This window comes from Galactobacter valiniphilus (assembly GCF_003575975.1).
In the GTDB taxonomy this organism is placed as follows: Bacteria; Actinomycetota; Actinomycetes; order Actinomycetales; family Micrococcaceae; genus Galactobacter; species Galactobacter valiniphilus.
This window is the reverse complement of record NZ_QQXK01000002.1, coordinates 55,624-168,191: the sequence shown is the minus strand read 5'-3', so window position 1 is coordinate 168,191 and position 112,568 is coordinate 55,624. Positions and strand designations below refer to the sequence as shown.

Sequence of the window (112,568 nt, the reverse complement as noted above, 5' to 3'; positions counted from 1 at the left end):
CCCCCGGATCGTTGGGTGGATACGCCGCGGCCAACCCCGGCCTGCTCGTGGATTCGAGTATGCACACGCTGGGGGTGGCGGCACCGCCCCCGCCCATCCTGACGGAGGCAGCCCAGGCCGAGGACGCGCCGTCGCCCTCCGACCTCAAGGCGCTGCTGGAGCTGCAGGACCAGGCGGCCCGCGGCCCCGGGGCCCTGCTCGTGACGAGGGTGGACGGGCCCGGCGGGCCCACGTGGGTGCTCACGGTGCCCAGCACCAACATGGCACCGCGGAGTGCGTGGGGGCTCCACCGGCTCGTCGATGCCATGCGGGGCAACACCGACACCGTGGCCCCGGCGGCGCTCGCGGCGCTGCGCGCGGCCGGAGCAAAGAAAGGGGAGCCGGTGGTGCTCAACGGGCACAGCCAGGGCGGGAGGCACGCGCTCAACCTGGCCGGCTCCGAGCTGTTGCGCCGCCAGTACAAGGTCACGGGCGCCTTCACCGCGGGGGCTCCGGCGGGGAAGCAGCTGGTGCCGGGCGACGTCCCCGTGCTCTCGCTCGAGGACGTGGACGACACCGTGCCGGGCATGGACGGGCGGGTGGAGGTCCCGGTGGGGAGGAACCGCCTGCTGGTGCGCTCCACGCAGGCACCCACCCCGGACAACCAAGGCGACCCGGGCTTCTTCGGCTACGAGCACCGGGTGGGGACCTACCAGGTCATCGCCGCCGAGGCGAAGGACCATCCCGAAGTGCGCTCCATGGTGGCCTCGTGGGGGCTCGCGGGGCGCGCCACGACCTACCGGGTCCCGACCACGCCGGACATCCCCCGCGTGAGCGCGGCCCGGGGGAGGGCCGGCGGCATGAAGCTGGGGCAGGAGGCTGAGCGGAACAAGTACGGCAAGTGAGCCGCCCGCTGATGCCGCCGGCTCAGCGGCTCAGCGGCTCAGCGGCGCACGAGCGCGCGGTTCAGGATGGCCGAGACGATCGAGATGATGATCGAGCCGAGGATCGCGTCCCAGAAGAAGGCGTTCACGTGGAAGTCCACGGGGAAGAGGTTCGCGATCGCGGAGGTCAGCATGAGCAGGCCCGCGTTCACCACGAGGGCGAAGAGGCCCAGGGTCAGGCACGTGATGGGCATGGCCAGGAGGTGCAAGATCCACCGCAGCAGCACGTTGACCACGCCGAACACGAGGCCAACGAAGAGGTAGGTGACGATCTCCGCCGCGGTGTTCCACGCGGGCTCCACGGCGTCGCGCGGGCCGATCGTGATGCCAGGCAGCAACCAGGCGGCAACCCACAGGGCCGCGGCGTTGATGATGATGCGCAGAAGGACGTTCACCGGGGGTCTCCATCCGTGTGTTTCAGCTCACTTTGTTTGCGAGCGGTGGGGGTTCTCGACGGTTTGTCCATGATGCCACGCGGTGTCGACCGCCGCCCTGGCGCCGTGCTGGCGCGGCGATAAGGTGAATCCATGTCTGAGCCGCACGCCGTTTTTCCCGAGCCCCGCCCCGTGGTGGGCCGCCTGCCCAAGTACGCCGCGGGCAAGCCGCCGGCCCCCGTGCCGGGACTGACCCCCTACAAGCTCTCCTCCAATGAGAACCCGCTGGAGCCGCTGCCCCAGGTGCTGCAGGCCGTGCGCGAGTTCGAGGACATCAACCGCTACCCGGATCCGCTGAGCTCGCGCCTGCGCGCCGCCCTCGCGGAGCAGCTCGACGTCTCCGCCGAGGACATCGTGACCGGCGGTGGCTCCCTCGGCGCTCTCATCCAGGTGCTCTCCGCCTATGCGGGCACCAACGATGACGGCGTGCCGGACGAGGTCGTCTACCCGTGGCGCTCCTTCGAGGCCTACCCGATCGTCGTGGACCAGGCCGGGGCACGCTCCGTGCAGGTCCCGCTGACCTTCGATGGTCGCCACGATCTCGAGGCCATGGCCGCCGCCGTGTCGCAGAACACCTCGATCGTGATTCTTTGCACCCCCAACAATCCGACCGGCCCCGTGCTGCGCACCGCCGAGGTCGAGGCCTTCATCCAGAAGGTGCCGCAGGACGTCCTGATCGTCATCGACGAGGCCTACCTGGAGTTCGTCCGCGTCGAGGACGCCGTCGACGGCATCGCGATGTACCGCAAGTACCCCAACGTGCTGGCGCTGCGCACCTTCTCCAAGGCGCACGGCCTGGCCAATCTGCGCGTGGGTTACACCGTGGCCCGCCCCGAGATCACTCAGCACCTGCGCGCCACGGCCGTGCCGTTTGCCGTCTCCACTGTGGCCGAGCTCGCCGCCGTGGCCTCGGTTCAGCACCAGGCAGACGTGGAGATCCGGGTCAAGGACCTCGTGGCCGAGCGCGAGCGCATCGTTGCCGCGCTGACGGAACAGGGGTGGACGCTGCCCGAGTCGCAGGGCAACTTCGTGTGGCTGGCCCTGGGTGAGCGCGCGGGCGAGTTTGCCGCCGCCGCCGAGGCTCGCGCCATCACGGTGCGTGCCTTTGCCGGCGAGGGTGTGCGTGTGAGTGTCGGAGAGACCGAGGGCAACGACCGCTTCATCGAGCTGGCGGGGGAGTGGATCCGCTCTTGATGCCGTGATCGGCATATCTAGGATGTCCTAGCTTTTCGCTCAACAGCCCGGAATCGCGCCAGCGTGGCGCGATTCCGGGCTATTCGTTTCTGCGGGATTCCGTGGGTAGTCTGGCGAGGTCAGGCCCCGATACACCAAGTATTTCCAACTGGGAATATAGGCGAGGGGCGCGGAACGTCAGCAGGAGAGTCGTGGACACCGAGCTCACGGGAACCGACACCCAGGCACCCTTCATTCAGCTGCTCAGCCCGGACGGCACGCGGCGGCAGGATCCGGCCTGGGAGCGCTACACGCGCGACGTCGACCTGGAGACCCTGCGCGGCTTCTACCGCGACATGGCGGCCACCCGCCGCCTGGACGACGAGGGCACGGCGCTGCAGCGCCAGGGCCAGCTGGTGCTGTGGGTCCCGCTCAAGGGTCAGGAGGCCGCGCAGATCGGCTCCGGCCGCGCCACGGTGCCGCAGGACTACCTCTTCCCCACCTACCGCGAGCACGGCGTGGCGATCACGCGCGGCGTGCAGATCGCCGAGATGCTGCGCGTCTTCCGCGGCATCAGCCACGGCGGCTGGGACCCCACGAGCACCGGATTCCACAACTACACGATGGTCCTCGCGGCCCAGACCCTGCATGCCGTGGGCTACGCCATGGGCGTCCAGCGCGACCAGAAGGGCTGGGACCAGGAGCGGCTCGCGGCCGAGGGTGGCGCCGTGATGGCCTACTTCGGCGACGGTGCCTCCTCCGAGGGTGACGTCCACGAGTCGATGGTCTTCGCGGCCTCCACTCAGGCGCCCGTGGTCTTTTTCTGCCAGAACAACCAGTGGGCCATCTCCGTGCCCTTCGAGGTGCAGTCCCGCGTGCCGCTCGTGAATCGTGCGGCCGGCTACGGCTTCCCCGCCGTGCGTGTGGACGGCAACGACGTCCTGGCGGTGCACGCCGTGACCCGCTGGGCCCTCGAATGCGCCCGCACAGGCCAGGGTCCGGTCCTCATCGAGGCCGTGACATACCGCCGTGGCGCCCACACCACGGCGGACGACCCCACCAAGTACCGCTCCCGCAACGAGGAGGAGGACTGGGACGAGCGCGACCCGATGCTCCGCCTCGAGCGCCACCTGCGCGCCGCCGGCACGGGCGAGGACTTCTTCGCCGCGGTGAAGGAGGAGACCGACCAGATGGCCGCCGAGCTGCGCGCCACGGCCATGGCCTTCCCCACGCCCGCGCTGGAGGAGTCCTTCGCCAACGTCTACGCCGCACCCCACCCGCTCGTCGAGGAGGAGCTCGCGTTCTACCGCGAGTACCAGGCAGGCTTCGCCGACGCCTCCACCGATGGCACCACCGAGCAGGAGGACGCCAAGTGAGCGTGACCCGCATGACCATGGCCAAGGCCATCACCGCTGGCCTGCGCCGCGTGCTGGCCGAGGATCCGAAGACCCTCCTCATGGGCGAGGACATCGGCAAGCTCGGGGGCGTCTACCGCATCACCGAGGGCCTGCAGGCGGAGTTCGGCGAGGATCGCGTCATGGACTCCCCGCTCGCCGAGTCCGGCATCATCGGCACGAGCATCGGCCTGGCCCTGCGCGGCTACCGACCCATCGCCGAGATCCAGTTCGACGGCTTCGTCTTCCCGGCCTTCAACCAGATCACCACGCAGCTGGCCAAGCTGCACATGCGTTCGGAAGGGCGTCTGACCGTCCCCGTGACCATCCGCATCCCGTTCGGCGGGGGCATCGGCTCGGTTGAACACCACTCGGAGTCGCCGGAGGCGCTCTTCGCCCACACGGCCGGCCTGCGCCTCATGACGCCGTCCACGCCGCACGACGCCTACTGGATGATCCAGGAGGCCGTGGCCTCGCCGGACCCGGTGATCTTCTTCGAGCCCAAGCGCCGCTACTGGCTCAAGGGCGATGTGGACACCGAGCACCGTGCGGCCCCGGCCGCCACGGCCCAGGTGGTCCGCCAGGGCAACGACGCCACCGTGGTGGCGTGGGGCCCGCTGGTCCCCGTGGCGCTCGCGGCCGCGCAGGCCGCGCAGGAGGACGGGCGCGACGTCGAGGTCATCGACCTGCGTTCGCTGAGCCCCATCGACTTCGACACCGTGACGGCGTCAACCAAGAAGACCGGCCGCCTCGTGATTGCGCACGAGGCCCCGACCTTCGGCGGCCTCGGCGGCGAGATCGCGGCCCGCGTGACGGAACGCGCCTTCTACGAGCTGCAGGCCCCGGTCCTGCGGGTGGGCGGTTTCCACATGCCGTACCCGCCGTCCAAGGTGGAGGCGAACTACCTCCCGGACATCGACCGCCTGCTCGAGGCGCTCGACCGCTCCTTCGCCCACTGACGCCGTCCCGGCGCACCCCCTCAGAACCCATCCACCGGCGCTGCGCCGGAGAAGAGGAGCCACGCATCGTGAGCACCTTCAACCTGCCGGACGTCGGCGAGGGCCTCACCGAGGCGGACATCGTCGAGTGGAAGGTCGCCGTGGGCGACACCGTCGCCGTGAACCAGGTCCTCGTGGAGATCGAGACGGCCAAGTCGCTCGTGGAGCTCCCGAGCCCCTTCGCCGGCGTCGTGACGCGCCTGCACGCCGAGGTGGGCCAGACCCTGCCCGTCGACGAGCCGCTCATCGACATCGCCCAGGAGGGCGAGGCGGCCCCGGCCGCCCAGGCGGCCGCTACAACGCCCGACGACGCGTCGCCGGGTCCGCTGGTCGGTTCCGGCCCCGTGGCCGACGCCGTGAAGCGCCGCCCCCGTGTACGGTCCACGACGGCCGCGGCGGCACCGGCCCGGCCCGTCGCCGTCGTGCCCCCGGAGCCCACGCCCGTTGACCGCACCGTGGCGCCCAGCCCCACGCGCCCCCTCGCCAAGCCGCCCGTGCGCCGCCTGGCCAAGGAGCTCGGCGTGGACCTGGCTCAGGTGCCGGCGACGGGCCCGCGCGGCGAGGTGACCCGCGAGGATCTCGCCGACTTCGCCGAGGCCCGCCTCGGCACGCGCGCCGTGAGCGCGCCGGCCCCCGCGCCGTCGTCGGGCGGCCAGGCCCTCTCCGCCGCCTTCGGCGGGGACGTGTGGCAGGCGCCCGAGGATTCCGTGGAGATCGTCCCGGTGAAGGGCGTGCGCAAGGCGACCGCCGCGGCCATGGTGGGCTCGGCGTTCACGGCGCCGCACGTCTCGCTGTTCGTCGACGTGGACGCCACGCGCACTATGGAGTTCGTCAAGCGGCTCAAGGCCTCGCGGGACTTCCAGGGCGTCAAGGTCACCCCGCTGCTCATCGTGGCCAAGGCCGTGCTGTGGGCCGCGGCCCGCAACCCGCAGCTCAACGCGAGCTGGGTCGACACCCCGGCCGGCGCGCAGATCCACGTCAAGCGCTTCGTGAACCTCGGCATCGCCGCGGCCACGCCGCGCGGGCTCATCGTCCCGAACATCAAGGACGCGCAGGAGCTCAGCCTCAAGGAGCTCGCCGGGGCGCTGGAGCAGCTCTCCGCCACGGCGCGCGAGGGCAAGACGCCGCCGGCCGACATGCGCGACGGCACCATCACCATCACCAATGTGGGCACGCTCGGCGTGGACACCGGCACCCCGATCTTGAACCCGGGCGAGGTCGCGATCATCGCCTTCGGCACCGTGCGCCAGCGCGCGTGGGTCGTGGACGGAGAGGTCGTGCCCCGCTACGTCACCACGGTGGGCGGCTCCTTCGACCACCGCGTCGTGGACGGCGATCAGTGCGCCAAGTTCCTCGCCGACGTGGCCTCGATCCTCGAGGAGCCCGCGCTCCTGCTGGACTGAGCCCGAACGCACGAGTGCCCCGTGCCGCCCCCGATGTGGGGGAGGCGCGGGGCACTCGCGAGTGTTCCGGCTAGATGAAGTCCAGCGGGTTGAAGTCGTCGATGTCGATGATGCGCACGCGGGGCAGCGGGGCCTTGAACGCCTCGATGTCGTACTCCAGGTCCAGCACCTCGATGCCCGGGACGCGGCGCAGCTCGCCCGCCATGAGCTCGCCGAAGCCCACGGCGGCCAGGCGGCGCGTGGGATCCTGCGCCAGCGCCGTCATCTGCGGCACGAAGTCGGCGTCGTGGCTGACCAGCGCCACGTCGGCCTCGCGCTCCAGCAGGGCCTCGGCCGTGCGCTGGATGGCGATGTCCACGATCTTGCCCTCGCCGGAGAGCGGGATCGGCTTATAGTTCATGGCCAGGAGGGCCTGCACAAAGCTCATGGGCACCTCGCCGTTGGTGGCGAGGAAGAAGAGCGCCGTGACGGGCTGCTCCCACTCGTCCTCCATGGCGTGCAGCAGCTGCTGCCAGCGCGGGCGTTCCTCGGGATTGGGGCGGCGACCCAGGATGGACTGGCCCAGGGTGGCGTCGATGTTTTCCCCGTCGACCAGCAGGTACGTGCGGCGTGTGCTCATTCGAGCAACTGTAGCCGGTGGCCCCGCGCCGCCCATTCGACGCAGATTGCGTGGCTTGCGCCGTCAAGCGCGGGCGAATCACGGCGCAAGGCACGCAAAGTCTCAGGGAACCGCGGAAGGGGCCCGACGCCGTGTGGTCACCACCCGGCGTCGGGCCCCTTCCGCGGGAGCCTGGATCAGGCGCCGGCGACCGTGAAGCGCTGCTCGCGGTGCTTGGGGGTCTCGATCTCATCGAGCGCGGCGACGGCAAAGGTGTCGGCGGAGACGAAGTCGCCGGCGGGCTGGTTGGAGCCCAGCACGTAGCTTGTGCGCTCACCCGGGGCGATGACGGGGGCGGGGGCCAGCATGGTCCAGTCCAGGCCCGAGGAGGACTGGTAGGAGAGCAGGACGGCGGCAAAGGTGTCGGCCTCGGCCTTGTACTCGGCAGGGAAGCCCTCCGTGTCCTTGAGCATGGTGCCGTCCGGGGTCTGCGTGGCGCCGGCGCCGCCGACCACAAACAGGCGGCCGGGGATCTCGGTCTCGGCGATCTCGTCGTGCAGCTCGCGGAAGTCCTCGTGGTCCGAGCCGTCGCGCGGGGAGGGGACGGAGAGCACCACGACGTCGTTCTTGGCGGCGATCTCGCGGTAGGTGGAGAGGTCGGCGAGCTCGGCGGCGACGGCGGTGGCGCCCTCAACCTCGGTGCCCTTGCGGGTGATGGCGGTGACCTCGTGGCCGCGCGCGATGGCCTCGGCGGCGAGTGGGCCGCCGACCATGCCGGTGGCTCCGTAAACGGCGATCTTCATGGTGACTCCTTGGTGTCTCGGTGAGCTGTGCGCCGCGCTGGGCGGCAGTCCTGGGTGGCCGGATCCGGCCGTTGATCTAAGAGTATCTACTGGATACCAAGTACCTCAACGTATTAAGGTATCCGTATGGATAGCATGGACGGCTTCGACGTCATGAACCCGCAGTGCCCCTCGCGCGTGGTGCTGCAACGGCTGGGGGACAAGTGGACCCCGCTCGTCTTCCAGTCCCTCAAGGACGGCACCCGCCGCTTCGGCGAGATCCGCTCCGACATCGGCGCCGTGACCCCCAAGGTGCTGACGCAGACGTTGCGCACCCTGGAGCGCGACGGCCTCATCACCCGCACCATCTACCCCGAGGTGCCCCCGCGCGTGGAATACGCGCTCACGCGGCTCGGCAGCTCGCTGCTCGGCCCGCTGGATGCCGTGCGCGAGTGGGCCGAGGCCAACGCCGGCGAGGTGCTCGCCAGCCGGGACGCCTTCGACGACGCGCTCTAGCCGCGCGTTCACTTCTTGCCGCGCGTGCCGGTGCCCGACGGCGTGGGCGTGGCCCGGTTGCCCTTCGTCGCCTCCGCGGCGGGCGCTTCGGCATCCGCCGAGGCCGCCTCGCGGCTCGCCTCGCGCGCCGCGACCCACGCCGTGATGTCGGCCGAGAGGAAGCGCCGGTGTGAGCCGCGGTAGCTCACGGGAATCTCGCCGGCGTCCGTCAGATTGCGCAGATAGGTCGCCGAGATCCCGGCCAGGCGCGCGGCCTGCGAGGTGTTGAGCCAGGTCTGCGCGGAGGAGAGCTCCACGCCGTCGCCGCTGGCCAGGCGAGCAAGCAGCTCGAGCACTGCCCCCGCCGCGGCCGGGGGCAGCTGCACCGCGAGCTCGCCGGTCCCGGCCGCCCCGGCCGGCGCGGCGAGGGCCCACCCCGGCCCCGCGCCGTCGTGCGTTTCCTGGCCGGAGACGCCCAGCGTCTCCAACGCCGCGCGCAGGGCGGCGGCCTCGGCCGGCGGGAGCGCGTCGATGCGCGCGTGGTGACCCAGGGCGGTGAGCGGTTGCGACATGCCTCCCAGTTGATCGCATGCGCGCGCCCCGAGCCAAGCGCACGCGGGTCCCGCGCGTTCACATGACGTATTCACAGGGCTCGGGCCCGCGCGCGCCTGCTAGGCTCCCCAACCAGGTCTAAAGAAAGTACTGACCTCCCCGCAGCACATGGCCCCAGGCGCCCCACCCGGCGCGGCCCGCGCGGGAAGCCCCTTGCCGTCGTGCGCCCGAGCCGCCGGCAACCATGAGGCCAGTACTTCGCCGCGCGCAGCGCTGGCCGCTCATTTTCTAGGACCACACCATGACGACCACGTCTACTTCTGCGCCCATCACCGAGGACGAGATCATGCAGGCGCACCTGGGCGGCAAGCTCAGCGTCGGCGCCACCATGCCGCTCGAGACGAAGCGCGATCTGTCCATCGCCTACACGCCGGGCGTCGCCCAGGTGTCCCGCGCCATCCACGCGAACCCCGCGCTCGCCCCGACCCACACGTGGGCCGGCCGGCTCGTCGCCGTCGTCTCCGACGGGACCGCCGTGCTCGGCCTCGGCGACATTGGCGCCGCCGCCTCGCTGCCCGTTATGGAGGGCAAGTCAGCGCTCTTCAAGCAGTTCGGCGGCCTGGATTCCGTCCCGCTCGTCCTGAACACCACCGACGTGGACGAGATCGTCGAGACCCTCGTCCGCCTGCGCCCCAGCTTCGGCGCCGTGAACCTCGAGGACGTCTCGGCCCCGCGCTGCTTCGAGCTCGAGGCCAAGCTCATCGAGGCCCTCGACTGCCCCGTCATGCACGACGACCAGCACGGCACCGCCGTGGTGGTGCTCGCCGCGCTCCTCAACGCCGCCAAGGTCACGGGACGCACCCTCGCCGACCTCAACGTGGTGATCTCCGGGGCCGGCGCGGCGGGCATCGCGATCGCCGACATGCTGCTGGCCGTGGGCGCCGGGGACGTGGTGGTCGTGGACTCCCGCGGGGCCATCCACCCCGGGCGCACCGATCTCACGCCCATCAAGGCCGCCTACGCGGGGCGTTCCAACGCCCGTGGCGTGACCGGGGATGTCGTGGACGCCCTGCGCGGCGCCGACGCCTTTGTTGGCGTCTCCTCCGCCCAGCTGCCCGAGGAGGCGCTGGCCGGGATGAACCAGGACGCGATCGTCCTGGCGCTGTCCAACCCGGATCCCGAGGTCATGCCCGACGTCGCCGCGCGCTATGCCGCCGTGGTGGCGACGGGCCGCAGCGACTTCCCCAACCAGATCAACAATGTGCTGGCCTTCCCCGGCATCTTCCGGGGCGCCCTGGACGCCGGCGCGCTGCGCATCACGCAGGAGATGAAGGTCGCCGCCGCGCACGCGATCGCCGCGCTGGTCGGGGAGGAGTTGGCGGCCGACTACATCGTGCCGAGCCCGCTCGACTCGCGCGTGGCCGGGGCCGTAGCCGCCGCCGTGGCGGAGGCCTCCCGCGCCTGAGGCGTGGCGGGCGTCTCCCCGCGCTCTGGCGATGCCCGACGGCGGGTGGTCACCACCCGGCGTCGGGCCCTCCCGTCTCTACCGAATCGGAGTGGGTTTGGTACGGTTTCTGGCCCAAAAACGTACCGAACCCACTCCGATTTCGTGAGGTACATGCGAGCGAGCCCGCCACCCCTCTCGGGGCGGCGGGCTCGCGTGCTGTCGACGGACGGCCGGTGACTCAGCGGCCGGCGGTGTAGGCCGCGGCCGCCTTCGTCTCCTCGGCGACCTTGGCGTTGTGCTCGGCGCGCAGCTTGGCGTGCGCCGGGTTGTTGCGCAGGGCCAGGTAGCCGATGCCGACCAGGACGAACCAGATCGGGGTGGCGATGAGGCCGGCCAGGGTGTCGGGGTCGCGGGTGAAGGCCCACAGCAGGAAGACGAAGAACGCCATGACCACGTACGGCATGAACAGGCCGCCGGGCATCTTGAACTTGCTGGCGTCGTGATCCTGCGGGCGGCGCTTGCGGTAGACCAGGTAGCTGATCAGGATGATCGTCCACACGAACATGAAGCAGAGGCTGGAGATCGTGGTGACGATCGAGAAGCCCTGGGACTTGTCCAGGCCAAAGACGAGCAGCACGATCGCGCTGAGCAGGCAGACGCCGGAGAGGAAGAGCGCGTTCTGCGGGACCTTCTTGCCGGAGAGCTTGGCGAAGACGCGCGGGGCGTCGCCGTCGGTGGCCAGGCCGTAGACCATGCGCGAGGTGGAGTAGATGCCCGAGTTCGCGGAGGACGTGGCCGAGGTGAGCACCACGAGGTTCACGAGGTGTGCAGCAGCGCCGAGGCCGGCGAGCGAGAACAGCATCACGAAGGGTGACTCGTCCTTGGAGAAGTTCTGCCACGGGACCACGGACATCAGGATGATGAGGGAGCCCACGTAGAAGAGCAGGATGCGGACCGGGATCGCGTTCACGGCCTTGGGCAGGTTGTGCTCGGGGTTCTTGGTCTCGGCGGCGGCGGTGCCGACCAGCTCGATGCCGACGAACGCGAACACGGCGATCTGGAAGCCCATGACGAAGCCCATGAACTCGCCGCCGAAGAAGCCGCCGTTCTGGTCGAAGAGGTTCATGAAGGACGCGGTGCCGGTGCCGTGCTCGTACTCGTGGGTGAAGCCGGTGAAGATGAGCACGAGGCCCACGACGATGAGCGCCACGATGGCCACGATCTTGATCATGGCGAACCAGAACTCGGTCTCGCCGAAGCCCTTCACGGAGGGCAGGTTCAGCAGGACGAGCAGCACGATGACAGCGAGCGCCGGGACCCACAGCGGGATGGTCGGCAGCCAGAACTTGATGTACACGGAGGCGATGACGATGACGTCGGCGACGCCCGTGACAATCCAGCAGAACCAGTAGGTCCAGCCGGTGAAGAAGGCGGCCCAGGGGCCGAGGATGTCACCGGCGAAGTCGGCAAAGTTGCGGTACCCGGTGCGGGACAGGAGGAGCTCTCCCATGGCGCGCATCACGAAGTAGAGCATGAAGCCGATGATCATGTAGACGAGGATCACCGAGGGGCCGGCCACCGAGATGGTCTTGCCCGAGCCCATAAAGAGGCCCGTGCCGATGGCGCCGCCGATGGCGATGAGCTGAATGTGACGGTTGCTGAGGGCGCGTTCCAGTTTCTGGCCGCCCGGCTCAGTTCCGGTGGGGTGCGAGGTCATGCAGGCGACGATAGCGAATGTGGGATGGATCACCAGTTCTTGCATGGGGGGTGTCAGCAAAGTGTGACCTGAAGAATGGTCATATCTCTCCCACGTCTCGCCTGGGAGGCGTTTCACATGAATTTATGGAACTTAACTTCCACAAGGTGAGATCGGGGGCGGAACCCGGGTGGAGCGGACTAGGGTGGTCTCATGCCGTTCCGCAATCTCCGCGCCGCAGCCCTTCCGGCCAAGCTCTCGCGCTCCTGGCTCCTCGTTAACGCCCTCAAGCCCGAGCTCTTTGCTCCGGCGCTTGCCTCCGAGGCGGACTCGGTCATCTTCGACATGGAGGCCCCGGTTCCGCCGAAGCAGAAGCAGGAGGCGCGCGACAACGTCATCGAGGCGCTCTCCTCCGGCATGAGCGGTTGGGTCCGCGTGAACCCGCCGACGTCCACGTTCTGGGCAGACGACCTCGCCGCCCTCACCAAGGTGCGCGGCCTGCGCGGCGTCATGCTTGCCGAGACCGAGAAGCCGGAGCAGGTCACGTACACGGCCATGCGCCTGCCCGCCGGAACGCCCGTCCTGGCGCTCATCGAGTCAGCGCTGGGCATCGAGAACGCCACGGCCATCGCCTCGGCCCCCGGCACCTTCCGCCTGGCCTTCGGCATCAACGACTTCCGCAAGGACACCGGCGTGGGCGACGACCCGCTGGCCCTCGCCTACGCCCGCGGCAAGCTCGTGGTCGCCTCCCGCGTGGGACGCCTGCCCGGCCCCATCGACGGCCCTGCCGCCCCGGGCGCCTCCTTTGCGCAGGTCGCCGAGGAGTGCAACACGACCGCCACGATGGGCATGACCGGCAAGCTCTCCCTCTCGATCGAGCAGGTGGACGAGGTCAACAAGGGTCTCTCTCCGAGCACCGACGAGCTCAAGTGGGCGCACGAGCTGCTCGAGGCGCACGAGCACGGCGACGAGATGGGTGACGGCTCCTACCTGCCGCGCCTCAAGCGCGCGCAGAAGATCGCGGAGCTCGCTGACTCCTACGGGCTCTGGAACGCCTGAGCGGCGCTCGGCTTTTCCTGCACGACGGCGGTCGGTCCCCTTTTCGGGGCCGGCCGCCGTCGGCGTTGCCGGGTTCGGGCGCCGGATGCGTAACGCTGTGACGTTGGCGCGGTGTGGGCCCTTGCGGCTCGCGAGCAGCCGCGTAGGGTGTGGGACACGACGATGGAGGGGACACCATGACCGAGCAGAATCCGACCCCCGGTTCCGACGGCGGGCCCGACGGCCCGGGGCAGGTGCCGCTCTCCGGGGGAGGCCCCGGCGGGCGCATCGGCGGTGCTGGACAACCCGGTTGGCCCGATGAGGCAGCGGCGGGCGCGCACGAGCTTCCGGTGCCGGTGGAGCCGTTCACGCAGCTGGGCCCAGACGGGCGCCCGCTGGATCCGGGCTTCGCCGCCTACGATCCCGCGCTCGGGCCGCCGCCGGGTGCGGTCGTTCCCGCGAGCACGGGCCGCAAGGTGGGCGGCATCATCATGATCGTGCTGGGCGCCCTGTGCCTGCTCGGCTTCCTGGCCGGCTTGGCCAATCAGGGAGCCGGGACCCGCGGCATGGACAGCATCGCGATGACCAGCATGTTGATCGGCCGGATCCTGGTGGCGGTCGTCGGCGTGCTCTTGCTCGTCTTCGGCATCAAGCTGGTGCGGCCCAAGCGCATGCGCTGAGCCGGCGGCCGCTTACTTGGCACCCGCGCGTCCGCTGACAGAGCTGGCGCGCGCCCGTCATAGTGGGGCGCATGCAGCAAGCGCCAGGAACCCTCGCCCCCGTGGTCCATCGCGTCATCGTGTCGGTGCCGCCCGAAGCGGCGGACCGGGTGCTGACCGCCCGGATCGGAGAGTGGTGGCCCCTGGAGGGCCACGGCGTCTTTGGCGTGGGCGCCAGCGTCGGCTTCCGCGCCGGGGCGATCGTGGAGACCTCTCCCTCCGGGGAGGAGTCCGTGTGGGGAACCGTCATGGACCATGTCCCCGGCCGCTGGCTCGAGGCCACGTGGCACCCCGGTGGCGCGCCCGCCGGGGCCACGCGCCTCTCCGTCCGCCTGGCCTCCGTGCCGGTGGCGACGGCGGACGGCATGGTCGAGGGGACCGAGGTGCGCCTCGAACACTCGGGTTGGGAGCGCCGCGACGACGCCCCCGAGGCGCGCGCGGACTACGAGCGCGGCTGGCCGGGCGTGCTCGAGCGCTTCGCCCTGTTCGCGGCGCGCTCGGCCTAGCGCGCCAGCCGCTCTGCGCGGTATTCGCCGGGGGTGAGCCCCTCGGCGGCCTTGAAGGCACGGGCGAAGCCGGAGGCGTCGGCGAAGCCCCAGTGCGCGCCGATCGCCGAGACCGGGCGGGAGGCCAGTCGTGGGTCGGCCAGGTCGGCGCGGCACCCTTCCAGCCGGCGGCGCCGGATCCAGGCGCTGGGCGTGGCCCCGCGCTGGGAGAAGAGCTGCTGGAGGTAGCGCACCGAGACGTGCTGCGCGGCCGCGACCTCCTCGACGCTGAGCTCGGGGCGGCCCACGTGCTCGTCGATGTACGAGCAGGCGGCGGCGAACACCACGTCGGCGGTGGGCACGCTCTGTTCGGGTCCGAGCCGCTGCAACAAGGTGGCCTGGACAAGATCCAGCACGGCGTCGACGGCCCGCGGCTCGGGCTCCACCCCGCCCATGCGCAGGGCGCGCCCGAGTCCACCCAGGAGGCTCGAGGCCAGGGCACCCAGCCCGTGGCGGCCCGAGATGCGTTCGGCCGTCAGTCGCGCGACCTGCGCCGGGGTGAGTCCCAGGCGGTCGCGCGGGATCATCAGGACAAACATGCTGAAGCGGTCCTCGAAGTCCAGCGAGTAGGGCCGCGTGGTGTCGTAGATGGCGAGGTCGCCCGGCGTGAGTGCCGCCTCGCGCCCGTCCTGTGCGAGCACCGAATAGCCGTGCACCTGCAGCCCCAGCTTGTAGATGCCCGGATCGGCATGAGCGATCGCGGCGGCGTCCCGCCAGACCCGCACGGCCGTTCCGGCCACCTCGGTGGCGCAGGCCGCGCCGAGATCCTGGCTCAGGAGCGCGCCGGAAAAGCCAGCGCCGTCGGCCGTGGGCGCGGCGCCTCCGGCCCCGCTCAGGGTGGAGCGCTTGACGCCGCGTGGCCCGGCCCCAGCGCCCGGCGAGCCGAGTACGCGAGGCGAGCGGGCGCCGTCGTGCAGTGACAGAGGCCCGCCCAGGGGCGTGGCGTGCAGCGGGACGAAGGCCTCGTTGACGGCCTGGCGCCAGCCATCGAAGCGGTCGGGCGCGGCCAGGGCACCGGCGTCGAACACCTCGACGGCACCTGCTGCCATGACCCCTCCTTGCGTCAGCCACCAGTGTGGCACAGTGCCGTGATGCGCATCACAGGAGTGCGTGTGGTGCACACGGCGGTGCGCGTCAGGCCCATGCCTGGCGGGCGGCCGCGGGCCAGGCTGGTGGCACGCCGGGAACCCGCGCCGGCACCGAAGCAGGAGGAAAGCATGCCGCAGCAGAGCGACTACATCGTCATCGGCGCCGGATCGGCCGGCAGCTCGCTGACGAGGCGGCTCATCGACGCCGGACACAGCGTGCACGTCATCGAGGCCGGTTCGGTGGACACCGACCCGAACATCCACAGCCCCCAGGGCTGGCCCGCGCTGCTCACCGGCCCCAACGACTGGGCCGTCATGACCACCCCGCAGGAACACGCCGCAGGCCGCGAACTGTTCTGGCCGCGCGGCAAGGTGCTGGGTGGCTCCTCCTCGCTCAACGGCATGATCTACATCCGCGGCCACCGCGACGACTACGACGCGTGGGAGGCCGAGGGCAACACCGGCTGGGGCTGGGACTCCGTGCTCCCGCTCTTCAAGCGCTCCGAGGACCACGAGGACGGCGCGTCCGCGTTCCACGGCGCCGGCGGCCCGCTGCACGTCTCCCGCCTGCGCGATCGCCACCCCGCGGCGCAGGCCTTCGTCGACGCCGCCGTGGCGCTTGGCCACCCCCTCACCGAGGACTTCAACGGCGAGATCATGGAGGGCGCGGGCTTTAACCACGCCACGATCAAGGACGGCAAGCGCCACAGCGCCTGGCAGGCGTTTGTGGTGCCCGTGCTGGATTCGCCGCTGCTCACCGTGACCACGGACGCGCTGGTGCACCGCGTGGTGATCGAGGGCGGCCAGGCCGTGGGCGTGGAGTACTCCGTGGGCGGCGAGATGCTCGTGGCCACCGCGGACGCCGAGATCATCCTCTCCGCCGGTGCGATCGGCTCGCCCGCCGTGCTGCATCGCTCGGGCGTGGGTGACCGCGCCGACCTGGCCGCCGCCGGCGTGGACGTGGTGGTGGACCTGCCCGGCGTGGGCAAGAACCTGCACGATCACCTGCTGGTCGGCAACATCTATGAGTCGCCCTCGCCGCTCATCCCCGGGCGCAACAACCTGCTGGAGTCCCAGCTGTTCGCCCACTCGCGGCAGACGGACGACAACGCGCCGGACCTGCAGCCGCTCTTCCTGCACCTGCCGTACCCGACCGACGGCGGCGACGCGCCCGCCCAGGGCTTCACCATTGCGCCTGGCCTCGTGGCGCCGCGCTCCCGCGGCACGCTGCGCATCGCCTCCGCCGACCCGGCCGCGGCGGCGATCGTTGACCCGAACATCCTCGCCGAGGACTACGACGTCGAGGCGCTCGTCGACGCCGTCATCATGTGCCGCGAGATCGGCGGCCACGAGGCGCTGGCGCCGTTCGTGGCCCGCGAGTACGTCCCGTCCTCCGCCCCCGCGGACCGCGACGCGATCCGCTCCCTGGTCCGCGCTCTGGCCGGGACCTATCACCACCAGGTCGGAACGTGCAGGATGGGCGTGGGCGACGACGCCGTCGTGGATCCGCAGCTGCGCGTGCGCGGCGTGGCGGGCCTGCGCGTCGCCGACGCCTCGATCATGCCCACCGTCCCGCGCGGCAACACGAACGCCCCCGCCATCATGGTGGGCGAAAAGTCCGCCGACCTTCTCCTTGGCGCCTGAGCGCCTGGCCAACACCGTCGAAACGGAGCCGAACATGAGCACTCTTCTTGATTCCATCCAGCCGGCCTCCGGCGGGCGCACCATCCTCGACCCGGCCACGGGCGAGCCGGTCGGCCGCGTGGCCGAGCCGGGCGTCGCCGAGCTCGACGCCGCGGTGGCCGCGGCCCGCGCGGCGCAGCCCGGCTGGGCAGTGCTGGGCGACGCCCGCCGCGTCGAGCTCCTGAACGCCGCCGCCGACGCGATCGAGGCGAACGCCGAGGAGCTCGCCGTCATCCTCTCCCGCGAGCAGGGCAAGCCGCTCAACGGCCCCAACGCGCGCTTCGAGGTGGGCGGCGCCGTGGCCTGGCTGCGCGCCACGGCCGCCGTGCCGGTGGAGCCCGAGGTGATCGTCAACGACGACGCCACCTACGCCGAGGTGCACCACAAGCCGCTGGGCGTGGTCGGCGCGATCGGCCCGTGGAACTGGCCCATGATGATCTCCGTGTGGCAGCTGGCCCCCAGCCTGCGCATGGGCAACACCGTGGTCATGAAGCCCTCCGAGTTCACGCCGCTCTCCGTGCTGGCGCTGGCCCAGGTCATCAACACGGCCCTCCCGGCCGACGTGCTCATCGTGGTGCCGGGCGGCCGCGACGTGGGCGAGGCGCTCACGGCGCACCCGGGCGTGGACAAGCTGATGTTCACGGGCTCCACCGCTACGGGCAAGGCGATCATCCGCTCCGCCGCCGATTCGGTGAAGCGCGTGACCATGGAGCTCGGCGGCAACGACGCCGGCATCGTCCTGGACGACGCCGATCCCGCCGCGATCGCCGAGGGCCTCTTCTGGGGCGCGTTCATCAACACGGGCCAGACCTGCGCGGCGCTCAAGCGCCTCTACGTGCCGGATTCCCTGTACGACGCCGTCTGCTCCGAGCTGACGCGCGTGGCCCAGGCCATGCCGATGGGCGTTGGCCTCTCCGAGGACAACGTCCTGGGTCCGCTGCAGAACAAGAAGCAGTACGACATCGTGGCCTCGCTGGTGCAGGCGGCCAAGGACGGCGGCGGCCGCGTGCTGGTCGGCGGCGACCCGGATGAATCCACGCCGGGCTACTTCTACCCGACGACGCTCGTGGCCGACCTGCCCAACGACAACCCCCTCGTGGCGCAGGAGCAGTTCGGGCCGGCGTTGCCGATCATCCGCTATTCCTCGCTGGATGAGGCGATCGAGATGGCGAACGGCCTGGACGTGGGCCTCGGCGCCTCGGTCTGGACCCCGTCGCCTGACCGCGCCCGCGAGGTGGCCCTGCGCCTCGAGGCCGGCACGGTGTGGATCAACGAGCACGGGGCGATCGACCCGCGCGTGCCCTTCGGCGGCTCCAAGCAGTCCGGCTTCGGCGTGGAGTTCTCCAAGGCCGGCCTGCTCGAATGCGCGCAGCCCGTCTCCATCAAGGGTGCCGCGGGGTCCTTCACGGCCTCCTGAGCTCTCTTGCTTTGAATGCCCGACGCCGGGTGGTGGCCTTCCGCTGGAAGGTTGCCACCCGGCGTCGGGCGTTTGGTTTTCTGCGATACCCCGGTGCTTGCACTTTCCCCGCGCAATGCGCGGGGTCTTGTGCAACGGGCGGGGTGTTAGGGATGTGAAGCCGGGGTTTGCTGCGGGAGAGCCGGAGCCGGAACCTGCGGAGCGGAGAGGCGGGTGTCGAAGCGGGTACTGGCGAGCGCGCGCTCGCGGAGCGTGATGAGGTCAAGCACCTCCCTGGCGATGAACGCCGTGGCGCCCCTGTCGATGCTCTTTCGGCTGAGGATGCCGGCGCCCGCCAGCTCATCCAGGGCCTGACCTGCTGCCTGTGGCGTGATGCTGTGAATGCGCTTGAGCGTCGCTGTGGTGACGACGGGCGCTTCCGGGAGTGCCGCGAGGACCTTGGCTACTGCGGCATCGGCACGCGGGAGAGCTCGCAGCCCCTTCTCGACGCGATGAGCGGAGAGCCGCGTCGCCCACCTGCCCTTGAGGTCGGTGACCTCGCGGGCGAAGAGATCGGCCTGGTCAACGGCGATCTCGGCCGCGCGCGCAAAGGTCTCCAGCCAGACGAGCACCGCGGAGTTAGCCTCGGGGCTCCCCGCACTCAGGAGATGGCGGAAGGAAGTGAGCCCCTCCACGTACTCGTTGGAGAGCGTCGACAGCACCATGCTGAGGGGAATCACCGCGCCCTGGGTGAGCCCCCGCCGTTCGAGGACGGTGTGGATGAGGGCACGGCCCACTCGCCCGTTGCCGTCCGTGAACGGATGGATCGTCTCGAACTGGGCGTGCACCAGCGCAGCCTGCAGGAGTGCACCGTGGGCGGAGCCGTTCACGTAGTTCACGAGGTCCTCCATGAGCTCCGGGACGCTTTCGGGTTCAGGAGGGACGAACTCAGCGTGGACAGGTGACCACAATCCACCTCCGATCCAGTTCTGTTGGGTTCGCAACCCGTGGTGGCGTCGATCCTCCACCAGGAGTGCGGCTTGAAGCTCGACGATGTCCTCGACGGTGAGGCGGTCTGCTGAGCTCAACCGACCCACGGCATCGCGCACCACCGTCATGTTTGCCGCAACGAGCTTGGCTTGCTCGGAGAGGCCCTTGACCGATTCAGTGAGCCCCAGCTCGGCCAGTGCCGCCTGTTGTGCCGACGGAGCGACGCCCTCAATCCTTGAGCTGGCGATGGCTTCGGAGCGGGTGAGGAAGCGCGAGAGGGAGGAAAGTGCCTCGCTCTCCCGCGCGCAGAGCTCCTGGATTCGGCGTTCGAGCGCTTGAAGCCGGACGGCAAGCTCGGGCGTGGGGACGAGAGCCAGGAGGGTCAGGCGATCTGGCTCGTAGGGCGTGTAGGTGCCGCTGGCGGTGTCCGCCGTGGACCCGGAACGCACATCGGACACCCACTGCCGTTCGACAAGCCGGCCCATGGTTATCCTTTCGCCGATGCACTTCTGTGAAAGTTTACAATCTTAAAGTTTCACAGAGTGTGGGCGTGATCAAGGTTAACTGCGAGAAGAAGAGTTCGCTGACCTACGAACCTACGAACCTACGAACCTACGAACCTACGAAGCGCGCTTGCCGCCGATGCGGTTGACGACCTCGAAGAGGTAGGTGACCTTGTCCTCAGGGAAGAGGTCGGTCGGGCCGCCGGGGTAGGCGTCGGAGAACGGCGGATCCCAGAGCGCTCCAGCGTCCACCGCACCGCCCTTGGCCAGCATGCGCGCCACCTGCTCCAGGTAGCTCAGCTGGCGCGAGGTGAGGGTGCTTCCGGCCATGAAGCCGGACAGCTCTTCCATGACGGCGGCCTGGTCAAGCCCAACGAGCGAGCGGATGAAGAGCTCGAGCCCGCCCTCGGCCGCGCGGGCCAGGTCCTCGGGGCTTCCGGCGCCGCTCTCGAGCAGCAGCCGCTCAAGCTCCGCGAGGTCATCCGGCGTGAGGGCCTTCGCCGAGCGCAGCCGGCGCAAGGCGAAGCTCTTCTCCAGCTGCGATTCGAGGAACAGCCGCACGCGCTCGCGGTAGTAGCTGAGGTCGAACGCCGACTCGGTCACGCCCACCAGCTCGGCCTCGGTGGTCTCCTGCGCCTCGTCCGCGAAGTTGGCGTAGACCACCTTGCGGCGTTTGCGCTCGATCAGCGGGACCAGCTCGCGCAGGCCCTTGCGCACGCGCTCGAGCCAGCGGGGATCGGCGTCCACCCATTCCTCTTCTTCGCTCGCGTCGGCCTCCACGACGGAGTTGATGAGCGGGAGCTTGGCCTGGATCACCGGAATGTTTGCCTGATCCTGCAGGGCTCGGGCCAGCTGCACCAGGCGCTTGCCGGCCGCGGCGGCCGCTGCCGAGTCTCCCGTGAGGGAGGCCAGCTGGGCCTGCAACGCGAGCAGGTCGAAGCGCTGCGACTCCTCCGCACCCTCCCCGGAGGAGAGCGCAGCGAGCGGGGCAAGGTCCGCGCGGGCGCGTCCGGCGGCCTCGAGGTCCAGCCCGCGCCAGGCGCCCGGCGTGCCGAAGGACCGCACCGCCTCGATGTGCGGGCGCACGGCGAAGTTGGCCTCCGGCCACTCACTCACCTGGCGGGCGAGGTGAGCCGCCAACTCACTCGTGAACGCGTCGTCGGGCATCCGCTGTTCCGCGGCCTCCAGGAGGCCCAACCGCGTGGCGAAGGTGCGCTCGGCGAGGCTCTTGGGGAGGGCGGCCCCGGCCGCGTCCAGGCCCGCGTTGAAGAACTCGACGTTGCCCATGACGTCAAGGATGAGGAAGTGGGTCTTGTCCTGGCCCGGTCCGTAGAGGCCCGGGCGCAGGCGCGTTCCGCGCCCCACCATCTGCCAGAACTTGGCCTTGGAAAAGACGGGCTTGAAGAACACGAGGTTCACCACGTCGGGCACGTCGATGCCCGTGTCCAGCATGTCGACGCTGATGGCGATCTGTGCCGTGGTGGGTTTCTTGTTTCCCTCGTACGGCTTGGAGAACGCGTCGATGAGCGACTGGGACCGCGACGAACGGTAGGTGATCACGCTCGAGAGGTGCCCGTTGTACTGCGGGTAGTGATGATTGATGCGCTCGTGGATGAAGTCGGCGTGGTCCTGATTGCGGGCAAAGATGATGGTCTTGCCGATGAGGTTGCCGCCGGCCACGTGATCGCCGCGCTCCATGAGCGTCTTGATGACGTGGTCAACCGTTGCCTCGTTGAAGAGCCACTTGTTCAGCTCGGGGGCGGCGACCTCCTCGGGGATCTCGCCGTCGTCGTCCCACTCCTTCTGGTCCCACTCCTCCTTGTCGGCCTCGGAGAGTTCGTCGTAGCGGGCGCCCTCGCGCGTGAAGCGCGTGCCGACCTCCAGGACGCGCGGCGGCACCAGGTAGCCGTCCGCCACGGCCTCGTTGAGCTCGTAGCCGGAGGTGGGGTTGTTGTCCTCGATGCCGAAGAGCGAGTACGTGTTGCGGTCGATCTCCGCGTGCGGCGTGGCCGTCAGGCCGACCACCAGGGCGTCGAAGTAGTCGAAAATCTGCTTGTACTTGAGGTAGATGGAGCGGTGCGCCTCGTCCACCACGATGAGGTCGTAGTAGCCGACGCCGCGCCAGTCGGGGCCGCTCAGGCGGCCCTCGCTGGAGGCGTCGATGACGTTCATGATGGCCGGGTAGGTGGCCAGGTGGAGGCGGCTGGCCGCCAGATCCTCGGGCTTTGACTGCCCGACGACGGCGGGGGAGGAGTTCTCCAGGACGGTGCCGAAGGCGCGGGCGGCCTGGGTGACGAGGGCCGTGCGGTCGGCCAGGAAGAGGATGCGCTTGACCCAACGGGCGTCCTGCAGAAGTTTGCTGAGGGCGATGACGGTGCGGGTCTTTCCCGTGCCGGTGGCCATGACGAGCAAGGCGCGGCGGCGAGGCTTTTCTCCGTCGAAGGCCTCGGCCACCGCGCGGATGGCCTTCTGCTGGTACGGGCGGTCGGCGATGCCCTCGGGCAGCGGCTGGGAACTCAGCCGCTTGCGGTCGGTGCGACGGTCCACCATGAGCTGCAGCTCGTCCTGCGTGTGGAAGCCGAGGACCTCGCGCTCCGGGGAGCGGGTGTCGTCCCAGATCCAGTGGCGGTAGCCGTTGCTGAAGTAGATGACGGGGCGCTGGCCGAACCTGGCCTCCAGCCCGTCGGCGTAGAGCTTGGCCTGCTGCTGGCCGGCGTGGGCGTCCTTGGAGGCGCGCTTGGCCTCGAGGACGGCCAAGGGCAGGCCGTTCTTTCCCCAGAGGACGTAGTCAGCGAAGCCGTGGCCGGCGTTGCTGCCGTCCGCTGTGGGGATGGTGTTGAGTTCGAACTCGCGGACGTTGGGGCCGGCGGGGTCCCAACCGGCCTCGCGGAGGTAGAGGTCGATGAACTCGCGGGTGGCCGCCTCGGTGTAGTCAACCGTGTCCGGGATTTTCTGGTTGGCGGCCGTCTGCGCGGCCACCTGGGCCTGGAGCTCGGCGATCCGCCGCTCGTAGTCCGCCGCGCGCTCCCGCTCGGCCGCGAGGGCGGCATCCTTGGCGGCCAGGTCCTCCTGGAGCTTGGCGCGCTCCGGTGCGGTCAGCTGAGGCTCTGCGGTGTACTGCTTGAGGTGGTCAGGGTCGAAGCGCAACCCGATGACGGGGCGCTGGGCTTCAGAAGCCGCGTAGCGACGCGCGAACCACAGGGCGATCTGCCACAAGTCAACGAGGTTCTTCAGGGCGGTGGGTCCGGCCACCGTGGACGTGCCGTGGACGGCATTGTTGGTTGCCTTGCGGATGGCGTGCATGAGGTCGCGCACGGGTGCCTGGACGGTGCGCACGAACTCCGGGGCGGTCATGCGGTTGTTGAGGCTGTCCTGCAGAGGGAGCACCAGGGCCTGGTCGGCGCGGTACATCCAGTCGACGAGGGCCTCGAGCGCTCGCCGCGTGTAGACCAGGCCCGTGCGGGGGTCTCCCAGCGTGTAGCGCTCGGCCGTGCTCGCCTCGGCGAGCACCTGCTCCCAGCGGCCCTCGAGGAAGTCGAAGTTGCTGCCCTGCGCCTGCTCGCCCTGCGGCGTCATGCATTTCTCCTTGGAAGGGAACGCGATTCCTGTGAACAGGGTAGCCGGAAGGGGCGACGGCGCGTGGTGGGCGTCACGATGGTGGCGGGCGGACTCTGCGCGAAGAATCTGCACTTTTCTGCCGAATTGTGCGAAGTTGGACCGACTCGATTGCCCAACTCGCGAAATCTGCACTTTTCTGCAGAAAGACTCGACTTTCGCCCAACTCTCGACCGACAATGACTGAATCGGCAGAAAAGTGCAGAAAAGGGGACTTGATGGACGCGATGGAGATCGGCGCGCGCATCAAGCGAGCCCGCAAAGCGCTGGGAGTGACCCAGGAGGAGCTGGCGGAGCTCATCGGCGTCAGCACCAGGACCTTGGGGCAGGTGGAACGCGGCACGGGCACGCCGTCGCTCGCGACCGTCCTGGCCGCCGCGGCCGCCGTGGGAGTGCGGCTGGAGGTGATCCCGTGACGGCCTTGGGGCGGGACCTCGAGGACTTGCGCCTTGTCCAGGCGGCGGAGGTGTTGAAGCGCGGCGTACTTGCCGCGACCCTGACTCGGCGCCCGGACGGCGGCGTGGTGCTCGAGTACGCGGACGACTACGCGGGACCGGCCGTGGCGACGACGCTGCCTGTGGGGGCCGAGGCGGTGGCAACCACCGGTGGCGGGCTGCCGGCGTTCTTCGCCGGAGTGCTGCCGGAGGGTCATCGGCTCAACGTCTTGCGCGGGGCGGTGAAGGCCAGTCCTGACGACGAGCTGAGCCTGCTCCTGGCCGTCGGCGAGGATCTGCCGGGGGACGTGCAGGTGGTGCCTGCTGGTGCCGCGCCCGTTCGCGAGGTTGACGTGGCCGCGGTGGTGGGTAGTGCTGCTGAGGCCGATTTTGCTGAACTGATGCAGGAGCCGGATCTCACGGGCCTGGCGGGGGTGCAGGCCAAGCTCAGCGCGAGCATGCTTTCCACGCCGGTGAAGTGGAAGAGCGGTGAGGCCATCCTCAAGATCGACCCGGCGGATCACCCGCATCTGGTGCTCAATGAGGCCGCGCACCTCGAGGCGGCCCGCGCCTTGCGCTTGCCCGTGGCCGACGCGGCGCTCGTGGAGGACCGTAGCGGCCGGCCGGGGCTGGCGGTGTCTCGCTTCGACCGGGTGACCGAGGGTGGTCGTGTGCGAAGGCTTGCTCTGGAAGACGCCGGGCAGGTGCTCGGGATCTTGCCGGCGGCCAAGTACTCGGTGAGTTCCGAGGAGGTGGTGCTTGGCTTGGCGGGGGTGGCCAAGGCGCCACTCATCGCCGCCCGCAATCTCTACCTGCAGTTCCTGTTTGCCTGGTTGACCGGGAATGGGGATCTGCATGCCAAGAACGTCTCGTTGCTGGAACAGCCCGATGGCAGCTGGGCGGTGGCGCCGATCTACGACGTGCCATGCACCTGGGTCTATGGCGACAAGAGCATGGCGCTCACCGTGGACGGAAAAGCTATGGATCTGCGGGCTCGGCACTGGGCGGCCTTCGCCGCTGCCATCGGGCTGAACCAAAAGGCCGCGGCCAGCGCGCAACGGCTGGTGCTTGCGGCCGCGGCCGGCGTGGACTGGGACGCGTTGCCATGTGAGGGATCGGTCCGGCGCGGGGCCGAGCGTGAACTTGCCGCGCGGAGGCGCGAGCTCGAGTGATAGTGCCAAATGTGTAGGATTGGTGACATCGTGAAATGTAACCGATCCTACGCTTTACCCAATGTGCAGGATCGGTTACATTTGAGCGATGAAGGCTCCGGACAACCCCGTCTCTGTCCTGTCCCCGGACGATCTAGGGGCTGAACTCGCGCGACTGCGGCGGCAAGCGGGTCTCACGCAGGCCCAGCTGGCCACCGAAGCCGGAGTCTCCCGAAAGTGGCTCGTCGACGCGGAGGGTGGACGCTTCTCGGGAACCGTGGCCAGGTACATGCAGGTGTTGGCCGTCCTGGGCCAATCGTTCTATGTGGGTGAGGCGGAGGCATGAGCTCCGAACTGCTCGCGTATCTCGATGGTGCGCTCTGGGGTACCTTCCGCTTCACGAACGGGCAGGTGTCCTTCAACTACGAACCGGAACGATCGGATGCCACACCGCTGTCGCTGTCCATGAACCCACGCCGGGGGCGCCACGGCAACAAACCGGCGTCGGCCTTTCTGTGGGGATTGCTTCCTGACAATAGGGAGGCCCTGCAAAACATGGCCAGGGCGGCCGGGACCAGCGCGGGTTCCCTGAACGGTCTGCTTGGCCACTACGGCCGAGATGTTGCGGGCGCTCTCCAACTTCTGCCGCCAAGCGTGCCTTCCACCGATGCCGAGGCCGTGGACGTCCGCGCTGGGCAATCCTTGACAGAGGGCGAGGTTGAGGGATTGCTGCGCCAGGCGCTAGAAGCCTACAGGCAAGAACAAGTCCTGCCTGGTGAGAGCTTCCGGTTCAGCGTGGCCGGTGCCCAGGCCAAGATCGCCCTCACCCAACGGGATGACGGCGCCTGGTTGCCTCCCGGGGTAGGCGTGGCGACGACGCACTTACTCAAGCCGGTGATGACGGCCGAGCAGACGTGGGAAGACCTTGACGTGGTGGAGCAAGCCACGATGGAGGCAGCGCGCAGGCTGGGCCTCAACGTCGCGGAAACGGCATTGTGGACGCCGTCGGCTGGCGATCTGAGCGTGCTGGTCGTCAAGCGCTACGACCGGGAAATGCGCCACAACCGAGTGGTCCGCCTGCACCAGGAAGACCTGTGTCAGGCGTTGGCTGTGCAGCCGGGGAAGAAGTATCAGCACCGCGACGGCGGGCCCGGAGTCGGCGCCATCGCGCGGCTGTTCGTCAGCGCAGCGCCCGCTCATCGCCGGCAGTTGGGCCAGGCATTCTTCGAGGCCTTGGTTTTCAACGTCGGGGTGTTGGGAACGGATGCGCACGCGAAGAACTATTCGGTGATGTTGCGCGGCAACGCCGTGTCGCTGGCGCCCCTGTATGACCTCATTTCAGCGGCGGCGCACCTGGGCAACCTGCAGGGCCTGGACGAGGCGTTCTTCCCCATGTCGATCGATGGTGAATACGCCTTCGAGCGCATGAGCCTGCGAGGCCTCGTCAAGGAGGGTGTCCGCCTCGGCCTCACCCGTGCGGAGTCCGAGGCCACGGTGGAGCGGATTCTCGGCGGCGTGCGCGGAGCGATGACGGCCGCCGCGGAGGGCCTCGGACAGCCTGAGCTCGCGCAGCGGCTGGACGACGGGCTCTCTCAACTCTCGCTGTGCACCCGAGTGGACGCCTGAGTGCCATTGACGTGGGCGTCGGCGTCGGCACTCCCCGAGAGATCTTTCTGTCGGGGGTTCGGTTCAGGCTGATCACACCACAAGGTGTGGTGAAGGTTGAGCCTCAGGAGGCTTCTCGTGAAGGTTGCTGCGTTTCACTCGTCCAATCCGACCGATCCGGACGTCCACCACAACCAGAACGACTGCGTGAGCGGTCGGCAGATCCCCAGCTGGAACATCGTCCAGGGGACCGGCGGCTACCCGCTGTGCGGGCACTGCGCCAAGCGGTGATCGCAGTGGCGTGGGACTCCGGGGAGTCCCACGCCCGCTCTATTCGAAGAAGTCCTCGTCGATCTCGACGACCTCGTAGGTGGTCTTCACCTGGACGCCCACCTTGTACTTGATCATGAGGTTTACGAGGCGCTGGCCGTCGATCAGGATGATCCGGGTTGGGACGCCGTGCGCGTATTCGAGCGCGCCCTGGCTGAAGGCGCTCGTGGTGATGAAGACGCCGCGGGAGGCACCGAAGCCGTGCAGCGCGCCGACGAAGCCTTGCACTTCAGGGCGGCCGACATTGTTGCCCGCGGAGTAGCGCTTGGCCTGGACGTAGACCTGGTCCAGCCCCAGCGCGTCCTGGTCGATGACTCCGTCCACGCCGCCGTCGCCCGTACTCGCGGTCACCTTGCCGCGCTGTTCGGCACCGCCGTAACCCATCGCGAGGAGCAGCTTCACGACGGCGTCCTCAAAGAAGTCCGGATCGCTGGTGCGCAGCTTGTCCAGGAGCTCGGCCGCGAGCTGCTCACGGAGTCGCTCCATGCCTTCTTCCACCTGCTCGGTGGGGGTTTGGGTCGATTCGGCCACGGCCGTGCCCGCCGGGGCGGGCGCGGTTTCACTGCCCGACGACGGGGTGTTCAGTTTCCAAAGCTCGCCGAGTTCGCGCTCGATGGACTTGAGATCGGTGATCGGCCGCTCGAGTTGCTCATTCCACGCGCGGCCTGCGGCGGTGATGGAGTAAATGCCGCGGCGGACGGGCTCGATGTACCCTGCGCGGGCCAGGAACATGATGGCCCACTTGGCGCGGTCCAACGCGCGTGTGGTCTTGCCCGAGGGCAGCATCTCGGCCGCGGCCTCCGGCGTGAGTCCGGCGCCGGCGACGGCTTGCTCCGAGAGGTCCTTGCGACGCACCTCGGTGGAGTTCGCGAGCACGTCGAGGATCGGGCCGACGAACCCCGGCCACGGCGGGAGAGTCGAAGGTGCAGGTTCGATCCTCACAATGCCCCTCTGAATGCTCGATGAGACAAAGACGCAACAGCGGCTTCGAGCTTGGCGCGAGTTGTCGCTGCGAGCATGCGCTCTTGCTTGAGCTGCGACAGTTGCGAGGCGTACTCCTGCTGACGGGCCAGCGGCGGGACCGCGAGCGGTGTGGACTTGATGAGTCCCATATTCAGGCCTCCCATGATTGCGCCTCTCTTCGACCTACCCAGGTGGTCCGATGAAGCAGGATGGAAACGCAGCCAATCTTGCAAGAACTCAGGAAGAATCTTGTTGCGATCGGGTGTGATAGCAACCATGTGCTTGGTGTTGATCGCGTCGGGAATGTCATCGGGAACGATCGCCGTGCGACCTAAGGTGCCCATGATCGTGATGAGCACATCGCCGGGATGCACCTGGAATCGGCGAAGCGTCTCGAATTTGCTCTGCGAAATGTGACGGGTGAAATTTGAGTTGAACTGGTGATCCGTTGTTGAGTCGATGCCCAAGACAGCGGGGCCCGAATCAGTGAGTTCAGACTTGAGGAGTTGTGATCCGAACGGGCCTGTGCGAATGCGATTGGGTCCCACCATCGCCACGTTTGCGACCGTCTGCCCGGATGGTTGCGTGGTGCCAAAGCGTGCGATAAACAGTGACTCATGCAATTCCGCCAGGAGCTCCGAGCGGTGCGTGACTGAAGCAAACATGGCATGCGACCGGTCGAGGATGTCCGCGATGCGGCGCTGCTCGTTCAGCGGAGGAACAGGGATTGGGATGCGTCCAACATCGACAGGGCGCGCGCGAAGAAGCGATCCGCCCACCCCAGCGACCGTCGTCATGAACTGGCGATGGAACCCCTCGCTGAGCAAGAAGTGTCGCAACCAAGGAGCGTGGTGAGCCGCCGAACGAAAGACGATCCACTCCTGGGAAGCGACTTGCCGGTATTCAGAAGCAGGCGGTACCACCCACACGCGTCGGATGTGGGGGACGATTTTGGAGATCAGGACGTCACCAGGAAGGACCAGTTGCTTGGCAGAGCCGATGTCACCGCCCGGGGTTGTCGTAGCTTGGCCCGCGTCGTAGGCAGGGATGCTGAAGTATGAGAATTGTTCGAAAGGATGTTTGCTCGGATGGAGGCTCTGCGTCTTGGCGATGAGATCGGCTGCAGGCATCATCCTCACTTGAGCATCCCCTTGAGCTCGGCCAGGCCCGTGGCGATCTCCTTCTCCAGCTCTTCGAGCTCCGCGATGATCTCCAGCGGATCGCGGTGCTGGACCTCCTCGTACTCGATCTCCTTGTAGCGGTTGATCGAGAGGTCGTAGCCGTTGGCCTCGATCTCGGACTTCGGCACCACGAAGGAGGCTTCGGTGCGGGCGCGCGCACGTTCGGCACCGGCGGCCTCGGCATCTGCTCCGCGGAGCGCCTCCCAACGCTCGAGCACGGTGGGCAGATCGTTGGTGTCGACGGGATTGCGTTTGTCGTCAAGCGAGAAACCGTCCGCCTTGACGTCGTAGAACCACACGTCCTCTGTGCCGCCGGAGTCGGTGCGTGTGAAGAAGAGGATGGCGGTGGAGACACCGGCATAGGGTTTGAACACACCTGAGGGCAGGGAAATCACGGCCTCGAGTTGCTGGTTTTCCACCAACTCGTGGCGCAGGGACTTGTGGGCCTTCGTGGAACCAAACAACACGCCGTCGGGCACAATCACGGCGGCTCTGCCTCCGGGCTTGAGCAGGCGTAGGAACAACGCCATGAAGAGGAGTTCGGTCTTCTTGGTGTCGGCCAGCTTGAGGAGCGCCTTGGAGGTGTTCTCCTTGTCCAGGCTGCCCGCGAACGGCGGATTGGCGAGGATGAGGTCGTAGCGATCCACGTCCGCCGAGTTCACCTCGGCCAGGGAATCGCGGCGCTCCAGGACCGGGTTATCGATGCCGTGCTGCATGAGGTTCATGGCGCCGATGCGCATCATGGTGCGGTCGGTGTCGAAGGCGTGGAACTGCTCCGAGTTGAAGAACACGCGCTGCTCCGGCTCGAAGAAGAGGTCTGGGTTGTGCTCGCGCAGGTACTCGCCGGCCTCCATGAGGAAACCCGCTGTGCCGGCGGCCGGATCGCAAATGGCCTCCATCGGCTGTGGCGCGCGCATGTCCACCATGAGCTTGATGATGTGGCGCGGCGTGCGGAACTGGCCGTTGGTGCCGGAGGTGGCGAGCTTGCCGAGCATGTACTCGTAGAGGTCGCCGTTCGTGTCGCGGTCCTTCATGGGGATCGCGTCGAGGAGGTCCACCGCCTTCTGGAGGAGGTGCGCCTCGGGGATGGTGAAGCGGGCGTCCTGCATGAGGGCCGTGTAGCTCGAGGCGGTGCCGTCGCTCAGGCGCGTGACGCGGTCCTTGAGGAACGGAAAGACGCTCTCGGTGAAGACCTCGAAGAGCTCGTCCTTGCTGAAGCCCTTGAAGCGGTTCCAGCGCAGGTCTCGGTACTCGCGGCGGAACTCATCGCGGCCCACCGGGAAGATGGGGTCCTGCACGGGGCGACCGGTCGCGGCGGCCTTCTGCTCCTTGACGAGCTCCAGCTCGTCCAGGCGCTTGAGGAAGAGCAGGTATGTGATCTGCTCAATCACCTCCACCGGGTTTGAAATGCCGCCCGACCAGAAGGCGTTCCAGACGGCGTCGACCTGGCTCTTGAGGGTTCCTGTGATCACCAGAAGAGTCTAGGTGGAGCGGGGGACGGTTCTCACGGTCGGTGGGTGTTGGCATCATGAGCGCATGACTCAAGACGCCCCGGCGAAGCAGCTCTCCTCGCTCCGCGAACTCGCCCAGGCCGCCTCCCAACGCGGCGAGGGGCTGGGGAAAGCCATCAAGGTCGATCCGCAGCGCTGGGCGAAGTATGCCGGCGAGAACGTGGCGGCCTTGATCGAGGGCTCTTCCGCATGGGATGCACAGAGTCGGTCCGTGTCGCGCCAGGCGCTGTGGGCGCTCGCGGACCTCGCGCGCAATAGCGAGGGCGCGGACCGTTCGCGGCTGGCCCGTGAGGTGCTGTGGGTCTCGCTGGCGTGGGGGCACGGCACCACGTACCGGCTAGCGCGGAAGCGCGCGCAGGCGCTACTCGAGTGCCCCGACGATCTTGCCGTGCGGATCTTTGACCGGGCCCAGGATCCGGACGCTGCGGAGGCCCTGTTCGACTCGCTGCGCCACGGCGATGACCGGGTGAAGTACTGGGGCCCCAACTTCTTCACGAAGTTCCTCTACTTCAGCGCCCCGCGCACCTCGCCGGCCGCACACCTGATCGTTGACGTGAGGGTGCGCAGCACGCTGGCCGGCTTGGGTGAGCCCGAGTCCTCGAACATCCATAGCGCCGCGGGAGGATTCGGGGCACGCACGTACGGAGCCTCGCTGGCGCCGATGAACCGGTTCGCCATCGAGTGGGACGTGGCGCCCGACGCCGTGGAGTACGCCGCGTTCACGCTCGGCTGAGCGTTGCTCGCTGCCGGGGCGTCAGCGCCAGAAGCGCCCGTTCTCGTCGGCGTCGATCGCGGCGAGGAGTGTGCTGACCCGCTCGTCCGGGCCGCACGGCTCGTAGGCGTGGAACTCGCCCGAGGCTTCGGCGGAGAAGAGCGACCAGAGCTCTGTCAGTGCGGTGAAACGCAGCTGGGCGATCGTGGTGTCCGCCGGGTCCACGGCGGGGACGAGGCGCACCGACTCCACGATCGTCACCCGGTGGCCGTCCACCTCGGCGCGCAGGCCGAGGCGGTCCTCGCCCTCCGGCGCGTAGGACGCCGCCCAGGCGCGGATGACGGTCAGGTCTTGCTCACGGATGGCCATGCCATCAGTCTGTCAGGCGCGAGCGCAGGCGCAAGCGCAGGCACGAGCGCGAGCACGAGCACGGGCGCCAACACAGTCGGCAGCCCCGCCGGCCGGGGTCTCCCGTCGCCGTACCCGGCTCAGTAGTCTGAGGCCATGACCCGCCCTGAACCCTTCGACGGATCCGCCTTCCTGCCGCCCGGCGTCAAGCACGTGCCCGGCATGGCCCAAGAACTCATGGACGAACTGGCGCCTTTGCTCGCGGCGGAGGGCATTGACCTCAACAATCCGCCGGAAGACCTGGACGTCTTCAACGCCGCCCTGCGCTCGGCCAGCGAGCGGCGCAACATGGAGCTGTTCATCCCCGTCGGTGAGGAACGGGTCCGCGCCTTGGTGCTGGTCTTCTCCGCGATCAAGCAGGTAGCGATGGGGGACGAAGGCACCGGCATTGCGGTGCTGAGCGCTGCCGTCCCCCAGGCTACGGACACCGCGCCCTCGGTGGGACACGTGTGCGGAGTGACGTGGGCGATGCTCGACAGCGTGCTGTCGAATCGCTTGGCGGCTGATGCCCTGGAGGGTTTCGTCATACCGGCCGGAGAAGAGGCGCTCCGAGTGGCGGCCGCGCACACGCTCATCGAGGCGCGCCATGGCGGTGCCACGACCAGCACCGCGGCGCTCATCGGCTTGCACAACGGAGCCAACGCCATGGTGGGCGCCGTGCTGGCCCTGGCCGGCGTGCTGATCACGGCAGCCAGGCGCCTGGACACCTCGGTCACGGAGCTGATGAGGGGGGAGCTGGGCCGCGGCGAGGCCGGAGAACTGGCTGCCGCGCTGGCGCGGCTGGAAACCCCGGAACCCTCGGCCGGGGGTCGCCAGCGCCGCAAGGCGCACAAGAAGGAACGCCGCACGGAGGCCTCAACGGTGCGACGCGCCGACGCCCGGCTCTTCAACAACGCGGTGGCCTGGTACTCGCGCCACGAGGCCGATGACACCGAAGACGTCCAGATGTACAGCTTCGGTCTCGAAGCGGCGCTCGCGGTGGCGCGCGGGGCGGGCCTGGATCCGCATTCGCCGACCGACGTCTGCGCTCTGGCCACCTTCGTGGCACTCCTCCCTCCGGGTGATGACGACGAGGCCGCCGGGGCGGAGCACCTCATCCTCCTTGGCTCGATCCCCAGGTACGCGAACTACCGGGTGGACCAGTCTCAGGACGATCCGGAGTGGCAGGCGGCCTTGCGCCGCTGCATCGGCATCGTCGAGGGATCCTCCGCGGAGTCGGATGCGGGTTACCACCACGCATCGTGGCCGGAACCGGTGGGGGATCTCGAAGGCCTGGTGCACCGCATGGTCCTGGCCGAGTCGGAACCCGAACGGGAAAGGCGCCTCGCGGCCGAGTTGATCCTCCCGGCCGTGAGCGGCATCCCCCGGGTGGTTGAGTGGGTCGGCAAGGGGCGCCCGGTCACGTCCACCGGTGGCGTGCGGCGAGCCGACATTGCGGCCCTCGGCGGCTTCCTTGGCCTCGATGTGGTGGGCGTGGCCTCGCCGTCGCTCTCCACCGAGGGGCCGCGTGAGCTCACGAGCATGTGGGACCACCCCCTCCTCGAGAACTGGTGGACGACGCTCCTCGAGATGGGGATTCTCGAGACAAGCAGCACGCGGGTGAAACCGGGCGAGAAGGCGGGGCACCCGCTGGCTCCGGAAGAAATCGAGCAGTTCGTCCGCGTGATGGTCGCCGCCACGATCCTGCCGTCCCCCGAGGTGCTGGAACCGAGCGAGGGCTACACCGCCTGGGTGGTCATCAACGCCCTGACCGAGGCCATCGAACGCGGCGCCGAGGCGGTGCTGCCGACGGGGCTCGGCTTCGGGGCCGAGGTGTACGCCGGGCCTGTGTTGCGCGGCCTGGCCGACCTCGGCGTCGCGAACGTGACGCGGGACAAGCGCGGAACCCGCGTATCGGTGCCCGCGGACCTGCGCCTGCCGGTGGCCGCTGGCGCGCGGTACGTGGTCCGCGTCCTGCAGGACGCCCACGAGCTGGGCTGAGCCGGGCTCGGAACCCAACGCACGACGCCGGGTGGTGACCTTCCAGCGGAAGGTCACCACCCGGCGTCGGGCCTTGGGCAAGCTGCGAAACCCCGGTGGTTGCACCAAACCCCGTGCAGTGCGCGGGGTTTTGTGCCACTGGCGGGGGGTCAGACGAGGCGCGTGTGCTGCTCGCCGAGGCCGTCGATCGAGACGACCATCTCGTCGCCGGCGACCATCCACGGGTGGCGGCCCGCCTCGTTGCGGCGGCCGAGGGCCACGCCGGCCGGGGTGCCCGTGATGATGAGGTCGCCCGGCTGCAGCGTGATCATCGTGGAGAGGTAGGAGACCAGCGCGGCGGGGGAGAAGACGGTGTTGCCGACCGAGTCTTGCTGGACGACCTCGCCGTTCAGACGCGTGGTGAGCTGGGCGTTGGGGTCGAACTCGTCCGGCGTGACGACCCACGGGCCCACCGGCGTGCTTGCCTCCCAGATCTTGCCCTGCGTCCACTCGGCGGTGCGGCCCTGCCAACCGCGCATCGAGACGTCGTTGGCGATGGTGTAGCCGGCGATCGCGTCCGCGGCCTGCTCCTCGCTCAGACGGCGGCCGCCGGAGCCGATGACGATGCCGAGCTCGCCCTCCCAGTCCAGGCGATGGTCCTCGGCCGGGATCTGGACGTCGTCGTCCGGGCCCGTGAGCGTCAGCGCGAACTTCGCGAAGACCGTGGGGAAGGTGGGGACCTCGTTTCCGGTCTCTTTGATGTGCTCGTGGTAGTTCAGGCCGATGCAGAGCACCTTGGCCGGGTTGAGCACGGGCTGGGCCAGCTGGCCGCGTTCGGCGGCGGGCAGACGCGTGGCGCTCGGCGCCTGCGCGCCCTCGAGGGCCGCCGCGCGCTCGGTCTCGCTGGCGGCGAGGAGGGCCCCGACATCGGCGAAGCCGGGCAGCGGGGACAGGGTGGCGTCCTCGTTGACGAGGACGGCCTGGGTGGTGGCGCCGGTGCGCAGGGTCGCGAGCTTCATGCCATTCATGGAAACACGTTTCCGCTGAGTGGACACCCGTGGATGTGATCGTGACCACACGTGTTCGTGTGGTCGGACCCTGCCGGCAAAACTGCCCGATCGCTTCAGAATGGCCGGAAGGTTGCGGCAGTTCTGAAGCGATCCGGCAGTTTCGCGAAGGCGGCGGAGCGCCAGGCTGATGGAGCACGGCGGTGTGGCGCGCTCGAACGGCAGCGCGGGCAGCTGAACCCGGCCATGCGCCGTCGAGCCTCGACCCCCAGCTTTGAGGCGCGGCCTGCGCTTTGAAGCGGGGGGGGAAACGCGCCTCGAAGCGCAGACCTAGCCTCAAGGTGGTGGTGGCGACGGGGAGGGCGCCGCGGTCAGCACCGCCCTCCGTGCGCTCAGCGGCGCGCGTCCTCCTCGACGCGCACCAGGGTGCCGGTCTCGAGCGTGCCGGCGGCCTCAATGTCGGCCACCGCCTCGGACGCGTCCAGCCGCACCTCGCCGCGCGGTTCCTGCGCAGGGCCCACGGGCCGGACGTGGCTCGCGGTCGCGACGGCCACGAGGCACAGCAGCCCGGCAACGAGGAACGCGAGGCGCGCGCCGGAGGCCTCGGCCGCCGGCCCGGCCTCGGCGGCACGCGAGGCCCCGAAGGTCAGGGCCGCGACGAGGATCGCGGTGCCCGCCGCTCCAGCGAGCTGCTGGAAGGTGTTCATGATCGCGGAACCGTGCCCATAGAGGCGATGCGGTAGCGAGCTGAGCGCCGTGGTGAGCAGCGCGGTCAGCACGCAGGCCATGCCCGCGCCGTAGAGCGTGTTGAAGAGCAGGATGTACCAGACGGGGGTGCCCGTGGTGATGGCGGCCAGCGCCAGCATGGAGCCGGCCATGACGATGGCGCCCGGGATGATGAGCGGGCGCGGGCCAATGCGGTCGTACAGGCGGCCGACGAAGGGCGCGAGCACGGCCTGGATCAGGCCGGCCGGCAGCAGGAGGAGACCCACGGCCACGGAGGAGAGCCCCAGGCCCTGCTGCAGCACCATCGAGAGCATCACGACGGAGCCGAGCAGCAGGCCGAAGGTGATCGCCACGGTGGTGACGGAGAGGCGGAAGACCTTGACGGAGAAGGGGCGCAGATCCAGGAGCGCCGCGTCGCGCGGCTGGAGGGCGCGTTGGCGGGCCACGAAGAGGACCAGCCCGACGACGCCGACGGCCAGGGACGCGACGGCGGGGATCCAGGAACCGGTCAGCGCGGTCTCCGCCGCGGCGAGGGCGTAGACGACGCCGCCGAAGCCCAGGGCGGAGAGCACCACGGAGAGGGCGTCGAAGGGCGCACGGCGCGTGGCCCCGCCCTTGGCGAGGACGGCGAGGCCGAAGCCGAGCGTCAGCACGGCGATGACGACCATGATCCAGAAGATGCAGCGCCAGCCGAAGGTGCCAAGGATGAGGCCGGAGAGCAGCGGGCCCACGGCGGGGGCGCAGGCGATGACGATGGAGTTCATGCCCATCATGGCGCCGCGGCGGGCCGGCGGGACGGTGCTGAGCGTGGTGGTCATGAGCAGCGGCATGATGATGGCGGTGCCGCCGGCCTGGATGACGCGGGCGGCGAGCATGACGGAGAAGCCGGGGGCCAGCGCCGCGACGAGCGAGCCGAACAGGAACAGGCCCATGGCGCTCAGGAAGAGGCCGCGCGTCGTGAAGCGCTGCAGCAGGAAGCCGGTCGTGGGGATGACCACGGCCATGGTGAGCATGAAGCCCGTGGAGAGCCACTGGATGGCCGTCGCGTCCACGGCGAAGTCAAGCATGAGCTGGGGCAGGGCGACGGCGAGGACCGTCTCGTTCAGGATCATGACGAAGGCGCTGGTCGCGAGAACGGCGATGGTGCGGGCGACGCCCGGGGGGAGCGTGCTGGGTGCTGCGGGGACCGCGGCGGGGTGACTCAAGGGGGATACCTGTTTCCGTGCGAAGGGGGCGCTGGGCGCGAGCCTTCATTTTGTCATAGACTGCCAAGTTGGCATAAGAGGTCAGGACAGTGGGAAGGGTCACGGTCGGCGCCCGTCGTCTGTGGGGCAGGATAGGGACCATGTCCCTGCCTGCAGCGCCCCAGCCCAGCGACGCCGTCGACACCCCGGCGGGGCCGCGGGCTCCGCGGCCCACACAGCCCGGGGGCGCCCCGGTCGAGGGCCTGCGCGAGCGACGCCGCCGCGAGACCGCGGCCGAGGTCCACCGCGCCGCCATCGAATGCGTGGAGCGCGAGGGGCTCGAGGCTGCCACCGTGGCCAAGATTGCCGAGGCCGCGGGTATCTCGGCGCGCACCTTCTTCCGCTACTTCCCGTCCAAGGAAGCGGCGATCCTGCCGGGGCAGAGCAATCTGGGCCGGGCCCTCGAACGCCTCCTGGCTGCCGCCCCGCTCGCCGAGCCGAGCCCCGAGCGCGCCCTGGCCACGCTCGTGGGCACGCTCGAGGCGCTCATCGCGGAGGACGAGGTGGACCACCGGGAGCACCTCCGCATCGGCTTGCTGATGGAGAGCGAGCCGGCGCTGCGCGCCCACGTGGCCAGCGAGGACGCCGAGCTCATCCGCCTGGCCGCCGCCGTGTTGCAGGCGCTCGCCCCGGGCTACGACGAGGGGGACGCCCGCTTCCAGGCCGAGTTCGTCTTCACCGCCCAGCGCATCGCGTGGCGTACCTGGGACGCGCTCGGGCCCACCGAGGAGTGCCCCACTCCGCTCTCGCGCTGGCGCTGGGGCCTCTCACGACTCGCGCCCAACGCGGCCCGCGTGGCGGGAACCGCGCCCGCGAACGGGTAAATTTGGGCGGAACCCGGGAGGATCAATGTCGACCTATAGCTTTATCGCGTGCCGTGCGGAGGGGACCATCGAGGTCCACGCGCTGGACGCGGACCGAGGCACCCTTCGGCGCTTGAGCGTGGTGGAGGGCGTCGAAGGCGTCAGCACGCTCGCCTTCGACCACGAGCGCGCCATGCTCTACGCGGGCCGGGCCACGCCCGAGCCGCTCCTGAGCGTCTTCACCGTTGTCGCCGGCGGACGCCTCGAGCACCGCGGCGACTTTGCCCTGCCGCACTCGGCCGCCTTCCTCGCCTTCGATGGCGACGCCGTGCTCGTGGCCAGTTACCACGACTCCGCGCTCTCCCGCGTGCCCGTCGACGCCGACGGCCTGCCCTGCACGGAGCGCCCCACCTTCACCGACGCGGACGCGGGCAGGAACATTCATGCCGTCGCCACGACGCGCGACGGCCGCCACGTCTACGCCACGGCGCTGGGTTCCGACGCGATCCTGGCCTACCGCCGCGGCGCGGGTGATGAGCCCGCGCTCGTGCGCCTGCCCGCCACGGCCGTGGAGCCGGCCGGCTCCGGCCCGCGCCACCTCGTGATCTCATCGGACGGCAGCCGCGTCACCGTGGTCACGGAGATGAGCGGCGAGGTCATTACTTTTGCCCGCGACGCCGAGACGGGCGCGCTCACGCGCGCCGGTGAGGTCAGCATCGTGACGCCCGACGACGACCTGGTCACCGGCGTGGCCCGGGTGGCCGGCGGTGCCGCCGTCCCGGAGCGCCCCATCTGGGCCGCAGAGATCCGCCAGGCCCGCTCCGGTGCCCTGTGGGTGACCACCGAGCGCACCACCTCCAAGCTCACCGTCATCGAGGCCGGGGACACGCCCCGCGTCCTCAACAGCGTGCGCACCGAGGAGCGACCGCGCGCCGCGGCCGTGGCCCCCTCCGGCGACCTCATCCTGGTGGGCGGCGAGACCTCCGGCGGCGTGAGCGTCTACCGCGTGAGCGAGACGGGCGTCCTCGAGGCCACCCAGCGCATCGAAACGGGAGGCAACCCCGCCTGGTTCGCCTTCCAGCGCGTGGACTGAGCCCGTGCTCGCCCTGCGCTGAAGAAACAGAACGACGGCGCCGCCCCGGTGGGGCGGCGCCGTCGCTGTGTTGAGCGGTGTGGCCGGGCTCAGTAGGCCGCGTAGCCCGGGGCGGCGTCGAAACGGCGGCCCTCCGGCTTGGACTCGAGCGCGCAGAGCACGAGCACCACGATGCCGCCGATGCCCGTGAGGAAGAGCAGGGTCAGCAGGCCGGTGAAGTTGGCGTCGTGCAGGCGGCGCCAGTACAGGCCGAGCAACGGCAGGATGATCGCCAGGCTGATCAGGCCCATGATCAAGCCGCCGATCATCATGAGCGAGGCGGGCCCTGCCGCGGCGGCCGCCAAGGCCTGCGGGTCCGTGATGTTGCCGTTGGAGTCGGCGTACTGCAGGGCGGTGGCCGCGACCTGACCGGCGCCGATCGTGTAGAGGATGCCGGGCACGAGCTGCAGGAGCCCGAGGGCCAGCGCGACCCACCAGAACTCGGAGCGCGAGGCGCGCCCATTGAAGTTCACATAGTTTTTGAAGAAGCGCTTGATGGCCTGGCCAAACGTGGCACCGTACAGCGGGCGCGTGAGGTCCTCCGGGTTGGTGGCGCCGTCGAGGCCGCCCTGCAGGCCCGTGGGGATCGCGTAGTTCACGGCGTAACCGCCGCCAGTGCCGGGGGCACCGGGGGTCGAGTAGCCGCCGGCAGCCGGCGCGCCGTAGGCCGGGGCGCCGTAGCCCTGCTGCGCGGCGCCGCTCTGGGCCCAGTCCTGGTTCCCCTGCGCGGCGGGCTGATCCCACGACGGCGCGGCACCAGCGGCCGGGGCAGCGGCGGCCGGTGCGTCCCGGCCGCCCTGCGCGGCGGGCTGCTGCGCGGCGGCGGGCGCGTCCCACCCGGCCGGGGAGGCCTGGGTAGGCGCGGCGGGCTGATCCCATCCGCCGGGCGCGGCCTGCGCCTGGGGTGCTCCGTAACCGCTCGGGCTGCCCCAGGCGGGAGCGGCCGGGGTACCGGGGGCACCCTGCGCCGGGGCCTGCGCGGCGTCGGCGGCCGGCGGCTGGACGGGCTGACCCCACGCGCCGGGCTGCGGGGCGGAACCGGGTTGCGGCTCGCCGTGGTTCGGAGTGTTGCTCATGTTCTTCCCCCTGAAGTTGGTGGCGGTCCGGATGCGGAATGCGCCGTGTCCGAGGCGGGGCGCGGCCCGCCCGCACGCCTCGTTGGAGTCAACCTTGGCATATTGAGCCCCACTTGGCGCGGTTCTGGGGGAAGAAACGGGCCTGTGAGTAACGGGCGGCAAGCCTCGGTGCGGGGCAGGAGAACCCGCGGCGGAAGCGCGCGGGACCCGGTCCCGCCGGGACCCAGCCCAGCCGGATCTCAGCCCAGCCGGGGCTCGGCGGCCCGGGTGCCGTCCGCGTGCCAGAGCCCGGAAGCGCCGCGGCGGTGGCTGCCGAGCAGGTGGGTGTCCACGATGCCCACGGCCTCCATGAGGGCGAACATGGTGGTGGGGCCGACGAACGCGAAGCCGCGGCGCTTGAGCTCCTTGGAGAGGGCCAGGGACTCGAGGGAACTGCTCGGCACCTCGGCGACCGTGCAGGGTAGGGGCGTGGTCTCGGGGCGGAAGTGCCAGATCAGCGCGGCGAGACCGCCGTCCGCGCGCAGTTCGAGGGTGGCCGCTGCGTTCTGGATCGCGGCGTCGATCTTGCGGCGATTGCGCACGATCCCGGCGTCAGCCATGAGGCGCTCCACGTCCGCCTCGCCAAAGCCCGCCACGGCCTCGGGGTCGAAGCCGGCAAACGCCGCGCGGAAGGCCTCTCGCTTGCGCAGGATGGTGAGCCAGGAGAGCCCCGATTGGAAGGCCTCGAGGGTGAGCCGCTCGTAGAGGCCTGCCTCGGTGGTGACGGGGACGCCCCATTCGTGGTCGTAGTACTCACGCAACAGGGCGTCGCCGTTGCCCCAGGGGGTTCGGTGGACCCCGTCCTCGCCGAGCGTGTCGGCGCCGGGGGCGGGGGCGCCGACCGGGCGGTCCTGCGCCTGCTGGGTCGGGATCGTGTCTGCCATGCCCCGAGTCTTTCACCCCTGCCACACCCGCGGGCCCGCCCCGGCCGTGCAGGGGAACAACACGCCGCACTGGGCACCCTGTGAGGGGCTTTCGCGCCCCTCGGCCGCCGTGTCAGGATGAGCCCCCACGGACCCGCGCCCGCCCGGCCGGCCGCCCCCGGCGGCTCAGCAGGCGAGGCGCCCGCACCGCGCAGCCCTTCTAGGAGCCATCATGAGCGTGAACCGCAACCTCTCCCCGTACCTCGGCTTCCGCGACAGCGCCCGCGCGGCGCTCGAGTTCTACGCCGGCCTCTTCTCGGGGGAACTGGAACTGACGACCTTCGGCGAATTCGGCATGGGCGAGGACGAGGCGGAGCGCGCCCTCATCATGCACGGCCAGCTCACGGTGGACGGCGAGGCCCTGCTCATGGCCTCGGATACCCCGAAGGAGATGGAGCTCCCGCCCGCCTCCTCGACGCGCCTGGCCCTCTTCGGCGGCCCGGAGGACGAGGCCCGGCTGCGGGGCTACTGGGCGGCGCTCAGCGAGGGCAGCACCATCGAGATGCCGCTCGAGCTGGCCCCGTGGGGAGACGCCTTCGGACAGCTCACCGACCGCTTCGGCACGCCCTGGTTCGTCAACATCGCCGGGGAGCAGCCGCAGGGCTAGCGCGGACCTGGCCGGTCCTGCCCGGCCCGGAGAGGCCCGGCCCGGCGCTCCCCACCCAGCCCCTGCCATCCCGGGAACAGCGAAACGGCGCCGGCGCGGGACAAACCCGCGCCGGCGCCGTCGTGCTCCGCAGTCCTCGCAACGCGAGGGAAGACCTCAGACGGTCAGCGTCTGCTGCTCAAAGCCCAGGCGGGCCTGGCGCTCGCGGTACCCAGCGCCGTCGGCCGCCGGGTATCCAAGGTTCACCACGGCGAAGGACTGCCAGCCGTTTTCGGCGAAGAAGGCCTCGTCCATGCCCTTGGCATCGAAGCCGGCCTGCGGCCCCACGTCCAGGCCGAGCCCGCGCGCTGCCAGCAGGAAGTAGCCCATCTGGATCGCGGCGTTGGTCTTGGCCATGCCCACGCGCATCGGCTCGTTGGCGGCGAAGGTGTCCTTCGCTGCGGCACGGAACGGCGCGAGCGTCTCGAGGTGCTCGTGCCACGCGGCGTCGAAGGCCAGGACTGCAACGAGCGGGGCGGCGAGCGTCTTCTCGCGGTTGCCCTCGCCCATGAGCGCGCCAACGGTGGTCTTGGCCTCGGGGCTGCGCACCCACAGGATGCGCAGCGGCTGGGTGTTCATGGCCGTGGGCGGCATGACCGTGAGCTCGTGGAGGCGCTCCAGCACGGAGTCGGGCACCTCAATGGGGGCGAAGGAGTTCGCGGTGTGGGCGTGCGTGAACAGCAGGCCGAGGGCCTCCTCGTCGAGGACGCGGACGGGCTCGGCGGTGGTGGTGCTCATGAAGGGGTGTTCCTTGTGTCGCTGGTGCTTCAGGGGTGGTGGGGGTGTCCGACCGGGCTCACCGGCACGTTCACCGTCGGCTCGTCGGGCCGCGGGCCGTTGAGCTTGAGCAGCAGCTGTGCGAGCTGCTGCACCTGCTCAACGTTCCAGGAGCGCAGGCGTTCCTGGACCTCCATGCGCTGCTTGTGGCTCGTGGCGGCGTAGCGCTCGGCCGCGTCCGAGGAGAGGCGGATGAGCTGGGCCCGCGCGTCGTGTGGGTCCTGCTCTCGCAGGACAAAGCCGATCTCCTCGAGCCGCTTGATGGAGCGGGAGACCATCGACTTGTCGGTCTCCAGCAGGTCCGTCAGCTCGCGGGAGGTGACCCCGCGGTGCTCCGGCAGGTGCGCGTCGTGGTGCCAGAGGGCCCCGACCACCTTGAAGTCGAAGGGGAGCAGGCTCGGATCCATCGCCATGGCCCGGGCCCGCATGGAGCGTCGCGCGCCGGCGACCATCCTCGCGAACTCCTGCTCCACCGCCAGGATGGAGCGATCGTGTTCGCTGAGCTGCTCGCCCTCAGCCGGCATCCCCCCGTGTGCGCGCGCGGAACCGGGCGCGCAGGCGGCGTTCAGCGCGGTGGGCAGGGGATCAGTCGCGCTGTCCATGCCGTCCACCCGTGGTGGTGTCCCCGGCGCCCGACGGCGCGGGCTCGGCCTGGGTGCCCTCCAGCACCTGCTGCTCGGCGCCGGCATCCGCCACGACGGTGGCGGCGGCCAGGGCCGCCTCCTTCTCGGACTCGGCGCGCTCGGTGCGGGTCTGGTTCGAGAGGGGCAGGTTCGGCAGGAAGATGACCGCGACGAGGGTCACGATGGCCAGGGGAGCGGCCAGCAGGAAGACGTGCGCGATGCCGTCGCCGTAGACCCACTCGAAGATGGGTCGGATGATCTCGGGCATGGAGGCCGGGGTCGGCAGCTGGCCGGACTGGTACTCCTTGGTGAAGGCCGCCAGCGCCGAGGGGTCGGTCTTGGCGAGCTCACCCATGGCGGACTTGAGCTCCCACTCCTTGTCGCCCAGCAGGCTGGGGATCTTGTTCGCCAGCATGGCGCCGAGCCAGGAGACACCGATCGTGCCGCCGAGGGAGCGGAAGAAGGTGACGGCCGAGGAGGCCACGCCCATCTCGCGTGGGTTCACGGCGTTCTGGACCACGAGGACCAGGTTCTGCATGACCATGCCGACGCCGGCGCCCATGATGAACATGTAGATCGCGACGAGCCAGTAGTTGGTGTCGTAGTGGATGGTGCCGAGGGCGAAGAGCGAGCCGGTCAGCAGCACGGAGCCGATGACGACGTAGGACTTCCACTTGCCCGTGCGGGTGATCGCGCCGCCCACCACGGTGGAGATGACCAGCAGGCCGGCCATCATCGGGATGGTCATGATGCCGGCCATCGTGGCCGTGGCGCCACGGGCCATGATCATGTACTGCGAGAGGTACACCGAGGAGCCGAACATGGCCAGGCCCACGGAGATCGAGGCGACCACGGAGAGCGTGAACGTGCGGTTCTGGAAGAGGTGCATGTCGATGAGCGGCTCCTTGACCTTGAGCTCAACGAATACGAACGCGATCAGCAGGACGGCGGCGACGGAGGTCATCCACGCGGTCTGCGGGGAGGCCCACGCGAAGGAGGAGGTCTTGGAGCTACCGGCCATGGAGACCCAGATCAGCAGCAGCGAGACGCCGGAGCCGAGCAGGACGATGCCGATGTAGTCGATGGAGACCTTGCGCTTCTCCAGCTTGGGCAGGTGCAGAGTCTTCTGCAGCAGGATCAGCGCGGCGATCGCGAAGGGCACGGACACGAAGAAGTTCCAGCGCCAGCCCATGCCATCGGGCGTGAAGCCGCCCATGTGGTCGGCGATGACGCCGCCGAGCAGCGGGCCGCCCACGGTGCCGACGGCCATGACGGCGCCGAAGAGGCCCATGTACTTGCCGCGATCACGCGGGGAGATGATGTCGGCCATGATGATCTGGGACAGCGCGGCCATGCCTCCGCCGCCGAGGCCCTGGAAGACGCGCATGGTGATGAGCATCTCGGGGGAGGTGGAGAAGCCAGCGATGGCCGAGGACGCCACAAAGATGATGAGCGAGAGCTGCATGAGCAGCTTGCGGTTCATGAGGTCGGCGAGCTTGCCCCAGATGGGCGTGGACACCGTCGTGGCCAGCAGGGCGGCCGTGATGACCCAGGTGTAGTCACTCTGGGTGCCGTTGATGTCGTGGACGATCGTGGGCATCGACGTGGAGACCACGGTGTTGGCGATCATCGACACGAACATGCCGAGGAGGAGACCGGAGAGCGCCTCCAGCACCTGTCGGTGCGACATGGACGAACCGGGCTTGGAGCCGGTCGCCGTGGGAGCAGACGTCATGACGTCCTTTCAAGACACAAGCGGAAGCCGGGGCTCGTCACCCCGGCGAAAATTGGTTGATTGGGAACAACCATACGCCGATAGTTGACCCGCGACAACCAAGGTGAGCTACGTCGCATGACTGGGCTCGCGATTCCCCTGGCCCTACGATGGAACCCGCGCCGAGATCATTTCGAGACCTTGGCCTATCCCCCATGCGCCGCTGTTGCACGCACTGCTTCAGCGGCGCTCGTTGTGCGAGAAGCACGCTTGCAAGAGAAGCGGAGACCCCGATGAGCACCACTGCGCCCCGCAACGAGCCAGGCCGTGGCGTCCTCTGGACGGCCGTCGCCGCGACCGTCGTCATCGCCGTCGGCGCCTTCGTGCTCTCCTTCGCGGCCCTGACCGATCTGGCCGAGCGCTCCGGCATCAGCCCGAGCCTCGCCTGGATCTGGCCCATCATCGTTGACGGCATGATCGTCGCCGCCACCGTCGCGATCGTCGCCCTCAACGGCCACGGCCGCCGCGCCATGTGGTACCCCTGGGCGCTGCTCTTCTTCGGCGCGATCGTCTCCACGGCCGCCAACTCCGTGCACGCCATCCTCACGGTCGAGTCCACGAACTCCGGCATCCCCACCATCGTCTCGGCGCTCGTCGCGGCCATGCCGCCGGTCGTCCTGCTGGCCATCACCCACCTGACGGTGCACATGTACCAGAAGCGCGCCGAGGTCATCCTGGCCAAGCGCCTCGAGGCCGAGGCCGTGTGGGCCGAGGACGAGAAGTACCGCCGCGAGCTCGAGCTGCGCCGGGCAAGCGCCGCCGCCGCCATGGCCCAGGCCATCGCCACGGGCGAGGAGGCCGGTGCCCATCAGGCCGAGCTCGCCTCGCTCGACGCCGAGCTCGAGGCCCTCGAGGCCGAGATCATGGGGCGCCCCGCGTCCCAGCAGGCCTGAGCCGCCAGGCGCGGTAGCGCCACGTAGCCACCGCCCGACGGCGGGTGCCCACCTTGAGGTGGGCACCCGCCGTCGGGCCTTTTGTTGCGTCTGTTCCCGGCGCTCCCTGGCGTGGTTTGGCCCGCGGGGCGTCCGACGGGCCAAGATGGGGGCATGACCTTCGAAGGTGCCCCGGATCCGGAGAGCGAGCTCGCGCCCCCGTCGCGCGCCTATGTGCGCGTCCTCGACTGGGTGGAGAGCGAGATGCGGGCCGGCCGGTTGCGCATCGGCGACCAGCTCCCGGGCGAGCGCGCGCTCGCCGAAGAGCACGGGATCTCGCGCGCGAGCGTGCGCGACGCCATCCGCACGCTCGAGGTGATGGGCCTCGTGCGCACCGCCACGGGTTCCGGCCCGCGCGCCGGCGCCGTGCTCATCTCGCGCCCCGCCAAGGGCATCTCCAACATGCTGCGCCTGCACGTGGCGAGCTCCGGGCTGCTCGTCGAGGACATCGTGGAGGTGCGCGCGCTCCTGGAGACGTGGGCCGCGACCGTGGTGGACCTTGACCTCTGGGCCGACGGCGGCCAGGAGATCCTGCATGAGGCGGCCGACCTGCTCGAGACCATGGAGGACGTCTCGCTCTCGCGCGACGAGTTCCAGGCGCTCGACACGCGTTTCCACGTGCTCCTGGCCAAGCTGGCCGGCAACGCGGTGCTGGACGCCGTCATGGCCTCGCTCAAGGACGCCGTGGGCGATGTGGTCTCCGAGGCCGTGCCCACGGAGGAGGAGTGGAAGCCGCTCGCGACCGTGCTACGCCACCAGCACCAAGGCATCTTCGACGCCGTGAGCGGGCGCGAGCACCACAAGGCCGCGCACCTGCTGCGCGAGCACATCGAATGGTTCTACGCGAATACCACGGCCAAGCGGCCCGAGACGCCGGAGCATCCGCCGCGCCTGGGGGCCTGAGTTTCGCCGGGGCCCGGGCCTGCGTTGCTGGGCGCCCGCGGCGCATCCGGTCACGATCCGTTGCGTGCCCTTTCGCTTGGACGGGGGAGCGGCCTACCGTCGAGGCATGAAAACACGCCCCCTCCTCGGTGTTGCCCTGCTCGGTTCTGCCCTGGCCCTCGCGCTCAGCGCGTGCGGCCCCTCCTCGCTCAGCGGAGTGTCTCCCGCTCCCGCCGGTTCCTCGCTCGCGGCCCCACACTCGGCCGTCCCCGCCACGCCGTCGCCGAGCGCCTCCGACGGATCCACGGCCGGCCCGGCCGCCTCCTCCACGGCGACGGCCGGCCCCTCCGTGGGGACGGGCGAGCCCTCCGTGAGCCTGGGCGAGACGAACGCCAAGGTCACCCTGTATGGCTCCTCGAGCTGCCCGCCGGAGATCGAGTCCTCCGCCGTGACCGACGGCGTGCTGACGATCAAGCTCGTCGACCCGAAGGGTGCAGGTGCCTGCACGGCCGACCTGGCGCCCCACGAGTTCACCGTGGAGATCAAGGCCGAGGAGATCACGAGCATCCGCTCCGCCGTCTACTCGAGCCAGGGCGTGGAGCACCCGCTGCAGCTGCTGCGCTGAGTCAGCCCGGCCCGGCCGGCGCCTCAACGGGGCGCCGGGTCCGCCCCGCCGGGAGGCGGGGCGGGCGCCCGGCCCGGGCATACGCCGTCGGGCACCGAACCGGTCCCGGCCGCCCTCAGGAGTGCTGCGGCTTCCCCGCCTTGCGGTACGCCTCGGTGCCCCAGAAGTGCGCCACGACGGTGCCGTCGGTGTGCTCGAGCACGGGAACGGTCACCTCGGCGACCGCCGGGGCGAGCGCCTCGGCGAGCGTGCTCGCCTGGGACAGGCGGTCGAGCTGCGCCCACGTGGGCGGCATGAGGGCCAGTGTCCCCTGGGCGAACTGCTCCAGCGCCTCGGCGGGGCGCACCCAGAAGGAGCGCGCGGTCTCTGTGGTCGCGTCGTCGGCCTCCTGGCCCTCCGGGAGGACGGCGGCGAAGAAGCGCGTGTCGTAGCGGCGCGGCTCGCCCTCCGGAGTGATCCAGCGGTCAACGCACGTGAGAGCGCCGAGCAAGGGGGCGAGGTTCCGCTCGTCCAAGAGGGCGGCGAGGCCAACGCGGTGGGCCGCGAGGTCGTCGCGATCGCCCGGCGCCACGGCTCCGTCGCCGCCCTCGGCCAGGAGCACGCCGCACTCCTCGAAGGTCTCGCGGAGCGCCGCGCTCACCACGGCGCCGGCCAGCGCACGCTCGGCGGCGTTCGTGGGGTCGAGGCCCAGGCGGTCGGCGCCGGCGATGGCGCCCCAGGCCTCCGTCCCCTCGCGGTCGCTCGCGTCCACCGAGCCGCCCGGGAAGACCGCGGCGCCGGCCGCGAAGGCCATGCTGCTCGCGCGCACCTGCATGAAGACCTCCACGCCCTGGGCGTCCCGAGCGGGGCGCAGCAACAGGACGGTCGCGGCGTCCTTCACGACGGCGGGTGGGGTGCTCATGCGCTGCTCCTGAACGATCGGTCGGTTTTGCCCGAGTCTAAGCAGTGCGTGCCGCCTGTGGGGAAGCTCCCACGCCCGAATCCGGTTGAACTTCGGTAGCGTTCAACGCTGAAGGCACGCCGCCGCCCGATCCTCCGGGCGCGGCGCCGAGCACGGCAGTACTAAGGCAGGAGTGGCATGGCTCAGATCGTGGACGTGGCGGGTGTCGGGGAGATCCCCGAGGGTGAGGCCGTGGTGGTGGACGGCGACGCCAACGAGACCGGCCGCGACATCGCGGTGTTCCACGCCGAGACGGGCGAGTTCTTCGCGCTGGACGACGAGTGCACCCACGAGACCGCGTCGCTCGCCGACGGCTGGATCGAGGGCGATCGCGTCGAGTGCCCGCTGCACGCCGCCGAGTTCTGCCTGCGCACGGGCAAGGTCCTGTGCCTGCCCGCCACCGAGTCGGCGCGCACCCACAAGGTCGAGGTCGTCGACGGTCGCGTGCTGCTGCACCCCGGCGAGTCCGTCGAGGGCGCTGACCGCCCGTGAGCGCACCCCAGCCCTCCTCCGTCCTCGTGATCGGCGGAGGCCCCGCCGGCTACACCTTCGTGGACCAGCTGCGCCTGCGCGGCTACCGCGGCGAGCTCACGCTCATCGACCCACGCGGCCTGCCCATGGATCGACCGCCGCTCTCCAAGGAGTTCCTGCGCGGGGCCATGGGCCGCGAGGAACTGCGCTTCCGCGAGGCCGAGTGGTTCGAGGAACGCTCCATCACCGTCATCGCCGGCGCCGTGGAGGAGATCTCCGGGGTCCGGCTCTCCGAGGACGCGGCCGGCTGGGAGGTCTTCCTCGAGAACGGGCCGCGGCTGCTCTCCGAGGTGGTGGTGCTCGCGACGGGCACCGTCCCGACCCGCCCCGAGCTGCCGGGGCTGGACGAGCTGGCTCCGCTGACCTTCTACACGATCGACGACGCCGAGGCGCTCGCGCCCTTCCTGCGCCCCGGGGCCACCGTCGGCGTCATCGGCGCGGGGCTCGTCGGCGCCGAGGCGGCCTCCGTGGCGGCCGAGCGCGGCGCCGAGGTGCTCCTGGTGAGCCCGCGCTCGCCCGCCGCCGTGCGGAGTTTCGGCGAGGAGGCGGCGGCCCATCTGCACGCCAAGCACGAGCCGCGCGGCGTTCGGCTGATCACGGGCACCGTGCGTTCGGCGACCCCGGCCGAGGTGGCTCCCGGTGAGCCGGTTGGGCGTGCCGCCACTCTGACGCTTGAGAATGGCGAGTCGGTCGGCGTGGACGTCCTGGTCATCGCGACCGGCTCCGTGCCCTGCGACGGCCTGGGTGTGGACGCCGGGGCCCAGGCCGCCGGCGCCGAGGCGGGCGGCGGTCTCCTCGTCGACGCCGCCGGGCGCACCTCCCTGCCCAACCTCTGGGCCATCGGCGATGTGGCGCGCGGCGTGGACGCCACCGGCGCCCCGCTGCCGCAACACGCCCACTGGGAGGCGGCCATGCACTCGGCCGAGGACGCGGCCGCGGCGCTGCTCGGGCAGTTCCCCGAGGAGCGCGGTGCCCGCTGGTTCTGGTCCGATCGCCACGGGGAACACGTGGAGGTCGTTGGCACGCAGGCTCCGGTGGCGGGCGGCGCCGTGGTGCGCCGCGAGGACGCGCGCGGACTGCGCGGCGTCTTCACGCTGGGCGCCGGCGGCGAGCTGCTCGGCGCCGTGACCTTCGACGACGCCCGCCTGGCCCGCGCAGCGCGCCGGCTCATCGACCGGGCCAAGCCCGTGGACGCCGCGGCGCTCGCCGATCCCGAGGTCTCCGCCAAGGACCTCGTGAGGCCGCCGCGCCGGGACTGACGCCGGCCCGCCCGCGCGGTCACGCGCCGTCGTGCGCTAGCGAAGCCTGTCGCGGCTGACGCCGGCGCGCCCGGCCGGCCCCTGTGCGAAAAACCGAGCCTTCCTGGACTTTTGCGTGTACTCGAGTGCACGGATTGTTCAGGGAGGCTCGGTTTTTCTGCACGGGGTGGCGCCGCGCCCGCTCGGCCGCTCCCTCCGTCACATTCTTCACCAGGTTATATAACTTGGTGATACATTCTTGGAGTGAACCAGAACGATCAGGCACCCTCCAGCGGCGACGTCATTGGAGCCCTCCTCGGCCGGATGTGGGTGCTCAACCGCATCGCCTCCAGCCGCGCCCAGGGCGGCCACTCGCCGTCGTACTACCGGGTGCTCGGCCTGCTGACCGACTCCAACGCCCGCCGGATCGGCGATCTTGCCGCCGCGGTGCACGTGAGCCAGCCCGGCATGACCAAGATCGTCAAGGCGCTCGAGGAAGCCGGCGCGGTGCAACGCGGCTCCGACCCCACCGACTCCCGCGCCACCCTGGTCTCCATCACGGAGGAAGGCCGCGCCCTGCTCAGCAGCCGCGCCACCCAGATCGTTGATCTTTTGCTGCCCCACTTCGCCCCGTTGAGCGAAGCCGAGCGGCGCACCCTGCAGGATGCCGTCGACATCCTCGCGAAGCACATGCCGGGGGAGTCGACGCACCCCGAGGAGGAGGCGCGATGAGCGTCGAAACGGACGCTGAACTCGCAGTAGCCAAGGAGACCGGCGGCCACGGTGCCGCCGGCTGGTGGAAGCAGCCCAAGGCCGTGTGGGCCGTGGCGCTCGCCGCCATGGTGTCCTTCATGGGCATCGGCCTCGTGGACCCCATCCTCCCGGCCATCACCGAGGAACTGCACGCCACGCCCACCGAGGCGTCGCTGCTCTTCACCTCCTACCTCTTCGTCACGGCCATCGCGATGTTCTTCACCTCGTGGGTCTCCGGCCGCCTCGGTGCGCGCAACACGCTGCTGCTTGGCCTTGCGCTCGTGGTCGTGTTTGCGTTGGCCTCCGGCCTGGCGCCGTCCGTGCCGTGGATCATCGGCTTCCGGGCCGTGTGGGGCCTCGGCAACGCCCTCTTCCTCTCCACCGCGCTCGCAACGATCATCGGCGAGGCCCGTAGCGCCGACGGCGCGATCATCCTCTACGAGGCCGCGCTCGGCGTTGGCATGGCCGTGGGCCCGCTCGTGGGCGGCGTCCTCGGCTCGATCTCCTGGCGTGCCCCGTTCATCGGCACCGCCGTGCTCATGGCCATCGCCTTCATCGCGATCGTGTCCATGCTGAAGTCCGGCGCCGTCCAGAAGCGCCACGTCTCCCCGCTCGCCGCGTTCCGCGCACTGAGGAAGCCGGCGCTGCTCTCCTTCGGCGTCATCGCGTTCTTCTACAACATGGGCTTCTTCGTGATCCTCGCGTGGACGCCGTTCCCGCTGGGCTTCGGCGCCATGGGCATCGGCCTCACGTTCTTCGGCTGGGGCCTGGCACTCGCGATCACCTCGGTGTTCGGCGCGCCCGCCCTGACGAAGCGCTTCAAGCGCACCTCCGTTCTGGCCGCCGGGCTCATCGCCCTGCTGGTCCTGCTGGTGCTGTGCGCCGTGTTTGTGGCCTCCGCGCCCGCGCTCATCGTCCTCATGGTGCTCTCCGGCCTGGTCCTCGGCATCATGAACACCGTCCTGACCGAGTCCTCCATGGAGTCCACAGATCTGCCCCGCCCCGTGGCCTCCTCGGCGTACTCCGGCATCCGCTTCCTGGGCGGCGCCATCGCCCCGCCGCTGGCCTCCTCGCTCGCCAAGAGCTTCGGTTTCGAGGGCGCCCCCTACCTCTACGGCGCGGCCGGCGTGCTCGTGGCCGTGGTGCTCATCTTCGTGCTGCGCGGGCCCGTCTCGGCCGCGAACCGGACGGAGGAGGTCTCAGAACTCGAAGCGGCCGAAGCCCTCATCGGCGACGCCGCCTGAGCGGACCCTGGCCGGCGGCGCGGCCGCGATCACCGCGCCGTTTCACCGCCCGCCGGGCTGACTCCGGCCGACAACCTCGCGCCCCGGCACCGAGCAAGCGCTCGGTGCCGGGGCGTCGTCGTGCCCTGGCCGTGGATCGTGATGCCCGACGGCGTGTGGTGGCCTCGCACCGGGCCCGCGCCGCGGGCGCGGGGCCCGGTGCGAGGCCCGCCGCGTTGGGTGCCCCGCACCGGCGTGCCAAGGTTGCCCGCCCCGGCAACCTTGGTGCGCGCCGCGGATATGATGCGGCGCATGAGCGCAGATCACACCGCGAGTCCCGCGGGCGAGGTCCCGGAGGTTCCCGAGGCCCTGGCTGAACCGACCGAGCGGGTGCGCTGGAGGTGGACGGCGTCGGTGGCCCTCGTCAGCGTGGGCATCAACACCGCGATCTTCGCGACGCTCAACCAACTCATGCCGCTGCAGTCAGCCGCGATCGGGGGCGAGGACTCCAAGGAATCGGTGCTCTCGCTCGCCGGCACCGTGGGCGTGCTCGTGGCGATGCTGATCAACCCCTTGGTGGGGGCGCTCTCCGACAGGACGCACTCGCGCTGGGGGCGGCGCGTCCCGTGGATCGTGGCCGGTGCGGTGCTCGCCACGGGCTTCCTGCTGCTGACCGCCGGCTCCACGAGCATCGGCATGCTCTGCCTGGGGTGGGCAGGTGCGCAGGCGGGGCTCAACGCGATGTCCGCCGCGATCACAGCCGCCGTGCCCGACCGCGCCCCGGTGGAGCAGCGCGGCCTCGTGGGCGGGCTCGTGGCCACGGGCATCACGCTGGGCATCCTCGTGGGTTCCGCGATCGGCATGTTCATCAACGGCGCCGTGTGGCTCGGTTATCTCATGGCGATCGTCGTGATGCTCGTGTGCGCCGTGCCGTACGTGTTGCGCCCGAACGACCCGGTGCTGCGGCGCGGCGCCCTGCCCCGCGGGTCCCTGCGCGAGTTCCTCGCCGGCTTCTGGGTGAGCCCGCGCAAGCACCCGGACTTCGCGTGGGCCTGGCTGGGCCGCCTGCTCATGATGACCGCGACGCAACTGACCATCGTGTACCTGCTCTTCTACCTGACGGACGTGTTGAAGCATCCGAACCCCGCGGCCGGGGTGTTCGTCCTGACGGCGATCTACGCGTTTGGGACGCTGCTGTGCGCGGCGGTGGCCGGGGCGATCTCCGACCGCACGGGGCGGCGTCCGCTCGTGGCGCTGTCCTCGGGGCTCATTGCCGCGGCCGCGCTGCTCATGGCGTGCGCACCGCTCTTCGGAGGTGCGCAGTTCACGGCCGCCATCATCGCCGCGGCGATCCTCGGCCTCGGCAACGGCGCCTACCTGGGCGTGGACTTCGCGCTGCTCACGCAGGTGCTCCCGAGCTCCGGTGCCCGCGGCAAGGACATGGGCATCATCAACATCGCTGCCTCGCTGCCGCAGATCTTCGCGCTGGGGCTCGCGTTCCTCGCCGTGACGAAGCTCGGCGGGTACACCACGCTGTTCGTGATGGCGGGGGTGATCGGCATCCTCGGAGCCCTGAGCGTGTACCGCATCAAGTCGGTGCGCTGAGCGTGCCGGTCAATCGGCGCTACCGGTCCGCGCGGCGCGGCGCCTCCGCGCGGCGCTCCGGGCCAACTCCCCGGTTCTTGCACTTTTCCCCGGTCGATACGCGGGGAAAAGTGCAAGCACCGGGGATGTAGCTACGCCGCCATCGGCACGGCCAGGGGAACACCCGCGGCTCGCAGCGTTCGGATGAGGCGTTCGGGCTCATAGAGGTCAGCCCACGTCCAGCGGATGACGCGGAAGCCGAGCCGCGTGAGCCGGTTTTCGCGCTGCTTCTCGTTCCACACGGCTTGCTCCGCGCTCGGTGCCCCCGGCCCGAACGTGCCGTTGTACTTCGCCCGTCCGTCGAACTCACCGATGACGCCGATCTCAGGCCAGCTGAAGTCGGTGTAGCCGATGAGTCCGCGTTCATCCCAGTGCTCCTGCTGCAACTGCGGTGCGGCGAGCCCGGCCTCGATCATGATGGCTCGGCTGACCGACTCGCCCGGAGATTGGGCGCCTGCGCTGGAGCGGTCCAAGGCCAGGGTGGCCCGCTGCCTGCGGATGCCAGGAGGCAGAGCGAGGACGGCGCGGCGAGCTGCTGCCGGGTCGATCACGAGGGTTCGTGGATCGTCGGACCCGCCGCTGCGGCTGAGCAGGACGTCGCGCAAGACAGCGTCCGTCACCACCAACGAACGCGTCAGAGGTGCCCGCTGTAGCATCTCGACCAGACACTCCACGGGGTCAAGGATTGCGAACTCACCTGTGCTTGAGTGTGCGGCGGCGGGGTGATGGTGGCGTCTCACCTGCGGCAATGGGTGACGGTATCCGGACGGGGCAGCGGTTCCCGGCGAGATGACCAAGGTCTCGGCGCCTCGTCCCGCCCGCGAGCCGCTGCTGACGGCCAAGGTCAGGGCCGGCGGCGGTCCGAAGGTGGGGAAGCCGAGCAAGAGCAGTGCGCTTTCGCCGCAGAACACCGCCGGCCCGTGCTGGTGTTTTGCCGTGGCGGTGGCGATGAACCTCTCTGCGGCCGTGGAGCGTTCCCAGCGCATTCGCTCGACGTAGTACCCGGGCTGGATTCGGACCAGCTCGCCGCGCTCAAAGCGGCGCACAAGCGATCGATTCGCGGAGCTGCGCAAGAGCTCCGGCCAGGCGTTCAACGGAGTCGGCGACATCGCTCCACTGTGAAGCATGCGGGCGATCCGTGCAGGGCGGGCTGTGGATAACTCAAACTCCCCGGTCGTTGCACTTTTCCCCGCGTATCGACCGGGGAAAAGTGCAACGACCGGGGAATTGCCCAGGGGCGGCGATCATGAGGGCGTCGTGGGCGCGGGGGGGGTCTTAGGGCGCGTGCCCTCCCGCCGGCCTACCGCAGGGCGCAGTCGGCCCGGACGAGGTTGAGGAAGTCGCGCACCTCGGCCGGCACGCGTGAGCCCTCGCGCCACACGGCCAGCAGCGGCCGGGCCAGCTCGGGGCCGGCCCACACCGCCTCGGCCACCTCGCCGGCCTCGATGGCGCGCGCCACGGCGAGCCGGCTCAGCACCGCCGGGGCCACGCCGGCCGCCACCGCGGCCACGATCGCCGCGTTCGAGTCCAGTTCCGCCGCGGCCCGCGCCCGCCGCGGGATGACGCGGTCCAGCGTGGCGCGGGTGCCGGAGCCGGGCTCGCGCTCCACGAGTGGCACCGCGGCGACGTCCCGGGGGAACACCGGCGTCCCCGCCCACGGATGCCCGGGCGGGACCACGACGGTGAGCTGGTCGCGGCACAGTTCCTCCGAGGCCAGGTCCTCCGGCGCGCGCGGGTCCTCCAGGAAGCCGAGGGGCACCTGGCCCGTGCGCACGAGCCTCGCCACATTGGCCGAGTTATCGAAGCGGAAGGACACCCAGGTTTCCGGCGCCCGCGCCGCCTGGAGCCCCAGCCAGCCGGGGACCAGGTGCTCGCCGATGGTGCGCGACGCCGCGAGCTCCAGTCGGGCGGGCCCGCCGGCTCCCAGCGCGTCGGCGAGGCGGGCCAGGCGCTCCTGTTCGGCGAGCACCGAGCGGGCCTGGGCCACGAGTGCCAAGCCCTGGGGGGTGAGCTTCGACCCGGAGTGGCTGCGTTCAACGAGCGAGTAGCCGAGGTGTCGTTCGAGCCCCGAGATGGTCCGGGAGACATTCGTCTGGCTCATGCCCACGGCCCGCCCTGCTGCGCCCATGCCCCCGTGCTCCTCCAGAGCCACCAGCAATCGCAAGGAAGGCGGCCCGAAGAACGGGTCGTGCGGGTGACGAACCGGGAGTGAGGTCATGTCAGAAGCGTATGACCTCATGCACCATCACCGCCTACCCCCGGCAAGCGATCAAGGGTGGAATGGGAACCATGCAGAACGCAGCAGACCCCCAGCAGCCAGTCCTCAGCGATCAGGAGCGCGGCGTCCCCTCCGCCGCTCCCGCCACCGCGAGCCCCCGCGCCACCCGGCCCGGCGAGCCCGGTGCGCGAGCCTCCGCGTGGCCCGGCCTGCTCGTCTCCGGCGCGGTCGGCGCCGCCTGCCTGGCCCTCGGCAACACGGTCCCCGGCCTGAGCGCCATGCTCGTGGCCGTGCTGCTCGGGGCGCTCTGGCGCAACCTCCTCCCCGTCCCGGCCGCCCTGGAACCCGGCATCGCGATCGCCGCCAAGCGCGTTCTGCGCTGGGGTGTGGTGCTCCTGGGCCTGCAGCTCTCGCTCCCGGCCATCCTGGCGCTCGGCCCCGGCGTTCTCGTCGTCGCCGTCGCGGCGGTCGCCCTCACCTTCTTCGCCACGCTCGCCCTCGGCCGCGTGCTCAAGGTGGACCCCGAGCTCACGCTCCTGATCGCCTCCGGCTTCTCCATCTGCGGCGCGGCGGCCGTGGCCGGCGTGCAGGGCGCGGTCCGCGCCAGCCAGGAGAAGGTCGCCGCGGCCGTGGCGCTCGTGGTGCTCTTCGGCACCCTCATGATCCCGCTCATGCCCGCCCTGGTCGCGCTGCTCGGCCTCGGCCCCGGCGACGCGGGCACGATCATCGGCGGCGCCACGCACGAGGTCGCCCAGGTCGTCGCGGCCGGCGGGATCGCTGGCGGCGCCGCGGTCCTGGCCGTCGCCGTCCCCGTGAAGCTGGCCCGCGTGCTGCTCATGGCGCCCGTCGTCGCGGGCGTCTCGCTCGCCCAGCGCCGCAAGGGCGGTGCCCCGAAGAGCGGTGAGAAGCGCCCGCCGCTCGTCCCGCTGTTTGTCCTGGGCTTCGTGGCCATGGTGCTCGTCGCCACGACCAGCTGGGTGCCGGCCCCGGCACTCCACGCCGCCAAGCTGCTCCAGCAGTTCCTCCTCGCCACGGCGATGTTCGCCCTGGGCCTCGGCGTGCACGTCAAGAGCCTCGTCAAGCTCGGCGGCCGCCCCGTGGTGCTCGGCGCGCTCAGCACGCTCGTGATCATCGGCGTCGTCTTGCTGGGCATCGCGCTGGGAGGCGGCGCCATCGCCTGAGGCACACGCCCGACGTCGTGCGTTGGGTTGGAGCACGCAGGGCGCCTGGGCGCCCGCTCACGGAAGGCGCCAGCCGGCGCCGGACGCAGCGAGGCCCGGCGGGGGCATCCCCACCGGGCCTCGCTGCATGCTCTCCCTGGCGGCCCATGACAACCGCGCGGGAGGAGGATCAGGCGTTCGCGAGCACCTCGTCGGTGGAGAGGAACTCGTAGCCGTGGACCTCGGCGACCGGGGCGTAGGTGACCTTGCCCTGGTAGGTGTTCAGGCCGTCCGCGAAGCCGGCGTCGGAACGCAGGGCATCGGCCCAACCGCGGTCGGCGATCTTGAGGGCGTACGGCAGCGTCGCGTTGGTGAGCGCGGCCGTGGAGGTCTGCGGGACGGCGCCGGGCATGTTGGCGACGCAGTAGTAGACGGCGTCGTGGACCTTGAAGGTCGGCTCGGCGTGCGTCGTGGCGTGGGAGCCCTCGAAGCAGCCGCCCTGGTCGATCGCGATGTCGACGAGCACGGAGCCCGGGCGCATCTGCTCGACCATGTCGAGGGTGACGAGCTTGGGGGCGGCGGCACCCGGGATGAGGACGGAACCGATGACGAGGTCGGCGTCGGCCACGAGCTCGGAGATGGCGTACTTGGAGGACGCCATGGTCTTCAGGCGGCCGTGGTGCACCGTGTCCAGCTCCTTGAGGCGGGCCAGGTTGATGTCGACCACGGTGACGTCGGCGCCGAGGCCGGCGGCGGCCACGGCGGCGTTCTCGCCGGCCACACCGGCGCCGATGACGACCACGCGGGCCGGGCGGGTGCCGGGCACGCCGCCCATGAGGACGCCGGAGCCGCCGTTGGGCTGCTGCAGCGTGACGGCGCCGATCTGCGCGGAGAGGCGGCCGGCGACCTCGGACATCGGGGCCAGCAGCGGCAGCGCGCGGCCGCGGGTCACGGTCTCGTAGGCGATGGCGGTGGTGCCGGCCTTGATGAGGGCGTCAGTGCACTCCTGCGAGGCGGCGAGGTGCAGGTAGGTGAAGAGCACCTGATCGGCGCGGAGGCGGTGGTACTCCTCGGCGATGGGCTCCTTGACCTTCAGGAGCAGATCGCCCTGGGCCCAGACCTCGTCGGCCGTGTCCAGGATGGTGGCGCCCGCGGCGATGTACGCCTCGTCCGGGTTGCCCGAGCCCATGCCCGCGCCCTTCTGCACGAAGACCTCGTGGCCGTGGTGCACCAGCTCGGAGACCCCGGCGGGGGTGGCTGCGACGCGGAACTCGTTGTTCTTCACCTCGGTGGGAACGCCGATCTTCATGGGGGAACTCCTGCTTGCTTTCGGGTGGTCCGACGCGAACCAGCGCCGGGAGCACCAGAATAGAAACTCCTACGGAAGCGGTGGGGTGAATCCGTAGATTCTGCGGTGAATCGTGGAAAACTGGTGAAAGAGAGCATCACACACCGATGTGAGAGGGGTCACAAGTGAAGGATCTGCGGCCGGGCGAACGCGGCCTGCGCGAGCTGGACGAGATCGACCGAAAGCTGCTGCGCCTGCTCGCCGCCGACGCACGCCGGACCAACGCCTCGCTCGCCGCGGAATTGGGGATCGCCCAGTCCACCTGCCTGGCCCGCCTCAACGCCCTGCGCGCCTCCCACGTGATCCGCGGCTTCACGGTGGACGTGGAGCCCGGCGCGCTGGGGAATGCGCTGCAGGCGCTCGTCTTTGTGCGCATCCGCCCGGGCGCCCGCCACCTCATGAGCGAGTTCGGGAAGGCCATGACCGAGGTGCCGGGGGTGACCCAGGCGTTCTTCCTGGGGGGCGACGAGGACTTCCTCCTGCACGTGAGCGTCCGCGACGCCCAGGACGTCCGCGACTTTGTCGTGGAGCATCTCTCGGCGCATCCAGCGGTGGCGAACACGCGGACCTCGCTCGTGTTCGAGCATCTGCGTGGCGCTGAGCCCTGGGGGTAGCGGCCCGGGGGCGGCTTGCGGCCGGGTGTTGAGGCGACGCCGAAGAGTGTGGCGCACGCAATGTGTGAGGTGGCGAACCATTCCTGTCGCCGCACCCGCCCCCGCCGCCAGCCTGGAGGATGGCCCCCCGTCCGTCCTGCCCCTAGGAGTCCCCGTGTCCACGGCACACGCGCCCGCCTCGAGCACCCTCGGTGCCGACATCCTGCTCGCCCGCCACGGCAAGCGGATCGTGGCCTGGCGCGTGGATCACGCGGGGGAGCGCACGCGGGCCAAGCTCTCGGACGGCACGTGGGACAGCGCTCCCAACTCGATCCTGACCCCCGGCGTCTCGCCCGCGCGCAAGGCCGCCGGCGCCGCCGCTGCCACGCTGCACGAGCTCACGGCCGACACCGGCGCTCTGAATCGCGGCGATCGCCGCTTCCTCGGCAAGGTCTTCGTGTGGTGGGGCGTGGCGAGTGTGGTGCTGACGATCGGCATGATGGCGTTGCTGGGCAACGGCGCACTGGACCCGGCCCTGCTGGAGGAAATGGTCTCCGGGGTCTGAGGTCTTTCTCGAGTACGACGGCGCGTGTGCGCCCCGCGCTGGGCGCCTCACCGAGGCGCGTCATCCACAGGCGGCCGCGCCGCCCGGACGGCGTCGGTCCGGGCCACTACGATGTGCGCATGGAGAATCCCCGCTTTCTGAGCCTCGAGGACGTTGCCGAGGAGCTCAACGTGAACATGCCGCTCGCGCGCGCCCTGGTGCAGAACGGCGAGCTGCGGGCCATCAAGGTCGGTGGCCGCGGGATCTGGCGGGTCGAGCGCACGGCGCTGGAGGAGTACATCCAGCGCATGTACGTCCAGACCCGCGAGACCATCGGGCTGGACGCGGAGCAGGGCGCGGAAGAGCACGCCTAAAGGCTCGGTGACTGTCAGCCCGGGACGCCCGTTTTGGAATTGCGGGGCGCACCGCGCTAGTCTTATCAGGCACGCCCGCGAGGGCTTGACACCGTGCGGGGCTTTAGCTCAGTTGGTAGAGCGTTTCGTTCGCAATGAAAAGGTCAGGGGTTCGATTCCCCTAAGCTCCACGGATGAAAACCCGGGATCCATCAGGATCCCGGGTTTTTTGCCACCTGGCGTGAAGGGAGCAACAGTGCAGTTGATCGAGACGGTCGCCGAGGTTCGTGCCTTTGGTGCGCGCACGCGGGAGGCGGGCAAGCCCCTCGCGCTGGTCCCGACCATGGGCGCCCTCCACGACGGGCACCTCTCCCTCATTCGGGCCGCGGCGGCCGAGGGCGCCGACGTGGTCGTCTCGATCTTCGTGAACCCGGCGCAGTTCAACGACCCGGCGGACCTGGCCAAGTACCCGCGCACCCTGGAGCGCGACCTCGAGCTGGCCGCCTCCGCCGGCGCCGCCGCCGTGTTCTCGCCGAGCGTCGCCGAGGTCTACCCGGGGGGCTTCGCGACCTCCATCCGCGTGGGCGGCGTGAGCGAGCGCTGGGAGGGCGCCTCCCGCGGCGCCTCGCACTTCGACGGCGTGGCCCTCGTCGTCACCAAGCTGCTGTGCATGGTGGGCCCGGACGTCGCGTGGTTCGGGCAGAAGGATGCCCAGCAGGTCGCCGTCATCCGCCGCGTCGCTGCCGACCTCAACCTGCCGGCGCGCATCGCGACGGGCGCCACCGTCCGCGCCGACTCCGGCCTGGCACTCTCCAGCCGCAATGTGCGCCTGCGCGACGAGCAGAACCGCACCGCCCTGGCGCTCTCCGCCACCCTGCGGGCCGCGAAGGCCGCCGTGGAGGCGGGGGAGCGCGACGTCGCCCGGTTGGTTTCCGGGGCCACGGCGGCTCTGGAGGAGGCCGGGGCCCGCGTGGAGTACTGGGCCGTGGTGAACCCTGAGAGCTTCGAGCCGCTCGAGACCGTGGTGCCGGGCGAGCCGGCGCTGGCAATCATCGCGGCGCGGGCCGGCGAGGTCCGGCTCATCGACAACGCGCCGCTCACGGACTGAGCGCCTGAGCGACCAGCGACAACGCACCGCCTGCGGACTGAACACGCCGGGCCTTGTGGCCGCGCGAGGCCCCGAACACCTCAGAATCTGAGTGCCAAATGTCGTCAAAACGGCGGTTTTGACGACATTTGGCACTCAGATGTGGGTGAAGTGAGTGGCTCCGAACGGGCGAACCTGACGCGGCCAGGCACCCTAAAACAGCGTCGAGAGGCCGCCGTCCACGACCAGCGTGTGGCCCGTGATGTACGAGGCCTCCGGCGAGGCGAGGAACGCGACCGCCGCGGCGATCTCCTCCGGCTGCCCCCACCGCTGCAGGGCCGTGCGGGTGCGCACCACCTCGGAGAAGCGCGAGTCCACCATGAGATCGGCGTTCGATTCAGTCGCCACGCTCCCCGGAGCCACGGCGTTGACGCGGTAGCCGCGCGGGCCCAGCTCCGAGGCCAGCGAGCGCGCCATGCCCTCCAGCCCCGCCTTGGCCGCGGCGTAGCCCACGTCCCCGGCGCGCCCGCGCACGGCCGCGATGGAACTGATTGTGACGATCGCGCCGCCGGGCTCCTCGCCGTGGGCGGCTAGGAAGCGCCTCGTCACGTCGTACGCCGCCACGAGGTCGGCGTTCAGCAGCGCGGCAAACGCTGCGGTGTGCAGGGTGTCCACCCCGCGGCGATCGCGCACGCCCACGTTGTTCACGAGGATCCGTGGCACGTCGCCGGCGGCGGCAGCCGCGGCAAACGCGGCGTCCAGCTCGGCGGGCACGGTCACGTCGGCAGCGAACGACGACGCGTCGAGCCCCTCGGCGCGTAGCAGCGCCAGGACGGGCTCAAGACGCCCGGCGTCGCGCCCGCCGAGGAGCACGCGGGCGCCGCGGGCCCCCAGGGCGCGGGCGGCGGCGAGGCCGAGCCCCACGCGGGCGCCCGTCACGAGCGCGCAGACCCCGTCCAGGCGGCCGGAGGGAAGCCGAGGTCCTGCCGGCACGGCGGCGGCGCCTCCCGCACCCGAGGTCGCGGCGTCGGAGGCTGCGCCCAGAGGCGAGCCGCCGGCCTGGCCCCCGCCGCCCGAGGCGACGGGCCCGCCCACGGAACTCACGCCGTCGGGCCCTCGGCGTCCGCGCCGGCGCCGCCGTCGCCCAAGGCGCGCTCGAGCGTCGCCGCGTCCATGGAGGAGGCGTTGGCCTCCGTGGGGAAAGAGCCGTCTGCGACGGCGGCCGAGTACTCGTCCAGCGCGCCGCGCACCTCGGCGCCGAGGACGCGGAACTGGCGGGCGTGCTTGGGGACGAACTCCTCGTAGAGGCCTAGGAGGTCATGCCAGACCTGCACCTGGGCATCGCAGCCGGCCCCGGCGCCGATGCCGACGGTGGGGATCTCCAGGCGGGTGCTCACGGCGGCGGCGAGCTCGGCCGGGACGAGCTCCAACACCACCGACCAGACGCCGGCCTCCTGCAGGGCCAGGGCGTCGGCGAGCAGCTCGCGCGCACCGGCCTCATCGCGGCCCTGCACGCGCAGGCCGATCGTGTTGACGGACTGGGGCGTGAAGCCGAGGTGGCCCATGACGGGGATGCCGTTGGCTACGAGCTGGCGGACGAGGGGAGCGATGCGGGCTCCGCCCTCGATCTTGACCGACTGCGCGCCGGTCTCGGCCATGATCTTGGTGGCCGCGCGCACCGCGTCCTCCGTCGAGGCGGTGGCGGTGAAGGGCAGGTCCACCACGATGAGGGCGCGCTGGGCCCCGCGGCGCACCATCTGCGCGTGGTAGATCATCTGTTCCACCGTGACTGGCAGTGTGCTGTCATGTCCCTGCATCACCATGCCGAGGGAATCGCCCACCAGGATGGCGTCCACGGCGGAGGCGTCGACCAGCCGCGCGGAGGTGTAGTCGTAGGCGGTGACGACGGTGAACTTCTCGCCGGCTGCCTTGCGGCGGCGCAGGGAGGCGATGGAGGTGCGCACGGTGCTCCTTGAAAGCTGACCCGCGAAGGGGGAACCGCGCGCAAGAGAACGCGCGGCGACGGGCGTGACCGTGAAAGCTTGTCAGCCCCCTCGCCAGCGGGCAAGCCACAGACGGTCGTGGGACATCTTTTCGCGTCCCCGCTCAGTAGGCTGAGGCCATGCAGACTCAGCGCCGCGCGGCGGTCATCGGCTCAGGTCCCAACGGACTCGCGGCCGCCGTTGTCTTGGCCCGCGCCGGCGTGGACGTCACGGTCTACGAGGGTGCCGAGACGCCCGGTGGCGGCCTGCGCACGCGCCCGTTCGGTGCGGAGGGCGCGGTCCGCGACGTGTGCTCGGCCGTGCACCCCATGGTGCTTCCCTCGCCGTTCTTCCGTGCGCTGGGCATCAAGGAACGCGTCGACTACGCGATCCCCGAGATCTCTTACGCCCACGCCGTGCGCCCCGGCCACGCGGCCATCGCGTATCGAGACATCGAGCGCACGGTGGCGGAACTGGGCCGGGACGGCGCGGCTTGGCGGAACCTCTTGGGCCCCTTGGCCGCGAACATCGACACCCTCCTGGACGTCTCCCTCAACTCGATGCTGCGCGTGCCGCGGCACCCGATCCTGACGGTGCGCTTCGGCCTGCGCGTCCTGGAGCAGACGGGCGCCCTGAAGAACGTGCGCTGGCGAGGGCAGGACGCCCCGGCCTTGCTCTCCGGTGCCGTGGCCCACGGCGCCACGAAGCAACCTTCCTTCGCCGCCGCTGCGGCGGGCCTCGTCCTCGCAGCCGCGGCCCACGGCGAGGGCGGCTGGCCGCTCCCGCTCGGCGGGGCCCAGGTGCTCGCCAATGAGCTGGTGCGCGACATCGAGGCCCACGGCGGCCGCGTCCTGACGGGGCGCTGGATCCGCAGCCTCGACGACCTGGACGGGCCCCGCCCCGACATCGTCATCGCCGACACCTCGGCCCGCGATCTCGCGTGCCTCGCCGGCCCGGCCCTCCCAGAGTCCTACCGCCGCGCCCTGGAGCGCGTTCCCTACGGCATGGGCATCGCCAAGATCGACGCCGTGCTGGACGGCCCGGTCCCGTGGCTGGATCCGCGCCTCGAGGCCTCGGGCACGGTGCACGTGGGCGGCACCGCCTCGCAGGTGCACGCCGCCGAGAACCAGACGCTCAAGGGTCACTACCCGCACCGGCCGTTTGTCCTCGTGGCCCAGCCCGGCGCCGTGGACCCCTCCCGTGCTCCCGAAGGGCGCCACGTGCTCTGGGCCTACTCGCACGCCCCCGCCGGGGACGATCGCGACCGCAGCGAGACGCTCCTGGACACGCTCGAGGAGCACGCGCCCGGCCTGCGCGAACGGATGGTGCACCTCGAGAGCACCACGGCCGAGCGGGCGGGCGAGGAGAACCCCAATTACCCCGGCGGCGACATCGCGTGCGGCAGGCTAGACCTCTACCGGCTCTTCGCACGCCCGGTCCTCGCGCCGCAGCCCTGGCGTACGCCCACGAAGGGCCTCTACCTCGGCTCGGCGGCCGCCGTCCCCGGCCCCGGCGTGCACGGCATGTCCGGCTACCTCGCAGCGGCTACGGCCCTCGCCGACGCCGGCCTCGCCCTCCCGCGGGAGTTCGCCGGCATTCGTTAGCCAAGCCAACGCCCGACGGCGGGTGGGAACGTTAACGCTCCCACCCGCCGTCGGGCGTTGAAAGGGAAGGACCCGCCCCCTTCGGGGGGCGGGTAACTGGCCCTAGCCCCGGCCCTGCATGATGCGCAGGAGGCGCTCAGGGATGTCCTTGTGGCGCGGCGCGCGCAGCTTGGCGCGGGCTTGGAGCACGTGGGATTCCACCGTGCGGACGGCGAGGATCTCGACGCAAGCCATGCGTCCGACGTCGTGCAGGAAAGCGAAGGCGGGCAGCCCAAGAGGCGATCCAAGGTGTTGCGTGGTGTCATGACCGCCGCCGTGCTGTTCACGGCCTGGCACGTCTTCGCGTGGTTCCTCTGGATCGCGCCCGTCTCGCCGCTGCGCGAGGTGGTGCCGAGCAAGCTGCTGACGCAGTACATGATCCCGTTCTTCGGCCAGTCCTGGTCCGTGTTCGCGCCCGAACCGATCAACGGCGACAACCGCATGCTGGTGCGGGCCGTGATCCGCGAAAACGGCGCCGACAAGACCACCGAGTGGGTCAACGTCACCGACGTGGAGACCCAGCTCATGACCAACAAACTCTTCCCGGCGCGCGCCGCGAACCAGACGATCGACCTGGCCTCGGACTACCGCAGCGCGTACGCCAAGCTGAACGCCGAGCAGAAGGCGGCGGCAAACCTCAACTTCTTCGACGGCGAGGACTGGGCCGGCCGGGTGCAGGACACCATGGGCCGGCTCGGGGACAACAAGGCGGCCATCGGCAAGTACATCGACGTGGAGTTCCGCGCCGTCCGCTACGCCACGCAGGCCGCCAAGGCGATCTGGGGGCAGAACGTGGTGCGCGTGCAGTTTCAGATGGAACGCCAGAACGTCATTCCCTTCGAGGAGCGCCACAACCCCGACGCGGAGCGCCCCAAGGTGCAGCTGACGCCCTCGGGCTGGCGCGGCCCGCAGGTCGCTAAGGGCCAGTCCGAGAAGGACTTCGCCGACACCTTCAAGCGCCTCTACAAGGAGCTGCACCCGTGAGCGCCCCCGTCAAGACGCCCAACCCGGGCAAGAAGCAGGGACAGAAGGCCGGCCAGGTCGCGGCCACGCCCGCCCCGGCCATCCCGGAAACGGCCCCCACGCCCGACGCCGCCCCGGCGCCGGAGCGCGTCATCGTCACGGTGGGTGTGCTCTCCCTCGCGCAACGCTTCGGCCGCTTTGTTGCGGCGTTGACCGCCTCGCTCTGGAAGCTCCTCCTGGACACGGGCCGCAAGATCGCCGTGTTCTGCGAGAACTGGCTGCTGGATGGCAAGAAGGCCCCCCACGGCCTGGCCGTCACGCGCATCATGTTCGGCATCGCGGGCCTCGGCATCCTCGGTTCCAACTGGTCGACGCGCCTCTACGCGTTCGGTCCTGGCTCGCTGTGGAACGGCCAGTGGGCGGCGCCGTCGAGCGACTTCCCGCAGATCTGGCTCTTCTCGATCTTCCGCACGGTCATGCCGAACGCCGCGGCGTACACGGCCATGTACCTGCTGGTGGCCGTCCTCGCCGTGATGTTCACGCTCGGCTGGCGCTTCAAGATCGTGCTGCCGATCTACTTTGTGCTCTGGGTGAGCCTCATCGAGGCGCAGGATCTGCTGGGCGATCAGGGCGACAACATGTACCGCATCGCCCTCATCCTGCTGTTCTTCGCGGACCCCTGCCAGCGCTGGGCGCTCGACGCGCGGCGCCGCCGCAAGGCCGCCGAGCGCGGCGGCTCGTGGCTCGCGCAGACGTGGCGCGGGCGGCCGTTGCTGGCGGACAAGCCCGAGTACCAGAGCCTCTTCCACAACCTCTCGCTCGTGGCGCTCACCGCGCAGGTGTGCTTCGTCTACGCCTCGGGCGCGCTCTACAAGGCGGGCGGGGCCCCATGGTCCGGCGGTGAGGCGATCTACGACCCGCTGCACACGGTGCAGTTCGGCACGTGGCCGGCGCTCTCGGAGCTCGTGACGGCGTGGGGCCCGTCGGTGACCATCGCAGCCTGGGGCTCGATCATCCTGCAGATGTGCTTCCCCATGATGCTGCTGACCCACCCCACCCGCGTGGTGGCGCTCATCGGGATCATGGGCTTCCACCTCGGCATTGCCCTGCTCATGGGCCTGCCGTGGTTCTCGCTGACCATGATCGCCATCGACTTCGTGTTCATCACGGAAAAGACCTGGACCAAGGCCATCTCGACCGTTCGAGGCGCCTGGTCCGGGGCGGCGAGAGCCGCTTAGCCGGAACCCCTCCCGGCACCTTCGGAGCGCGCTCCCCAAGGCGCTCCGGCAACCCCCCTGAGGGGACGAACGGCCCCGGACCTCAAAGGTCCGGGGCCGTTCGTGTCTTCAATGCCCGACGGCGGGTGGCCGGGCGGGTGCCCGGCGCCCGGTGGGCGCTGGGCGTTGGGCCGGCACCGGTGACGGCGCCGCGTGGGTCAGCGCACGCCGCGCAGCAGGCGACCCACGACGATCGCGACCACGAGGGCCAGGACCGCGGCGATGCCGGCCGTGAGGCCCACACCCGTGTCGAAGGCGTGGGCGGCGGAGGCGAGGAGCTCGGAGCCGGTGTCGCCGCCCAGCTGCCCCGCGACGTCGTGCGCCCCGGCGAGGGTCTCGCCAGCCGTGCTCGCCTGCTCAGCGCTCAGGCCGGCCGGCACGCGGAGGTGCCCGGCGAAGAAGGCGTTGAGCAGGCCGCCCAAGACGGCGGTGCCCATGACGGAGCCGACCTCGTAGGCCGTCTCCGAGATCGCGGAGGCGGCTCCGGCCTTGGCGGCCGGGACGGCGGAGAGCGCGAGGTCGTTTGACACGGTCTCCGAGAAGCCCACACCGAGGCCGAGCAGCACGAAGGAGGCCATGACGGCCCACAGCTCGCCCGTGTGGCCCAGCAGGGCCAGGAGGCCGTAGGCGGCGACGTTGACGAGCACGCCCGTGACCATGAGCTGCACGCGGCCGAAGCGGCGGGCGAAGGGCACCACAGCGAGGCCGGAGGCGAACATCACCACGAGGCCAGGGAGCATAAAGGTCGCGGCGTCCGCGGGGGACAGGCCGGCCACGAGCTGCAGGTGCTGGGCCAGGAAGTACATGAAGCCGACGAGGCTGAACAGGCTCAGCATGTTCACGAGCAGCGGGCCGGAGAACTGCTTGCGCTGGAAGAGGCGCACGTCGAGCATCGGCTTGTCGCGGGCGAGCTGGCGGCGCACAAAGAGGAAGCCCAGGAGGGCACCGATCGCGATCGCGGCGACGGAGACGAACCACGGCTCGCCCGTCGAGGCGGCCTTGATGCCGAAGGTGATGGGCAGCAGCGAGCCCACGATGAGCACGATCGAGATCGGGTCCATGGGGCCCGGCTTGGGGTCCTTGGACTCGGGGATCAGGACGTGCGAGAGCGCCAGGAGCGGCAGCAGGATCGGCACGGAGATGAGGAAGACGGAGCCCCACCAGAAGTGCTCCAGGAGCCAGCCGCCCACGATGGGGCCAAGCGCGGCGCCGGCGGAGAACATGGACGCCCACACGGCCACGGCCATGGTGCGCTCGCGGGCGTCAACGAAGATGTTGCGGATGAGCGAGAGCGTGGCGGGCATGAGCATGGAGCCGAAGACGGCCTGCAGCGCGCGCCAGAGGATAAGGGTTTCGGCCGTGGGGGAGTACGCGGCGGCCACGGAGACCGCTGCAAAGCCCACGGCACCGATGAGCAGCACGCGGCGGCGGCCGATGCGGTCGCCGAGGTTGCCCATGGGGACGAGGAAGCCCGCGAGGATCAGCGGGTAGATGTCGATCATCCACAGCACCTGCGTGCCGTTGGCGCCCAGCGAGGACGTGATGGACGGGATCGCGAACGTCAGGACGTTGTTGTCGATCGAGACCAGCAGCACGGGAAGCATGAGCAGCGCCAGGGCGAGCCAGCGGCGCAGGGGCGAGCGCACCAGCTGCACCACGGGCGTGGTGCCGGTGGCGGGGCGGGTCGCGGAGTCGTCACGCGGCATGGCCGGGGCGTGCGCAATGGGAAGGGCGCCCGTGGACGGGGCGGGATCCTGGCGCTCGCTCGCGGGGTTCGCGGTGGCGGCTCGCTGCTCTCCGAGGCTCGGGTGCGCGGACATGAATATCGTTCCTTGGCTGCTGCGCTGGTGCGGTGCTGACGATCGGGCGGTCGGCGGGGCGAAAGCGCCCCGGAAACCCGGTGATGGCGCCGCCGAAGCAACGCCATTGCCATAACTGTACCGTCTGGACGGTTTAATGAGGAAGCCGGATCGGCGTGATTCCGCTCTCTGTGACGCGCGGGCCGATAGAGTCTGTGCCATGCCTCGCCCACCCGCAGCCCGCGACAAGCTCCTGGACGCCTACGCAGACATCCTGCGCACCGGCGGGGAACGCGCGGCCACGCTCGAGGCCGTGGCCGGTCAGGCCGGCGTCTCCAAGGGCGGCCTGCTCTACCACTTCAAGACCAAGGAGGCCCTGGCCGAGGCGCTCTCCGAGCGCATGCTCGAGCTCGGCCGTGCCGACGTCGAGAAGATGCGCACGGCCCCCGACGGCCCCTCGAGCTACTACGTGCGCACCTCGGTCAACACCAAGAGCGCCTTCGACGTCACCTACGCCGCGATGATCCGCCTCTCGCAGGCCTACGTTGCCCCGGCCCGCCACGCGCTGGAGACCATCCACCGCTGGTGGCTGGACCTGATCCTTGAGGAGGTCGAGGAGCCGAGCGTCGCCGAGACGATCATGCTCATCGGCGACGGCCTCTACTCCTACGCCGCCCTGCCCGGCGAGCTCGATCGCCCCGAGGCCGGCGGCGACATGGTCGGCCTGCTGCGGCAGGTGGAGGTCCTCAAGGCCGCGGCCAAGGCCCAGATCGCGGCCGCCAATGCCTGAGTCTTCCCGGTCCACCCGGCTTTGAGGCGCGTTCAGCGCTTTGAGGCGTGGATTTCGCGCCCCACAGCGCAGAACCGGGATCAAAGCGCAGGGAGCGGCGCGGGCGCCCAACGCACGACGACGCGGGCCCACCTTCCGTACGGAAGGTGGGCCCGCGTCGTCGAGCACTGCCTCAAAGCGGTTTGCTGTACCGAGAACCGCTAGCAAACCGTTCAGCGTCCAGGAAACCGTCCTGGGCGGGGCGGAAGGCGGTTGCCCGCTCAGCTCTCCTTGAGGTCGAGCATGGGCGCGCGCTGGCGGAAGCCCTTGGTCACGATCGCGAGGACCACGGCGCCGAGCAGGACCCACAAGCCGCCCGCCGCGAAGGTGGTGGGCGTGAGCGAGGTCCACAGCCACACCGTCAGGGCCACGCCGATGAGCGGAAGCAGGCCGTTGTTGACGTGTTGCCAGGCCGTGGCGCGCTCCTGCCGGTCGAAGTAGAAGTGCTTGATGACCGAGAGGTTCACAAAGGTGAAGGCGATGAGCGCGCCGAAGCTGACCACCGAGATGATGAACGCCAGGTCGACTACGAGCGCCAGCAGCGAGACAGCGGAGACCACGAGCGTGGCGGTCGCGGGGGACTTGAAGCGCTCGTTGAGGCGGCCGAAGATCGGCTTGGGCAGCACGCCGTCGCGGCCCATCGAGTAGAGGATGCGGGCCACCGAGGCCTGCGAGGTCAGCGCCGAGCCGAGCGCGCCGGCCACGTAGCAGGCCGTGAAGAGCGTGGCGAGGAAGGTGCCGCCCACCGCCGTCATGACCTCGGTGGCCGCCGAATCCGGATCCGCGAACTGGGTGCTCTTGTGCGCCACCTGGGCCAGCCAGGAGAGCAGCACAAAGATCACGCCGGCGGCGAGGGTGACGATCATGATCGCCTTGGGAACCGTGCGCTCGGCGTCCTTGGCCTCCTCCGCCAGGGTGGAGACGGCGTCGAAGCCGAGGAAGGACAGGCACAAGATGGCCGCGCCGCCCATGAGCGCCCCGGCGCTGCCGGCGGCCTCGGAGCCGTCGCCCCTGAACGGGGCCATGATGTCGATGGCCTGGCCGTTCATGGCGGCGATCGTGAAGACGATGAAGACCACCACGAAGATCGCCTGCGCGGCGATGAGCACGAGGTTGGTGCGGTTCACCGAGGTGATGCCCACGATGTTCAGCACCGTCACGAGCGCGATGCACACGAGCACCCAGACGGCGGCCGGGATCGCGGGGATCGCGACGTTGAGGTAGATGCCGATGACGAGGTAGTTGACCATCGGCAGGAAGAGGTAGTCCAGCATGAGCGCCCAGCCGACCAGGAAGCCGGTCTCGGGGCCGAAGGTGCGCTGCGTGTAGACGTACGCCGAGCCGGCCAGCGGGTAGGCGCCGGCCATGCGGGCGTAGGAACGGGCCGTGAAGAGCATGGCCACGAGGGTGACGATGTAGGCGGCGGCCACGCGGCCGCCCGTGGAAACGGTGACGAGGCCGTAGGTCGTGAACACGGTGAGCGGCACCATGTACACGAGGCCGAACATGGTCAGGGAGGGGGTGCCGAGCACGCGCTTGAGCTGCGTTGCGTTCGTGCCGGCGGCCGTGCCAGGTGTTTGGGTTTTCATCACGGCTCCTTTCATCAAGGGTGGGGCGGTGTATCAGTCCTGCTTCGGTACTTCTCTGGGGTGTTGCGTGGGAGGGCTGGGGCGGCGGGCCCGTGCCGGGCCCGCCGCTGGCTGCCTCAGCCCTGGCGATGCACGACGGCGCCGCCCAAGTAGGTCGCGAGGATCGGGTTGGCGGGCAGGTCGTGGGGCGCCTGCTCCCGGGGGTCGCGGGCCAGGACGATGAGGTCGGCGGCGTGCCCCTCGGAGATCGCGCCCCAGGGGGCGTCGAGGGAGTCGGCAAAGGCCTGGTGGGCCACGCCGGAGGTGTAGGCGGCCAGGGCCAGCTCCGGGTCCACGATCTCCTGCGGCGTCCAGCCGCCGGCGGGGAGGCCCTCCGTGGTGGTGCGGGACATCGCGATCGCGAGACCGTCACGCGGATCGCCCGAGGAGACGGGCCAGTCGGAGCCGAAGGACAGCGCCGCACCCGAGCCCTGGAGCGAGTTCAGCTGGTACTGGCGATCGGAGCGCTCCTCGCCGAGGCGCGGGACCGTCAGGACGGTCATGAGGGCGTCCTGCTGCGCCCAGAGCGGCTGCATGCAGGGGATCACGCCGAGCTGCGCGAAGCGACCCAGGTCCGCCTCGTCGATGAGCTGGGCGTGGGCGATGACGGGGCGGCGGTCGCGCGGGCCGTTGGCGGCGATGGCGGCCTCGAAGGCGTCCAGGGCCTGGCGCACGGCGGCGTCGCCGATCGCGTGAACGTGGATCTGGAAACCCTCGGCATCCGCGGCAACCACGGCGTTTTTGAGCATGTCGCCCGGCCACACGCTCATGCCGTGCTTGTGCCGGGCCGAGCAGTACGGTTCCAAGAGGGCACCGGTCTCGTTCTCCACGACGCCGTCGGCGAAGAACTTGATGGTGTTGGCCGTGAGGCGCGGGTGCTTGGCGGCCTGCACGCGCTGGCGGTCGGCCACGAAGCGCGGGAGCTGGGCCGCGAACTTGCGGGGGTCCGCGTACTGGGCCAGGTTGAAGCGCAGCGGGAGGCGGTCGGCGGCGGCGGCCTCGAGGTAGGTGTCGACGTCGCCGGGCTCCACCCAGGCGTCCTGGACCCAGGTCACGCCGCGGGCCAGGTAGTACTCGCCGGCGGCCTCGAGGGCGCGCAGGCGCTCCTCCTGCGGGCGGGTGGGGGCCACGTCCATGATGAGGTCAACGGCGCCCCACTCGCGCAGGATGCCGAGAGGCTCGCCGTCCGCGCGGTGCGTGATCTCGCCGAGCTCCGGATCGGGGGTGTCGCGCGTGATGCCGGCGGCGGCCAGCGCGGCGGAGTTCACCCAGACCGTGTGATAGTCCCAGGCGCGCAGCACCACGGGGCGGTCGGGGACGGCCTCGTCCAGCCAGCGCGCGTCGAAGAGCCCCTCCGGGGCCAGCGAGCCGTCGTAGCTCGCGCCGAAGATCCACTCGAGCTCGGGGTGCTCCTCGGCGAAGCGCTTCACCTCGGCGACGATCTCCTCGACGGAGCCGCACGCGCGCACCCGCGGGCCTGCCTCCTCGAGCCCGCCGAAGAGCGGGTGGGCGTGGCCGTCGCCGAAGGAGGCGCTCACGAAGGCGCCGCCCAGATCGGTGCGCAGCACCTCGGAACCGGCGTCGGTGGCGGCCTCCGCAAGGCGGTGGGCCTCGGCGCCGAGGCCGGCGATGCGTCCATCCACGAGGAGGACGGCGTCGACGTCGGGCGAACCGGCGCCCGTGAAGACGGTGCCGGAGTGGAGCAGCTGGGCGCGGGAGTTCATGCGTCGGGTCCTTCGTGGCGTCGCTGATGCGTGCTGGGGCGGCCGTGCCTCGGCCCGATCCGGGCCCTCCTGGGGCCTCGGGACGAAGCGGTGGCAGTACCCCGGTACGAACACTGTTCGTGCCGGTAGTGTGACCTTACACACACCGTGTTTCCGCGTAAAGACGCGAGCGTTGCCGCGACATGACCGGCGCGCGCGAGCGCTCGGTAGCCGGCGCCCCGCCCACGGCGGTTGGGGCGCGGGCGCGCCGAAGCGGCTAGGCTCGCCGCGCGGGCCATCCCGCCCCTGTCGAGAAGGAGTGCCCATGACCCCGCCGCTCAGCCGCGACCGGCTACTCGCCGCCGCCATGTCGATCGTTGACGAGGAGGGGGCCGAGGCGCTCACGATGCGAGCGCTCGCCGGGCGCGTGGATCGCCAGGTCTCTTCGCTCTACAACCACGTCTCCGGCCGCACCGAGCTGATCGAGCTCATGCGCGCCAAGGTCGTTGAACGCATCGACGTCAGCGCCTTTGTCTCGAAGCCCTGGGACGTGGCGCTGGGTGAATGGGCGCGCTCCTACCTCATGGCCTTCGCGCAGCACCCGCACCTCATTCGGCTCCTGGCCACCACGCCCATCCGCGATGAGTCGACCCTCGCGATGTACAACGTGGTGGTGCGCGCCCTGACCGAGGCCGGCTGGGCCGCGGGAGAATCCATCGCCGTGCTGCGCACCGTCGAGGCCCACGTTCTGGGTTCGGCGCTGGACATCGTGGCCCCCGGCAACATGCTCGACGCCGCCGCCGTCCCCGAAGAACTGCCCGCCCTGCGCGCCGCGCTCGCCGTGGAACACCACAGCGCCGGCGCCGCGGAGGCCGCCTTCGACCTGGGGCTGACCGCGCTCATCGCCGGCCTGCGCGAGCGCAACGGCGCCCCGTCCGCCTGAACCGGCCACCCGCCGTCGGGCACCGGGCCGCCCGCCGTCGGGCACCGGGCCGCCCGCCCAGCCGTAGGGCCGCGCCGACCCGGCCACCCGCCGTCGGGCATGAAGAAACGAGCCCTCCTGGACTTTCCGCGCACTCGAGTGCGCGGAAAGTCCAGGAGGGCTCGGATTTCTGCGGGGAGCTCAGCCGCGCAGCAGCGCCTTGCGCTCGCGATCCTTGCGGGCCTTGCGCGGATTGCGCGGGGCGGGCTGTTCGTCATCGGGCAGGGCGGAGTCGGGCGAGGACGCGACGAAGAGGTTGAGCCAGCGGGCATTCGGATCGGAGTCGATGAGGAACGCCTTGAGCAGCAGTGTGGCCGGGAGGGCCAGGAGCGCGCCGAGCGGGCCGAGGATGAAGACCCAGAACAGCAGCGACAGGAATGAGATGGTGGGCGTGACGCCCACCGATTCGCCCGTGAACTTGGGCTGGATGATCACCTGGATCACGAAGTTGAGCACGCAGTACACGGCGATGACGACGAGGGCCTGCACCCAGCCGCCCGACAGCAGGGCGAGCAGCGCCGGCGGGACGACGCCAATCACGAATCCGATGTTCGGGATGTAGTTCGTGATGAAGGAGAGCACGCCCCACACCCACACGAGCGGGACGCCGATGATGGACAGAGCAGCGACGTCGGCGAGGGCAACGATGAGGCCGAACACCGTGGTGACGAGCCAGTAGCGGCGCACGCCGTTGGAGAAGTCGCTGACGACCACCAGGGCGCGCGGCTGCACCACGCGCAGGAGCTTCAGGCGCGAACCCATGGACGAGGAATCCATGGCGAGGAAGAACGTCGCCATGACGAGCGTGGCCAGGAGCGAGCCGACGGCGGAGAGGTTGCCGAGGATCGGAACGAGGAGGCCCATGACGTCGTTCGGCTTGATCTCCGAGATGACCTTGTTGACCTGGCTCGCGTCCAGGCCCAGCTGCACGCCGAGCTCGGTGAGGGTCTTCCACAGCGCAAGGAATTGCGCGTTGTACTGCGGGAGCGCGTTGATGAGCTCGATGACGGCCCACACACACGCCCACACGAAGCTGACCAGGACGGCCAGCACCACGAGCAGCGAGACGACCGAGGCGAGATAGCGGTGCATGACGCGGCTGAGCGCGCGCTGCAGCGGGTAGACCACGATCATGAGGTTCAGGCCGAGGAAGATCGGCGCCACGATGTCCTGGATGCCCTGGACGAACAGCAGGATCACGCAGACGGCGGCGAGGCCCAGCGTCACGACCAGGAAGCGCGGCATGGCCGTCTTGGTCGGGGCGGGCGCCTGCAGTGCACGCTTGGTGCCGGCGGTGGCGGTGATCTCGTGGTGCTGTTCGGCGGACGCAGCGGGGCCGCCCAGGTCCACCACGCTTCCCGTGCCCGACGACGTGACCACCCTGGGTGCCGTGCCGCGGGCGGGCGTGACGGCCGGGGTGGGGCCGGTGGTAGGGTGTGGGGCGCCGGGCACCACCGATTCCTTGTCGTCCCGGGGTTCCTCGGGGGAGTGACTCATGGTCCGCCTTTCAGAGCTTCGCGCCCAGTCTAGGGGCGAGGAGAGGTTGCGTTTTGGAGGGATGCGCGGCGTGTGGTAGAGTCTCTTCTCGGTTCGAAACGCTTTCGAGGTGTTGAAGAATCACCTCTATTCGGGGGTATGGCGCAGTTGGTAGCGCGTCTGCATGGCATGCAGAAGGTCAGGGGTTCGAATCCCCTTACCTCCACCGAAGAGCAGAAGGCCCGGTCGCAGACCGGGCCTTCTGCGTTGTTTGGCGCGTGGTCCGGGACCTGGGTGCACGCGGGATTCTGCACCTCGCACCCTCGCCACCCCCCTGTCCGCGTACTGACCAGTAGGTCCGCTCGCGGTACCGCTGGGAGCGAAAAATCGGACCACCGGCGCAGTCTGGTGGCCGTCGTTAGCGTGCGCGCGCCGCACCGGTCGGGGCGTGATGCGGCTCGCCCCCGCTCGATTGGCGCTGGTGGCCCCGGCTTTGCTAAAGTTTCATCTTGTTCGAGCGAGGATCCCGGTCCCGCGAGGAGCACCTCTTTTGGGGGTATGGCGCAGTTGGTAGCGCGTCTGCATGGCATGCAGAAGGTCAGGGGTTCGAATCCCCTTACCTCCACCCAAAGTGTCTTACGGGAACACGCGACATCAAAAGATGTTGGGTGTTCCCGTTTCGCTTCCTTGCCTTCGTCACCGCTGTCGTGTGCTTCGCGGAAGATCGTGGCGAACGGCTCAGCCAAGGTAGGTCGGAGTTGTTCGTCGTCGGTGATGTCGAGGCGGGTGTAGAAGGCTTGGTTCGCGATCCGCCTGTCCGCATCCCCAGAGTGCGCGTAGGTGCGGTGCGCGTCGGTCAGCAGCCGGAGCGAGTCGTGGAGGAACGCCCGCCCGCCCGTGTGGTGTTCGCTGTGCTCGGCCAGGCGTCGGTTCACGTCGGCCAGGCCCGCGCGGATGCGATCTTGATGCCGCTTCAACGTGTCGAGGTCGATGGCGTCGGCGAAGTGCGCCGCAAGCAGCTTGTCGGACTCTGATTCCAGGCGTGCCCGGTTCGCCGTCAGGTCCGCGAGTTCTTGATCCTGGCCCGCGTTGCGCTTGTCGAACGCCGCGTCAACATCGGCGGCGAGGCGCTGGTAGGTGGTGTCGCTGATCGTGATGCTTGCGTAGGAGTCAGCGACGAGTCGTTCCGCCACGGCGACGGGCACGGCCCGCCGCGTGCAGGCGGTCTTCTTCGCCGCTCTGCCGGAGCAGATGAAGTAGGCGTAGGTCACACCGCGCGGGTTGGTCGCGAAGTCCAGCAGCATCCGTGACCCGCAGGTGCCGCAGTGCAGGAGTCCCTTGAGGTGGTGGGCGTGTTGGACGTGCCGGGTCATCTTCGCCGTCCGCGCCCGCAGCAGTGACTGCACCTTGTCGAACAAGGTCGGTTCCACAATGGGATCGTGCGCGCCGGGATGCAGGGCACCCTTGTAGCGGATCACCCCGGCGTAGTACGGGTTCGTGAGGAGCTTGTAGAGGGTGTTCTTCCCGAGCGGTTTCGACGGGCGTTTCGGCGTCGGCACTGTGAGGAGGCCGCGTGCGGTCAGGTCACGGAGCAGGCCGGTGACGGAGGTCTCGCCCTCGGCGTAGTGCTCGAACGCCCAAGTGATGAGCGGTGCCCGGTCGGGATCAACCTCAACGGTGCGTATCTCCCTGCCGTTGTCGTCGGTGCGGCGGACGTTGAGGTAACCGATGGGTGCGCGCATCGGGGTGCCGCCCTGCGCGACCTTCTGCGTCAGCCCTTTCGTGACTTCGGTGGCGAGGTTGCGGCTGTAGAACTCGGCGATGGACGACATGATCCCGTGCACGAGCATCCCCGACGGCGTCTGATCGATCGACTCGGTAGCTGACACGAGAGTCACGCCCGCATTGATGAGAGCTTCGTGAATCTTCACGTCGTCGGCGCGGTTGCGCGCGAGCCGGTCGAGCTTGTGCACGATGCAGAAGGTGACGCGGGTGGCGGCGATGAACGCGAGCATGTCCTGTAGGCCGTCACGATCCGCCGAGCGCGCGGACTCGCCAGCGTCGATGAATTCGCGCACGATCCGCGCCCCCAGCTCGGCAGCCTTCCGCGCGTTCGCCTCACGCTGGGCGGGGATCGAGAAGCCCTCGTCGGTGCCGCCACGCTCGGCCTGCTCCCGCGTCGACACCCGCAGATACGAGACAGCCAGCAGCACCGGCGCATCGGCGGGCGCCCCGGAAGTCCTGGTGTCGAGTGTCGCGGTGCTCATGGTGGGCCTCCTTGCCGAGGTACTTCTTGGTGTCGATCTTCTCGCGCACCACTGACAAACCGAAGAGCTCGGTGAGGCGCAGACGGAAGGTCGTCCGGCGGCGGAAGCCCGTAGGGGTCGGCTTCGCCGTCCACCCACGCGCGGTGCCGGGCCTCGGCGATGCCGAGCACCCACTCGATCAACTTACTGAGGTCAGGCTCCTCACGCCGCGTCACACGAAGGCTCAGGTTCCGATCGTCGCGTCGCATGCCAGACAGGTGCACAGGCCTCGGCACGATGCACACTTTCGCCCGTCCGCCCGTCTCCACTTTGAGGTCACACGCATCTTGCAGATCGAGGGTCGGTAACTTACGTCGGTGACGAAACCGACGTACCGTTGGAACATGGCCACCAAACGCTACGACCCCACAGCGACCGACTTCAACGGACGCTACGCGCGCTGGGTCGCCGCACTAGAATCGGGCGACGACGCCGAGCTGCTCGAAGCCACGGTGGCCCTCCCGACGCTCAACAACCGCGTGCTCAAGAAGCTCGCCGCAGTCGATCGGGACGAACCTGACTCGACGGTGCGGGCGGAGCGGAAGCGCGTGATCGTGCTGCTCAGCGAGATCAACGCCAACCAGGCCGCACGCCTCCGTGAACGGAAGCAGGCGGAGCAGCGCCGTCGCGACCGGACCGTCCGAGTTGAGCGCCGAGTCGAACTCCCGACCACTTGCGCACGGTGCGGTGCCAAGCTCAAAGAGGTGAAGTCCACGGGCAGGCCGCGCTTGTACTGTTCGCCCGCCTGTCGCAAGGCCGCTTACGAAGACCGCCGCGCCCACCGCGACGGCGCAGTCAAGGTGCAGATCGTAGAGAAGTTGATCACCGAGGTGCGAGAACGCCGCATCGACGTGCCTCACCCGAGAAGCGAGTGCATCGATGCCGTGCTCTACGACAACGATGCTCTCGTCCAGGCCATGTGGGTGCTCATCGACTACGTCGCCGACGAGAACTACGATGCGTTCAGCTCGGCTCAGTCACGGTTCTGGGATCTCTACAACAACGTCGAAGTCCTCTACGAGACACTCGTGAAGCGAGCAGCTGCCGACGAGCGCCGCCCTCCTGTGCCCGAAGCAACGCCGACGAACAAGCACAGGCGCAACATGCATCTGATGACCAGGCGTGATCCTGCATCACCGCCGACGGAGTAGAGCCACGGCGTCGCCAAAGTGCACCTTTGGTTGTCGTTACGGTTTCAGCCTTGGTAGGATGGTGGCGTGAGGGAGCGAGAGATTTACCCGAGCGCACCTATCGTCCTGATGGCGATCGAGGTGCGGCACCCGCTGTGCGAACCACTTGACCGCAAGCAGATCGCGGAGGTGTCCGCGCGGATCAGACAGCTGCTGCCCCTGCCGAGTGAGATGAACGAGGTCTCCGTCACCGTGCAGGCAGGGCCGGACGGTCCGCCCACACAGCAGCAGGTCGTCAGCAGCTTCCCGAGGTGGACGAGCCGCGACAAACGAACGGCACTGTCCATCCGGCCAGACAGCCTCGTGATCGAGACCACCGACTACGGCAGCTACGACAGGATACGTGAGTTGCTCGATGTCGCGCTCCAGGCCCGCCTGGCCGTTGCAGCCCCAGCCGGGGTCGAGCGGATCGGGCTCCGGTACATCGACGAGATCAGGGTTCCCGCTGAGAACGGTGGCAGCGCGCCAGACTGGGATCAGTGGGTGGATGCTTCGCTACTCGGTCCCGCGCATGTCGGTGCGGAACTGGGGCTTGCGCCGGTTGTGAACGAAGGCGTCTTCGTCTTCTCCGGCGGCAGCAATCATGCGCTCGTGCTGAGGTACGGCGCGCAGAGCGACTATGCCGTGCAATCGACTCCCGACCTGCGCCGTCCGTTGCCTCCTCCGGGACCACTGTTCAAGCTGGACATCGACAGTTTCTGGCAAGCAGCCGACGAGGTGCCCGAGTTCGATGCAGAGCTCATCCTGCGCCAGGCAGATGCACTGCATGAACCCGTGCGGGGGCTCTTTGAGAGTGTGATTACGGATCGACTACGAGAGGAAGTGTTGCGAAATGGCTGACACCTTGGTGCGGAACGCCGCTGTTGAGTCGGCACTGGGATCCCGCGCTACTGCGGGCGACTCCGCGTTCACTCGAAACCTGACCGAAACGAGACTTACGCCTCCACGTTTGACAACGGAAGTTGGCGGAATCCGGAGCGTAGCCCGTGCGCTCCACGACGACGTAGACGACCTCCACAAGCGCACCCACGAGGACGAGTGGCGCACGGCGGCAGCTGAGCGCGGCAAGGCCAGCGTGACATCGATGCTCACGGAGCTTGCTGATCTCGGGTTCGCCTGGCGTGACATCGCACGAATGGTCGGCGTGAGTGTGCCCGCAGTGCAGAAGTGGCGTAAGGGTGAGAAAGCCTCAGGCGACAGCCGCGGTCGGCTCGCGAGCTTGCTCGCGGCGTGTGACCTGATCACGGGTCACGACTACATGGTCGATGAGATCGCCTCCTGGTTCGAGATGCCGCTCTCTTCGTCTGCTCCTGTCACGCCGATCGTGCTCTACGCCGCCAATCGTGCAGACCTCGTGTTCGAGTTCGCGAGCGGTCACGTAGACCCCGAAGCGCTGCTGTCGGAGTTCGACCCCGACTGGCGCGAACGGTACCGATCCGACTTCGAGGTCTTCGAGGCGGGCGACGGCAACCGCTCGATTCGCATGAAGGGCTGATCTTGAGCCACGACCTCGAATCCCCGTACGTGGAGGGTGTCCCAGACTGGGACGCTCTCTACCGTGCGCGCGGTGACGAGGTCTCGGCAACCCGACCTATCTTTACCGGTGACGTGTTCACCAGCGTCCAACTCCCCGGATCGACTGGCAAGACGAAAGCGCGCTCCGTCGTGGTCCTCCAACACCCGTGTTCGATGCGCACGAACGGCGTCGATCTCGCCTGGCAAGTGCTTGTTGCCGAGGTGTCGAATCGCACGGAACTCGACGAGCGCGGCTGGGTGGGTGGCAACTTCAACCTGATGCCACTGCCCGACGTCCGCCCCGAGGTGACGAGCCAGAGTCGGCATCAGGCGGCGAACTTCGACAACCTCTACACAGTGGCCCCCGATCTGCTGACCGCACGGGTCGCCTCGTTGTCGCCGTTCGGAGTGAACCTGCTTCTTCAGCGGTGGGTGCACTACAGCTCCCGGGTCGTGGTGCCCACCCACACGTTCCACGAGCAGACCGTCGCCTTCTACGAGGAAGCTGACCTGATCGAGGAATGGTGCGACGTAACGAGCAGCGATGAGCTGAGGGTCGAGACGCAGGCGTGCCTAGACTGGCTTCGCGCTGACAGGGAAGGGCCGACCTATCAGGAACTGCTGAAGAACCCGCAGTCGCACAGCATGATTCGCCGCGCGATGCGCCAGGCGCTGAAAGAACGGAACCAGAGTTGAGAACGACTGACCTCGCCAAGGTGCGCGCCACGCTGTGGGCGGCGGCCGATGAGTTGCGTGCGAACTCGAAGCTGACCCCGGTGCAGTACCGCGACCCGGTGCTCGGGCTGGTCTTCTTAGCCTACGCCGAGAATCGCTTCGAAGGGATCAGGGCCGAGGTCGAATCGCGGGCATCCGCACGCAACCCCGCCACTGTCGCCGACTACAAGGCGAAGTCGGTGCTGTACGTGCCTGACGAATCGCGGCTGTCGTACCTGGTTGGGCTGCCCGAAGGCGACGACATCGGCAAGGCCGTGGATGACGCGATCAAGGCCATCGAGGCCACCAACCCCGAGCTGAAAGACATCCTGCCCCGCGGCTACCAGAAGCTGGAACGCCCGACGCTGATCGAACTGCTGCGACTCTTCGCACCGCTGCCCACGCAACTCGAAGGCGATGCGTTCGGGTTCATCTACGAAGACTTCCTCTCCAACTTCGCCGCCCAGGAAGGCAAGGGTGGCGGTGAGTACTTCACGCCCTACTCGATCGTCCGGCTGATCGTTGAGATTCTGGAGCCCTTCCAAGGCCGGGTCTTCGACCCGGCCTGCGGCTCAGGCGGCATGTTCGTGCAGTGCGCGAAGTTCGTCGAACGTCATCACGACAACCCCACCCGCAAGCTTTCGGTCTTCGGAACCGAAAAGACCGAAGACACCGTGCCGCTGGCCAAGATGAACCTCGCCCTCCACGGGCTCTCCGGTGACATCCGTCAGGCCAACAGCTACTACGAAGACCCCCATCGCGCGGTTGGCGCGTTCGACTACGTGATGGCCAACCCACCGTTCAACGTCGACAAGATCAAGAAGGAGCAGCTCGCCGGCGACAAGCGGTTCCCCCTCGGCTTGCCCAAGGCTGACAACGGCAACTACCTGTGGATTCAGCAGTTCTATGCGGCCCTCGCGCCGACGGGTCGCGCCGGGTTCGTCATGGCGAACAGCGCGGGCGACGCCGGGCATTCCGAAAAGGACCTGCGCAAGCAACTCATCGAGTCTGGCGCGGTCGACGTGATGATCGCCATCGGCTCCAACTTCTTCTACACAGTGACGCTGCCGGTGACGCTGTGGTTCCTCGACAGAGCCAAGCTCGGCACTCCGCGCGAAGACACGGTGCTGTTCATCGATGCCAGGCACATCTACAACCAGATCGACCGCGCCCACCGTGACTTCACACCCGAGCAGATCGAGTTCCTCGCAGGCATCGTCCGCCTCTACCGGGGCGAGGACGTCGAGACCGGAGCAGGCAGCGAGGCGCTGCTGGCCGAGAACTTCCCCGAGGGGCAGTACGTGGATGTCGCGGGCCTGTGCAAGGTCGCCACTCGCGGTGAGATCGAGGCGCAGGGCTGGAGTCTCAACCCCGGCCGTTACACCGGCTCGGCAGTTGTTGACGAAGACGATGAGGACTTCGCAGCCAAGCTCGGAGAGCTCTACGAAGAGTTCACTCGGCTTAGCGACGAGGCGGGAGTGCTGCGCGCCAAGGTGGATGCCGCCGTCCAAGGGATTCTCGACGCATGACCGAGTGGCCGACGATCACCCTGGGCGAGATTTGCCGTGCCGGTGGTGGATTCATCCGGACGGGACCGTTTGGCTCTCAGCTGCACCGGAGCGACTACACGGATGACCCGGATGGCATCCCTGTCGTGATGCCGAAGGACATGGCGCGGGGGCGTATAGACACGACCACGATCGCGCGGATCGATGACTCCACCGCCGCCCGCCTTCAGCAACATCTCCTCTCTGCGAACGACGTTGTTCTGTCGCGTCGGGGCGACGTCGGCCGCACCGCGTGGGTCTTCGCTGAAGACCTTCCTGCCTTCTGCGGGACCGGCTCTATGCGAGTTCACCCAGGGAAGTCGGAGACCGTGCGGCCCGCCTACCTTCGCTTCTTCTTCCATACAAGGCTTGCATCTGACTACCTCGAAGGGCACGCGGTTGGGGCGACTATGCCCAACCTCAATGCTGGGATTGTTGAACGGATGCCAGTGCCGATCCCACCGCTCGCAATCCAAGACTCGTTGGTCACTGTCCTCGAAGCATTCGACGACCTGATTGAGAACAATCGGCGGCGGGTGGCGGTGCTGGAGGAGATGGCGCGGGCCATCTACCGCGAGTGGTTCGTGAAGTTCCGCTACCCGGGCTATGAAGACGTGCCCCTCGTCGACTCCACCCTCGGCCCCCTCCCCGAGGGGTGGCAGGTGTGCAACCTTTCGGAGATCGCAGGAGTCAACCGGTCATCCCGCAAGCCCGCGTCAGATGAGGTGTTCAGGTACCTCGACATCACGGCACTTGGCGAGCGTGAGATCGGCGCGTTGAATGCCGTTGAGGGAGCGAACGCACCTGGGCGAGCCCGACGAGTGCTCAACCCCGGCGACACGGTCTGGGCGACCGTGCGACCGAACCGTCGGGCACACGCACTGGCTGTCGCCCCAGCGGAAGACTGGATCGCCTCAACTGGCTTGGCTGTACTGACGCCGACGACCGTTTCCTCGGCCTTTCTGTTCGAGACGACATCGACGACGGCCTTCTCGAACTGGCTTGTCGGGCGGGCGACTGGCTCGGCGTATCCCGCAGTCCGTGCCATTGACTTCGAGGAAGCAGCGGTTGCCGTGCCGGACGCCGCTGTTGACGCTGCCTTTGCCGAGAAGGTCAACCCAATGCATGAACTGAGCTGGACTCTGCGTGCGGAATCCTCCTCGTTGGCAGAGTTGCGCGATCTGCTGCTGCCGAAGCTTGTCACTGGTCAGATCGATGTGTCGGCGCTCGACCTGGATGCCTTGGTGGGGGAGGGGGTCGGGTCATGACGCCGTCGGGTCCGGAGTTCGCGTACGTCGAGAAGCCCAGCATGGAGGTGCTGGGCCAGCTCGGTTGGACGCAGGTAGACGCCTTTCAGGAGACACTCGGAGCCCAAGGCACGCTCGGTCGCGACTCCCAGCATGACGTGGTGCTCACGCATCGGCTGCGGTTCGCAATGCGAAAACTCAACGACACCGACGTTCCCGACACGTCGATCAACGAGGCGATCGAGGTGCTCACCAAGGACCGCTCGGTCATGGACCGGGTACGTGCGAACCGTGAGGTGTACGACCTGCTGCGTGACGGCTACCGGGCGGAGTGGACAGACGATCGCGGCGAGAAGCGGATCGAGACGCTGCGCTACCTCGACCTGAAGAACCCCGCCGACAACGATCTGTTGGCGGTGCAGCAGATGTGGGTGAAGGGCCACCTTCACTCCCGCAGGCTTGATGTTGCTCTCTTTATCAACGGTGTGCCGTTGGTGTTGATGGAGTTCAAGGAGCCGGGTGTCGCGCTGAAGTCGGCGTATGACGACAACCTGACCGACTACCGTGACACGATCCCGCAGCTGTTCACCCCGAATTGCTTAGTGCTGCTCTCCAACGGCAGCGACGCGAAGGTTGGGGCGACGTATGCTCCGTGGGAGTTCTTCGGCGACTGGAAGGTTGTCGACGCCGCTGGCACCCGTGGCGCGATCGCGCTGGAGACCGCGCTGCGGGGCACGTGTGACCCGGCGATCCTGCTCGACCTGTTCGAGAACTTCGTCGCGTACCTGGAGCGCCCGGGCGGCCTGGTCAAGAACGTTGCCCGCTCCCACCAGTACCTCGGGGTCAACGCCGCCATCGAGAACCTGCGCCGGGCTCGTGCCGAGCGGGACAAGCGGCTCGGGGTCTTCTGGCACACCCAGGGCTCGGGCAAGTCGCTGTCGATGCTGTGGTTCACGCAGAAGGTGCTGCGTCAGATTGCTGGCAAGTGGACGTTCGTGATGGTCACCGACCGCACCGAACTCGACACCCAGCTACACGGCGAGTTCGCCGACGCCGCCGCGGTTCCGCCCGAGGCCCGAGTTCACGCGGCATCCATCGCTCATCTTCGCGAGCTGCTCGCCGCCGATCACCGCTATGTGTTCACACTGATCCAGAAGTTCCAGCCGTCGAAGGCGGCGGGGGAACGAGTGATGCCGGTGCTCTCGGAGCGCTCGGACATCATCGTCATCACCGACGAGGCGCACCGCAGCCAGTACGACACCCTCGCGTTGAACATGCGTCGGGCGCTGCCCAACGCGTCGATGATGGGCTTCACCGGCACGCCGCTGATCGCAGGTGAAGAGCAGGCGACCCGCGAGCAGTTCGGCGAGTACGTCAGCATCTACAACTTCCGCGATGCCATCGAAGACGGCGCGACGGTCCCGCTCTATTACGAGAACCGCATCCCCGAGCTGCAACTGGTCAACGAGAACTTCTCCGACGAGCTCGACGCACTCCTCGAAGCTGCAGAGCTTGATGAAGACGCCGAGGGCGCGTTGGCGCGCGAGTTCGGCACGCAGTACACGCTGCTGACCCGCCCGGAGCGACTGAAGACCATCGCGGCTGATCTGGTGCGGCATTTCGTCGGGCGGGGGTTCTCGGGCAAGGCGATGTACGTCGGGCTCGACAAAGCCGCCGCCGTGCGCATGTATGACCTGGTGCAGGAGGCGTGGGTCGAACACCTGGCCGGGCTGCGCCAACAGCACGATGCACTGCCAGAACTGGAGCGGCCCTGGCTCGCTTCGCGCATCGCGCTGATGGAGACCACCGACATGGCAGTCGTCGTCTCGCAGAGCCAGAACGAGCTGAAGACGCTCGACGACCTGGGCCTCGACATTCGCCCGCACCGCGAGCGGATGAACCGTGAAGACCTGGCCGAGAAGTTCAAAGACCCCGACGACCCACTGCGGCTCGTCTTCGTCTGCGCCATGTGGATGACCGGCTTCGACGCGCCGAGCGTGTCGACGGTCTACCTCGACCGGCCGATGAAGAACCACACCCTGATGCAGACCATCGCCCGCGCCAACCGCGTCTTCCCCGAGAAAGACAACGGGCTGATCGTCGACTACGTCGGCGTCTTCCGGAACCTGGAGAAGGCACTCGCCGTCTACGGCGCAGCGAGCGCTGGTGAGTCGCCCATCGAGATCATCGACGCACTCGCCGGCGAGCTGGACGCAGCGGTGGCCGAGCTGATCTCGTTCTGCTCGAACGCTGGCGTCGACTTCCTGGCGATGCGTGACGCGGAAGGCTTTGACCACATCGCCAAGCGCGACGCTGCGGTCGAGGCGCTGCTGGTCGATGAGGAGACCCGCAACGACTTCACCGGCAAAGCGCGGCAAGTGCGCAAGCTCTTCAAAGCGCTCCTACCGAACCCGAAGGCCGCCGCCCAGCAACGCACCGTCGCCGCGATCCGCGTGCTCCACGAGCGCATCGTCGAAGTCACACGCCCACCCGAGGCCGACATCTCGGCCGTGGCAGACGCGGTCGACGCGCTACTCGACCGCTCGGTCGGCGCGGAAGAGTACGTCATCCGGGCCGCCGCCGAAGGAGCCAACCCCGACCCGCTGATCGACCTGTCTCTCATCGACTTCGACGGCCTCGCCGCCAAGTTCGCGGGCCGGCGGCGCGCCGAGACTGACCGGCTTGCTCAATTGCTCCGCCAGCAGGCCATTGGTGCAGCTCTGCGGAACCCGACTCGTTACGAGCTGGTCGAGCGTATTGAACAGCTCATAGCGGACTACAACGCGGGCAGCGTGAACATCGACGAGTACCTGCGCCGTCTCATCGAACTGTCCCAGACCCTGACCGTCGAGGAGGAACGGGCCGTTCGAGAGGACATGACCGAGGAAGAACTCGCGATCTTCGACCTGCTCACCCAACCCGATCCCGTCCTGACCGCCGAGGAGCGAGAGACCGTCAAGGCGAGCGCGAAGCGACTTCTGGAACACCTCCACGAGAAGCTCGTGCAGGACTGGCGGCGCAAAGTCGCTACCAACAACGACGTCAACAGCACCATCCGCCGCGTCCTTGACCAGAGTCTGCCGGAAGTGCCGTACACCGTCTCAATCTTCCACACCAAAGTGCAGTTGGTCTTCGACCACGTCCTCACCGCCTACGGCGACAACGGCGAGAGCGCGTACTCGCCCCGAATCGACTTCAGCTACCCGAGCGACCGTGTGCAGGTCGAGTACACCGGTCCGATCGACGTGAACAAGGTCGCCGACGATGTCGTCGCGCGCATCCACGCCGACTCAGCCTTTGCCGCACAGGTAGCGAGGCAACTGCGAGGCACGGATGGCTGAGGCTGCCGCATCAAGGTCCAGGGTCGGACACCTCAGGTTGAAGGATGACTACTCCGAGCTGCTCCCGGCAACACTCGATGAGCACGCGCGGGGTGGTGTTCTGCTCCGCGTGCCATACTTGCTCGGAAACTCTCCTGAGCGCTGGTTCTGGAGTGACTTGGGTCAGTACATCGGCGAGAACGGGAAGGTGTTACCACCCGAGCAGCCGCCTACCGAATTGGACTACTTCGACAACAAGGGAACCGTTGGGCTCGTTGGCTGCCGAAGCGCCGGTGGTGGCTCCTTTTCCATCGGTGGCTTCGCCGCAGCATCAGGGGTCGGTGAACTCGTCGCCAACTTTGCCGTCGAGAAGGCCGCCCACGCAAGAAACTATGCCAAGATCAACGGGTTTCGCTCCGAGATCGATGGGCTAGGTAATTGGTTGGATCTCTGGGCACACCGGACGATGATGACGTTCCCGAAGGACGGGACTCCAATGAGCGTCACCACGACGATGGAGGTTCCACCAGACCTTCGTCTCGCCGGCAGACTCAACTTGCGCGCAACTGTCAGGGGAACTGCGCCCAGCTGGCAGGAGTCCGAGGTTCGATACACCAGCAGAACCCTGCTCCAGACGTACACGACGAGTGAGCGTGACTGGGCGGAACATCTTCAGGTGCACAGGGCCATGCGCGACCTCTTGCGCATCGCGATCTGGAAGCCCGTTGCGTTCCTCGGCCACGAGGTCACCAGTGACAAGGAGAAGACTGCGATCAAGAGCGACACAGAACCTCAATCTCGGTGGTGCGAGGTAAAGACCGCAGCCACTGGCATGGGGCCAGCGGTCTGGGGGAAGAGCGAGCGCCCGCTCTTTGTGTTCGCTGACATCAAGAGTGCGGGCGTGCGAAAGTGGCTCAAGTTTGGAGAAGAGAACCGACGCGGGCTCCGCCCCTTCCTACGTTTGTTGGATATCCGCGAAGGAACCATCGATGAGCACATGGCGCAGCTTGGCATCGCGCTGGAGGCGTTCGGCTATCAGGCGTTCATAGATTCCGGGACGAGCGCTGTGCGGGCCGACAAGAAGACGCTGGAGCAGCGCGTCCGCAAGATCGTCCAGCAGGTTGCCTCATGCCTCCCCGCCACCCCTGTGACGTTCGCAAAGGACCTCGCTGATGGCTACAACGCGGTCAAACACGCGAATCGGCCCGAGCCTGATCCAGCCGACCTCGTCGCCAACTATCGACTTGGCGTGAAGGTCGTTCGAGCATGGATCGCGCTAAACCTAGGCGCGGCGGAAGCCGTCATCACCGAGCGCCTGAGCTGAACGAGCCGACGCTAGGCATCGTTGCCGACAGTCGAAACGGGTCGCGTCTTCACCCACACGGTGCCCCGGTGCACGCCGAACTGCTTCGCCAGCGTTGTCACGCCGATGCCCTGCGTGCGGGCTGTTCGCATAGCGTCCACTTCCTCGTCCGTGAGCCGTGTTCGAGGTCGTTTCTTTGGTTCCGCCGACGCGCCGATCAGAGGGTCGTCGGCCTCGCCGACGGACTCGGCATCCTCGCGGACGCCTTGATTCCACGCGGAAACAAGCTTCTCAACCCGTGGTCGCCTGTTCCCGCAACGCTCCATTGCTTCCACCAAAGAAAACAGAAGGCCCGGTCATGAAGACCGGGCCTTCTGCGTTTCCGGGTTCCTCAGCGATGGGTCATGATCACCCGTTCGAACCCGTTGATGACGGACGTCGTCGGCGAGGCCATCTCGAAACCGGCGGCCGCAAACATCCCCACGGTCCCGACGTAGGCCATCGTCGGATCCACCCGGGACTCGCCGTTGTCCACGGGGTAGGCCTCGATCGACGGCGCCTCGAGGGTGCGGGCGTGTTCAACGGCGCCCTCGATGAGGGCCGTGGTGACCCCGCGCCTCCGGTAGCCGGCCCGCACCCGGAGGCACCACAGGCTCCACGCGCCGTCCTCCAGGTGCGGAATCTTGAGGTTGCGGGCGAAGGACGTGTCGGCGCGCGGGTGGATGGCGGCCCACCCCACGGGGACGTCGCCGAGGTAGGCGAGTACCCCAGGCGGCGGCGTCTGCGCGCACAGTTCACGCACCCGCTCGCCCCGTTCGGGGCCCTTGAGCGCCTGGTTTTCCTTGGAGCCGATGCGATAACTCAGGCAGAAACAGACGCTTGATTGTGGGTTCTTGGGTCCGAGTACCGCCGCCACGTCCTCGAAGACTGTGGCCTGGCGGACCGTCAGCCGATCGTTCATGCCGACGACCCTAGTGCCCAGCCCTGGCCACCGACCTCCTGGGCATCACCGAGACCGACAACGACGCGGACCTGAGCACCGCCGCGCACCGATGGAGGAGCTCTTCGTCCTGGCGTGGGCCGCCGGCCAGCACCTCATGGCGGACGCCGTGGCGTCCGGGAACTCCGGCTCGCTGGGGCCGCATCACAAGCTCGGCTTTGAGAACGCCGGAACGTTGAAGCGGGTTGGCACCAAGTTCCGGCGCCGGTTGGACCCGAGGTACCTGACCCTTCGCCCGAACGACGCCGCGACGCCAGCCTGAGCAAGCCACGCCGTTCTAGGCGCAACGCGACCCCCACGCCGTCGGGCACCGGGCCCCGACCGATCAGGCGGAGGTGAACGCGGCCGCCGCGAAGACCAGCGTTGCGAGGGCCGGCCCCGCCACCTGGCCCCACTGCCGGTGCGCGGCGCCGATCAGCAGGTCGCCGAGCTGGGCCGCCGCCCCAACGGCAAACAGGGCAATCGTGGCCCAGCCTGGCCCGGCGAGCGACGGGGCCAGGGCCGTAGCGACGCCGAGCGGGATCGCGCGCACCGCGTACATCGCCGCGTAGTAGCGCGTCCCGACCGGCAGCGGCGCGCCACCGGCCGGCGCGGCCGGAGCGGGTGAAGTGCCCGGCGGCACGAGCCGCGCCGGGGCCAGTAACCCCACCACGGCAAAGCCGACCGTGGCCGCAGAGATCAGGGTGGTCAGGACGTCGAGCCACCAGAGCATGGGTTCCCCTTCAGCGTGGGCGGGCGTGTGGTGCGGATCTTACGCACGGCGGGTGACGCCCGACCCGCTCGACGCAACCACCCGCCGTCGGGCGCTGGGCGAGGGCAGCCCCGCCCCTCGCCTTCGTCGCGCGGTGGCCTTAGCGTGGGGTCACGAACCGATCGGGGGATCGACATGGGCCAGACGGACCACGGCACACAGCACGACGGCGCGGGGGCGCGTGAGCTGGACCCGGCGGGGTGGGCGCTGGCCAGGCCCGCGGTCCACCTCGTGGCGCAGCTGCTGCGCCAGGCGGCGCTCTCGGCGCGACCGTTCAGGAACCACTGGTGGCAGGTGGGTTTGCAGCTGACGCCCACCGGCCTGCGCACGGGGCTGCTGCGTGACCCGACCGCCGGGGCGCGGGGTCGGCGCTTCGAACTGGAGCTGGACTTCAGACACGCGCGGCTCAGCATCGCCACCGCCGAGGAAACCACCGACATCCCGTTGGACGGATCGCTGACCGTGGCCGAGGTGTACCGGCGCCTGACGGCGGAGCTTGAGCCGCTGGGCGTGCGTTCCCTCGCCACCACCACGTGCGAGATCGAGCCACCCGTGCGGCTCGACCAGAGCGAGGTGCCGGCGGACGTCACGGCCCCCGAGGTCCGCGTGTGGCTCGGCCAGCTCCACGCGGTCGCCGCGGACTTTGACCAGCTCCTGACGGACTTCTACGGCAAGACCAGCGGTCCGCTGCTGTACTGGGGCTCGCTCGACCTCGCGATTGGCCTCTTCAACGGCAAGCCGAACCAGACCCCCGCCGGGGCGGGCCGGATCTACCGCTTCGCCGAGAACGCAGAGAACATCACGTTCAGCTACTGGACCGACGAACAAGGCCGGGCTCAGCTGTGCGCCTACCGCACGCCGGCCTCTCACGCGGATGCCTCCTCGGACTACCGCTACGGCGCGTGGGCCACCGAGCGTGGGGAGGTCGTCTGCGCGCTGACCCCGGGCGGGCGCCTGTACGCCGCCCCGGAGGTGGGCTCCCTCGAGGACTTCCTGCGCCACACCACCCACACGTTGGCCCGGAACGGCGGGTGGGACCTCGACGCCCTGCTCGGCGCGACGCCCAGCCACAAGGAATCGACAACAAGGAGTTCAACCATGAGCGACGACCTCAGCGAATTCATCGACCCCTCGGCGGTCCCCTCCGGGACGGGCTGCAAGGAATGCTCGGCGGAGGGCGGCTGGTGGTTCCACCTGCGCCGCTGCACGAAGTGCGGGCACATCGGATGCTGCGACAGCTCGCCGTCGCAGCACGCGAGGCGGCACTGGGAGGAGACGGGCCATCGCGTGCTGACGAGCTTCGAGCCGGGCGAGGAATGGTACTTCGACTGGCAGACAGGCGACGGTTTCGACGCTGGGCCCCGCCTGGCGGATCCCCAGCACCACCCGCTTGACCAGCCGGCGCCTGGCCCGGCCAGCCGGGTGCCGGCCAATTGGCAGGACCTGCTGCACGGGTAGCGGCGGACCGGGGCGGACGCGAGCCAAGCCCGCAACCCGGCCACCCGTCGTCGGGCATCGCGGTGGCGCGAACCGCACGCCGCCAACCCGCCGCCTCGCGACAAAATGGCCTCTCCGCGGCAAAAAGTCGCGGAGAGGCCAGAAAGTCGCGAGAACGCGAGGCGGGGGACGCCGGTGTGTTGCCACCGCGGGTGCGCGCAGGGCCCGGCCAGAAACCGGGCTAGAACACCTCGGGCGGCGCCACAAACACCACGCGGAAGTGATCCAGGTGCTCGTCGGCGGTGCCGCGCACGTGACCGGCCGGCATCGCGGCGGTCTTGCGCAGGAACTCGACCATCTCCTCGGTGAGCACCTCGCCCGGCAGGATGTTCGGGATGCCCGGCGGATAGGCGGAGAGCGCGTCGGCGGAGATGCGGCCCACGGCCTCCTCCCACGGCACCAGCTCGGTGGGGGAGAAGAACGCCTCCTGCAGGCGGCGCGCGCGCTTGGCCGGGCGCGGCAGGGCCGGTGCAGTGATGAGCGACTCCGGCACCTTCGGCAGCGCGTAGAGAGCCTCGATGAAGCGGTCCACGTCCAGTTCGGAGGTGGCGCCGATCATCAGCACGATCACGGCGTGGGTTGAAAGCTCAATGACCACGCGGTGATCGCGCGTGAGCAGATAGTGCGCCTCGGTGCCGGAGAGACCGCCCGGGCGCATGTCGATGACCACCTTGAAGGGGTCCTGCCCCACGACGTCCTTGTACATCATGGCGTCGTCGGTCGCGTCGCGGAAGCGCCCGCGCTCGGCGATCTCGGCGCGCAGCCGCGCCACGGCGTCGAGCGTCTCGGGGATCACCGTCGGCCCGTCCACCGCCATGCGGTGCCGCGCCTCGTCCAGCGAGCCGAGCAGCAACGCCGACGTGGACGTGGACGTGTAGGAGCGGTGCACGCGGTCCACGATCGACTCGAGCGCCTCCGCGAAGGGCCCGTGGCCGAGCATGAGCATGGCCGCCTGCGTCAGGGCGCCGGCGTTCTTGTGCGAGGAGGAGATGACCAGGTCCGCGCCGAGGCGAGCGGCGTTGGTGGGCAGGCCCGGCGCGAAGCCGAAGTGCGCGCCCCAGGCCTCGTCCACGATGAGCGGCTTGCCGTGCGCGTGCGCCACCTTGGCGATGCCCGCCACGTCGGAGACGGCGCCGAAGTAGGACGGCGAGACGATCTGCACGGCGGCCACGCCGGGGTGTTCCGTGAGCATCTCGTCCACCTGCGCCGGCGTCACGCCGTGCGAGGAGCCGAGGTCGCGGTCAACCGACCCGAACACGAAGTGCGGCTCGAGGCCCGCGTGGATCATGCCGTCGATGACGGAGGAGTGTACGGAGCGCTGGAGCAGGGTCTCGCGGCCCAGCGCGCGCGTGACCATGGTGGCGATGTGGTTGCCGGAGGAGGCTCCGTTGCCGAGGAACCACACGCGGGAGGCGCCCCAGGCCTCGGCAGCCAGGCGCTGCGCGCGCTCGAGCGGGGTGCCCTCGGGCGGGGCGTCCATGGACCACGTGGCCTGGTTGATATCAGTGAAGAGGGTTGACTTGTCGCGGCGCAGCGTCTGCTCCGAGATGAGGTCGGCGAGGCCGGGCGCATTGGCGGCGCGGCCCTGGTGGGCGGGCACGTCCAGGTGCATCCAATCGATGTCGCCGAGCTGGCGCAGCTGGGTCGCGTAGGGTGTGGCGTCCTGCGTGTCGGCGGGGGAGGGGGTGTTCTCAGACATGCGCTCAACGCTATGGGGCGAACACGGTTCAGCGGAAGGGTTTTGGGGCACTTTCTTTACCGTCTGGACGGTAAAGGCGGGAATGCCCGACGGCGCGCGCACGGTTTTAGATCTGATGGCCCGCCTCAGGCGGGCCGACAGCGGGCGGCCCCGGCCGCCGTCGTGCATAAAAGCACGCGTCAAAGGCGACGTCACAGCGCGCCCCGTGGGGGCAGAGTGGAGCCTGCGGCGCACCCGGCCGCGGGGGACTCGAGGGGAAGTACAAGCGTGGATTCTGTAGAAATCGCCATCCTGGTGGGCGTCATTGCGGTGCTCATCATCGCCGTGACGTCGCGGGTGGGGCCCAAGTGGAACGTCGCCGCGCCGCTGCTCCTGGTGCTCATCGGCATCGGTCTCTCGTTCCTGCCGTTCGTGCCGGAGATCGAGGTGGAGCCGGAGATCATCCTGGCGGTGGTGCTCCCACCGTTGCTGTTCTCCTCGGCCGTGAACATGCCGGCCATGAACTTCCGGCGCGAGTTCAACGCGATCGGCTCGCTCGCCGTGGCGCTCGTGGTGGTCTCTGCCGTGCTGCTCGGCTTCTTCTTCCACTGGATCTTCCCCGAGCTCGCGCTGCCGTGGTGCATCGCGCTCGGCGCGATCCTCTCGCCCACGGACGCCGTGGCGGTCTCCATCGCCAAGAATGTGGGCATCTCCTCGCGCGTGACCACCATCCTCGAGGGCGAGTCGCTGCTCAACGACGCCACGGCCCTGGTGCTCCTGCGCACCGCCGTGGCCGCCGCAGCTGCGTCCTTCTCCGTGTGGCACGCCATGGGCCAGTTCGCCTACGCGGTGGCCGTCGCGTGCGTCATCGGCTTCATCGCCGGCAAGCTTGGCGTCCTCGCCCGCGCCCGCAGCGGCGACGCTACCGTCTCCTCCGTCATCTCCTTTGTGGTGCCCTTCGTGGCGAGCGTCCCCACGGACCTGGCCGGCGGCTCCGGCCTCGTCGCCGCCGTGGTGGCCGGCATCATCACGGGACGCAAGAAGGACCGCGTCTTCAGCGCCGACCAGCGCCTCTCCGACCGCACCATGTGGCGCGCCGTGACCCTTGTCCTGGAGGGCGCGGTCTTCCTCATCATGGGCCTCGAGGTGAAGAAGCTCCTCCACGAGCACACCGAGATGGCCGAGGGCTCCGGCGCCATGGGCTCGCTCGGCGTGATCGTGCTGGTGGCCGTGGTGGCGCTCGTGCTCATGACCGGCATCCGCGCCGCCTACGTCCTGCCGCTCACCGCGGCGCTCGGCCGCAAGGCGGCGCGCATGCAGGCCATGCAGCCGCGCATGGAGGCCATGGAATCCGCCATCTCCGACCGCGACATGCGCCGCACCCACGAGATCTTCATCAAGGACGCCGGCCCCGCGGTGCGCCTGAAGAAGAAGCTCAAGAAGAAGGCGCACGCCCTGGACGAGCGCCGCGGCATCCAGCGCTCCGAGGAGCAGGTCGCGGCCCGGATGGAATCCGGCTGGCAGCGGCTCGAAAACCGGACCAGGCGTGCGCTCTCCGACATCGATTACCTGGTCCGCCAGCCGCTCACGTGGCGCGACGGCACGGTCATGGTGGCCGCCGGCATGCGCGGCGCCGTGACGCTCGCGGCGGCGCAGACGCTGCCGCACGAGACGCCCTTCCGCTCCTCGCTGATCCTCATCGCCTTCATCGTTGCCGTGCTCTCGCTCCTGGTACAGGGCGGGCTCCTGGCGCCGCTGGTGCGCGCCGTGAAGCCGAGCGTGCCCGACGAGGCGGAGCTGGCCCGCCAGCGCGAGGCGGTCAGCGCCCGCCTGGCCGATGTGATCGTGGAGGAGGTGGAGGGCGAGAGCGCGGTGGAACACAAGCTGCGCTCCATCGTTGCCCGCCGCGACGCGCTCCTGGAGCTCAACGAGGAGGGCTTCTACCAGCCCGAGTGCACCGCCGGACTGCTCGCGTCGTTCGACGCCTCCGAGCTGGGCCTGCGCCTCAAGATCGAGCAGATGGCGGGCGGTCCGGACGCCGATGCGCTGTCCATCGCCTCGGCCGAGGAGGCCGAACTCGAGGCCATGGCCAGCGCGGCGGACGCGCTTCCGGCCCGCCGCGTCGTCGAGCGCTTCAGCCTGGCGACGCCGGGCGTCTCCGGCACCGACGCGCAGGATGAGGCCCCCGAGGGGGAGCCAAGGGGCTAACGCCCGACGGCGCCCGCCCGCCTCACGCGGGCGGGCGTCAGCCCAGGATGTCGTCCAGGGCCGCGGGGAGCGTTTCGAAGCGGAAGGCGAAGCCGGCCTCCGGGAGCACGGCGCTCGTGGCGTTGGCGCTGCCGGTCAGGACCGCCGGGTCCTTGCGCAGCAGGCCGGTGCCGAGCTTGAGCAGCGGACCGGGCGCCGGCAGGCCCAGCCCCGCCGGGGCCACGCGGGAGCGCAGCTGGCGCATGAGCTCGGCGTTGCGCACCGGATGCGGGGCCGCGGCGATGACCGGACCGCTCGGCAGGTTCACGCCGGGCTCGAGACCCAGCGCGGCGCGGGCGATGGCGAGCCAGTCGTCCTCGTGGATCCACGGCACCCACTGCTTGCCGCCGGCCAGTGCGCCGCCCGCGCCGAGGGTGGCGACGGCGCGCAGGGCGCGGAACGCAGCGGCGTCGTGACCGAGCACGATGCCCGTGCGGATGTAGTTGAGGCGTTCGGCCGGGGCGTCGGCGGCTGCCGCCTCCCATTCCTCGACGAGGCGCGTCATCCCGGCCAGCTCCTCGCCGGCGACCGTGGGCACGGTGGCCTCGGTGATGGGGCCCTCCTCGGGATCGGCGCGCAGCACCACGCCGCTTCCCTGCACCCAGTGCTTGGCCGTGACACCAGCGGCGTTGAGCGCGGCGACGAGGGCGCGCGTGGGGTTCACGCGCGAGGTGCGCATGCGCGCCATCTCTGACGCGCCGCCCGCGCCGCCGATGGGGTGCCCCGAGACGTTGACGATGTCCACGCCGCGGGGGTCCGAGAGCGCCTCGGCCCAGGGGCCCACCGTGATGCCGTCCCACGCGAGCTGGCGGTAGGCCAGGCCTTGGTGCGGCGACCGGGTGAGGACGCGGACGTCCCGACCGCGGGCCAGGAGCTCGTACGCCAGGAGCGAGCCGAGGTAGCCGCTGCCGCCGGCGAGGATGACGAGCGGGGCGTCGGCGGCGGAGGGGTCGTTGGAGCCGGTCATGGCCACGATCCGCGCGGCGACGGGGGAGAGGTCGTGGGAGAGCGGGCCGCCCAGCGACGCCCACCACGCGGCGGCGAGCGGCCCAGTCGACTCGGTGCGGCGGGTCATGAGGGTGCCGCTTCCCTGCGGGGTGAGCTCGTAGCGCTGCGAGGTGCCTCCGCCGGGCTGGGCCTGCGTCCATTCGAGGACGGCGTCCGTTTCCAGGGCCGTGATCGTGGCGGGCGGGGCCGTGAGGCCGTGGATCGAGCCGCGCACGCGGGCCGAGGGGAGCACCTGCACCTCGTCCCCGAGGCGCAGCCGGCGCGCGGCGCCGGGCCCCACGAGGCCCTCGGCGCCCACCACGGTGAAGGACTGCACGTCGTCGGCAAACGCCGGCCAGAGCGAGGGGGTGCTCAGCACGTCCCAGACCTGCTCCGGGGAGGCGGCCAGGAAACGGGTCTGTGTGCGGGACATCGACATGCGGCCAGCCTAGTGCCGACGGCTGGGTGGAGGCTCGGTGCGGTGCGGGGAGCGCGGCCAAGGCGCCGAGGCGAGCCGACCGCTCGGCCCCGCCACACGCCGTCGTGCACTGCACAACGGCCCAACGGCCCAACGGCCCAGCTGCCCAACAAGACAGAACGACGCCGCCGTCCCCGCCCCAGGCGGGAACGGCGGCGTCGCACCGAGCGAGAGCAGAGGCCTCAGACGCGCTCCGGCGCCTTCTTGGTCATCGAGACGACGGTCTCGAACTCCTCGTCGACGTCCGGGTTGGTCTGCCGCGTGAACAGCGAGACGACCACGGTCAGGACCAGGCACACGGCGAAGCCGGGGATGATCTCGTAGAGCGTGAAGGCGGGGTCCTTGGCCAGTCGCAGCGAGCCCCAGACGAAGGACACCACGGCGCCGCCGATCATGCCGACGAGGGCACCCATGGCGGTCACCTTGCGCCAGAACAGGCCGAGGATCAGCAGGGGGCCGAACGCGGCGCCGAAGCCGGCCCACGCGAAGCCCACGAGCTGCAGGATCGAGGACCCGGGATCTAGCGCGATGATCGCCGCGATCACGGCCACGAGCGCCACGCCGGCGCGGCCGAGCCACAGTGCCATGGTGGGGGAGGCCTTGGCCTTGCGCAGGCCAGCAAGGTCCTCCACGAGGGCCGAGGAGCACACGATGAGCTGCGAGGACATGGTGGACATGATCGCCGCGAGCACGGCGGCCAGGACCAGGCCGGCGATGAACGGGTGGAAGAGGATCTGGCTCAGCTGCAGGAACACCGTTTCGGCGTCGGCGTCGGAGAGTCGGATGCCCTTCTCCTGGAACCAGGCCACACCGATCAGGCCGGTGACGAGGGCGCCGAGCATGCACAGCGCCATCCAGCCGATGCCGATGCGGCGGGCCGTGGGCGCGTCCTGCGGGGAGCGCAGCGCGATGAAGCGGGCCAGGATGTGCGGCTGGCCGAAGTAGCCAAGGCCCCAGCCCAGGCCGGAGACGATCGCGATGAACGTGGGGCCCGTGAGCCCGCCGCCCGTCCAGGAGAGGTGGTGCAGGCCGCTCGCGAGGTCGGCCTGGTTGATCAGCTCCACCACGCGGGCGGGGCCTCCCATGTGGATCGTCGCGACGATCGGCACGGCGATGAGCGCGGCAAACATCAGCAGGCCCTGCGCCACGTCCGTCAGGGAGACCCCCAAGAATCCACCGAAGAGCGTGTAGCCCACCGTGATGACGCCGATGACGAGCATGCCCGTCAAGTACGGCCACGCGAACGAGGACTGGAAGAACTTGCCGGCCGAGACGAGCATGCTCGCCACGTAGAAGGTGAAGAACACCAGGATGATCACCGAAGACACGATGCGCAGCAGGTGCGTCTTGTCCCGGAAGCGGTGGCCGAGGAAGCTCGGGACCGTGATCGAGTTGCTGGCGATCTCCGTGTAGGCGCGCAGGCGCGGCGCGATGAGGAACCAGTTGAGCCAGGCGCCGAGCGTCAGGCCGATGGCGATCCAGGCCTCCACGAGTCCCGTGAGGTACAGCGCGCCGGGCAGGCCCATGAGGAGCCAGCCGGACATATCGGAGGCACCGGCGGAGAGGGCGGCGACGCCGGGCTTGAGGTCACGCCCGGCCAGCAGGAAGTCCTCGCCCGTCTTGGTCTTGCGCCAGGCGTAGAGCCCGATGCCGACCATGGCGGCGAGGTAGACGATGATGGCAGCCATTTGCCAGGTCTGTGCGGATGACATGCCCGGAAGCGTGCCGCACTCCGGGCCCCGTGGCTAGGGTTCGTCCGGCGTGTGGTCAAGTGCGTCTCGCCGCCGTAACCATTCTGTGACCTGGCTCACGGGCCGGGCGGGCGGTGCACGACGGCGCGTGGGCGCCCGGGTGCCCGGGCGTGGGTTGGGCGGCTGTCCGGCGCGCCGTCCGGCCGCGGGCCGGGTCGCGGGCCGGGCGCGGCCCGGGTGCGGTGAGGCTGGCGTGAGCGCCTCAGGCGGGCGGGCCCGCCTGGAGGGCGGCTGCCTCGGCCTCGAGCGCGCGGCGCAACGCCACGGCGGCCGGATGCTGGGCCGAGGAGGAACGCACGGCGATGAAGATCTCGCGGTGCGGGCCGCGGTCAAGATCAACCCAGCGCACCCGCGGCGTGCGGTAGCCGCCCAGGATGCCCGGCAGGATCGCGACGGCGAGGCCGGATTCGACGAGCTGCATGTGCGCCTGGAGGTCGGCGGATTCGTAGCGGACGTCGGGCTCGAAGCCCGTCACGCGGCACTGCTGCAACGCCCAGTGTCGGCTCGCGGCGGGCGCCGGCTCCATGACCCACGGGACGCGGGCGGCGTCGGACAGCGAGGAGATGCTGGCGAAGGGGCCGGAGGTCTCCGGGGGGACGGCGAGGCGCAGGGGATCGAGCGCCAGGGGTGTGCGCTCCATGTCGGGGAAGTGCTCGGCGGCGTGGCCGGGGTATTGCTCGGCCACGACCACGTCGAACTCGCGGGCCCAGGTCTGGCGCAACGCAGCCTCGGGTTCGCGCTGCGTCATCTCCACGCGCAAGAGCGGATGTTCGGTGCGCAGGCGGCGCAGCGTGCCGGGGAGCAGGGCCAGCGCGGCGGTCTGGAACATGGACAGCCGCACCGTGCCGCTGACCTCGCGCTGGGAGGCGGCGAGGGCGGCCTCGGTGCGCTCCATGCCGTTGAGCAGCTCCTCGGCGTGGGCCACGAGCACCTGCGCGGCGGGGGTGAGCCGCACGCCGCGGCCGGAGGGCTGGAGGAGTTCCACACCGGCCTCCTTCTCGAGGCGGGCGAGCTGCGCCGACACCGTGGAGGGCGCGTAGTTCAGGGCCTCGGCGACGGCGAGCACGGTGCCGCGCAGGGCCAGCTCGCGCAGTAGCCGCAGGCGGTGAAGATCGAGCATCGGGGCACCCCTTCAAATGTTCGGGAAACACGAACAGTATCGTTCACATCTTATCGCTGTAACCGAACGGCCACTCTTTCGATACTTGATGATGCCGGGGAATGCCCGGCGCCCGTTCCGTCCCAGGAGCACCCCTCATGAGCACCGCCTCCTCGCCGCGCACCAGCGGCGCCGCGCCGCAGGGCGCCCCCCTCTCCTCGCGACTCAGCCACACCCAGCTGCCCGCGGCCCCCGACGCCGGCGCCGCCCGGCCGTGGGACCTCGCCGATCAGTCAGTGGCGCAGGTGCGCAGCTGGCTGAGCACGGCCTCCACCATTCCCGCCGACGTCTCCGCCCAGCGCCTCGCCGGCGTGCTGAAGGACCCGGCCGGCCTCGACTTCACCGTGGGCTTCGTCGACCGCGTGGTCCGCCCCGAGGACCTGCGGGTTGCCGCCCACGAACTCAAGGCCCTGGCACCCAAGGTGCCTGCCTTCCTCCCCTGGTATCTCAAGGCCGCCGTCCGCATCGGCGGCGTCCTCGCGCCCGTGCTGCCCGGCGTCGTCGTGCCGATCGCCCGCCGCGCCCTGCGCTCCATGGTGGGCCACCTCATCATCGACGCGACCGACGCGCGCCTCGGCAAGTCCATCGCCAAGCTGCGCGGCGACGGCACCGACCTGAACATCAACCTGCTCGGCGAGGCCATCCTCGGCGAGGACGAGGCCGACCGCCGCCTGGCGGGCACCCTCGCGCTGATCCAGCGCCCCGACGTCGACTACGTCTCCATTAAGGTCTCAGCGACCGTGGCGCCACACAACCACTGGGCCTTCGACGAGGCCGTTGACCACATCGTCGAGAAGATGCGCCCGCTCTACCGCGCCGCGCGCGATTCCAGCCCGCGCACCTTCATCAACCTGGACATGGAGGAGTACAAGGACCTCGACCTGACGCTCGCCGTGTTCAAGCGCCTGCTTTCCGAGGACGAGTTCAGCGACGTCCGCGGCGGCATCGTGTTGCAGGCGTACCTGCCGGACGCGCTCGGCGCCATGATCGAGCTGCAGGAGTTTGCGGCGGCCCGCGTCGCCGCCGGCGGTGCGCCCATCAAGGTCCGCGTCGTGAAGGGCGCCAACCTGCCCATGGAGCAGGTCGAGGCCAAGATGCACGGCTGGGAGCAGACCGTGTGGGACACCAAGCAGGGCTCCGACGCGAGCTACAAGGCCGTCCTTGACTACGCGCTCTACCCGGAGCGCCTCGCCAACCTGCAGCTCGGCATCGCCGGCCACAACCTCTTCGACGTGGCGCTGGCCCACCAGCTCATGCAGGCCCGCGGCATCACCTCCGGCACGGAGTTCGAGATGCTGCTCGGCATGGCCACGAGCCAGGCCGAGGCCGTCCGCCGCGACGTGGGTTCGCTCCTGCTCTACACGCCCGTGGTGCACCCCTCCGAGTTCGACGTGGCCATCGCCTACCTGATCCGCCGCCTCGAGGAGGGCGCGAGCCAGGAGAACTTCATGTCGGCCGTCTTCGAGCTGGACGCCGTCCCCGCGCTCTTCGCCCGCGAGGAGGAGCGCTTCCGCGCCGCCCTCGGCGAGCTGCGCGAGCGCGCCAGCGTGGTCCCCGGCCCGCGCCGTCCGCAGGACCGCGCCAGCGAGACGCTGCCGGCCATCGGCGAGCACACCGCCTTCGAGAACACCCCCGACTCCGATCCTGACCTGCCGGGCAACCGCGCGTGGGGCCGCGAGATCGTCTCCGCCATGGCCTCCACGCAGCTGGGCGAGGCCACCATCGCCGCCGCCCACCTGAACACCGAGGAGCAGCTGGAGGCCGTCGTGGCCGCCTCGCTCGCGGCCGCCCCGGCCTGGCGTGCGCTCGGCGCCGAGGGCCGCGCCGCCGTGCTGCACCGCGCCGGCGAGCACCTCGAGGCCCGCCGCGCCGATCTCCTCGCCGTCATGGGTGCCGAGACCGGAAAGACGATCGACCAGGGCGACCCGGAGGTCTCCGAGGCCATCGACTTTGCCCACTACTACGCCCGCCTGGGCCTGGAGCTGGAGCAGGTCGACGGCGCCACGGCCGTCCCTGTGAACCTCACCGTGGTCACCCCCCCGTGGAACTTCCCCGTGGCCATCCCGGCCGGCTCCACGCTCTCCGCACTCGCCGCCGGCTCCACCGTCATCATCAAGCCCGCCGAGCTCTCCAAGCGCTCCGGCGCCGTCATGATCGAGTGCCTCTGGGCGGCCTTCGACGACTTCGGCGTGAGCCGCGACGTCCTGGCCCTCGTCCACCTGGGCGAGCGCGAGCTGGGCACCCAGCTCGTCTCCCACCCGGCCGTGGGCCGCCTCATCCTGACGGGCGGCTACGAGACGGCGCAGCTCTTCCGCGGCTTCCGCCCCGACCTGCCGCTGCTCGCCGAGACCTCCGGCAAGAACGCCATCATCGTCACGCCCTCGGCCGATCTCGACCTCGCCGCCAGGGACGTGGTCCTCTCGGCCTTCGGCCACGCCGGCCAGAAGTGCTCGGCCGCCTCGCTCGTGATCCTCGTGGGCCGCGCCGCCACCTCCAAGCGCTTCCACCGCCAGCTGATCGACGCAGCCCGCTCGCTCAAGGTGGGTTGGCCCACCGACCCCCGCACGCAGATGGGTCCCGTGGTCGAGGTGCCGCAGGAGAAGCTGCAGCGCGGCCTGACCCAGCTGGGCCAGGGCGAGTCCTGGGCCCTCAAGCCCGCCTCGCTTGATGACTCCGGTCGCCTCTTCAGCCCCGGCGTGCGCGTGGGCGTGCAGCCCGGCAGCGAGTACCACCTGACCGAGTACTTCGGCCCCGTGCTCGGCGTCATGACGGCCGCCACCCTCGAGGAGGCGGTGGAGCACGTCAACGCCATCGACTACGGCCTGACCTCCGGCATCCACTCCCTGGACGCCGAGGAGATCGCCTACTGGGCCGAGCACGTCGAGGCAGGCAACCTCTACATCAACCGCGGCATCACGGGCGCGATCGTCCAGCGCCAGCCCTTCGGCGGCTGGAAGCGCTCCGCCGTGGGCGCCGGCACCAAGGCCGGCGGCCCCAACTACCTGGTTGGCCTTTCCCAGTGGGAGGACGCGGCTCCCGCCGCGACCCAGTCCACCCTGCCTGACGACGCGGCGTCGCGCCTCGTGAAGGCGGCCACCGCCGTGCTTCCCGAGCCCGAGGCGGCCTGGCTGCGCGCGGCCAGCGGCGCCGACGTGGCGGCCGCGAGCCGCTTCGAGGGCTCGCGCGACGTGTCCAAGGTGGGCGTGGAAATCAACGCCCTGCGCTACCGTCCCGTCCCCGTGACGGTGCGCTCCGCCGGCGCCTCGGCGCAGGACGTGGCGCAGACCGTTCGCGTCGTCGCGGCGGGCCTGCGCGCCCACGCCGCCACCGTGAAGGGTGCCGGCACCGCCGCGGCCCCCACGCTGAGCGTCTCCGTGCCGACGGCCTTCCCCGAGGCCGTCACTGCCGCTCTGCGTTCGGCCGGCGTGGCCGTCTACGCGGAGGACCTCGCCGGCTGGGAGCAGCGCGCCGCCCGCGCCGCTCAGGCCGGCCCGCGCGAGGTGGAACGCCTGCGCATCGCCGGCCCCGACGCGCCGGAGACGGTCGCCGCGACCTTCGCCGCGACGCAGGGCCGCCCGGACGTGGCCGTCTACGCCGAGCCCGTCACGAGCGCCGGCCGCGTGGAGATGCTGCCGTTCGTGCGCGAGCAGGCCGTGTCCATGACGGCCCACCGCTTCGGCACCGTCAACGACCTTGCCCAGCGCGCACTCGGCGAGATCACCCTCGGCGACGGCGCCTGAGTCAGGCACCGATCTCGCCGCCACAACGGCCCGATCGCTTCACAACTGCCGCAAGGTTCGCGCAGTGCCGAAGCGATCGGGCCGTTGTGGGTCTGCTGCAGTGCGGCGGGTGTGGATGCGCGCCGCCCGCACCCGTGATGAAATGGCGGCAGCCGTGGGGCCCGAGCGTCCCGCACTCCATCGAGCGGGGGAACCATGAGCAACACGCCAGACGAACAGCCGGCCCACCGCCCGGACGGCACCCCGGGCCAGATCCCGCCGGGGCCGGGCCAGGCGGGACAGCCCGCGCCGGGCGGCTCCACTGGCCAGGCGCCCCAGGCCCCGTCCGGCCAGCCGGGCTACCCGGGGCAGCCTCAGTACGGCCAGGCACAGTACGGCCAGGCCCCCGCCGGACAGCCCCCGTACGGCCAGCCCGGCTACCCGGGGCAGCAGCCATACGGCCAGCCGCAGTACGGGCAGCAGTACGGCCAGCCGGGCTACCCCGGCCAGGCAGTGGGCTTTGGCGGTTACGCCGGGCCGGACCCGGCGGCGCTCAAGCGCGCAACGACGGCGCGCACCAACGGCATCCTCTCGATCGTGTTCGGCGGCATCGCCTTCTTCATCCTGCCGTTCCTCTCGATCCCCGGTTTGGTGCTGGGCGTCACGGCACTGACCGCCGTTCCGAAGCTCCGCGAGGCCGGCCTGAACCCGGGCCAGGCGCGCACGCTGGGGATCATCGGCGTGGTGGTCAGCGCGCTCTCGCTGGCTGGCTGGATCTACATCCGGGTCGCCGGCATCTCGCCGTTCTAGGCGCCGAACGTTGAGCCAGGCACGTGAAGCCGGCGGGCTCAGCCCGCCGGCTTCACCTCTTCACGGGATCCCGCGCGGGCGCCGGCGTCGAGGGGATGGGCCAGCTCGTCCTCGCCGAGGCGCCCGCGCCACCAGGCCAGGGCCGCCACGAGCGGGGTGACGACGCCCGCCGCGATCCAGATGGACCACATGGGCAGCACGGTCGCGAGCGGCCCGGCGAGGGCCATGGAGAGCGGCATGAGCGCGAGCGAGACGAAGAAGTCCAGCGAGGAGACGCGGCCCAGCATGTGCCGCGGCACGCGGCGCTGCAGCAGGGTGCCCCAGATGACCTGCCCGAACGCGCCGGTGGCGCCGTAGATGAACGCGCCGAGCGCCACGATCCACCAGGAGGTCACGAAGCCCACCGCCGCGAGCGGCAGGGTGCCGAGGCCCCACGCCGCGAGCATCCACGTGAGGTAGCGGCGCGGGAGCGGGCGCGAGGCGGTGAAGAGGGAACCGAGCATCACGGCGACGCCGGCCACGGCCAGGAGACCGCCGAACATGCGCGAGTCGCCGCCAAGCTGGTCCGAGACCACAAAGGGCAGGAGCACCTCGAGCGGTTCCACGGTGCTCAGCACCGAAACGCACGCGAAGAGCAGCGTCCACCACAGCCACGGCGTGCGCACGGTGTACTTCACGCCCTCGAGGGCGTCCTTGAGGGGTGAGGAGGTGCCCGACGGCGCGGGCTCATCGCCCGCCGCCGACTCGCCTGAGGCGAGCGCCGGCTCAGGCGAGCCGTCGGCGCGCGGCGAGGAAGCGGCGTCGGGCGCTGGGGTCTTCTCACCCGGGGCGGCCGGCCGCTCCGGCGGCAGGAAACACAGCACCACGGCGGCCGCGAGGTGGCACGCGGCGAGCAGCGCGAGCGAGACGCCGGGCGAGGCCGCGGCGACGATGAAGCCGGCCGTGGCCGGGCCGGCCGCCTGCTGCAGCGCCGGGCGCGCGGCCCCCTCGAAGCCGTTGGCGGCGAGCAGGCCCTCGGCGGGCAGGACGCTCGGCAGCAGAGCCGAGTACGCGGGGAAGAAGAAGGCGGCGCTCGCGCCGACGAGCGCCGCGGCGACCACGAGGTGCCAGAGCTGCACCGTGCCCGTGAGGGCGAGGACCGCCACGGCGCCGACGGTCAGGGTGTCGGCGATCTCCACCGTGAGCAGGATGCGGCGGCGCGGGAGGCGGTCGGCCACGACGCCGCCCACGAGGACTCAGGCGAGGAGGCCGATGGCCAGGGCCGTGGTCGCGAGGGAGAGCTCAAGCATGCCGCCGCCGAGTCCGCGCACCTGGTAGACGAGCGAGACGGCCCAGAGCCCGTGCCCGAACACGCTGATGACGAGCGCTGAGGCGAGCACGCGGAAGGGTGCGTGGCGGAAGGGCGCGAGGGCGCGCAGGGACATGCTGATCCTGTCGTGACGGGCCGCGGCGGCATGTGATTTATGAATCCCAATCATCGCACGGCGGTGCCCGGACGCGCCAGATCCCGCCGCTCTGAGCAGAGAGCGGCGGGATCCGGTGGTGTTTGCCCGTGGGGGCGGGTGCGATTAGCTCAGGCGGCGGCGGGCCATGCCGAGCATGACAAGCGGGACCACGAGCAGGGCCAGCGGGACCAGCAGGAGCCAGGCCCACGGGCTGGAGAGGACGCCCTGCAGCGAGGCCGCGGAGGACTGCGTGCGCAGCAGCTTGGTGCCGTCGGCGAGCTGGGTGGTGCCGGAGCTCAGCGTCGCGATGCCGTCCTTCACCTGGCCCGCGCCGTCGTCGAGTGCCGCGGCGCCGTCGCGCAGCTTCTGCGTGCCGGCCGCGAGGTCGCCGGAACCGGCGGCCGCCTTGGTCAGCGCGTTGAGCAGGCCCTTCGGATCGCCGTTGGCCTGCACGGCCTGGGTGCGGTAGCCCGTGTCGAGCTGCTTCAGGCCGTCCTCGAGCTCGCCGGCACCCGAAGCGAGCTTCGGCAGGCCCGTGGCGGGATCGGCGAGCTGGGCCGCGCCGTCGGCGATCTTCTGGTTGCCCTCGGCCAGCTTGGCCGCGCCGTCGGCCAGCTTCGGCAAGCCAGTGGCGGGATCGGCGAGCTTCGCGGCGCCGGCGGCGAGGGCCGGGAGGCCCTTGTCCTGATCCGCGAGCTGGGCCGCGCCGTCGGCGATCTTCTGATTGCCCTCGGCCAGCTTCGCGGCACCGGCGGCGAGGGCCGGGAGGCCCTTCTTCTCATCGGCGAGCTGGGCCGCGCCGGCCGCGAGCGCGGGGAGGCCCTTGTCCTGATCGGCGAGCTGGGCGGCGCCGGCGGCGATCTGCTGATTGCCGGCCGCCAGTCGCTCGGCGCCGGCCTGCAGCGCCGGGAGGCCCTTTGACTTGTCGGCGAGCTGGGCCGCGCCGGCGGCCAGAGCCGGGAGGCCCTTGCTCTTGTCGGCGAGCTGGGCGGCGCCGGCGGCGATCTGCTGATTGCCGGCCGCCAGTCGCTCGGCACCTGCCTGCAGGACCGGGAGGCCGGGGTTCTTTTCGTCGGTGGAGGTGGCGAGCTGCTTCGCGCCGGCCGCCAGGACGGGCAAGCCCGGGTTCTTTTCGTCGGTGGAGGTCGCCAGCAGCTGCGCGCCGGCGTTGGCCTGGGTGGCCCCCGCCTTCAGGGTAGCCACGCCCTTGGCCAGGGTCGGAGCACTGGCGTTCAGTGTGGCAGCGCCCGTGTGCAGAGCCGCCCCGCCGTCGCGCAGCGCCTGAATCTTGTCCTTGATCATGGCCAGGGTCACGGCGTTGCCCGCCGGGCTGTCCGCCGTCGCCAGCAGCTGCTCCAGGCCGTCCAGCAACTGCTTCGAACCGTCGTCGAGCTTCTGGGTGCCGGCGGTGAGGGTCGGAACCTTCGAGTCAAGGTCGGTGAGACCGTCCTCGATTTGTTGTGTGCCGGTCGCGAGCTTCTGAGCTCCGGCGACGGCGTTGGCGGCGCCGGCGGAAAGGCGCTGGGCTCCGGTGACGGCGTTCGCTGCGCCGGCGGCGAGGTCCTTTGCACCGCTCGCGGCGTCCTTGGCGCCGGGTGCCAGCTGGGCGATGCCGTCGCTGGCCTTCTTGGCGCCGGCGGCGAGCTGCTGCGCGCCGTCGTTTGCCTTCTTGGCGCCCGCGGCGAGCTCCTGCGCTCCGTCCGCGGCGGTGGCCGCGCCGGGGGCGAGCTGCTGGATGCCGTCGTTTGCCTTCTTGGCGCCGGCGGCGATGAGCTGTGCGCCGTCGTTCGCCTTGGTGGCGCCGGCGGCGAGCTCCTGCGCTCCGCTCGCGGCGGTGGTCGCGCCGGGGGCGAGCTGCTGCGCGCCGTCGCTGGCCTTCTTGGCGCCGGCGGCGAGCTGCTGCGCGCCGTCGTTCGCCTTGGTGGCGCCGGCGGCGAGCTGGTCGGCGCCGTCGGAGGCCGTCTTCGCGCCGGTCGCCAGCTGCTGGGCGCCATCGGCCGCCTTGCTCGCGCCGTCCTTGATCTGGGTGCTGCCCACGAGGGCCTGCGTGGTGCCGTCTGCCAGCTTCTGCCCGCCGTCGCTGATCTTGTTCAGCTTGGTGGTCAGCTTGTCTGCGCCCTCGTCGAGGGTGACCGTGCCGGTGCGGGCCTGGCCCGTGCCGTCGGCCAGCTTCTGGGTTCCGGCGGCGAGGGTCGTGACGCCGGAGTGGGCCTGCGACATGCCGTCGGCGAGCTGCTGGGCGCCCGTGCTCACCTTGGAGCTCACGAGCGCGTAGATCGCCACCATGGCGACCAGGAACAGGGCGAGGAGCGAGGTGATGATCGCGTGGTAGAGCGTGCTCATCGAAGCGCGGCTTGACATGGGACCTCCGCAGGGGGCTGGGACCGGTGGTGATGACGGCGTGGGCGGCCAGGCTGCGGAGCACGGCAACGTGTGACTCACATCACGCTACCGAGGAGTAAAGCTACCGGCGGGTAGTGGAGGCAAGGGCGGTATCGGGTACTTCATAGCTTGTCTCTCGGATCACAATAGGGAATGTATCTGTTGCCTAATAAGGCGAGGTTCCTCTAGCCTGGACGGCGGTTCACCTCTCGTTCCCCGAAGGATGTTGCACATGTCGCTGATTCGTCGCGCGTTCGCCGCCACCGCCGTGGCCAGCCTCGCCGTTCTGTCCCTCACCGCCTGCGGCGCCGGGGACTCCGGCTCCTCCGCCAGCCCCTCCGGCTCCGCCTCGGCGGACGCCGCCGCCTTCCCCGTGAAGGTCTCCAACATCTACGGCGAGACCGAGATCAAGGAGCAGCCCGAGCGCGTCGTCAGCCTCTCGTGGGTCAACGGTGACACCGCACTGGCCCTCGGTGTGGTCCCCGTGGCCGTGCCCAAGGTGACCTGGGGCATGAACGCCAACGACTCCACCGACTGGGCCGATGCCAAGCTCGAGGAGCTCGGTGCAGGCAAGGGCTCCGAGAAGGCCCCCACCTTCTACGAGGAGCCCTCGGGCGACGTGAACTACGACGCCATCGCCGCGGCCGACCCGGACGTCATCCTGGCCGCGTACTCCGGCCTGACGCAGGAACAGTACGACAAGCTCAGGAAGATCGCCCCCGTGGTGGGCCCGGGCAAGGCCGCCTACTCCACCCCGTGGGAGCAGTCCACCGAGATGATCGGCGAGGCCCTGGGCAAGAAGGCCGAGGCCACGAAGCTCATCGCCGACACCAAGGCCAAGCTCTCCGAGACCGCCGCCGCTCACCCCGAGCTCAAGGACGTCTCCGCGATCGCCGCGAACTTCGAGCCCGCCACGGGCGGCATCAACGTCTACACCGCCGGCGACAACCGCTCGCAGATCCTCACCGCCCTGGGCATGAAGCTCGCCCCGGTCGTCACCGAGAACGAGACGAAGGACGCCTTCTTCTTCAACTACTCGGCCGAGAAGGCCGACGAGCTGGACTCGAAGATCATCTTCACCTGGTTCCCCGAGGGGCAGAACAAGCAGACCATCGAGGCCGACAAGCTGCTCGGCCGCATCCCCGCCGTCAAGAACGGCGGCCTCGTCGGCACCAACGACAACCAGCTCCTGCTCTCCATCTCCGCGGCCAACCCGCTGAGCCTGAACTGGGGCGTCGACAAGATCGCCACGCTGCTCTCCGAGGGCGTCGCCGCCTCCTCGGCCAAGTAGTTCCGCGCTCCCTCACCCCGCGTAGTTCTCGTGAAGTCACAGCACGACGACGCCCGCGCGCCCCGGGTGCCCGCCTCACGGCGGGTGCCCGGGGCGCAGGGCGTTTCCTCGCCGGCGCGCGGGGGCCTCGCGGCCCTCGCGCTGCTGGTGCTGCTCGCCCTCGCGGTGGCCTGCTCGCTCGCCTTCGGCGCGCGCGGGTACTCGTTGCCCCAGGTCTGGCAGGCGCTCGTGGATCCGGCGGGCGCCGGGGACGCCGGGATCGTCATCTCCTCGCGCATCCCGCGCACCATCAACGGCCTGCTGGTCGGCGCCGCGCTGGCGCTGTGCGGTTCCGTGATGCAGGCGGCCACGCGCAACCCGCTCGCCGACGCCGGGTTGCTCGGCCTCAACGCCGGTTCGGCGCTCGCCGTGGTCGCCGGCATCGGTCTCTTCGGCATCGCGGCGATCGGCACGCTCTCCTGGTTCGCCCTGGCGGGGGCGGCCGCCACGGCGATCGCCGTGCACCTGGTCGCGGCCCGCGGGGCGGGTGGCGCCACCCCGCTCAAGCTCGCGCTGGCCGGCGCCGCGCTCGGCGCCGGGCTCGCCTCGGTCACCCAGGCCATCCTCCTGCGCGGGCAGGACGAGCTGGAGACCTTCCGCTTCTGGCAGGTCGGCTCGCTCGGCGCGCGCCAGCCGGAGGACCTCCTGTTCCCCGCGCTCGTGCTGGGCGCCGGCGCGGTCCTGGCGCTCCTGTGCTCCCGCGCCCTCGACCGCCTCGCGCTGGGCGACGACGTCGCCGCCTCGCTGGGTTCGAGCCCGGCCCGCACGCGCTTCCTCGCTCTCGCCGCGGCGGTGCTCCTGGCCGGCGCCGCCACGACGATCGCCGGGCCCATCGCCTTCGTGGGCCTCGTCATCCCGCACGCGCTGCGCCCCTTCGTGGGCCCGCGACAAAGCCGGATTGCCCCGCTGGCGCTCCTGGCCGGCCCGATCCTGGTGCTCGCGGCCGACACCGTGGGCCGCGTCATCGCCCCGCCCGGCGAGGTGCCGGTCGGCGTCATGACCGCGCTCGTGGGCGCCCCCGTGTTCCTGGTCCTGCTGCGCCTGGCTGGGCGCGGAAAGCGAGGCCTGGCATGAGCCGCCGCACGCGCGTTGGCCTCGCCAGCGCCGCCCTCGTCCTCCTGCTTCTGCTCGCGGCCTGGGCCCGGCTCTCGCTCGGGGCCCGCATCGCCTCGCCCGCCCAGCTGCTCGAGGTCTTCTCCGGCGGCGGGCGCGGTGCCCTGCGCTTCATGGTCCTGCAGGATCGCCTCCCCGCCGTCGTCGCGGCCGTCCTGGCCGGCGCGGCGCTCGCGCTGTCCGGCGGCCTCTTCCAGCGGCTCCTGCGCAACCCGCTCGCTAGCCCCGACATCATCGGCGTGGGCTACGGCGCCTCCGCCGCCACGGTGATCGGCATGCTGGTGCTGGGCCTGGGCGGCTGGGCCCTGAGCGGCCTCGCACTGCTCGGCGCCCTCGCGGTGGCGGGTGCCATCCTCGCCATGTCGCTCGGCAAGGGCGATATGGGAGCCCGCCTCGTGCTCTCCGGCCTCGCGATCGGCGCCGCCCTCGCCGCGGTGGTCAACCTCCTGCTCACGCGCACCGACGTCCGCTCGGCCGCCGACGCGTTGCGTTGGATCGCGGGCTCCGTCACGGATGCGACGTGGGAGAAGCTCGGCGTGCTGGCTCTCTCGCTGCTCGTCCTGGCGCTGCTCACGGCGCTCGTGGCCCCGCGCCTCGCCCTGCTTGAACTGGGCGACGACGCGGCCCGCGCCCTGGGCGTGCGGGTCACGGCGGCCCGCATCGCCCTGGTGGCGCTCGGGGCGGCGCTGTGCGCCGCGGCCGTGGCCGTCGTCGGGCCCCTCTCCTTCGTGGCCTTCATGTGCCACCCGCTCGCGACCCGCCTCCTGGGGAGCCGCGGGAACCTCGCCGTCACGGCGCTGACCGGCTCCACCCTCGTGGTGGTCTCGGATCTGCTCGCCGCACACCTCTTCGGGATCGGGAACGGCCTGCCGGTCGGCGTCGTCACGGGCGCCCTCGGCGCCGTGTTCCTGCTCCTCGTGCTCTCGAAAGAACGGAGCTAGCGGTGAAGAAGACCGCCCAGACCCCCGGGGCCCCGTCCTCCGGCTTCGCCCCCGACCCGAGCGTCCGCCCGGGCGGTTCGCTGCGCGTGGAGGGCCTGCGCCTGAACTACGGCGGCGCGGACATCGTCAAGGGCCTCGACCTCGAGCTCCCGGCCGGGCGCATCAGCGTCATCGTCGGCGCCAACGGCTGCGGCAAGTCGACCCTGCTGCGCGGGCTCTCCCGCCTGCTCAAGCCGAGCGCCGGGCACGTGTTGCTGGACGGCGACGAGCTACACCGGCTCGCGCCGCGCGCGCTGGCCCGCCGCGTGGCCCTGCTGCCGCAGACGCCCGTCACGCCCGAGGCGCTCTCCGTCCGCGAGCTCGTGGCCCACGGCCGCGCGCCCTACCGCTCGGCCCTGCGCCGCGAGAGCGGCGAGGACCGCGCCGCCGTGGAGCGCGCCCTCGACTCGACGCAGCTGCAGGGGCTCGCCGACACCGTGGTGAGCGACCTCTCCGGCGGCCAGCGCCAGCGGGCCTGGATCGCCATGGCGCTCGCGCAAGAGACCGATGTGCTGCTTCTCGACGAGCCCACCACCTACCTCGACCTCGCCCACCAGGTGGACGTCCTGGAGACCGTGTGGGAGCTCAACGCCCGGCGCGGCACCACCGTGGTGATGGTGCTGCATGATCTCAACCTCGCCGCCCGCTACGCCCACCACCTCGTGGCGCTCAAGGACGGCGTGCTCGTGGCGCAGGGCAGCCCGGCCGAGGTCGTCACGACGCCCATCGTGCGCGAGGTGCTCGGCCTCGAGACCGTGGTCATCCCCGATCCCGTCGCCGGCACGCCCATGGTCGTGCCGCGCGCCGGGGCCGCGGCCGTCATCACGCGCTCGGGTGAGCCGGGCGCGGGCGGCGACGCCGCGCCGTCGGGCACTCACGGCCCGGCGGAGCAGGTGGCCGCACCGGCCAAGCCCACCGTCCGGAACAGCAACGGGGAGCAAGCATGAGCCAGAGCATCACCCTCGCGGCGGGCACCGCCGCCGCCCACGCCGACACCCTCGCCTTCCGCGGCGTGGTGCGCCGCGTCATCGAGCTGGGGCCCGGCCTGCGCCGGCTCGTCCTGGGCGGGCCCGACCTGGAGCACTTCGGCGTGCCCGAGGCGACGATGGACCTGCGTTTCAAGGTGATCGTGCCGGCCGAGGGGTCGACGGTTGAGTCCATCGGGCGCGTGCTGACGCCGCTCTTCCCCGAAGCGCCCATGTCCAGCGGGGGCGATCCCGGCTGGTACAAGATGTGGCTCGCCTCGCCCG

General features: G+C 70.1%; 98 protein-coding genes, 3 tRNA genes and 1 pseudogene (2 of these 102 only partly in view). 62 read left to right on the top strand and 40 right to left on the bottom strand.

All coding sequences use genetic code 11. The features are described 5' to 3' along the window. Window positions 1-884 carry the 3' portion of a hypothetical protein gene (locus tag DWB68_RS01710; RefSeq protein ID WP_147391546.1) on the top strand. 442 nt of this gene lie to the left of the window's left edge, so only the last 884 of its 1,326 coding nucleotides appear in the window; the start codon falls outside the window, past its left edge; its stop codon occupies window positions 882-884. A gap of 38 nt (window positions 885-922) precedes the next feature. Here the strand turns inward: DWB68_RS01710 and DWB68_RS01705 are convergent, their stop codons facing one another. After that, window positions 923-1,318, bottom strand: a complete 396-nt coding sequence (locus DWB68_RS01705) for a phage holin family protein (protein ID WP_119423394.1) — start codon at window positions 1,316-1,318, stop codon at window positions 923-925. Window positions 1,319-1,450: 132 nt separating this feature from the next. On the opposite strand from DWB68_RS01705, the gene DWB68_RS01700 reads away from it, so the two are divergent. From DWB68_RS01700 to DWB68_RS01685, 4 genes are all read left to right on the top strand, one after another. Beyond that, complete coding sequence (locus DWB68_RS01700) at window positions 1,451-2,551, top strand: histidinol-phosphate transaminase (RefSeq protein ID WP_119423393.1); 1,101 nt, start codon at window positions 1,451-1,453, stop codon at window positions 2,549-2,551. A gap of 191 nt (window positions 2,552-2,742) precedes the next feature. Beyond that, window positions 2,743-3,906, top strand: a complete 1,164-nt coding sequence (locus DWB68_RS01695; RefSeq protein WP_233548554.1) for a thiamine pyrophosphate-dependent dehydrogenase E1 component subunit alpha — start codon at window positions 2,743-2,745, stop codon at window positions 3,904-3,906. Between the two features lie 2 nt (window positions 3,907-3,908). Next, the gene (locus DWB68_RS01690) at window positions 3,909-4,883 is read left to right on the top strand and encodes an alpha-ketoacid dehydrogenase subunit beta (protein WP_119423421.1); all 975 of its coding nucleotides are present in this window, start codon (window positions 3,909-3,911) and stop codon (window positions 4,881-4,883) included. Window positions 4,884-4,951: 68 nt separating this feature from the next. Continuing rightward, the gene (locus DWB68_RS01685) at window positions 4,952-6,325 is read left to right on the top strand and encodes a dihydrolipoamide acetyltransferase family protein (protein ID WP_119423392.1); all 1,374 of its coding nucleotides are present in this window, start codon (window positions 4,952-4,954) and stop codon (window positions 6,323-6,325) included. 70 nt (window positions 6,326-6,395) lie between these two features. On the opposite strand, the gene DWB68_RS01680 is transcribed toward DWB68_RS01685, so the two are convergent. After that, on the bottom strand, window positions 6,396-6,944 hold the full coding sequence (locus tag DWB68_RS01680) for an NYN domain-containing protein (RefSeq protein WP_119423391.1): 549 nt from the start codon (window positions 6,942-6,944) through the stop codon (window positions 6,396-6,398). Window positions 6,945-7,120: 176 nt separating this feature from the next. Then, on the bottom strand, window positions 7,121-7,726 hold the full coding sequence (locus DWB68_RS01675; protein ID WP_119423390.1) for an NAD(P)-dependent oxidoreductase: 606 nt from the start codon (window positions 7,724-7,726) through the stop codon (window positions 7,121-7,123). 126 nt (window positions 7,727-7,852) lie between these two features. Between DWB68_RS01675 and DWB68_RS01670 the strand changes: the two genes are divergently transcribed. Continuing rightward, window positions 7,853-8,221, top strand: coding sequence for a winged helix-turn-helix transcriptional regulator (locus DWB68_RS01670; RefSeq protein ID WP_119423389.1), 369 nt, complete (start codon window positions 7,853-7,855; stop codon window positions 8,219-8,221). An 8-nt stretch (window positions 8,222-8,229) separates the two neighbouring features. On the opposite strand, the gene DWB68_RS01665 is transcribed toward DWB68_RS01670, so the two are convergent. After that, window positions 8,230-8,772, bottom strand: a complete 543-nt coding sequence (locus tag DWB68_RS01665; RefSeq protein WP_119423388.1) for a helix-turn-helix domain-containing protein — start codon at window positions 8,770-8,772, stop codon at window positions 8,230-8,232. Between the two features lie 281 nt (window positions 8,773-9,053). Between DWB68_RS01665 and DWB68_RS01660 the strand changes: the two genes are divergently transcribed. Next, complete coding sequence (locus tag DWB68_RS01660) at window positions 9,054-10,217, top strand: NAD(P)-dependent malic enzyme (protein ID WP_119423387.1); 1,164 nt, start codon at window positions 9,054-9,056, stop codon at window positions 10,215-10,217. Between the two features lie 220 nt (window positions 10,218-10,437). On the opposite strand, the gene DWB68_RS01655 is transcribed toward DWB68_RS01660, so the two are convergent. Continuing rightward, a complete protein-coding gene (locus DWB68_RS01655) occupies window positions 10,438-11,916 on the bottom strand; it encodes an amino acid permease (protein ID WP_199700349.1) in 1,479 nt (492 codons plus the stop codon). A 192-nt stretch (window positions 11,917-12,108) separates the two neighbouring features. On the opposite strand from DWB68_RS01655, the gene DWB68_RS01650 reads away from it, so the two are divergent. From DWB68_RS01650 to DWB68_RS01640, 3 genes are all read left to right on the top strand, one after another. Next, complete coding sequence (locus DWB68_RS01650) at window positions 12,109-12,954, top strand: HpcH/HpaI aldolase/citrate lyase family protein (protein ID WP_119423385.1); 846 nt, start codon at window positions 12,109-12,111, stop codon at window positions 12,952-12,954. Window positions 12,955-13,130: 176 nt separating this feature from the next. After that, window positions 13,131-13,613, top strand: coding sequence for a hypothetical protein (locus DWB68_RS01645; protein ID WP_119423384.1), 483 nt, complete (start codon window positions 13,131-13,133; stop codon window positions 13,611-13,613). A gap of 71 nt (window positions 13,614-13,684) precedes the next feature. After that, window positions 13,685-14,158 (top strand): SRPBCC family protein, encoded by a 474-nt coding sequence (locus DWB68_RS01640; RefSeq protein ID WP_147391545.1) that lies wholly within the window; start codon window positions 13,685-13,687, stop codon window positions 14,156-14,158. Here the strand turns inward: DWB68_RS01640 and DWB68_RS01635 are convergent. After that, window positions 14,155-15,246, bottom strand: coding sequence for an AraC-like ligand-binding domain-containing protein (locus DWB68_RS01635; protein WP_119423382.1), 1,092 nt, complete (start codon window positions 15,244-15,246; stop codon window positions 14,155-14,157). The two genes, DWB68_RS01640 and DWB68_RS01635, sit on opposite strands and share 4 nt — an antisense overlap. Window positions 15,247-15,414: 168 nt before the next feature. On the opposite strand from DWB68_RS01635, the gene DWB68_RS01630 reads away from it, so the two are divergent. Both DWB68_RS01630 and DWB68_RS01625 read left to right on the top strand, forming a co-directional pair. Then, on the top strand, window positions 15,415-16,929 hold the full coding sequence (locus tag DWB68_RS01630; RefSeq protein ID WP_119423381.1) for a GMC family oxidoreductase: 1,515 nt from the start codon (window positions 15,415-15,417) through the stop codon (window positions 16,927-16,929). A 34-nt stretch (window positions 16,930-16,963) separates the two neighbouring features. Continuing rightward, the gene (locus tag DWB68_RS01625; RefSeq protein WP_119423380.1) at window positions 16,964-18,385 is read left to right on the top strand and encodes an aldehyde dehydrogenase family protein; all 1,422 of its coding nucleotides are present in this window, start codon (window positions 16,964-16,966) and stop codon (window positions 18,383-18,385) included. A gap of 146 nt (window positions 18,386-18,531) precedes the next feature. On the opposite strand, the gene DWB68_RS01620 is transcribed toward DWB68_RS01625, so the two are convergent. Next, window positions 18,532-19,839 carry a Fic family protein gene (locus tag DWB68_RS01620; protein ID WP_119423379.1) on the bottom strand — a complete coding sequence of 436 codons (1,308 nt, stop codon included), beginning with the start codon at window positions 19,837-19,839 and terminating at the stop codon, window positions 18,532-18,534. 135 nt (window positions 19,840-19,974) lie between these two features. Beyond that, window positions 19,975-23,433: a DEAD/DEAH box helicase family protein gene (locus DWB68_RS01615; RefSeq protein WP_119423378.1), complete on the bottom strand. Its 3,459-nt coding sequence runs from the start codon at window positions 23,431-23,433 to the stop codon at window positions 19,975-19,977. A gap of 257 nt (window positions 23,434-23,690) precedes the next feature. Between DWB68_RS01615 and DWB68_RS01610 the strand changes: the two genes are divergently transcribed. From DWB68_RS01610 to DWB68_RS16110, 5 genes are all read left to right on the top strand, one after another. Beyond that, the gene (locus tag DWB68_RS01610) at window positions 23,691-23,888 is read left to right on the top strand and encodes a helix-turn-helix domain-containing protein (protein ID WP_119423377.1); all 198 of its coding nucleotides are present in this window, start codon (window positions 23,691-23,693) and stop codon (window positions 23,886-23,888) included. Next, complete coding sequence (locus tag DWB68_RS01605) at window positions 23,885-25,078, top strand: type II toxin-antitoxin system HipA family toxin (RefSeq protein ID WP_325048535.1); 1,194 nt, start codon at window positions 23,885-23,887, stop codon at window positions 25,076-25,078. Before DWB68_RS01610 ends, DWB68_RS01605 begins: the two co-directional genes overlap by 4 nt. Window positions 25,079-25,166: 88 nt before the next feature. Next, entirely contained in the window at window positions 25,167-25,403 is a 237-nt protein-coding gene (locus DWB68_RS01600) for a helix-turn-helix domain-containing protein (RefSeq protein WP_119423376.1), read from the top strand. Then, window positions 25,400-26,683 carry a HipA domain-containing protein gene (locus tag DWB68_RS01595; protein ID WP_119423375.1) on the top strand — a complete coding sequence of 428 codons (1,284 nt, stop codon included), beginning with the start codon at window positions 25,400-25,402 and terminating at the stop codon, window positions 26,681-26,683. The genes DWB68_RS01600 and DWB68_RS01595 overlap by 4 nt, the downstream gene beginning before the upstream one ends. A gap of 117 nt (window positions 26,684-26,800) precedes the next feature. Beyond that, window positions 26,801-26,953 carry a hypothetical protein gene (locus tag DWB68_RS16110; protein WP_158588174.1) on the top strand — a complete coding sequence of 51 codons (153 nt, stop codon included), beginning with the start codon at window positions 26,801-26,803 and terminating at the stop codon, window positions 26,951-26,953. Window positions 26,954-26,992: 39 nt separating this feature from the next. Here the strand turns inward: DWB68_RS16110 and DWB68_RS01590 are convergent, their stop codons facing one another. Genes DWB68_RS01590 through DWB68_RS01580 form a run of 3 tightly spaced genes read right to left on the bottom strand, consistent with a single transcriptional unit; the run spans window position 26,993 to window position 30,608 of the window. Continuing rightward, window positions 26,993-27,934 carry a restriction endonuclease gene (locus DWB68_RS01590; RefSeq protein WP_267896913.1) on the bottom strand — a complete coding sequence of 314 codons (942 nt, stop codon included), beginning with the start codon at window positions 27,932-27,934 and terminating at the stop codon, window positions 26,993-26,995. Next, window positions 27,931-29,088: a restriction endonuclease subunit S gene (locus DWB68_RS01585; RefSeq protein WP_233548558.1), complete on the bottom strand. Its 1,158-nt coding sequence runs from the start codon at window positions 29,086-29,088 to the stop codon at window positions 27,931-27,933. The genes DWB68_RS01590 and DWB68_RS01585 overlap by 4 nt, the downstream gene beginning before the upstream one ends. A 2-nt stretch (window positions 29,089-29,090) precedes the next feature. After that, on the bottom strand, window positions 29,091-30,608 hold the full coding sequence (locus tag DWB68_RS01580) for a type I restriction-modification system subunit M (RefSeq protein ID WP_119423373.1): 1,518 nt from the start codon (window positions 30,606-30,608) through the stop codon (window positions 29,091-29,093). 64 nt (window positions 30,609-30,672) lie between these two features. Between DWB68_RS01580 and DWB68_RS01575 the strand changes: the two genes are divergently transcribed. Further along, window positions 30,673-31,380, top strand: coding sequence for an 8-oxoguanine DNA glycosylase OGG fold protein (locus tag DWB68_RS01575; protein WP_119423372.1), 708 nt, complete (start codon window positions 30,673-30,675; stop codon window positions 31,378-31,380). 21 nt (window positions 31,381-31,401) lie between these two features. On the opposite strand, the gene DWB68_RS01570 is transcribed toward DWB68_RS01575, so the two are convergent. Then, window positions 31,402-31,728 carry a DUF3024 domain-containing protein gene (locus DWB68_RS01570; RefSeq protein WP_119423371.1) on the bottom strand — a complete coding sequence of 109 codons (327 nt, stop codon included), beginning with the start codon at window positions 31,726-31,728 and terminating at the stop codon, window positions 31,402-31,404. A gap of 135 nt (window positions 31,729-31,863) precedes the next feature. Between DWB68_RS01570 and DWB68_RS01565 the strand changes: the two genes are divergently transcribed. Beyond that, complete coding sequence (locus tag DWB68_RS01565; protein WP_119423370.1) at window positions 31,864-33,747, top strand: hypothetical protein; 1,884 nt, start codon at window positions 31,864-31,866, stop codon at window positions 33,745-33,747. A 149-nt stretch (window positions 33,748-33,896) separates the two neighbouring features. On the opposite strand, the gene DWB68_RS01560 is transcribed toward DWB68_RS01565, so the two are convergent. Together DWB68_RS01560 and DWB68_RS01555 are read right to left on the bottom strand one after the other, a co-directional pair. Continuing rightward, window positions 33,897-34,754 (bottom strand): fumarylacetoacetate hydrolase family protein, encoded by an 858-nt coding sequence (locus DWB68_RS01560; protein WP_407645628.1) that lies wholly within the window; start codon window positions 34,752-34,754, stop codon window positions 33,897-33,899. 371 nt (window positions 34,755-35,125) lie between these two features. Further along, entirely contained in the window at window positions 35,126-36,664 is a 1,539-nt protein-coding gene (locus DWB68_RS01555) for an MDR family MFS transporter (RefSeq protein ID WP_199700348.1), read from the bottom strand. Between the two features lie 140 nt (window positions 36,665-36,804). Here DWB68_RS01555 and DWB68_RS01550 point away from each other — a divergent pair, with 140 nt between their 5' ends. After that, window positions 36,805-37,527: a TetR family transcriptional regulator gene (locus DWB68_RS01550; RefSeq protein ID WP_119423368.1), complete on the top strand. Its 723-nt coding sequence runs from the start codon at window positions 36,805-36,807 to the stop codon at window positions 37,525-37,527. Between the two features lie 25 nt (window positions 37,528-37,552). Further along, a complete protein-coding gene (locus DWB68_RS01545; protein WP_119423367.1) occupies window positions 37,553-38,599 on the top strand; it encodes a lactonase family protein in 1,047 nt (348 codons plus the stop codon). Window positions 38,600-38,688: 89 nt separating this feature from the next. Here DWB68_RS01545 and DWB68_RS01540 read toward each other — a convergent pair whose 3' ends face one another. Beyond that, a complete protein-coding gene (locus tag DWB68_RS01540; protein ID WP_119423366.1) occupies window positions 38,689-39,714 on the bottom strand; it encodes a DUF805 domain-containing protein in 1,026 nt (341 codons plus the stop codon). Window positions 39,715-39,953: 239 nt separating this feature from the next. Continuing rightward, window positions 39,954-40,637: a DNA-3-methyladenine glycosylase I gene (locus DWB68_RS01535; RefSeq protein ID WP_119423365.1), complete on the bottom strand. Its 684-nt coding sequence runs from the start codon at window positions 40,635-40,637 to the stop codon at window positions 39,954-39,956. 211 nt (window positions 40,638-40,848) lie between these two features. On the opposite strand from DWB68_RS01535, the gene DWB68_RS01530 reads away from it, so the two are divergent. After that, window positions 40,849-41,283 carry a VOC family protein gene (locus DWB68_RS01530; RefSeq protein ID WP_199700347.1) on the top strand — a complete coding sequence of 145 codons (435 nt, stop codon included), beginning with the start codon at window positions 40,849-40,851 and terminating at the stop codon, window positions 41,281-41,283. 156 nt (window positions 41,284-41,439) lie between these two features. On the opposite strand, the gene DWB68_RS01525 is transcribed toward DWB68_RS01530, so the two are convergent. The 3 genes from DWB68_RS01525 to DWB68_RS01515 are packed head-to-tail and all read right to left on the bottom strand — an operon-like array spanning window position 41,440 to window position 44,457. Beyond that, window positions 41,440-42,060: a malonic semialdehyde reductase gene (locus DWB68_RS01525; protein WP_119423364.1), complete on the bottom strand. Its 621-nt coding sequence runs from the start codon at window positions 42,058-42,060 to the stop codon at window positions 41,440-41,442. A 29-nt stretch (window positions 42,061-42,089) separates the two neighbouring features. Continuing rightward, complete coding sequence (locus tag DWB68_RS01520) at window positions 42,090-42,701, bottom strand: MarR family winged helix-turn-helix transcriptional regulator (protein WP_158588173.1); 612 nt, start codon at window positions 42,699-42,701, stop codon at window positions 42,090-42,092. After that, window positions 42,685-44,457, bottom strand: a complete 1,773-nt coding sequence (locus tag DWB68_RS01515; RefSeq protein ID WP_233548552.1) for an MDR family MFS transporter — start codon at window positions 44,455-44,457, stop codon at window positions 42,685-42,687. Before DWB68_RS01515 ends, DWB68_RS01520 begins: the two co-directional genes overlap by 17 nt. A 272-nt stretch (window positions 44,458-44,729) precedes the next feature. Between DWB68_RS01515 and DWB68_RS01510 the strand changes: the two genes are divergently transcribed. The 3 genes from DWB68_RS01510 to DWB68_RS01500 all read left to right on the top strand — a co-directional run bounded on the left by DWB68_RS01510 (window position 44,730) and on the right by DWB68_RS01500 (window position 46,935). After that, window positions 44,730-45,389 carry a DUF2637 domain-containing protein gene (locus DWB68_RS01510; RefSeq protein ID WP_119423362.1) on the top strand — a complete coding sequence of 220 codons (660 nt, stop codon included), beginning with the start codon at window positions 44,730-44,732 and terminating at the stop codon, window positions 45,387-45,389. A gap of 153 nt (window positions 45,390-45,542) precedes the next feature. Then, window positions 45,543-46,331 (top strand): FadR/GntR family transcriptional regulator, encoded by a 789-nt coding sequence (locus DWB68_RS01505; RefSeq protein WP_119423361.1) that lies wholly within the window; start codon window positions 45,543-45,545, stop codon window positions 46,329-46,331. Window positions 46,332-46,437: 106 nt separating this feature from the next. Beyond that, window positions 46,438-46,935: a hypothetical protein gene (locus DWB68_RS01500; RefSeq protein WP_119423360.1), complete on the top strand. Its 498-nt coding sequence runs from the start codon at window positions 46,438-46,440 to the stop codon at window positions 46,933-46,935. A 115-nt stretch (window positions 46,936-47,050) separates the two neighbouring features. Here the strand turns inward: DWB68_RS01500 and DWB68_RS01495 are convergent, their stop codons facing one another. Further along, the gene (locus DWB68_RS01495) at window positions 47,051-47,836 is read right to left on the bottom strand and encodes an NUDIX hydrolase (RefSeq protein WP_119423359.1); all 786 of its coding nucleotides are present in this window, start codon (window positions 47,834-47,836) and stop codon (window positions 47,051-47,053) included. Window positions 47,837-48,013: 177 nt separating this feature from the next. On the opposite strand from DWB68_RS01495, the gene DWB68_RS01490 reads away from it, so the two are divergent. The 5 genes from DWB68_RS01490 (at window position 48,014) to DWB68_RS01470 (ending at window position 53,225) form a co-directional block, all read left to right on the top strand. Beyond that, the gene (locus DWB68_RS01490; protein ID WP_119423358.1) at window positions 48,014-48,367 is read left to right on the top strand and encodes a bifunctional 3-phenylpropionate/cinnamic acid dioxygenase ferredoxin subunit; all 354 of its coding nucleotides are present in this window, start codon (window positions 48,014-48,016) and stop codon (window positions 48,365-48,367) included. Beyond that, window positions 48,364-49,665, top strand: a complete 1,302-nt coding sequence (locus tag DWB68_RS01485) for an NAD(P)/FAD-dependent oxidoreductase (protein ID WP_119423357.1) — start codon at window positions 48,364-48,366, stop codon at window positions 49,663-49,665. Before DWB68_RS01490 ends, DWB68_RS01485 begins: the two co-directional genes overlap by 4 nt. 243 nt (window positions 49,666-49,908) lie before the next feature. Then, on the top strand, window positions 49,909-50,376 hold the full coding sequence (locus DWB68_RS01480; RefSeq protein WP_119423356.1) for a MarR family winged helix-turn-helix transcriptional regulator: 468 nt from the start codon (window positions 49,909-49,911) through the stop codon (window positions 50,374-50,376). After that, window positions 50,373-51,641, top strand: coding sequence for an MFS transporter (locus tag DWB68_RS01475; RefSeq protein ID WP_119423355.1), 1,269 nt, complete (start codon window positions 50,373-50,375; stop codon window positions 51,639-51,641). The genes DWB68_RS01480 and DWB68_RS01475 overlap by 4 nt, the downstream gene beginning before the upstream one ends. A 291-nt stretch (window positions 51,642-51,932) precedes the next feature. Next, window positions 51,933-53,225: an MFS transporter gene (locus DWB68_RS01470; RefSeq protein WP_119423415.1), complete on the top strand. Its 1,293-nt coding sequence runs from the start codon at window positions 51,933-51,935 to the stop codon at window positions 53,223-53,225. Window positions 53,226-53,356: 131 nt separating this feature from the next. On the opposite strand, the gene DWB68_RS01465 is transcribed toward DWB68_RS01470, so the two are convergent. Both DWB68_RS01465 and DWB68_RS01460 read right to left on the bottom strand, forming a co-directional pair. Then, window positions 53,357-54,310, bottom strand: coding sequence for a hypothetical protein (locus DWB68_RS01465; protein WP_119423354.1), 954 nt, complete (start codon window positions 54,308-54,310; stop codon window positions 53,357-53,359). A gap of 254 nt (window positions 54,311-54,564) precedes the next feature. After that, on the bottom strand, window positions 54,565-55,482 hold the full coding sequence (locus DWB68_RS01460) for a LysR family transcriptional regulator (protein ID WP_158588172.1): 918 nt from the start codon (window positions 55,480-55,482) through the stop codon (window positions 54,565-54,567). Between the two features lie 71 nt (window positions 55,483-55,553). Between DWB68_RS01460 and DWB68_RS01455 the strand changes: the two genes are divergently transcribed. Continuing rightward, window positions 55,554-56,663 (top strand): YeiH family protein, encoded by a 1,110-nt coding sequence (locus DWB68_RS01455; protein ID WP_119423414.1) that lies wholly within the window; start codon window positions 55,554-55,556, stop codon window positions 56,661-56,663. Between the two features lie 169 nt (window positions 56,664-56,832). Here DWB68_RS01455 and ald read toward each other — a convergent pair whose 3' ends face one another. Continuing rightward, complete coding sequence (ald, locus tag DWB68_RS01450) at window positions 56,833-57,951, bottom strand: alanine dehydrogenase (RefSeq protein WP_119423352.1); 1,119 nt, start codon at window positions 57,949-57,951, stop codon at window positions 56,833-56,835. 164 nt (window positions 57,952-58,115) lie between these two features. Here ald and DWB68_RS01445 point away from each other — a divergent pair, with 164 nt between their 5' ends. From DWB68_RS01445 to panC, 5 genes are all read left to right on the top strand, one after another. After that, window positions 58,116-58,604, top strand: a complete 489-nt coding sequence (locus DWB68_RS01445; RefSeq protein WP_233548551.1) for an Lrp/AsnC family transcriptional regulator — start codon at window positions 58,116-58,118, stop codon at window positions 58,602-58,604. A gap of 154 nt (window positions 58,605-58,758) precedes the next feature. Then, on the top strand, window positions 58,759-59,148 hold the full coding sequence (locus tag DWB68_RS01440; RefSeq protein WP_119423351.1) for a hypothetical protein: 390 nt from the start codon (window positions 58,759-58,761) through the stop codon (window positions 59,146-59,148). A gap of 119 nt (window positions 59,149-59,267) precedes the next feature. Beyond that, complete coding sequence (locus tag DWB68_RS01435; protein ID WP_119423350.1) at window positions 59,268-59,501, top strand: helix-turn-helix domain-containing protein; 234 nt, start codon at window positions 59,268-59,270, stop codon at window positions 59,499-59,501. Between the two features lie 97 nt (window positions 59,502-59,598). Continuing rightward, window positions 59,599-59,671, top strand: a tRNA-Ala gene (locus DWB68_RS01430). 65 nt (window positions 59,672-59,736) lie between these two features. Next, window positions 59,737-60,588, top strand: a complete 852-nt coding sequence (gene panC / locus DWB68_RS01425) for a pantoate--beta-alanine ligase (protein ID WP_158588171.1) — start codon at window positions 59,737-59,739, stop codon at window positions 60,586-60,588. Window positions 60,589-60,780: 192 nt separating this feature from the next. Here the strand turns inward: panC and DWB68_RS01420 are convergent, their stop codons facing one another. Both DWB68_RS01420 and panB read right to left on the bottom strand, forming a co-directional pair. Next, entirely contained in the window at window positions 60,781-61,671 is an 891-nt protein-coding gene (locus DWB68_RS01420; protein ID WP_199700346.1) for an SDR family oxidoreductase, read from the bottom strand. Beyond that, window positions 61,668-62,531, bottom strand: a complete 864-nt coding sequence (gene panB, locus DWB68_RS01415) for a 3-methyl-2-oxobutanoate hydroxymethyltransferase (RefSeq protein ID WP_119423348.1) — start codon at window positions 62,529-62,531, stop codon at window positions 61,668-61,670. The genes DWB68_RS01420 and panB overlap by 4 nt, the downstream gene beginning before the upstream one ends. A gap of 158 nt (window positions 62,532-62,689) precedes the next feature. On the opposite strand from panB, the gene DWB68_RS01410 reads away from it, so the two are divergent. Further along, window positions 62,690-64,153, top strand: a complete 1,464-nt coding sequence (locus DWB68_RS01410; RefSeq protein WP_119423347.1) for a phytoene desaturase family protein — start codon at window positions 62,690-62,692, stop codon at window positions 64,151-64,153. Between the two features lie 102 nt (window positions 64,154-64,255). On the opposite strand, the gene DWB68_RS16930 is transcribed toward DWB68_RS01410, so the two are convergent. Next, window positions 64,256-64,387 (bottom strand): hypothetical protein, encoded by a 132-nt coding sequence (locus tag DWB68_RS16930; RefSeq protein WP_267896912.1) that lies wholly within the window; start codon window positions 64,385-64,387, stop codon window positions 64,256-64,258. Between the two features lie 69 nt (window positions 64,388-64,456). Here DWB68_RS16930 and DWB68_RS01405 point away from each other — a divergent pair, with 69 nt between their 5' ends. Together DWB68_RS01405 and DWB68_RS01395 are read left to right on the top strand one after the other, a co-directional pair. After that, window positions 64,457-65,176, top strand: a complete 720-nt coding sequence (locus tag DWB68_RS01405) for a DUF5819 family protein (RefSeq protein WP_119423346.1) — start codon at window positions 64,457-64,459, stop codon at window positions 65,174-65,176. Further along, a complete protein-coding gene (locus tag DWB68_RS01395; protein ID WP_233548550.1) occupies window positions 65,173-66,393 on the top strand; it encodes an HTTM domain-containing protein in 1,221 nt (406 codons plus the stop codon). Before DWB68_RS01405 ends, DWB68_RS01395 begins: the two co-directional genes overlap by 4 nt. 197 nt (window positions 66,394-66,590) lie before the next feature. Here the strand turns inward: DWB68_RS01395 and DWB68_RS01390 are convergent, their stop codons facing one another. Further along, complete coding sequence (locus DWB68_RS01390) at window positions 66,591-68,138, bottom strand: MFS transporter (protein WP_119423410.1); 1,548 nt, start codon at window positions 68,136-68,138, stop codon at window positions 66,591-66,593. A 313-nt stretch (window positions 68,139-68,451) separates the two neighbouring features. On the opposite strand from DWB68_RS01390, the gene DWB68_RS16925 reads away from it, so the two are divergent. Beyond that, on the top strand, window positions 68,452-69,021 hold the full coding sequence (locus DWB68_RS16925; protein WP_119423345.1) for a TetR/AcrR family transcriptional regulator: 570 nt from the start codon (window positions 68,452-68,454) through the stop codon (window positions 69,019-69,021). 260 nt (window positions 69,022-69,281) lie between these two features. On the opposite strand, the gene DWB68_RS01380 is transcribed toward DWB68_RS16925, so the two are convergent. Together DWB68_RS01380 and DWB68_RS01375 are read right to left on the bottom strand one after the other, a co-directional pair. Continuing rightward, window positions 69,282-70,649, bottom strand: coding sequence for an APC family permease (locus tag DWB68_RS01380; RefSeq protein ID WP_119423344.1), 1,368 nt, complete (start codon window positions 70,647-70,649; stop codon window positions 69,282-69,284). 116 nt (window positions 70,650-70,765) lie between these two features. Further along, complete coding sequence (locus DWB68_RS01375) at window positions 70,766-72,412, bottom strand: amidohydrolase (RefSeq protein ID WP_119423343.1); 1,647 nt, start codon at window positions 72,410-72,412, stop codon at window positions 70,766-70,768. Window positions 72,413-72,716: 304 nt separating this feature from the next. Here DWB68_RS01375 and DWB68_RS01370 point away from each other — a divergent pair, with 304 nt between their 5' ends. Further along, on the top strand, window positions 72,717-73,334 hold the full coding sequence (locus tag DWB68_RS01370) for a TetR/AcrR family transcriptional regulator (protein ID WP_119423342.1): 618 nt from the start codon (window positions 72,717-72,719) through the stop codon (window positions 73,332-73,334). Window positions 73,335-73,514: 180 nt separating this feature from the next. Here DWB68_RS01370 and DWB68_RS01365 read toward each other — a convergent pair whose 3' ends face one another. Continuing rightward, the gene (locus DWB68_RS01365) at window positions 73,515-74,870 is read right to left on the bottom strand and encodes an AI-2E family transporter (protein ID WP_233548548.1); all 1,356 of its coding nucleotides are present in this window, start codon (window positions 74,868-74,870) and stop codon (window positions 73,515-73,517) included. 132 nt (window positions 74,871-75,002) lie between these two features. On the opposite strand from DWB68_RS01365, the gene DWB68_RS01360 reads away from it, so the two are divergent. The 3 genes from DWB68_RS01360 to DWB68_RS16535 all read left to right on the top strand — a co-directional run bounded on the left by DWB68_RS01360 (window position 75,003) and on the right by DWB68_RS16535 (window position 75,883). Further along, window positions 75,003-75,075 (top strand) — tRNA-Ala (locus tag DWB68_RS01360). 326 nt (window positions 75,076-75,401) lie between these two features. Then, window positions 75,402-75,474: transfer RNA gene (locus DWB68_RS01355), tRNA-Ala, on the top strand. A gap of 43 nt (window positions 75,475-75,517) precedes the next feature. Beyond that, window positions 75,518-75,883, top strand: a complete 366-nt coding sequence (locus DWB68_RS16535; RefSeq protein WP_233548547.1) for a hypothetical protein — start codon at window positions 75,518-75,520, stop codon at window positions 75,881-75,883. 147 nt (window positions 75,884-76,030) lie between these two features. Here the strand turns inward: DWB68_RS16535 and DWB68_RS16530 are convergent. Next, window positions 76,031-77,116, bottom strand: a pseudogene (locus DWB68_RS16530) (recombinase family protein); the annotation flags it as partial. A gap of 383 nt (window positions 77,117-77,499) precedes the next feature. On the opposite strand from DWB68_RS16530, the gene DWB68_RS01345 reads away from it, so the two are divergent. The 8 genes from DWB68_RS01345 (at window position 77,500) to DWB68_RS01310 (ending at window position 88,012) form a co-directional block, all read left to right on the top strand. Beyond that, window positions 77,500-78,306, top strand: coding sequence for a hypothetical protein (locus DWB68_RS01345; protein WP_119423341.1), 807 nt, complete (start codon window positions 77,500-77,502; stop codon window positions 78,304-78,306). Window positions 78,307-78,372: 66 nt separating this feature from the next. Beyond that, a complete protein-coding gene (locus tag DWB68_RS01340) occupies window positions 78,373-79,185 on the top strand; it encodes a TIGR04255 family protein (protein ID WP_119423340.1) in 813 nt (270 codons plus the stop codon). Further along, window positions 79,178-79,840, top strand: a complete 663-nt coding sequence (locus DWB68_RS01335) for a hypothetical protein (RefSeq protein ID WP_199700345.1) — start codon at window positions 79,178-79,180, stop codon at window positions 79,838-79,840. The genes DWB68_RS01340 and DWB68_RS01335 overlap by 8 nt, the downstream gene beginning before the upstream one ends. A gap of 2 nt (window positions 79,841-79,842) precedes the next feature. Next, window positions 79,843-80,556: a hypothetical protein gene (locus DWB68_RS01330; protein ID WP_119423339.1), complete on the top strand. Its 714-nt coding sequence runs from the start codon at window positions 79,843-79,845 to the stop codon at window positions 80,554-80,556. Window positions 80,557-80,576: 20 nt separating this feature from the next. Beyond that, a complete protein-coding gene (locus DWB68_RS01325; RefSeq protein ID WP_199700344.1) occupies window positions 80,577-82,103 on the top strand; it encodes a type I restriction-modification system subunit M in 1,527 nt (508 codons plus the stop codon). Further along, window positions 82,100-83,389, top strand: coding sequence for a restriction endonuclease subunit S (locus tag DWB68_RS01320; RefSeq protein WP_119423337.1), 1,290 nt, complete (start codon window positions 82,100-82,102; stop codon window positions 83,387-83,389). Before DWB68_RS01325 ends, DWB68_RS01320 begins: the two co-directional genes overlap by 4 nt. Beyond that, entirely contained in the window at window positions 83,386-86,709 is a 3,324-nt protein-coding gene (locus DWB68_RS01315) for a type I restriction endonuclease subunit R (protein WP_119423336.1), read from the top strand. The genes DWB68_RS01320 and DWB68_RS01315 overlap by 4 nt, the downstream gene beginning before the upstream one ends. Further along, the gene (locus DWB68_RS01310; RefSeq protein ID WP_147391543.1) at window positions 86,702-88,012 is read left to right on the top strand and encodes an ApeA N-terminal domain 1-containing protein; all 1,311 of its coding nucleotides are present in this window, start codon (window positions 86,702-86,704) and stop codon (window positions 88,010-88,012) included. Before DWB68_RS01315 ends, DWB68_RS01310 begins: the two co-directional genes overlap by 8 nt. Window positions 88,013-88,382: 370 nt before the next feature. On the opposite strand, the gene DWB68_RS01305 is transcribed toward DWB68_RS01310, so the two are convergent. Continuing rightward, window positions 88,383-88,952, bottom strand: coding sequence for a GNAT family N-acetyltransferase (locus DWB68_RS01305; RefSeq protein ID WP_119423334.1), 570 nt, complete (start codon window positions 88,950-88,952; stop codon window positions 88,383-88,385). Between the two features lie 91 nt (window positions 88,953-89,043). Here DWB68_RS01305 and DWB68_RS01300 point away from each other — a divergent pair, with 91 nt between their 5' ends. Continuing rightward, window positions 89,044-89,253, top strand: a complete 210-nt coding sequence (locus DWB68_RS01300) for a hypothetical protein (protein WP_119423333.1) — start codon at window positions 89,044-89,046, stop codon at window positions 89,251-89,253. A gap of 63 nt (window positions 89,254-89,316) precedes the next feature. Here DWB68_RS01300 and DWB68_RS01295 read toward each other — a convergent pair whose 3' ends face one another. Next, window positions 89,317-89,703 carry a hypothetical protein gene (locus tag DWB68_RS01295; RefSeq protein WP_119423332.1) on the bottom strand — a complete coding sequence of 129 codons (387 nt, stop codon included), beginning with the start codon at window positions 89,701-89,703 and terminating at the stop codon, window positions 89,317-89,319. 174 nt (window positions 89,704-89,877) lie between these two features. Between DWB68_RS01295 and DWB68_RS16525 the strand changes: the two genes are divergently transcribed. After that, on the top strand, window positions 89,878-91,200 hold the full coding sequence (locus DWB68_RS16525; RefSeq protein ID WP_325048534.1) for a DUF5996 family protein: 1,323 nt from the start codon (window positions 89,878-89,880) through the stop codon (window positions 91,198-91,200). Window positions 91,201-91,420: 220 nt separating this feature from the next. Here DWB68_RS16525 and DWB68_RS01285 read toward each other — a convergent pair whose 3' ends face one another. Continuing rightward, on the bottom strand, window positions 91,421-92,938 hold the full coding sequence (locus DWB68_RS01285) for an aminotransferase class I/II-fold pyridoxal phosphate-dependent enzyme (RefSeq protein WP_119423331.1): 1,518 nt from the start codon (window positions 92,936-92,938) through the stop codon (window positions 91,421-91,423). 267 nt (window positions 92,939-93,205) lie between these two features. Between DWB68_RS01285 and DWB68_RS01280 the strand changes: the two genes are divergently transcribed. Continuing rightward, window positions 93,206-95,125 (top strand): cation:proton antiporter, encoded by a 1,920-nt coding sequence (locus DWB68_RS01280; RefSeq protein WP_199700342.1) that lies wholly within the window; start codon window positions 93,206-93,208, stop codon window positions 95,123-95,125. Between the two features lie 37 nt (window positions 95,126-95,162). Here the strand turns inward: DWB68_RS01280 and DWB68_RS01275 are convergent, their stop codons facing one another. The 3 genes from DWB68_RS01275 to DWB68_RS01265 all read right to left on the bottom strand — a co-directional run bounded on the left by DWB68_RS01275 (window position 95,163) and on the right by DWB68_RS01265 (window position 99,500). Continuing rightward, complete coding sequence (locus DWB68_RS01275) at window positions 95,163-96,590, bottom strand: DUF1731 domain-containing protein (RefSeq protein ID WP_119423329.1); 1,428 nt, start codon at window positions 96,588-96,590, stop codon at window positions 95,163-95,165. 221 nt (window positions 96,591-96,811) lie between these two features. Beyond that, on the bottom strand, window positions 96,812-98,317 hold the full coding sequence (putP, locus tag DWB68_RS01270) for a sodium/proline symporter PutP (RefSeq protein ID WP_233548546.1): 1,506 nt from the start codon (window positions 98,315-98,317) through the stop codon (window positions 96,812-96,814). Window positions 98,318-98,582: 265 nt separating this feature from the next. Further along, window positions 98,583-99,500, bottom strand: a complete 918-nt coding sequence (locus tag DWB68_RS01265) for a LysR family transcriptional regulator (RefSeq protein ID WP_119423327.1) — start codon at window positions 99,498-99,500, stop codon at window positions 98,583-98,585. A gap of 137 nt (window positions 99,501-99,637) precedes the next feature. On the opposite strand from DWB68_RS01265, the gene DWB68_RS01260 reads away from it, so the two are divergent. After that, window positions 99,638-103,279 (top strand): proline dehydrogenase family protein, encoded by a 3,642-nt coding sequence (locus DWB68_RS01260; protein WP_119423326.1) that lies wholly within the window; start codon window positions 99,638-99,640, stop codon window positions 103,277-103,279. Between the two features lie 195 nt (window positions 103,280-103,474). Continuing rightward, the gene (locus DWB68_RS01255; RefSeq protein WP_119423325.1) at window positions 103,475-104,068 is read left to right on the top strand and encodes a DUF4190 domain-containing protein; all 594 of its coding nucleotides are present in this window, start codon (window positions 103,475-103,477) and stop codon (window positions 104,066-104,068) included. Window positions 104,069-104,106: 38 nt separating this feature from the next. Here the strand turns inward: DWB68_RS01255 and DWB68_RS01250 are convergent, their stop codons facing one another. The 3 genes from DWB68_RS01250 to DWB68_RS01245 form a co-directional block, all read right to left on the bottom strand. Continuing rightward, window positions 104,107-105,297 carry an MFS transporter gene (locus tag DWB68_RS01250; RefSeq protein WP_325048533.1) on the bottom strand — a complete coding sequence of 397 codons (1,191 nt, stop codon included), beginning with the start codon at window positions 105,295-105,297 and terminating at the stop codon, window positions 104,107-104,109. A gap of 6 nt (window positions 105,298-105,303) precedes the next feature. Then, complete coding sequence (locus tag DWB68_RS17100) at window positions 105,304-105,492, bottom strand: hypothetical protein (protein WP_325048532.1); 189 nt, start codon at window positions 105,490-105,492, stop codon at window positions 105,304-105,306. A gap of 144 nt (window positions 105,493-105,636) precedes the next feature. Then, entirely contained in the window at window positions 105,637-107,856 is a 2,220-nt protein-coding gene (locus DWB68_RS01245) for a YhgE/Pip domain-containing protein (RefSeq protein ID WP_158588170.1), read from the bottom strand. 271 nt (window positions 107,857-108,127) lie between these two features. Here DWB68_RS01245 and DWB68_RS01240 point away from each other — a divergent pair, with 271 nt between their 5' ends. The 5 genes from DWB68_RS01240 to DWB68_RS01220 form a co-directional block, all read left to right on the top strand. Continuing rightward, window positions 108,128-109,186, top strand: a complete 1,059-nt coding sequence (locus DWB68_RS01240; RefSeq protein ID WP_233548545.1) for an iron-siderophore ABC transporter substrate-binding protein — start codon at window positions 108,128-108,130, stop codon at window positions 109,184-109,186. Between the two features lie 30 nt (window positions 109,187-109,216). After that, window positions 109,217-110,299: a FecCD family ABC transporter permease gene (locus tag DWB68_RS01235; protein ID WP_233548544.1), complete on the top strand. Its 1,083-nt coding sequence runs from the start codon at window positions 109,217-109,219 to the stop codon at window positions 110,297-110,299. Further along, window positions 110,296-111,279: an iron chelate uptake ABC transporter family permease subunit gene (locus DWB68_RS01230; protein ID WP_119423321.1), complete on the top strand. Its 984-nt coding sequence runs from the start codon at window positions 110,296-110,298 to the stop codon at window positions 111,277-111,279. Before DWB68_RS01235 ends, DWB68_RS01230 begins: the two co-directional genes overlap by 4 nt. Window positions 111,280-111,359: 80 nt before the next feature. Beyond that, window positions 111,360-112,265, top strand: coding sequence for an ABC transporter ATP-binding protein (locus tag DWB68_RS01225; protein ID WP_119423406.1), 906 nt, complete (start codon window positions 111,360-111,362; stop codon window positions 112,263-112,265). Next, window positions 112,262-112,568, top strand: the beginning of a protein-coding gene (locus tag DWB68_RS01220) for a siderophore-interacting protein (protein ID WP_119423320.1). 728 nt of this gene lie beyond the right edge of the window; the window shows 307 of its 1,035 coding nt (coding positions 1-307); it begins with the start codon at window positions 112,262-112,264; its stop codon lies off the right edge, out of view. The genes DWB68_RS01225 and DWB68_RS01220 overlap by 4 nt, the downstream gene beginning before the upstream one ends.

Coding starts and splice junctions, on each gene's coding strand:
- DWB68_RS01575 (WP_119423372.1), top strand. CDS start 30,673: ATGACTCAAGACGCCCCGGCGAAGCAGCTCTCCTCGCTCCGCGAACTC.
- DWB68_RS01370 (WP_119423342.1), top strand. CDS start 72,717: ATGACCCCGCCGCTCAGCCGCGACCGGCTACTCGCCGCCGCCATGTCG.
- DWB68_RS01610 (WP_119423377.1), top strand. CDS start 23,691: ATGGACGCGATGGAGATCGGCGCGCGCATCAAGCGAGCCCGCAAAGCG.
- DWB68_RS01410 (WP_119423347.1), top strand. CDS start 62,690: ATGCAGACTCAGCGCCGCGCGGCGGTCATCGGCTCAGGTCCCAACGGA.
- DWB68_RS01365 (WP_233548548.1), bottom strand. CDS start 74,870: ATGAGTCACTCCCCCGAGGAACCCCGGGACGACAAGGAATCGGTGGTG.
- DWB68_RS01560 (WP_407645628.1), bottom strand. CDS start 34,754: ATGAATGGCATGAAGCTCGCGACCCTGCGCACCGGCGCCACCACCCAG.
- ald (WP_119423352.1), bottom strand. CDS start 57,951: ATGAAGATCGGCGTTCCCACCGAGGTGAAGAACAACGAGTTCCGCGTC.
- DWB68_RS01655 (WP_199700349.1), bottom strand. CDS start 11,916: ATGACCTCGCACCCCACCGGAACTGAGCCGGGCGGCCAGAAACTGGAA.
- DWB68_RS01435 (WP_119423350.1), top strand. CDS start 59,268: ATGGAGAATCCCCGCTTTCTGAGCCTCGAGGACGTTGCCGAGGAGCTC.
- DWB68_RS01460 (WP_158588172.1), bottom strand. CDS start 55,482: ATGACCTCACTCCCGGTTCGTCACCCGCACGACCCGTTCTTCGGGCCG.
- DWB68_RS16525 (WP_325048534.1), top strand. CDS start 89,878: ATGGGCCAGACGGACCACGGCACACAGCACGACGGCGCGGGGGCGCGT.
- DWB68_RS01255 (WP_119423325.1), top strand. CDS start 103,475: ATGAGCAACACGCCAGACGAACAGCCGGCCCACCGCCCGGACGGCACC.
- DWB68_RS01550 (WP_119423368.1), top strand. CDS start 36,805: ATGTCCCTGCCTGCAGCGCCCCAGCCCAGCGACGCCGTCGACACCCCG.
- DWB68_RS01645 (WP_119423384.1), top strand. CDS start 13,131: ATGACCGAGCAGAATCCGACCCCCGGTTCCGACGGCGGGCCCGACGGC.
- DWB68_RS01230 (WP_119423321.1), top strand. CDS start 110,296: ATGAGCCGCCGCACGCGCGTTGGCCTCGCCAGCGCCGCCCTCGTCCTC.
- DWB68_RS01545 (WP_119423367.1), top strand. CDS start 37,553: ATGTCGACCTATAGCTTTATCGCGTGCCGTGCGGAGGGGACCATCGAG.
- putP (WP_233548546.1), bottom strand. CDS start 98,317: ATGGCTGCCATCATCGTCTACCTCGCCGCCATGGTCGGCATCGGGCTC.
- DWB68_RS01335 (WP_199700345.1), top strand. CDS start 79,178: ATGGCTGACACCTTGGTGCGGAACGCCGCTGTTGAGTCGGCACTGGGA.
- DWB68_RS01285 (WP_119423331.1), bottom strand. CDS start 92,938: ATGTCTGAGAACACCCCCTCCCCCGCCGACACGCAGGACGCCACACCC.
- DWB68_RS01700 (WP_119423393.1), top strand. CDS start 1,451: ATGTCTGAGCCGCACGCCGTTTTTCCCGAGCCCCGCCCCGTGGTGGGC.
- DWB68_RS16930 (WP_267896912.1), bottom strand. CDS start 64,387: ATGGCTTGCGTCGAGATCCTCGCCGTCCGCACGGTGGAATCCCACGTG.
- DWB68_RS01540 (WP_119423366.1), bottom strand. CDS start 39,714: ATGAGCAACACTCCGAACCACGGCGAGCCGCAACCCGGTTCCGCCCCG.
- DWB68_RS01275 (WP_119423329.1), bottom strand. CDS start 96,590: ATGTCGATGTCCCGCACACAGACCCGTTTCCTGGCCGCCTCCCCGGAG.
- DWB68_RS01310 (WP_147391543.1), top strand. CDS start 86,702: ATGGCTGAGGCTGCCGCATCAAGGTCCAGGGTCGGACACCTCAGGTTG.
- DWB68_RS01630 (WP_119423381.1), top strand. CDS start 15,415: ATGCCGCAGCAGAGCGACTACATCGTCATCGGCGCCGGATCGGCCGGC.
- DWB68_RS01515 (WP_233548552.1), bottom strand. CDS start 44,457: ATGACGTCTGCTCCCACGGCGACCGGCTCCAAGCCCGGTTCGTCCATG.
- DWB68_RS01295 (WP_119423332.1), bottom strand. CDS start 89,703: ATGCTCTGGTGGCTCGACGTCCTGACCACCCTGATCTCTGCGGCCACG.
- DWB68_RS01615 (WP_119423378.1), bottom strand. CDS start 23,433: ATGACGCCGCAGGGCGAGCAGGCGCAGGGCAGCAACTTCGACTTCCTC.
- DWB68_RS01625 (WP_119423380.1), top strand. CDS start 16,964: ATGAGCACTCTTCTTGATTCCATCCAGCCGGCCTCCGGCGGGCGCACC.
- DWB68_RS01345 (WP_119423341.1), top strand. CDS start 77,500: ATGGCCACCAAACGCTACGACCCCACAGCGACCGACTTCAACGGACGC.
- DWB68_RS01265 (WP_119423327.1), bottom strand. CDS start 99,500: ATGCTCGATCTTCACCGCCTGCGGCTACTGCGCGAGCTGGCCCTGCGC.
- DWB68_RS01320 (WP_119423337.1), top strand. CDS start 82,100: ATGACCGAGTGGCCGACGATCACCCTGGGCGAGATTTGCCGTGCCGGT.
- DWB68_RS01595 (WP_119423375.1), top strand. CDS start 25,400: ATGAGCTCCGAACTGCTCGCGTATCTCGATGGTGCGCTCTGGGGTACC.
- DWB68_RS01585 (WP_233548558.1), bottom strand. CDS start 29,088: ATGATGCCTGCAGCCGATCTCATCGCCAAGACGCAGAGCCTCCATCCG.
- DWB68_RS01565 (WP_119423370.1), top strand. CDS start 31,864: ATGACCCGCCCTGAACCCTTCGACGGATCCGCCTTCCTGCCGCCCGGC.
- DWB68_RS01455 (WP_119423414.1), top strand. CDS start 55,554: ATGCAGAACGCAGCAGACCCCCAGCAGCCAGTCCTCAGCGATCAGGAG.
- DWB68_RS01680 (WP_119423391.1), bottom strand. CDS start 6,944: ATGAGCACACGCCGCACGTACCTGCTGGTCGACGGGGAAAACATCGAC.
- DWB68_RS01600 (WP_119423376.1), top strand. CDS start 25,167: ATGAAGGCTCCGGACAACCCCGTCTCTGTCCTGTCCCCGGACGATCTA.
- DWB68_RS01300 (WP_119423333.1), top strand. CDS start 89,044: ATGGAGGAGCTCTTCGTCCTGGCGTGGGCCGCCGGCCAGCACCTCATG.
- DWB68_RS01390 (WP_119423410.1), bottom strand. CDS start 68,138: ATGCCGCGTGACGACTCCGCGACCCGCCCCGCCACCGGCACCACGCCC.
- DWB68_RS01675 (WP_119423390.1), bottom strand. CDS start 7,726: ATGAAGATCGCCGTTTACGGAGCCACCGGCATGGTCGGCGGCCCACTC.
- DWB68_RS01530 (WP_199700347.1), top strand. CDS start 40,849: ATGAGCGTGAACCGCAACCTCTCCCCGTACCTCGGCTTCCGCGACAGC.
- DWB68_RS01650 (WP_119423385.1), top strand. CDS start 12,109: ATGCCGTTCCGCAATCTCCGCGCCGCAGCCCTTCCGGCCAAGCTCTCG.
- DWB68_RS01315 (WP_119423336.1), top strand. CDS start 83,386: ATGACGCCGTCGGGTCCGGAGTTCGCGTACGTCGAGAAGCCCAGCATG.
- DWB68_RS01475 (WP_119423355.1), top strand. CDS start 50,373: ATGAGCGTCGAAACGGACGCTGAACTCGCAGTAGCCAAGGAGACCGGC.
- DWB68_RS01660 (WP_119423387.1), top strand. CDS start 9,054: ATGACGACCACGTCTACTTCTGCGCCCATCACCGAGGACGAGATCATG.
- DWB68_RS01240 (WP_233548545.1), top strand. CDS start 108,128: ATGTCGCTGATTCGTCGCGCGTTCGCCGCCACCGCCGTGGCCAGCCTC.
- DWB68_RS01535 (WP_119423365.1), bottom strand. CDS start 40,637: ATGGCAGACACGATCCCGACCCAGCAGGCGCAGGACCGCCCGGTCGGC.
- DWB68_RS01260 (WP_119423326.1), top strand. CDS start 99,638: ATGAGCACCGCCTCCTCGCCGCGCACCAGCGGCGCCGCGCCGCAGGGC.
- DWB68_RS01505 (WP_119423361.1), top strand. CDS start 45,543: ATGACCTTCGAAGGTGCCCCGGATCCGGAGAGCGAGCTCGCGCCCCCG.
- DWB68_RS01510 (WP_119423362.1), top strand. CDS start 44,730: ATGAGCACCACTGCGCCCCGCAACGAGCCAGGCCGTGGCGTCCTCTGG.
- DWB68_RS01500 (WP_119423360.1), top strand. CDS start 46,438: ATGAAAACACGCCCCCTCCTCGGTGTTGCCCTGCTCGGTTCTGCCCTG.
- DWB68_RS01380 (WP_119423344.1), bottom strand. CDS start 70,649: ATGAAAACCCAAACACCTGGCACGGCCGCCGGCACGAACGCAACGCAG.
- DWB68_RS01520 (WP_158588173.1), bottom strand. CDS start 42,701: ATGGACAGCGCGACTGATCCCCTGCCCACCGCGCTGAACGCCGCCTGC.
- DWB68_RS01525 (WP_119423364.1), bottom strand. CDS start 42,060: ATGAGCACCACCACCGCCGAGCCCGTCCGCGTCCTCGACGAGGAGGCC.
- DWB68_RS01570 (WP_119423371.1), bottom strand. CDS start 31,728: ATGGCCATCCGTGAGCAAGACCTGACCGTCATCCGCGCCTGGGCGGCG.
- DWB68_RS01495 (WP_119423359.1), bottom strand. CDS start 47,836: ATGAGCACCCCACCCGCCGTCGTGAAGGACGCCGCGACCGTCCTGTTG.
- DWB68_RS01670 (WP_119423389.1), top strand. CDS start 7,853: ATGGATAGCATGGACGGCTTCGACGTCATGAACCCGCAGTGCCCCTCG.
- DWB68_RS01470 (WP_119423415.1), top strand. CDS start 51,933: ATGAGCGCAGATCACACCGCGAGTCCCGCGGGCGAGGTCCCGGAGGTT.
- DWB68_RS01490 (WP_119423358.1), top strand. CDS start 48,014: ATGGCTCAGATCGTGGACGTGGCGGGTGTCGGGGAGATCCCCGAGGGT.
- DWB68_RS01405 (WP_119423346.1), top strand. CDS start 64,457: ATGACCGCCGCCGTGCTGTTCACGGCCTGGCACGTCTTCGCGTGGTTC.
- DWB68_RS01640 (WP_147391545.1), top strand. CDS start 13,685: ATGCAGCAAGCGCCAGGAACCCTCGCCCCCGTGGTCCATCGCGTCATC.
- DWB68_RS01665 (WP_119423388.1), bottom strand. CDS start 8,772: ATGTCGCAACCGCTCACCGCCCTGGGTCACCACGCGCGCATCGACGCG.
- DWB68_RS16925 (WP_119423345.1), top strand. CDS start 68,452: ATGCCTCGCCCACCCGCAGCCCGCGACAAGCTCCTGGACGCCTACGCA.
- DWB68_RS01620 (WP_119423379.1), bottom strand. CDS start 19,839: ATGGGCCGGCTTGTCGAACGGCAGTGGGTGTCCGATGTGCGTTCCGGG.
- DWB68_RS01635 (WP_119423382.1), bottom strand. CDS start 15,246: ATGGCAGCAGGTGCCGTCGAGGTGTTCGACGCCGGTGCCCTGGCCGCG.
- DWB68_RS01245 (WP_158588170.1), bottom strand. CDS start 107,856: ATGAGCACGCTCTACCACGCGATCATCACCTCGCTCCTCGCCCTGTTC.
- DWB68_RS17100 (WP_325048532.1), bottom strand. CDS start 105,492: ATGTCCCTGCGCGCCCTCGCGCCCTTCCGCCACGCACCCTTCCGCGTG.
- DWB68_RS01375 (WP_119423343.1), bottom strand. CDS start 72,412: ATGAACTCCCGCGCCCAGCTGCTCCACTCCGGCACCGTCTTCACGGGC.
- DWB68_RS01305 (WP_119423334.1), bottom strand. CDS start 88,952: ATGAACGATCGGCTGACGGTCCGCCAGGCCACAGTCTTCGAGGACGTG.